The 115,343-nt window shown below is 66.6% G+C and carries 84 protein-coding genes, 2 rRNA genes, 2 pseudogenes and 1 riboswitch (2 of these 89 only partly in view); of the genes and pseudogenes, 47 read left to right on the forward strand and 41 right to left on the reverse strand.

What is annotated here, in order from left to right; translation table 11 throughout:
* From HWX55_RS00020 to HWX55_RS00030, 3 genes are all read left to right on the forward strand, one after another.
* Positions 1-1,341 (forward strand): 23S ribosomal RNA (locus tag HWX55_RS00020) (it extends 1,569 nt beyond the left edge of the window).
* Between the two features lie 128 nt (positions 1,342-1,469).
* Positions 1,470-1,582 (forward strand): 5S ribosomal RNA (gene rrf / locus HWX55_RS00025).
* 561 nt (positions 1,583-2,143) lie between these two features.
* Positions 2,144-3,568, forward strand: a complete 1,425-nt coding sequence (locus HWX55_RS00030) for a DHA2 family efflux MFS transporter permease subunit (protein WP_175972961.1) — start codon at positions 2,144-2,146, stop codon at positions 3,566-3,568.
* Positions 3,569-3,825: 257 nt separating this feature from the next.
* Here HWX55_RS00030 and HWX55_RS00035 read toward each other — a convergent pair whose 3' ends face one another.
* The 3 genes from HWX55_RS00035 to HWX55_RS00045 form a co-directional block, all read right to left on the reverse strand.
* Positions 3,826-4,587 carry a 2OG-Fe(II) oxygenase gene (locus tag HWX55_RS00035; RefSeq protein ID WP_175972963.1) on the reverse strand — a complete coding sequence of 254 codons (762 nt, stop codon included), beginning with the start codon at positions 4,585-4,587 and terminating at the stop codon, positions 3,826-3,828.
* A 282-nt stretch (positions 4,588-4,869) separates the two neighbouring features.
* Positions 4,870-6,462, reverse strand: a complete 1,593-nt coding sequence (locus tag HWX55_RS00040; protein ID WP_050016329.1) for an inorganic phosphate transporter — start codon at positions 6,460-6,462, stop codon at positions 4,870-4,872.
* A 165-nt stretch (positions 6,463-6,627) separates the two neighbouring features.
* Complete coding sequence (locus HWX55_RS00045; RefSeq protein WP_175972965.1) at positions 6,628-7,218, reverse strand: histidine phosphatase family protein; 591 nt, start codon at positions 7,216-7,218, stop codon at positions 6,628-6,630.
* Positions 7,219-7,264: 46 nt separating this feature from the next.
* Positions 7,265-7,408: riboswitch (cobalamin riboswitch) on the forward strand.
* A 32-nt stretch (positions 7,409-7,440) separates the two neighbouring features.
* Here HWX55_RS00045 and HWX55_RS00050 point away from each other — a divergent pair.
* Both HWX55_RS00050 and HWX55_RS00055 read left to right on the forward strand, forming a co-directional pair.
* Positions 7,441-7,650: a CbtB-domain containing protein gene (locus tag HWX55_RS00050; protein ID WP_175972967.1), complete on the forward strand. Its 210-nt coding sequence runs from the start codon at positions 7,441-7,443 to the stop codon at positions 7,648-7,650.
* A 13-nt stretch (positions 7,651-7,663) separates the two neighbouring features.
* On the forward strand, positions 7,664-8,386 hold the full coding sequence (locus HWX55_RS00055; protein WP_175972969.1) for a CbtA family protein: 723 nt from the start codon (positions 7,664-7,666) through the stop codon (positions 8,384-8,386).
* Positions 8,387-8,408: 22 nt separating this feature from the next.
* On the opposite strand, the gene HWX55_RS00060 is transcribed toward HWX55_RS00055, so the two are convergent.
* Positions 8,409-9,317, reverse strand: coding sequence for a LysR family transcriptional regulator (locus tag HWX55_RS00060; protein WP_175972971.1), 909 nt, complete (start codon positions 9,315-9,317; stop codon positions 8,409-8,411).
* 127 nt (positions 9,318-9,444) lie between these two features.
* On the opposite strand from HWX55_RS00060, the gene metE reads away from it, so the two are divergent.
* A complete protein-coding gene (metE, locus tag HWX55_RS00065) occupies positions 9,445-11,739 on the forward strand; it encodes a 5-methyltetrahydropteroyltriglutamate--homocysteine S-methyltransferase (RefSeq protein ID WP_175972973.1) in 2,295 nt (764 codons plus the stop codon).
* A 159-nt stretch (positions 11,740-11,898) separates the two neighbouring features.
* Here the strand turns inward: metE and HWX55_RS00070 are convergent, their stop codons facing one another.
* Positions 11,899-13,245, reverse strand: a complete 1,347-nt coding sequence (locus HWX55_RS00070; protein WP_175972975.1) for an MFS transporter — start codon at positions 13,243-13,245, stop codon at positions 11,899-11,901.
* A gap of 61 nt (positions 13,246-13,306) precedes the next feature.
* A complete protein-coding gene (gene speB, locus HWX55_RS00075; protein ID WP_050016317.1) occupies positions 13,307-14,263 on the reverse strand; it encodes an agmatinase in 957 nt (318 codons plus the stop codon).
* 134 nt (positions 14,264-14,397) lie between these two features.
* Here speB and HWX55_RS00080 point away from each other — a divergent pair, with 134 nt between their 5' ends.
* Positions 14,398-15,315, forward strand: coding sequence for a LysR family transcriptional regulator (locus HWX55_RS00080; protein WP_175972978.1), 918 nt, complete (start codon positions 14,398-14,400; stop codon positions 15,313-15,315).
* 63 nt (positions 15,316-15,378) lie between these two features.
* Here HWX55_RS00080 and HWX55_RS00085 read toward each other — a convergent pair whose 3' ends face one another.
* The gene (locus tag HWX55_RS00085) at positions 15,379-15,843 is read right to left on the reverse strand and encodes an Lrp/AsnC family transcriptional regulator (protein ID WP_175972980.1); all 465 of its coding nucleotides are present in this window, start codon (positions 15,841-15,843) and stop codon (positions 15,379-15,381) included.
* 134 nt (positions 15,844-15,977) lie between these two features.
* Between HWX55_RS00085 and HWX55_RS00090 the strand changes: the two genes are divergently transcribed.
* The 3 genes from HWX55_RS00090 to HWX55_RS00100 all read left to right on the forward strand — a co-directional run bounded on the left by HWX55_RS00090 (position 15,978) and on the right by HWX55_RS00100 (position 20,215).
* Complete coding sequence (locus HWX55_RS00090) at positions 15,978-16,598, forward strand: LysE family translocator (protein WP_175972982.1); 621 nt, start codon at positions 15,978-15,980, stop codon at positions 16,596-16,598.
* A 277-nt stretch (positions 16,599-16,875) separates the two neighbouring features.
* Positions 16,876-18,465 (forward strand): S53 family peptidase, encoded by a 1,590-nt coding sequence (locus HWX55_RS00095; protein WP_175972984.1) that lies wholly within the window; start codon positions 16,876-16,878, stop codon positions 18,463-18,465.
* A 73-nt stretch (positions 18,466-18,538) separates the two neighbouring features.
* Positions 18,539-20,215: a peptidase S1 gene (locus HWX55_RS00100; RefSeq protein WP_175972986.1), complete on the forward strand. Its 1,677-nt coding sequence runs from the start codon at positions 18,539-18,541 to the stop codon at positions 20,213-20,215.
* A 75-nt stretch (positions 20,216-20,290) separates the two neighbouring features.
* On the opposite strand, the gene nadE is transcribed toward HWX55_RS00100, so the two are convergent.
* The 3 genes from nadE to HWX55_RS00115 all read right to left on the reverse strand — a co-directional run bounded on the left by nadE (position 20,291) and on the right by HWX55_RS00115 (position 22,616).
* Entirely contained in the window at positions 20,291-21,139 is an 849-nt protein-coding gene (gene nadE / locus HWX55_RS00105) for an ammonia-dependent NAD(+) synthetase (RefSeq protein WP_175972993.1), read from the reverse strand.
* 249 nt (positions 21,140-21,388) lie between these two features.
* Positions 21,389-22,258 carry a DMT family transporter gene (locus HWX55_RS00110; protein ID WP_175972995.1) on the reverse strand — a complete coding sequence of 290 codons (870 nt, stop codon included), beginning with the start codon at positions 22,256-22,258 and terminating at the stop codon, positions 21,389-21,391.
* A gap of 172 nt (positions 22,259-22,430) precedes the next feature.
* Positions 22,431-22,616 (reverse strand): hypothetical protein, encoded by a 186-nt coding sequence (locus HWX55_RS00115; RefSeq protein ID WP_006480515.1) that lies wholly within the window; start codon positions 22,614-22,616, stop codon positions 22,431-22,433.
* A gap of 228 nt (positions 22,617-22,844) precedes the next feature.
* On the opposite strand from HWX55_RS00115, the gene HWX55_RS00120 reads away from it, so the two are divergent.
* A complete protein-coding gene (locus tag HWX55_RS00120) occupies positions 22,845-23,603 on the forward strand; it encodes a DeoR/GlpR family DNA-binding transcription regulator (protein WP_175972997.1) in 759 nt (252 codons plus the stop codon).
* 105 nt (positions 23,604-23,708) lie between these two features.
* Positions 23,709-25,493 (forward strand): phospholipase D-like domain-containing protein, encoded by a 1,785-nt coding sequence (locus HWX55_RS00125; protein ID WP_175972999.1) that lies wholly within the window; start codon positions 23,709-23,711, stop codon positions 25,491-25,493.
* A 69-nt stretch (positions 25,494-25,562) separates the two neighbouring features.
* Here HWX55_RS00125 and HWX55_RS00130 read toward each other — a convergent pair whose 3' ends face one another.
* The 3 genes from HWX55_RS00130 to HWX55_RS00140 form a co-directional block, all read right to left on the reverse strand.
* The gene (locus HWX55_RS00130) at positions 25,563-26,237 is read right to left on the reverse strand and encodes a TetR family transcriptional regulator (RefSeq protein WP_012339399.1); all 675 of its coding nucleotides are present in this window, start codon (positions 26,235-26,237) and stop codon (positions 25,563-25,565) included.
* A 105-nt stretch (positions 26,238-26,342) separates the two neighbouring features.
* Positions 26,343-27,611, reverse strand: coding sequence for an FAD-binding oxidoreductase (locus HWX55_RS00135; protein WP_175973001.1), 1,269 nt, complete (start codon positions 27,609-27,611; stop codon positions 26,343-26,345).
* Positions 27,612-27,746: 135 nt separating this feature from the next.
* On the reverse strand, positions 27,747-29,231 hold the full coding sequence (locus tag HWX55_RS00140) for an amino acid permease (RefSeq protein ID WP_244140465.1): 1,485 nt from the start codon (positions 29,229-29,231) through the stop codon (positions 27,747-27,749).
* 731 nt (positions 29,232-29,962) lie between these two features.
* On the opposite strand from HWX55_RS00140, the gene HWX55_RS00145 reads away from it, so the two are divergent.
* Entirely contained in the window at positions 29,963-31,474 is a 1,512-nt protein-coding gene (locus HWX55_RS00145) for an aldehyde dehydrogenase family protein (RefSeq protein WP_175973005.1), read from the forward strand.
* Between the two features lie 139 nt (positions 31,475-31,613).
* On the opposite strand, the gene HWX55_RS00150 is transcribed toward HWX55_RS00145, so the two are convergent.
* Positions 31,614-34,076, reverse strand: a complete 2,463-nt coding sequence (locus tag HWX55_RS00150) for a DUF3772 domain-containing protein (protein WP_175973007.1) — start codon at positions 34,074-34,076, stop codon at positions 31,614-31,616.
* 466 nt (positions 34,077-34,542) lie between these two features.
* On the opposite strand from HWX55_RS00150, the gene HWX55_RS00155 reads away from it, so the two are divergent.
* The 7 genes from HWX55_RS00155 (at position 34,543) to HWX55_RS00185 (ending at position 46,052) form a co-directional block, all read left to right on the forward strand.
* Positions 34,543-39,222 carry an RHS repeat-associated core domain-containing protein gene (locus HWX55_RS00155; RefSeq protein ID WP_175973010.1) on the forward strand — a complete coding sequence of 1,560 codons (4,680 nt, stop codon included), beginning with the start codon at positions 34,543-34,545 and terminating at the stop codon, positions 39,220-39,222.
* 11 nt (positions 39,223-39,233) lie between these two features.
* Positions 39,234-39,662, forward strand: a complete 429-nt coding sequence (locus HWX55_RS00160; RefSeq protein WP_175973012.1) for an NTF2 fold immunity protein — start codon at positions 39,234-39,236, stop codon at positions 39,660-39,662.
* A 29-nt stretch (positions 39,663-39,691) separates the two neighbouring features.
* Positions 39,692-40,120, forward strand: a complete 429-nt coding sequence (locus tag HWX55_RS00165; RefSeq protein WP_175973014.1) for a hypothetical protein — start codon at positions 39,692-39,694, stop codon at positions 40,118-40,120.
* A gap of 515 nt (positions 40,121-40,635) precedes the next feature.
* A complete protein-coding gene (locus HWX55_RS00170; protein ID WP_175973015.1) occupies positions 40,636-42,063 on the forward strand; it encodes an MFS transporter in 1,428 nt (475 codons plus the stop codon).
* 374 nt (positions 42,064-42,437) lie between these two features.
* On the forward strand, positions 42,438-43,715 hold the full coding sequence (locus HWX55_RS00175; RefSeq protein ID WP_175973017.1) for a L,D-transpeptidase: 1,278 nt from the start codon (positions 42,438-42,440) through the stop codon (positions 43,713-43,715).
* A gap of 161 nt (positions 43,716-43,876) precedes the next feature.
* A complete protein-coding gene (locus HWX55_RS00180; RefSeq protein ID WP_050016275.1) occupies positions 43,877-44,989 on the forward strand; it encodes a porin in 1,113 nt (370 codons plus the stop codon).
* A 10-nt stretch (positions 44,990-44,999) separates the two neighbouring features.
* Positions 45,000-46,052: a nucleoside hydrolase gene (locus tag HWX55_RS00185; protein WP_124556292.1), complete on the forward strand. Its 1,053-nt coding sequence runs from the start codon at positions 45,000-45,002 to the stop codon at positions 46,050-46,052.
* A 31-nt stretch (positions 46,053-46,083) separates the two neighbouring features.
* Here HWX55_RS00185 and HWX55_RS00190 read toward each other — a convergent pair whose 3' ends face one another.
* Positions 46,084-46,992 carry a LysR family transcriptional regulator gene (locus HWX55_RS00190; protein ID WP_175973019.1) on the reverse strand — a complete coding sequence of 303 codons (909 nt, stop codon included), beginning with the start codon at positions 46,990-46,992 and terminating at the stop codon, positions 46,084-46,086.
* A gap of 94 nt (positions 46,993-47,086) precedes the next feature.
* Here HWX55_RS00190 and HWX55_RS00195 point away from each other — a divergent pair, with 94 nt between their 5' ends.
* Positions 47,087-48,436 carry an NCS2 family permease gene (locus HWX55_RS00195; protein ID WP_175973022.1) on the forward strand — a complete coding sequence of 450 codons (1,350 nt, stop codon included), beginning with the start codon at positions 47,087-47,089 and terminating at the stop codon, positions 48,434-48,436.
* A 46-nt stretch (positions 48,437-48,482) separates the two neighbouring features.
* Positions 48,483-49,583: an adenosine deaminase gene (gene add, locus HWX55_RS00200; RefSeq protein WP_175973023.1), complete on the forward strand. Its 1,101-nt coding sequence runs from the start codon at positions 48,483-48,485 to the stop codon at positions 49,581-49,583.
* Positions 49,584-49,617: 34 nt separating this feature from the next.
* Here the strand turns inward: add and HWX55_RS00205 are convergent, their stop codons facing one another.
* The gene (locus tag HWX55_RS00205) at positions 49,618-51,849 is read right to left on the reverse strand and encodes a transglycosylase domain-containing protein (protein WP_175973025.1); all 2,232 of its coding nucleotides are present in this window, start codon (positions 51,847-51,849) and stop codon (positions 49,618-49,620) included.
* Positions 51,850-51,991: 142 nt separating this feature from the next.
* On the reverse strand, positions 51,992-53,482 hold the full coding sequence (locus tag HWX55_RS00210) for a PLP-dependent aminotransferase family protein (protein WP_175973027.1): 1,491 nt from the start codon (positions 53,480-53,482) through the stop codon (positions 51,992-51,994).
* A 123-nt stretch (positions 53,483-53,605) separates the two neighbouring features.
* Here HWX55_RS00210 and HWX55_RS00215 point away from each other — a divergent pair, with 123 nt between their 5' ends.
* Positions 53,606-54,244 carry an FMN-binding negative transcriptional regulator gene (locus HWX55_RS00215; RefSeq protein ID WP_175973029.1) on the forward strand — a complete coding sequence of 213 codons (639 nt, stop codon included), beginning with the start codon at positions 53,606-53,608 and terminating at the stop codon, positions 54,242-54,244.
* 53 nt (positions 54,245-54,297) lie between these two features.
* On the opposite strand, the gene HWX55_RS00220 is transcribed toward HWX55_RS00215, so the two are convergent.
* Positions 54,298-54,879, reverse strand: coding sequence for a thioredoxin family protein (locus HWX55_RS00220; protein WP_175973031.1), 582 nt, complete (start codon positions 54,877-54,879; stop codon positions 54,298-54,300).
* 226 nt (positions 54,880-55,105) lie between these two features.
* Between HWX55_RS00220 and HWX55_RS00225 the strand changes: the two genes are divergently transcribed.
* Positions 55,106-55,846 carry a response regulator gene (locus tag HWX55_RS00225; protein ID WP_050016245.1) on the forward strand — a complete coding sequence of 247 codons (741 nt, stop codon included), beginning with the start codon at positions 55,106-55,108 and terminating at the stop codon, positions 55,844-55,846.
* On the forward strand, positions 55,843-57,165 hold the full coding sequence (locus HWX55_RS00230) for an ATP-binding protein (protein ID WP_175973033.1): 1,323 nt from the start codon (positions 55,843-55,845) through the stop codon (positions 57,163-57,165). Before HWX55_RS00225 ends, HWX55_RS00230 begins: the two co-directional genes overlap by 4 nt.
* 72 nt (positions 57,166-57,237) lie before the next feature.
* Here the strand turns inward: HWX55_RS00230 and HWX55_RS00235 are convergent, their stop codons facing one another.
* The 4 genes from HWX55_RS00235 to HWX55_RS00250 form a co-directional block, all read right to left on the reverse strand.
* Positions 57,238-57,849: an alpha/beta fold hydrolase gene (locus tag HWX55_RS00235; RefSeq protein WP_175973035.1), complete on the reverse strand. Its 612-nt coding sequence runs from the start codon at positions 57,847-57,849 to the stop codon at positions 57,238-57,240.
* Positions 57,850-57,910: 61 nt separating this feature from the next.
* Positions 57,911-58,645: a metallophosphoesterase family protein gene (locus HWX55_RS00240; protein WP_175973037.1), complete on the reverse strand. Its 735-nt coding sequence runs from the start codon at positions 58,643-58,645 to the stop codon at positions 57,911-57,913.
* A gap of 98 nt (positions 58,646-58,743) precedes the next feature.
* Positions 58,744-59,280 carry a GNAT family protein gene (locus HWX55_RS00245; RefSeq protein ID WP_175973039.1) on the reverse strand — a complete coding sequence of 179 codons (537 nt, stop codon included), beginning with the start codon at positions 59,278-59,280 and terminating at the stop codon, positions 58,744-58,746.
* A 12-nt stretch (positions 59,281-59,292) separates the two neighbouring features.
* Entirely contained in the window at positions 59,293-59,931 is a 639-nt protein-coding gene (locus HWX55_RS00250) for a LysE family translocator (RefSeq protein ID WP_175973041.1), read from the reverse strand.
* A 304-nt stretch (positions 59,932-60,235) separates the two neighbouring features.
* Here HWX55_RS00250 and HWX55_RS00255 point away from each other — a divergent pair, with 304 nt between their 5' ends.
* The 3 genes and pseudogenes from HWX55_RS00255 (at position 60,236) to HWX55_RS00265 (ending at position 63,976) form a co-directional block, all read left to right on the forward strand.
* Positions 60,236-61,429 (forward strand): porin, encoded by a 1,194-nt coding sequence (locus tag HWX55_RS00255; protein WP_050016236.1) that lies wholly within the window; start codon positions 60,236-60,238, stop codon positions 61,427-61,429.
* 73 nt (positions 61,430-61,502) lie between these two features.
* A pseudogene (locus HWX55_RS00260) lies at positions 61,503-61,607 on the forward strand (aldehyde-activating protein); the annotation flags it as partial.
* A 443-nt stretch (positions 61,608-62,050) separates the two neighbouring features.
* Complete coding sequence (locus HWX55_RS00265) at positions 62,051-63,976, forward strand: SMP-30/gluconolaconase/LRE-like region family protein (RefSeq protein WP_175973043.1); 1,926 nt, start codon at positions 62,051-62,053, stop codon at positions 63,974-63,976.
* A 43-nt stretch (positions 63,977-64,019) separates the two neighbouring features.
* On the opposite strand, the gene HWX55_RS00270 is transcribed toward HWX55_RS00265, so the two are convergent.
* From HWX55_RS00270 to HWX55_RS00290, 5 genes are all read right to left on the reverse strand, one after another.
* Positions 64,020-64,961, reverse strand: a complete 942-nt coding sequence (locus HWX55_RS00270) for a c-type cytochrome (RefSeq protein ID WP_175973045.1) — start codon at positions 64,959-64,961, stop codon at positions 64,020-64,022.
* The gene (locus tag HWX55_RS00275) at positions 64,958-65,656 is read right to left on the reverse strand and encodes a c-type cytochrome (RefSeq protein WP_175973047.1); all 699 of its coding nucleotides are present in this window, start codon (positions 65,654-65,656) and stop codon (positions 64,958-64,960) included. The genes HWX55_RS00270 and HWX55_RS00275 overlap by 4 nt, the downstream gene beginning before the upstream one ends.
* A 49-nt stretch (positions 65,657-65,705) precedes the next feature.
* A complete protein-coding gene (locus HWX55_RS00280) occupies positions 65,706-66,767 on the reverse strand; it encodes a substrate-binding domain-containing protein (RefSeq protein ID WP_175973049.1) in 1,062 nt (353 codons plus the stop codon).
* An 8-nt stretch (positions 66,768-66,775) separates the two neighbouring features.
* A complete protein-coding gene (locus tag HWX55_RS00285) occupies positions 66,776-67,567 on the reverse strand; it encodes a transcriptional initiation protein Tat (RefSeq protein ID WP_175973051.1) in 792 nt (263 codons plus the stop codon).
* A gap of 240 nt (positions 67,568-67,807) precedes the next feature.
* Positions 67,808-69,976: a TonB-dependent siderophore receptor gene (locus HWX55_RS00290; RefSeq protein WP_175973053.1), complete on the reverse strand. Its 2,169-nt coding sequence runs from the start codon at positions 69,974-69,976 to the stop codon at positions 67,808-67,810.
* 400 nt (positions 69,977-70,376) lie between these two features.
* Here HWX55_RS00290 and HWX55_RS00295 point away from each other — a divergent pair, with 400 nt between their 5' ends.
* Positions 70,377-70,823, forward strand: a complete 447-nt coding sequence (locus HWX55_RS00295) for a hypothetical protein (RefSeq protein WP_175973055.1) — start codon at positions 70,377-70,379, stop codon at positions 70,821-70,823.
* A 117-nt stretch (positions 70,824-70,940) separates the two neighbouring features.
* Here HWX55_RS00295 and HWX55_RS00300 read toward each other — a convergent pair whose 3' ends face one another.
* Together HWX55_RS00300 and HWX55_RS00305 are read right to left on the reverse strand one after the other, a co-directional pair.
* Positions 70,941-71,906 (reverse strand): PDR/VanB family oxidoreductase, encoded by a 966-nt coding sequence (locus HWX55_RS00300; protein WP_175973057.1) that lies wholly within the window; start codon positions 71,904-71,906, stop codon positions 70,941-70,943.
* Positions 71,903-72,982: an aromatic ring-hydroxylating dioxygenase subunit alpha gene (locus tag HWX55_RS00305; RefSeq protein WP_175973059.1), complete on the reverse strand. Its 1,080-nt coding sequence runs from the start codon at positions 72,980-72,982 to the stop codon at positions 71,903-71,905. The genes HWX55_RS00300 and HWX55_RS00305 overlap by 4 nt, the downstream gene beginning before the upstream one ends.
* Before the next feature lie 201 nt (positions 72,983-73,183).
* Here HWX55_RS00305 and HWX55_RS00310 point away from each other — a divergent pair, with 201 nt between their 5' ends.
* Complete coding sequence (locus tag HWX55_RS00310; RefSeq protein WP_175973061.1) at positions 73,184-73,672, forward strand: MarR family winged helix-turn-helix transcriptional regulator; 489 nt, start codon at positions 73,184-73,186, stop codon at positions 73,670-73,672.
* 69 nt (positions 73,673-73,741) lie between these two features.
* On the opposite strand, the gene HWX55_RS00315 is transcribed toward HWX55_RS00310, so the two are convergent.
* Positions 73,742-74,488, reverse strand: a complete 747-nt coding sequence (locus tag HWX55_RS00315; protein ID WP_050016225.1) for a TetR/AcrR family transcriptional regulator — start codon at positions 74,486-74,488, stop codon at positions 73,742-73,744.
* Between the two features lie 171 nt (positions 74,489-74,659).
* Between HWX55_RS00315 and HWX55_RS00320 the strand changes: the two genes are divergently transcribed.
* The 11 genes from HWX55_RS00320 (at position 74,660) to HWX55_RS00370 (ending at position 87,538) form a co-directional block, all read left to right on the forward strand.
* Positions 74,660-75,841, forward strand: a complete 1,182-nt coding sequence (locus HWX55_RS00320) for an isovaleryl-CoA dehydrogenase (protein ID WP_175886680.1) — start codon at positions 74,660-74,662, stop codon at positions 75,839-75,841.
* A gap of 31 nt (positions 75,842-75,872) precedes the next feature.
* A complete protein-coding gene (locus HWX55_RS00325; RefSeq protein ID WP_175973064.1) occupies positions 75,873-77,480 on the forward strand; it encodes a carboxyl transferase domain-containing protein in 1,608 nt (535 codons plus the stop codon).
* A 19-nt stretch (positions 77,481-77,499) separates the two neighbouring features.
* Positions 77,500-78,285, forward strand: a complete 786-nt coding sequence (locus tag HWX55_RS00330; protein ID WP_175973066.1) for an enoyl-CoA hydratase/isomerase family protein — start codon at positions 77,500-77,502, stop codon at positions 78,283-78,285.
* Positions 78,286-78,321: 36 nt separating this feature from the next.
* Entirely contained in the window at positions 78,322-80,322 is a 2,001-nt protein-coding gene (locus tag HWX55_RS00335; protein WP_175973068.1) for an acetyl/propionyl/methylcrotonyl-CoA carboxylase subunit alpha, read from the forward strand.
* A gap of 522 nt (positions 80,323-80,844) precedes the next feature.
* On the forward strand, positions 80,845-81,276 hold the full coding sequence (locus HWX55_RS00340; RefSeq protein ID WP_175973070.1) for an STM2901 family protein: 432 nt from the start codon (positions 80,845-80,847) through the stop codon (positions 81,274-81,276).
* Positions 81,276-81,614 carry a DUF1493 family protein gene (locus tag HWX55_RS00345; RefSeq protein WP_124504464.1) on the forward strand — a complete coding sequence of 113 codons (339 nt, stop codon included), beginning with the start codon at positions 81,276-81,278 and terminating at the stop codon, positions 81,612-81,614. The genes HWX55_RS00340 and HWX55_RS00345 overlap by 1 nt, the downstream gene beginning before the upstream one ends.
* 184 nt (positions 81,615-81,798) lie before the next feature.
* The gene (locus HWX55_RS00350) at positions 81,799-82,002 is read left to right on the forward strand and encodes a hypothetical protein (protein WP_175973072.1); all 204 of its coding nucleotides are present in this window, start codon (positions 81,799-81,801) and stop codon (positions 82,000-82,002) included.
* A 42-nt stretch (positions 82,003-82,044) separates the two neighbouring features.
* Positions 82,045-84,159: a phospholipase C, phosphocholine-specific gene (locus tag HWX55_RS00355; protein WP_175973074.1), complete on the forward strand. Its 2,115-nt coding sequence runs from the start codon at positions 82,045-82,047 to the stop codon at positions 84,157-84,159.
* A 197-nt stretch (positions 84,160-84,356) separates the two neighbouring features.
* The gene (locus HWX55_RS00360; protein ID WP_175973076.1) at positions 84,357-85,499 is read left to right on the forward strand and encodes a DUF2827 domain-containing protein; all 1,143 of its coding nucleotides are present in this window, start codon (positions 84,357-84,359) and stop codon (positions 85,497-85,499) included.
* Positions 85,500-86,246: 747 nt separating this feature from the next.
* On the forward strand, positions 86,247-87,050 hold the full coding sequence (locus tag HWX55_RS00365) for an EAL domain-containing protein (protein ID WP_050016204.1): 804 nt from the start codon (positions 86,247-86,249) through the stop codon (positions 87,048-87,050).
* A 71-nt stretch (positions 87,051-87,121) separates the two neighbouring features.
* Positions 87,122-87,538 carry a hypothetical protein gene (locus HWX55_RS00370; RefSeq protein WP_175973078.1) on the forward strand — a complete coding sequence of 139 codons (417 nt, stop codon included), beginning with the start codon at positions 87,122-87,124 and terminating at the stop codon, positions 87,536-87,538.
* A 24-nt stretch (positions 87,539-87,562) separates the two neighbouring features.
* Here HWX55_RS00370 and HWX55_RS00375 read toward each other — a convergent pair whose 3' ends face one another.
* The 9 genes from HWX55_RS00375 to HWX55_RS00415 form a co-directional block, all read right to left on the reverse strand.
* Positions 87,563-88,699: a DUF2827 family protein gene (locus tag HWX55_RS00375; protein ID WP_175973080.1), complete on the reverse strand. Its 1,137-nt coding sequence runs from the start codon at positions 88,697-88,699 to the stop codon at positions 87,563-87,565.
* Between the two features lie 28 nt (positions 88,700-88,727).
* On the reverse strand, positions 88,728-89,882 hold the full coding sequence (locus HWX55_RS00380) for a DUF2827 domain-containing protein (protein ID WP_175973082.1): 1,155 nt from the start codon (positions 89,880-89,882) through the stop codon (positions 88,728-88,730).
* Positions 89,883-89,896: 14 nt separating this feature from the next.
* Complete coding sequence (locus HWX55_RS00385; protein WP_124680890.1) at positions 89,897-91,042, reverse strand: DUF2827 domain-containing protein; 1,146 nt, start codon at positions 91,040-91,042, stop codon at positions 89,897-89,899.
* Between the two features lie 387 nt (positions 91,043-91,429).
* Positions 91,430-92,101 carry an OmpA family protein gene (locus tag HWX55_RS00390; RefSeq protein ID WP_175973084.1) on the reverse strand — a complete coding sequence of 224 codons (672 nt, stop codon included), beginning with the start codon at positions 92,099-92,101 and terminating at the stop codon, positions 91,430-91,432.
* Between the two features lie 120 nt (positions 92,102-92,221).
* Positions 92,222-100,393 (reverse strand): ESPR-type extended signal peptide-containing protein, encoded by an 8,172-nt coding sequence (locus HWX55_RS00395; protein WP_175973533.1) that lies wholly within the window; start codon positions 100,391-100,393, stop codon positions 92,222-92,224.
* 961 nt (positions 100,394-101,354) lie between these two features.
* Positions 101,355-102,257, reverse strand: a complete 903-nt coding sequence (locus tag HWX55_RS00400) for a hypothetical protein (protein ID WP_050012211.1) — start codon at positions 102,255-102,257, stop codon at positions 101,355-101,357.
* A gap of 95 nt (positions 102,258-102,352) precedes the next feature.
* Positions 102,353-102,571 (reverse strand): hypothetical protein, encoded by a 219-nt coding sequence (locus HWX55_RS00405; RefSeq protein WP_006480563.1) that lies wholly within the window; start codon positions 102,569-102,571, stop codon positions 102,353-102,355.
* Positions 102,572-102,806: 235 nt separating this feature from the next.
* Positions 102,807-103,457 (reverse strand): NAD(P)H-dependent oxidoreductase, encoded by a 651-nt coding sequence (locus tag HWX55_RS00410; protein ID WP_050012212.1) that lies wholly within the window; start codon positions 103,455-103,457, stop codon positions 102,807-102,809.
* A gap of 318 nt (positions 103,458-103,775) precedes the next feature.
* Positions 103,776-104,081 carry an NIPSNAP family protein gene (locus HWX55_RS00415; protein WP_175973086.1) on the reverse strand — a complete coding sequence of 102 codons (306 nt, stop codon included), beginning with the start codon at positions 104,079-104,081 and terminating at the stop codon, positions 103,776-103,778.
* Positions 104,082-104,362: 281 nt separating this feature from the next.
* Here HWX55_RS00415 and HWX55_RS00420 point away from each other — a divergent pair, with 281 nt between their 5' ends.
* Positions 104,363-105,151, forward strand: coding sequence for a GNAT family N-acetyltransferase (locus HWX55_RS00420; protein WP_175973089.1), 789 nt, complete (start codon positions 104,363-104,365; stop codon positions 105,149-105,151).
* A 151-nt stretch (positions 105,152-105,302) separates the two neighbouring features.
* On the opposite strand, the gene HWX55_RS00425 is transcribed toward HWX55_RS00420, so the two are convergent.
* Together HWX55_RS00425 and HWX55_RS00430 are read right to left on the reverse strand one after the other, a co-directional pair.
* Complete coding sequence (locus tag HWX55_RS00425; RefSeq protein ID WP_175973091.1) at positions 105,303-106,655, reverse strand: DUF3999 domain-containing protein; 1,353 nt, start codon at positions 106,653-106,655, stop codon at positions 105,303-105,305.
* Complete coding sequence (locus tag HWX55_RS00430) at positions 106,652-110,026, reverse strand: DUF2339 domain-containing protein (protein WP_175973093.1); 3,375 nt, start codon at positions 110,024-110,026, stop codon at positions 106,652-106,654. Before HWX55_RS00430 ends, HWX55_RS00425 begins: the two co-directional genes overlap by 4 nt.
* A 483-nt stretch (positions 110,027-110,509) precedes the next feature.
* On the opposite strand from HWX55_RS00430, the pseudogene HWX55_RS00435 reads away from it, so the two are divergent.
* The 5 genes and pseudogenes from HWX55_RS00435 to HWX55_RS00455 all read left to right on the forward strand — a co-directional run.
* Positions 110,510-111,801: pseudogene (locus HWX55_RS00435) on the forward strand (glycine betaine/L-proline ABC transporter ATP-binding protein); the annotation flags it as partial.
* Positions 111,794-112,690, forward strand: coding sequence for a choline ABC transporter permease subunit (gene choW, locus HWX55_RS00440; protein WP_060225978.1), 897 nt, complete (start codon positions 111,794-111,796; stop codon positions 112,688-112,690). The pseudogene HWX55_RS00435 and the gene choW, both read left to right, overlap by 8 nt.
* A 108-nt stretch (positions 112,691-112,798) precedes the next feature.
* Complete coding sequence (locus HWX55_RS00445) at positions 112,799-113,797, forward strand: GlxA family transcriptional regulator (protein WP_050012219.1); 999 nt, start codon at positions 112,799-112,801, stop codon at positions 113,795-113,797.
* Between the two features lie 103 nt (positions 113,798-113,900).
* The gene (locus HWX55_RS00450) at positions 113,901-114,848 is read left to right on the forward strand and encodes a choline ABC transporter substrate-binding protein (RefSeq protein WP_050012220.1); all 948 of its coding nucleotides are present in this window, start codon (positions 113,901-113,903) and stop codon (positions 114,846-114,848) included.
* A 294-nt stretch (positions 114,849-115,142) separates the two neighbouring features.
* On the forward strand, positions 115,143-115,343 hold the 5' portion of the coding sequence (locus HWX55_RS00455; RefSeq protein WP_175973094.1) for a trimeric intracellular cation channel family protein. 426 nt of this gene lie beyond the right edge of the window; 201 of the gene's 627 nt are visible here — the first part of the coding sequence; its start codon is at positions 115,143-115,145; its stop codon lies off the right edge, out of view.

The following is a 115,343-nucleotide window of genomic DNA, read 5'->3' on the forward strand; positions in this document are numbered from 1 at the left end:
TGGAAGTGGTTCCAAGAAAAGCCTCTAAGCTTCAGTCTAACGATGACCGTACCGCAAACCGACACAGGTGGGCGAGATGAGTATTCTAAGGCGCTTGAGAGAACTCGGGAGAAGGAACTCGGCAAATTGGTACCGTAACTTCGGGATAAGGTACGCCCTTGTAGCTTGACTGGCCTGCGCCAGGAGGGTGAAGGGGTTGCAATAAACTGGTGGCTGCGACTGTTTAATAAAAACACAGCACTCTGCAAACACGAAAGTGGACGTATAGGGTGTGACGCCTGCCCGGTGCCGGAAGATTAAATGATGGGGTGCAAGCTCTTGATTGAAGTCCCGGTAAACGGCGGCCGTAACTATAACGGTCCTAAGGTAGCGAAATTCCTTGTCGGGTAAGTTCCGACCTGCACGAATGGCGTAACGATGGCCACACTGTCTCCTCCCGAGACTCAGCGAAGTTGAAGTGTTTGTGATGATGCAATCTACCCGCGGCTAGACGGAAAGACCCCATGAACCTTTACTGTAGCTTTGCATTGGACTTTGAACCGATCTGTGTAGGATAGGTGGGAGGCTATGAAACCGGAACGCTAGTTTCGGTGGAGCCGTCCTTGAAATACCACCCTGGTTTGTTTGAGGTTCTAACCTTGGCCCGTGATCCGGGTCGGGGACAGTGCATGGTAGGCAGTTTGACTGGGGCGGTCTCCTCCCAAAGCGTAACGGAGGAGTACGAAGGTACGCTAGGTACGGTCGGAAATCGTGCTGATAGTGCAATGGCATAAGCGTGCTTAACTGCGAGACCGACAAGTCGAGCAGGTGCGAAAGCAGGTCATAGTGATCCGGTGGTTCTGTATGGAAGGGCCATCGCTCAACGGATAAAAGGTACTCTGGGGATAACAGGCTGATACCGCCCAAGAGTTCATATCGACGGCGGTGTTTGGCACCTCGATGTCGGCTCATCTCATCCTGGGGCTGTAGCCGGTCCCAAGGGTATGGCTGTTCGCCATTTAAAGAGGTACGTGAGCTGGGTTTAAAACGTCGTGAGACAGTTTGGTCCCTATCTGCCGTGGGCGTTGGATATTTGAAGGGGGCTGCTCCTAGTACGAGAGGACCGGAGTGGACGAACCTCTGGTGTACCGGTTGTCACGCCAGTGGCATCGCCGGGTAGCTATGTTCGGAAGAGATAACCGCTGAAAGCATCTAAGCGGGAAACTCGCCTTAAGATGAGATATCCCTGGGGACTAGATCCCCTTGAAGGGTCGTTCGAGACCAGGACGTTGATAGGTCAGGTGTGTAAGCGCAGTAATGCGTTCAGCTAACTGATACTAATTGCCCGTAAGGCTTGATCCTATAACAAGTCTGTTTCGCGCTACAGAGCGCGTCGGACGGTTGGATTCTCGTGTGTGATACACACAACCTAATTACTGCTTCTTCCAAGATTGGTTCTGTTGGCCACGCCAGCAGAACAACCCTCTTTGCCTGATGACCATAGCGAGTCGGTCCCACCCCTTCCCATCCCGAACAGGACCGTGAAACGACTCTACGCCGATGATAGTGCGGATTCCCGTGTGAAAGTAGGTAATCGTCAGGCTCCCTAAGCCAGAAACCCCCGCCCGACCAGGCGGGGGTTTTTGCATTTCGGCGTCCCCAAAAGCATGTGGCGAAGCGTGACCGAGGCTACTCCGCTTTCCGCTTACGCAATCCATCGCAGCGCCGAGCTCTCATTCAGCGCTCTGCCGTTCTCGGGCACTCCGCGGTTGTGCCGTCTAATCTCTCGCCCCCTCCCGCCAACCAGACCCATCCATCTTCAGATCGATTCCGTCCCACGCCATACTTCGGGTGACGATGTTGTGATGGTCGATGATGCGCGATATTGAGCGACAATGATCGATAAATGCCGCTTTCTGGCGAAAAATATCCGCATCTGCGCGTTCCTCGAGGCACCGCGTCATGCACATTGCTCGGCGAACGCAGCGCGAAATCCTCACAAAAATCTATGCGCATAAAGTTCATTCGCGCGACGTGCGCAACATGCGCGGCAGAGCGGGGAGCTAACCCTTCGGGGTAATATCACCGTTCGTCCCGATTCCCGGGTGCTTGCCTGCATCCGCCGGCGATCGGCGCTTTTTGCATTCCGTCTCCCGCATCGTTCATGACTGACAGCCCTGCCCAAGGTGGTCGGACGACCGACTTCTTGCCGTATCTCGTCGCCGCGACGTTCTTCATGGAGTATCTCGACACGACCGTGATCGCGACCGCGCTACCGCAAATGGCGCGCTCGTTCGGCGTGGGGCCGAACGCACTGAGCCTCGGGATGACGGCCTACATGCTGGCGCTGGCGGTGTTCATTCCGATCAGCGGCTGGATCGCGGATCGCTATGGTTCGCGCACCGTCTTCGCGAGCGCGATCGTCGTCTTTACCGGTGCGTCGGTGCTGTGCGGGCTGTCCGAAGGCGTGATGTCGTTCACGGCTGCCCGGCTGCTGCAGGGTGTCGGCGGGGCGATGATGGTGCCGGTCGGGCGGATGATCGTCGTGCGCAGCACCGAGAAGGCGAAGCTGATGCGTGCGATCGCGACGATCACGTGGCCGGGCATCGTCGCGCCCGTCGTCGGGCCGCCGATCGGCGGCTTCATCACGACCTATGCATCGTGGCGATGGATCTTCCTGTTGAACGTCCCGTTCGGCCTGGCCGCGCTCGTTTGTACCTGGCTGATCGTCCGGAATACGCGGACCGACGAGCAACGGCCGCTCGACTGGGTCGGCTTCGTGCTGGCCGGCGGCGCCTTGACCTGCCTGCTGATCGGCACCGAAGCGGCCGGCCAGCAGGATGTCGACTTCACGCGCGCGGTTGTCCTGGTGGGCGCAAGCGTGTTGTTCGGCATCGCCGCATGGTTGCATGCGCGACGCTGCGCGCATCCGCTGCTCGATTTCACGACGCTGAAGGTGCCGACATTCTCGGTGACGGTCGTCACCGGCTCGATCACGCGGATGGCGATCAACGCCGTCCCGTACCTGCTGCCGCTGCTGTTCCAGATCGGTTTCGGGCTGTCGCCGTTCCAGTCAGGCCTGCTGCTGCTCGCGAGCGCGCTCGGCAATCTCGGGATGAAGGCGGGCACGTCGTGGATCCTCGACCGTTACGGTTTTCGGCGCGTTGCGCTCGTCGACGTGACGATCGTCGGCATCTTCACGATCGCATGCGGCTGGCTGACCGCGTCGACGCCGCTGGCGATCACGCTGCTCGTCGTATTCGTCTACGGGCTCACGCGGTCGATGCAGTTCACGACGCTTGCGACGCTGGCTTATGCGGATATCCCGGCTCAGCAGACGAGCGCGGCCAGCACGCTGTGGAGCGCCGCGCAGCAGATGACGATCGGGATGGGGATCGCGTTCGGTGCGTTGTCGCTGCGGCTCGCGGCATGGGGGCGCGGCGACGCGGCCGGCATGCATTACGTGCTCGACGATTTCCGCTGGGCGTTCGTCGCGGCCGGCGTGCTCGCGCTGCTGACGTTGCCGGGGTACGCACGGCTGGCGCTCGATGCCGGCGACCGGCTGCGGGCCAGCGTGGCGCGAGGATAGGCTGGACTGCAAATCATGTTGGCGGGGCGACAGGTGAGTAAGCGTGTTTCGTCGTGCTCACTGGAAGCGCTGATTCATTGCGACCGCGATCGCTTGACGGTCAGCGCAATCGGTCTTCGGTCGCCGCGGGCGAGCGGTGTTCTGGCCGGCCATGCTCGGTTGGACCGCTTTCCTCACGATGGCATGCGGTGCCGAGACGAGCATGAATGCAATGCGCAATACGTGGCGCGGCAGCAGCGCAGCTGTCCCCGCTCCCGCTACTGCGCGTCATGGAAGATGATGCCGACCGTGTGGCGATGGCCGCTTCGGATCCGGCTCACGCCGTGGCGCAGGTTGACGCGATAGACGCCGCGGGTTCCCTGCACGGGCCGACCGTGTACCGCGAAGATCACTGCGTCGCCTTGCGTCAGCGGCACCACTTCCGCACGCGACTGCATGCGTGGCCGCTGTTCCGTCAACACGAACTCCCCGCCACTGAAATCGCGGCCCGGCGCCGACAGCAGGATCGCGACCTGCAGCGGAAACACGTGCTCGCCATACAGGTCCTGATGGAGGCAGTTGTAGTCGTCGGCGCCGTATTGCAGGATCAGCGGCGTCGGTCGCGTCTGTCCCGCCGCGTGGCAGTGATCGAGGAACGTCGCATGGTCTTTCGGATAACGGATGTCGATCCCGAGTGCCTGGTTCCAGCGATTCGCGATCGGCGCGAGATGCGGGTAGATCGTCGTGCGCAACTCGGCGATGATCGCTGGCAGCGGATACGCGAAATACTTGTACTCGCCGCGGCCGAAGCCGTGTCGCGCCATCACGACACGTGAACGATAGAGCGCATCGCGGGGATAGAACGACGCGAGTGCATCGCACTCGCTTGCCGACATCAGGCCCGGCACGCGCGCGCAACCGTAGCGATCGAGCTCGGCATCGACGCCTGGCCAGTCGAGAGAGTCGACGCGTTGCGCGATGTCCGGCGGTTCGACGGCAGGGGGCAGATCGGCAATGTTCACGGGCGTACCTCGGGGCATCGGCGGTGTGGCGCCGTGCGGTCGCGCACGGTCGAATCCACGACGAAAGTTGACGAACCCAGTCTAGCGGCGTCCGGGCGCCGGCACGCTCCAGATCTTGCGCTTTAATTCCGGCGAGGAAACGGGGAAACGTTGAAGGCGCGGCATCGGCACACCGAATGTGGCGACGGGCCGGAGCGGCGAGGGAAGCGGAAAGGCGGAGAAGCGGAGCGGCAGCGAACGCCACATCCAACCTACCGCAGCAGGGAGCCGGCTATCGCCCGCCCCCCGCCGCGTACACGATCACGCCAGCGACCGGAACAACCAGTAAAGCCCAGCCGCCAGCGCGATCGACGCCGGCAGCGTCAGCACCCATGCGAGGACGAGGCTGCGCACCGTGCTCCATTGCAGCCCGGAGCCGTTCGCCGCCATCGTGCCCGCGACACCCGACGACAGCACGTGGGTCGTCGACACGGGCAGCCCGTACATGTCGGCGGCGCCGATCGTCAGCATCGCGACCAGTTCGGCCGATGCGCCCTGTCCGTACGTCAGATGCTGCTTGCCGATTTTTTCGCCGACGGTCACGACGATCCGCTTCCATCCGACCATCGTGCCGAGACCCAGCGCGATCGCGACGGCGACCTTCACCCACGTCGGAATGAACTTCGTCGCGTGGTCGAGCTGCTTGCGATAGTTGTCGATCGCGAGCTTGTCGTCGGCGGCGAACGCGGGCTGGCCCGACTTCTCCATCAGACGAATGGCTTCGGACACCAGATACATCGTGTTGCGCACGTTGTCGACGTCGCGCTGCGGCACGGCCGCCATCGAGCCCGACGCGCCGACGGCGGTCGCAAGCGACGTGGACAACTGCGCGACGGCCGGCAGCACGGCGGGCGTCAGTTCGCGATGCTGCACGTAGTGCTCGACATCGGCGCGCGGGTTCGCGGACGGCGCGACGCCGTTCGTGTATTTCCCGAACGTCGCGGCCGCCTGGTTCGCGACCGCCACGAAGGTCTGCGATTCGGCGGGCGTGACGGCCTTGTTCAGCGCATACGCGGTGGGCACCGTGCCGATCAGGATCAGCATGATGAGGCCCATCCCTTTCTGTCCGTCGTTCGACCCGTGTGCGAACGACACGCCGGTGCAGGTGAGGATCAGCAGGCAGCGAATCCAGAACGGCGGCGGCTGATCCTTCGGCGGCTCCTTGTACAACTCAGGAATCCGCACGGCGGCCTTCAGCACGAGCAGCAGCAGCGACGCACACAGGAAGCCGACGATCGGCGACAGCAGCAGCGACTTGCCGACGCCGAGCGCCTGGCCCCAGTCGACGCCGCTCGTGCCGGACGGCCCGTGCAGCAGCTGGTTCATCAGCCCGACGCCGATGATCGACCCGATCAGCGTATGCGAGCTCGACGACGGCAACCCGAAATACCAGGTCGCGAGGTTCCAGACGATCGCGGCGATCAGCAGCGCGAACACCATCGCGAAGCCCGAGCCGCTGCCGACCTGCAGGATCAGCTCGACCGGCAGCAACTGCAGGATCCCGAACGCGACGGCGCCGCTCGAGACCATCACGCCGAGGAAGTTCCACATGCCCGACCAGATCACCGCGACGTTCGGCGTCAGCGAGTGCGTATAGATCACGGTCGCGACCGCATTCGCGGTGTCGTGGAAGCCGTTGACGAATTCGAAGCCGAGCGCGATCAGCAGCGCGGCACCGAGCAGCAGGTACGGGAACAGCGTCCCTTCGCGGACCGGCGCCAGATCGTCGATCAGGTGCGTGGCGATATAGACGGCGCCGAGCACGAGCACCAGCAGGAACGCGGCATAGCCGATCTGCCGGGTGCGTGCGACGGAGCCCGGATTGTTCGGGGCGGATGAAGCAGGTTGATTCATGACGGCATCTCGTGAGGGAACCGCGTCCGATCCTAGCTGCGGCTAGCAGTCAGTTTGATGACAGTCGGGATGACGAACGGTGTGTCTTACGGGATGTAAGGCGAGCGGTGACATGCGACGCGTCGGCGCGCATCGTTCGCTCACATAGTGAGCAGGACAGTGAGTTTACGCGCCGGTGTCGCGCACGTTGGCGGCCGTCGCGGCCAACGTCCAGCCGCTCGGCGACGCGACGAACGTCGTGCACGACAGCGGCGCGACGTCGACACGCGCGGCGGCCTCGAGGCTCATCCGCCGCACGTGCGCGATGGCCGCGCGGACGATCGGCGCATGCGTGATCGCGACGACATCGCGATCGGTCGGCAGCGTACTCAACCATGTGCCGACCCGATGCGCGGCGGCGTCGAACGATTCGCCGCGATGCGGCGACGCGGACGGCGTGCCGATCCACGCGGCCAGTTGGTCGGGCAGGTCGCGGGCGAGATCGTGCAGCCGCTTGCCGCGCCAATTGCCGTAGTCGATGTCGCGCAGCGCGTCGTCGATGTCGGCGTGCAGCCCGAGCGCATCGGCGGTCTGCGTTGCGCAGCGTGCCGGGCTGCACAGCACGAGCGAGCCGGCAGCGCCCGTCAACCGGCCGCGCAGCGCAGCGGCTTCGGCGAGCCCGTGCGCGTCGAGCAGGTCGTCGTCGGGAAACGTGCCGGTGCGCATCGCGCGGGTCGATGCGTGTGCGATCAGGCAGAGCGAGGCAGGTTTGGTCATGTCGGTTGTCGGATGATCCGGAGCGGGACGCGCTTACCCGTGTGTCATCGCTTCAATACGCGAACGTTCGCGCGTACAATTCGCCCGATACGAAGCGCGGAAGCCGGTGCAATTCCGGCGCGGTCGCGCCACTGTAACCGGGGAATCGACGATCCCGGAAGCCAGACCTGCCTTCGTACCCATCCATCATTTGTCGGGGCGCGATTCCCCTGAGGTGCATTCATGAGCGAAGCAGTGCTGAAGTCGGCCGTCGTGCCGGCACCCATCCCCGTCCGTGAGCTGTTGCCGTGGGCCGTGTTCGTCGGCCTGATCCTGCTGCTCGCGCTGTATTTCGTCGGTGCGGAACAGGGCGCGACGTCGCTCGTGCCGGGCATGTATGTCCACGAATTCGTCCACGACGGCCGCCATCTGCTCGGCTTTCCCTGCCACTGACGCGGAGCCTACGATGGTCGGAAAGCTGCTCATGCGCGGGATGCTCGCAGGCATCGCCGCGGGCCTCCTGACGTTCGGTTTCGCCAGGATCGTCGGCGAACCGCAAGTCGATCAGGCGATCTCCGTCGAAGAAAAAACCGCCGCCGCTCAAGGTGAGGCGCCGGAACCCGAGCTGGTCAGCCGCCACACGCAGGCCGGCCTCGGGCTGCTGACGGGCGTCGTGACCTACGGCGCGGCATTCGGCGGGCTGTTCTCGCTGGTGTTCGCGTATGCATACGGACGCGGCAGTCGCCTGCCGGCACGGCCGCTGGCCGCGTGGCTCGCGGTGGCGGCGTTCGTCGCGCTCGTGATCGTGCCGAACCTCAAGTACCCGGCCAATCCGCCGTCGGTCGGCGACCCCGACACGATCGGCTATCGCACGGGGCTGTTCTTCCTGATGATCGCGATCTCGGTCGCGACGATGGTGTTCTCGGTCAGCGTGCGCCGCCATCTGCTGGCGAAGCTCGGCCCGTGGAACGCATCGATCGTCGCCGGGCTCGTGTTCGTCGCGATCATCGCGGCCGTGCAGATCGGGCTGCCGTCGGTCAGCGAGTTGCCCGCCGATTTCCCGGCGGCCTTGCTGTGGAAGTTCCGCGTGGCGGCCATCGGCATGCAGGTGATCATGTGGACGACGATCGGCCTGCTGTTCGGCGCGTGGGTCGAGCGCGGCGAACGCGCCGGCCTGCGCGCCGCCTGATGCGGGGGGCAACCGCACGCGCTTAGCGCAGCATGCGCGGCGCGCTCCACGTCGATTCGCGCGTCAGCGCGACGAACGCGGCCAGATAGTCGATCGCTGCGTCCGCTTCGCGGATGCCGAGGAAGATCTGCTTCGCGATGCCGTTCTTGCCGAGCTTGACCGGCACGACCGGCATCCGGTCCGCGTATTCGTCGGCGAGCCATCGCGGCAGCGCGGCCACGCCGCGCCCGCTCGCGACCATCTGCAACATGATGTCGGTCGTCTCGATCGACTTGTGCCGCCGCGGCACGATGCCGGCCGGCGTCAGGAACTGGTTGTAGATGTCGAGCCGGTCGGTTTCGACCGGGTACGTGATCAGGATCTCGTCGGTCAGTTGCTCGGGCATCACGTAGTCGACGTTCGCGAACCGGTGCGAATCCGCGACCACCAGCACCTGTTCGTAGTCGAACACCGGATCGAAGCGCAGCCCCGGCTTGTTCAGCGGATCGGGCGTCACGAGCACGTCGATGTCGTAGCCGAACAGCGCGCCGATGCCGCCGAACTGGAAGCGCTGCTTCACGTCCACGTCGACGTCGGGCCAGCGCGACAGGTACGGCGACACGACCTTCAGCAGCCACTGGTAGCACGGGTGGCACTCCATCCCGATGCGCAGCGTGCCGCGCTCGCCCTTCGCGTACTGCTTCATCCGCTCCTCGGCGAGCTCGAACTGCGGCAGCAGCCGGTTCGCCAGCTTCAGCAGATAGTGCCCGCCCTGCGTGAGCCGCAGGCCGCGACCTTCGCGGTCCCAGATCGCCGTGCCGAGCTGCTGCTCGACTTTCCTGACGGTGTGGCTGAGCGCCGATTGCGTGAGGTGCAGCGCATTGGCCGCCGCGGTCAGCGAGCCCTGGCGCTCGACTTCACGTATGACGACGAGATGGAATCGTTCCAGCATGGATTGCGTGCATCGGGCAGATGCATGAAAAATGTTAATGGATTAATGAAATAATGCCATTTTATTTCATGGTTTGAAATCCCTATGATGGCTGCCGGATCTACACTTTCTTCTGGACGGCAGCTTCATGGTCACGACACACAACCTCGGTTTTCCGCGCATCGGCGCGAAGCGCGAACTCAAGTTCGGTCTCGAACGCTACTGGAAGGGCGAATCGTCGCGCGACGAACTGAAGGCGCTTGGCGCCGAGTTGCGCCGGCGTCATTGGCACGACCAGCGCGATCTCGATCTCGCGCCGATCGGCGACTTCGGGTTCTACGACCAGGTGCTCGACATGAGCTTCACGCTCGGCAACCTGCCGAAGCGCGTGCAGGATTTCCACGGCGATGCGCTCGACAATTATTTCCGCGTCGCACGCGGCCGTTCGGCGCAGTCGACGGAGGAGCACGCCGCGTGCTGCGGCGGGGTCGCGGCCGGTGAAATGACGAAGTGGTTCGATACGAACTACCACTACATCGTGCCGGAGTTCCATGCGGACACGAATTTCTCGCTCGATCCGTCGCGCCTGCTCCAGCAACTCGCCGAAGCGACCGCGCAGGGCGTGAATGCGAAACCGGTGATTCTCGGCCCCGTCACGTACCTGTGGCTCGGCAAGGCGAAGGACGATTCCGACCGCCTCGCGCTGCTGCCGAAGCTGCTGCCGGTGTACGGCGCGCTGCTCGACACGCTGACCGCGCAGGGTGTCGAATGGGTGCAGATCGACGAACCGATTCTCGTGACCGAGCTCGATGCCGAATGGCGCCAGGCATTCCGCATCGCGTATGAGGCGCTGGAAACGCGCCGCATCAAGCTGCTGCTCGCCACGTACTTCGGCCAGCTTCAGGACAACCTGACGCTCGCGGCGTCGCTGCCGGTCGACGGTCTGCATATCGACGCGATCAACGCAAGCGACGAAGTCGACGCGCTGGTGCGCGAACTGCCGCCGGAGCGCGTGCTGTCGGTCGGCGCGATCAATGGCCGCAACATCTGGAAGACCGACCTGAACGCCGCGCTCGACTGGCTCGAGCCGCTCGCGAAGCAACTGGGCGACCGGCTGTGGCTCGCGCCGTCATGCTCGCTGTTGCACGTGCCGGTCGATCTCGCGAGGGAAGAGAAGCTCGACGCGGAAATCCGCTCGTGGCTCGCGTTCGCGCTGCAGAAGCTCGACGAGCTGAAGGTGCTTGCGACCGCACTGAACGAAGGCCGCGACAAGGTGGCCGACGCGCTCGCCGCGAATGCCGCCGCGATCGATTCGCGGCGCCGCTCGCCGCGCGTGAACAACCCGGCGGTGAAGGCCGCGCTCGCGCGCATCGACGCGCCGCTCGGCAACCGCGCGAGCCCGTATACGCAGCGTGCATCGAAGCAGTCGGCGCGCCTGAACCTGCCGGCGTTCCCGACGACGACGATCGGCTCGTTCCCGCAGACCGCCGACATCCGCCAGGCGCGCAGCCGGTTCAAGGCCGGCGCGCTGGACGAAGCCGGCTATCGCGCGGCGATGCAGGCCGAGATCGAACGCAGCGTGCGCGAACAGGAATCGCTCGAACTCGACGTGCTCGTGCATGGCGAAGCCGAGCGCAACGACATGGTCGAATACTTCGGCGAGCAACTCGACGGCTATGCGTTCAGCCAGTTCGGCTGGGTGCAGTCGTACGGTTCGCGCTGCGTGAAGCCGCCGATCCTGTTCGGCGACATCAGCCGCCCGAAGGCGATGACGGTCGAATGGATCGCCTATGCGCAGTCGCTGACGGACAAGCCGATGAAGGGCATGCTGACCGGCCCGGTGACGATCCTGAACTGGTCGTTCGTGCGCGACGACCAGCCGCGCTCGGTGTCGTGCTACCAGCTTGCGCTGGCGATTCGCGACGAAGTGCTCGATCTCGAGAAGGCCGGCGTGCGCGTGATCCAGATCGACGAAGCCGCGCTGCGCGAAGGGCTGCCGTTGCGCCGCGCGCAATGGAGCGACTACCTGAAGTGGGCGGTCGAGTCGTTCCGCATCACCGCGAACGGCGTGCAGGACGATACGCAGATCCACACGCACATGTGCTATTCGGAGTTCAACGACATCATCGCGTCGATCGCCGACATGGACGCGGACGTGATCACGATCGAGACGTCGCGCTCCGACATGGAGTTGCTCGATGCGTTCGACACCTTCAAGTATCCGAATGAAATCGGGCCGGGCGTGTACGACATTCACTCGCCGAACATCCCGACGCAGGATCATATCGTCGGGCTGATGAGGAAGGCGGCCGAGCGGATTCCGGCGGAACGTCTGTGGGTGAACCCGGACTGCGGGCTGAAGACGCGTCAGTGGGCGGAAGTGATTCCGGCGCTGACGAACATGGTTGCCGCGGCGAAGACGTTGCGTAGCCAGGTGCGGTAACCACGCAGCGAATGCAGGGCGGTAGCGGTCGCCGATCGTCGATCATCGATCGGGCGGCAAAGAAAACGACCCGCGAAAGCGGGTCGTTTTACGTCATGCATGCATGTGCGACAGGCGCTACGCGTCGAGCGCTACGCGCTACGCGCTACGCGCTACGCGCTACGCGGTGCGCGGTGCGCGGTGCGCGGTGCGCGTGCCGCGCGGCAGCGCGTCGTCCGTCTTGCCGGGCGCACCCGCATCATCGATGCTGACGCGGCGCGAGATCAACCACACGCACAGCGACGACAGCACGGCGGCGCTCGTGTACTGGAGCGCGAGCGGCCACCATTGCGGCGCGGTGTTCTGCGCGATGATGGTCGCGACGAGCGGCGTGAGGCCGCCGGCGAGCGCGCCGCACACCTGGTACGCGATCGAGATTGCCGTATAGCGGATCCGCGCGACGAAGATGCCGCTGACGAAGCCTGCTACCACCGAGTAGTAGCCCGATTCCGCGAGCGTCGCGAGGCCGACGCCGACCGTGATCGACACCGGCGTGCCCAGGTGCACGAGCGGCAGCATCACGAACGGGACGATCATCGCCCAGGCGCCGGTGATCAGCAGTACGCGCGTGGTGCCGAAGCGCTGCGCGAGGAACGCGGCCGCGAGCTGCACGACGAACTGCAGCACCGCGACGATCGTCATGCAATGCAGCACCATCGACCGGTCGAGCGACAGGAACTGCGTCGCGTAGCTGATCATGAAGATGTTGCTGAAATACACGCCGGCGATCCCGTACACGTTCGCGCCGATCGCGAGCAGCAGCAGCGGCCAGACCTTGAGCGCCTCGCGCAGCGGTTTTTGCGCGATGTTGCCGCTCTTCCTGACTTCCTCGAACTCGGGCGATTCCGACACGCTCGCCCGGATCACGAAGCCGACGATCAGCAGCACGGAGCTCGCGAGGAACGGCACGCGCCAGCCCCAGCTCATCATGTCGTCCTTCGACAGCGTGCTGATCGCGCCGAACGCGAGCATTGACAGGATCAGGCCGCTCGCGCTGCCCAACTGCGCGAACGACGCGAAGAACGTGCGCTTGCCTTCGGGCGCATGCTCGCCGGCCAGCAGCACCGCGCCGCCCCATTCACCGCCGACCGCGATGCCTTGCAGCACGCGCATCAGCACGAGCAGGATCGGTGCGATCACGCCGGCTTGCGCATGCGTGGGCAGCAGGCCGATCGCGACCGTCGACACGGCCATCAGCATCAGCGTCGCGAGCAGCGACCGCTTGCGGCCGAAGCGGTCGCCGAGATAGCCGAACATCACGCCGCCGAGCGGCCGCGCGAAGAAGCCGACCGCGAACGAGCCGAACGACGCGAGCAGGCTGATGAAACGGTTTTCGCCGGGAAAGAACAGCGGCCCGAACACGATGGCGGCGGCGGTCGCATAACTATAGAAGTCGTACCACTCGATCGTGGTGCCGACGAACGAAGCGAGCGCCGCCCGCTTCGGTTGCTTGACGGAAGTCCCCATGTTTATGTGTGCTCCTCTGGAATCCTCTGATTTGGAATAGGTCGTGTAGCGGGATCGGTCGTCAGTCGCGATACGCGACGCCCGGCAGCACGCACAGCAGCTCGTACGCGAGGTTCGCGCCGAGCAGCGCGGTGGTGCCGAACGGGTCGTACGGCGGCGCGACTTCGACGAGATCGCAGCCGACGATGTTCAGCCCCTTCGCGCCGCGGATGATCTCGAGCGCCTGCGGCACCGTGAGGCCCGCGATTTCCGGCGTGCCGGTGCCCGGCGCGTAGGCCGGGTCGATGCCGTCGATGTCGAACGTGATGTAGACGGGCGTGTCGCCGATGCGCGCACGCACTTCTTCCATCAGCGGCGCGAGCGACTTGTTCCAGCATTCCTCGGCCTGGACCACGCGGAAGCCCTGCTCGCGGCACCAGTCGAAATCCTCGGCCGCGTAGCCGGTGCCGCGCAGGCCGATCTGCGTGACCTTGTCGCCGTGCAGCAGCCCTTCCTCGACCGCGCGGCGGAACGGCGTGCCGTGCGCGATCTTTTCGCCCATCATCGTGTCGTTCACGTCGGCGTGTGCATCGACGTGGATCAATGCAACCTTGCCGTGCTTGCGGTGGATCGCGCGCAGGATCGGCAGCGCGATCGTGTGGTCGCCGCCGAGCGTGATCGGCTTGCAGTCGTGCTCGAGAATCGCGTCGTACGCGGCTTCGATGCGGGCGATCGAATCGTGCAGGTTGTACGGGTTGATCGCGACGTCGCCGATATCGGCGATCTGCAGCGAATCGAACGGCGCCGCGCGCGTGGCCATGTTGTACGGGCGCAGCAGCACCGATTCGGTGCGGATCTGGCGCGGGCCGAAGCGCGCGCCGGTGCGGTTGGACGTGCCGAGATCGAACGGCACGCCGACGAAACAGGCGTCGAGGCCTTCGGCGCTCGACACGTGCGGCAGGCGCATCATCGTCGCGATGCCGCCGGAGCGCGGCATTTCATTGCCGCCGAGCGGCTGGAAATGGATGGGGTCGTTCATGGGGTCGTCTCTTCCGGTATGGGGGTGCCGTATCATGCGACGCGGCCTGGCGCACAGTTTTACGCGCTCTGCCGGGAAAGAAGAATGCGAAGATATCGACGTAAACATCGATCTTCATCGATGTATGGAAGGGGATGAACGTGCTGGGGAATCTGTCGACCCTCGATCTACGGTTGATCCGCGTGTTTCTCGCGGTCACGGACGCGGGCGGCGTGTCGGCCGCGCAGGCGATGCTGAACGTCGGCCAGTCGACGATCAGCGCGCAGCTGTCGTCGCTCGAGACGCGGCTCGGCTACCGGCTCTGCGAGCGCGGCCGCAGCGGCTTCCGGCTCACGCCGAAGGGCGAGCGGTTCCACGCGATGAGCCGCAAGCTGCTCGCGGCGCTCGACGAATTCGGGATGGCCGCGCGGCACATGGACCGCCAGCTGGTCGGCACGCTGAACATCGGCCTGATCGGCCATACGCCGGTCAGCCAGAACGCGCGGATCGCCGAGGCGATCGCCGCGTTCCGCACGCGCGACGAGGCCGTGCGCTTCTCGATTTCGGTGCGCGCGCCCGGCGATCTCGAGGAAAAGCTGCTGAGCAACGAGATCCAGATCGCGGTCGGCTATTTCTGGCATCGCGTGCCGACGCTGCACTACACGCCGCTGTTCATCGAGCGGCAGGTCGCGTACTGCGGCCGCGGCCATCCGCTGTTCGAACGCGCCGGCACGCTGACGCCGGCCGACGTCGCCGGCTTCGAGTGGGCCTGGCGCTCGTATCCGCTGCCGGAGGCGCAGATGTCGACGACGCCGGACCGCGTGACCGCGACCGCCGACAACATGGAGGCCGTCGCGCTGCTGATCCTGTCCGGTCATCACCTCGGCTACCTGCCGCAGCACTTCGCGGCGCCGTATGTCGCGCAGGGGCTGCTCGCGCCGCTCAATCCCGAGCAGCTGCACTATGAAGTCACGTTCCACATGGTCGTGGCGCGCGACGGGCGCGGCGATCCGGTCGTCGAAGCGTTTCTCGAGGATCTCGAACGCGCGCATCAGTCGCCCGACGTGGTGTGACGCCGGCGCGGCCGACAATGTGAACAAGCGTTGCGCGCGGGCGGCTTGTCGGCCCGGCGTGCGTCACGGCAGCGGCAACCCGGCGTCGTGCTTCACCTCGCGCAACGACAGCGCCGATTCGATCGACGTCACGCCCGGCAGCATCCGCAGCGAATCGCGCAGGAACGTGCCGTAGTCGTCGAGGTCGCGCGCGACCACCTGCAGCAGGTAATCGGCCGTGCCCGCGACGTTGTGGCACGCGAGGATCCGCTCGATGCCGAGCACTTCCCGTTCGAACCGGTCGGCGACCTTGCGGTCGTGCGTCGCGAACCGCACGAGCACGAACGCGACCACGCCGAAGCCCAACGCCTGGCGTGACAGCTGCGCGCGATAGCGCTCGATGTAGCCGTCGTTTTCCAGACGTTTCAGGCGCCGCGCGCACGGCGTCTCCGAGAGGCCGACGGATTCGGCGAGCCGTGCGATCGGCAGGCGGCCGTCGCGTTGCACCGCGGCGAGGATTGCGCGGTCGGTTTTGTCGAGCTCGGTCATGTTGGTGGAATCCTTTTTGCGATTTCGTGATTGTGGCGGATTCCCCTATGAATCGCCATTCCTGAGCCAAAGTTGGCCAATAATCCCTCCGCCTTCAACGGCAACATATCGTCATTGAAGGACGGGGGCAGACCATGATTTCCACGCATTTGCTGTTGATTTATCTCGCCGCGCTGGCGGCCATTTACGCGGTGCCCGGGCCCGACATGGCGCTCGTGCTGCAGACCAGCATCGGCCGCGGCGTGCGGCCGGGGATGGCCGCGGCGGCCGGCCTGTCGCTCGCGCGCACCGCGCACGTGACGCTGTCGGCGTGCGGTGTCGCGGCGCTGATCCGCAGCGCGCCCTGGTTGTACGAGGTGATCCGCTACTGCGGCGCGTGCTATCTCGCGTATGTCGCGATCCAGGTGTTCCGCTCGCCGGTGTTCGCGCTCGGCGACGGCGACGCGGCGGCGGGCGAGTTGCGGCAATCGTTCGTGAAGGGGCTGCTGACCAACCTGCTGAACCCGAAGGCGCTGCTGTTCTGCTCGGTGCTGCTGCCGCAGTTCGTGCGGCCCGAGGCCGGGCCGGTCGTCTGGCAGATGTTCGCGCTCGGCGCGCTGCTGGTGGCGGCCGGCGTGTGCTTCGACCTCGCGTGCGTGTTCGGCGCGTCGCGCATCGCGGCGTGGATGCGCGCGCATCCGCTCGCGCAGACGGTGCAGCGCTGGACCTTTTCCGCTGCATTGATCGGCTTTGCGCTGCGGTTGTCGATGGACTGAGACCGAGCGCCGCCGCATGGCCGCCGCGCGGGTAGGCAGGCCGTGCGGGCGCGCCATGCGCGAATCGACACAGGCCGCGCGCGATGCCGGCCTTCGCGCGCACGCTTGCCGCAGAAGGGTGTGCGCGCAAATCGTCTGACTGTTCTAAACTTCCTCTACCTTCGCGCCGTCGCAAACGCGCCGTCGCGAATCGACTGACCGAACGGAACCGTCTTCCGCGGGCTATGTCCGATTTCCTGGCTGTTCCGTGCAACGCGGTACCAAGGAGGGTCTGAACATGGCAAGGCATCTTCAAGCCGACCGTGAACCCCGTATCGTCGCCGAGTCCAAATGTCTCGGCCAGTGCGATCCGGCAGAACGCATCCACGTCACGATCATGTTGCGGCGGCAGGAAGAAGGGCAACTCGATGCATTGGTCCACCAGCTCGCCAGCGGCGACGCCGGCGCGAAACCGCTGTCGCGCGACGCATTCGCGCAGCGTTTCTCCGCCAATCCCGACGACATCCGCAAGACCGAGGACTTCGCGCACCGTCACCAACTAACGGTTGATCGTGTCGACCCGGTCGAAAGCGTCGTCGTGGTGTCCGGCACGATCGCGCAGTTCGAAGCCGCCTTCAGCGTGAAGCTCGAGCGTTTCGAGCATCGGGCGATCGGCCAGTATCGCGGCCGCTCGGGGCCGATCGCGCTGCCCGACGAGCTCGGCGATGCGGTGACGGCCGTGCTCGGCCTCGACAGCCGGCCGCAGGCGCGGCCGCATTTTCGGATCCGCCCGCCGTTCAGGCCGGCGCGCGGCGCCACGGCCGTGACGTTTACGCCGCCGCAGCTCGCTTCGCTATACGGTTTCCCTACCGGCGACGGCGCCGGGCAATGCATCGCGATCATCGAACTCGGCGGCGGCTATCGCGCGGCCGACATCCAGCAGTACTTCCGCGGGCTCGGGATCACGACGCCGCCGACGCTCGTCGACGTGAACGTCGGCACCGGCCGCAACGCACCGACCGGCGAGCCGAACGGCCCGGACGGCGAAGTCGCGCTCGACATCGAGATCGCCGGCGCGATCGCCCCGGCCGCGAAGATCGCCGTCTACTTCGCGCCGAACAGCGACGCGGGCTTCATCCAGGCCGTCAACGCGGCCGTCACCGACAAGACCAATCGGCCTTCCGTGATCTCGATCAGCTGGGGCGGCCCGGAAGCGATCTGGCAGGCGCAATCCGCCCATGCGTTCAACCGCGTGCTGCAGGCGGCCGCCGCGCAGGGCATCACCGTCTGCGCGGCATCGGGCGACAGCGGCTCGGGCGACGGGCTGCAGGATGGCGCCGATCACGTCGATTTCCCCGCGTCGAGCCCGTACGTGCTCGGCTGCGGCGGCACGCAGCTCGACGCGCTGCCCGGGCAGGGCATTCGCAGCGAGGTTACGTGGAACGACGAGGCCTCCGGCGGCGGGGCGGGCGGCGGCGGCGTCAGTTCGCTGTTCGACCTGCCGGCATGGCAGCAGGGGCTGAAGGTCGCGCGCGCCGACGGCACCACCACGCCGCTCGCAAAGCGCGGCGTGCCGGACGTGGCCGGCGACGCGTCGCCGCAGACGGGTTACGAAGTGTCGGTCGCCGGCACGCCTTCGGTGATGGGCGGCACGAGCGCGGTCGCACCGCTGTGGGCCGCGCTGATCGCGCGGATCAATGCGGCGGCCGGCGCGCCGGCCGGCTGGATCAATCCGGTGCTGTACAAGCATCCGGGCGCGCTGCGCGACATCACGAAAGGATCGAACGGCACGTATGCGGCCGCGTCCGGCTGGGACGCGTGCACGGGCCTCGGCAGCCCGAACGGTGCGCAACTCGCCGCGATCCTCGCGCGCAAGCCGGCGAGCTGACGCGCCGGCGCACGCCTTTCCGTTCGACGCGGGTGGTCTGCCCGCGTCTTTTTTCACCTCCAGGAGCAGCACGATGGGCATCGATTCCGCATCTTCCGGCGGCGTGTATCCGCTGCATCACGGCGACCACAATTCGCATGGCGTGCCGCCGACCATCAACCCGGTCGCGCTGAGCCACGGCCGCGACCAGCCGTTCTTCGATCCGGTCGCGTACGGCAACGGCCCCGACGACTCGGTGACCGACACGACCGAGGCGGCCGCGATCACGCACCACACGATCCTGATCGACGGGAAGCGCATCGCGTACACGGCGACGGTCGGCCACCTGGTGACGGTCGATCCGAGCAGTTCGCAGCCGGCCGCGAAGATTTTCTACGTCGCGTTCACGGCCGACGGCGCGAAAGAGGAAACGCGGCCCGTGACGTTCTTCTATAACGGCGGGCCCGGTTCGTCGTCGGTGTTCGTGCTGCTCGGCTCGTTCGCGCCAAAGCGTATCAAGACGTCGATGCCGGGTTTCACGCCGCCCGCGCCGTACCAGATCGAGGACAACCCGGACAGCATGATCGACCACAGCGATCTGGTGTTCATCAACCCGGTCGGCACAGGCTATTCGGCGGCCGTCGCGCCGAACAAGAACCGCGACTTCTGGGGCGTCGACCAAGATGCGAATTCGCTGAAGCAGTTCATCAAGCGCTACCTGACGAAGAACAACCGCTGGAATTCGCCGAAATACCTGTTCGGCGAATCGTACGGCACCGCGCGCAGCTGCGTGCTCGCGTACAAGCTGCACGAGGACGGCGTCGACCTGAACGGCGTCACGCTGCAGTCGTCGATCCTCGACTACCGGCAGGCCGGCAATCCGGTCGGCGCGCTGCCGACCGCCGCGGCCGACGCGTGGTATCACAAGAAGCTCGGCATCAAGCCGGCGCCGAGCGATCTCGGCGCGTTCGTCGAGGAAGTCGCGCAGTTCGCGCGCACCGACTACCTGAGCGCGCTGCGCGCGGTGCCGCACGCGAACCCGGCCACCGTGCAGAAGCTGTCGGAATACACGGGCATCGATACGGCGACGCTGCAATCGTGGGGGCTCGACATCGCCGGCTACGACACGCGCGGCAATTCGCTGTTCCTGACGACGCTGCTGCATGCGCAGGGGCTCGCGCTCGGTTCGTACGACGGCCGCGTGACCGGGATTTCGTCGGGCATCGCCGGCAAGATCGACCCGAATTCGGGCGGCAACGATCCGACGATGACGGCCGTGACGGGCGTCTACACGGCGATGTGGAACAGCTACCTGAACGAGCAGTTGAAGTTCACGTCGAACTCGGCGTTCACGGACCTGAACGACCAGGCCTTCAAGAACTGGGATTTCAGCCACATCGACCCGACCGGCGCGCAGCAGGGCATCGATGCGCAGGGGAACGTGATCCTCTACACGGCCGGCGATCTCGCCGCGGTGATGGCGCTGAACGTCGACCTGAAGGTGCTGTCGGCGAACGGCCTCTACGATTTCGTCACGCCGTTCTACCAGACCGTGATCGATCTGCAGCAGATGCCGCTGGAGGACCAGAAGGTGCGGCAGAACCTGTCCGCGCGGTTCTACCCGTCGGGGCATATGGTGTATCTCGACGGCGGCTCGCGCACCGCGCTCAAGCGCGACCTCGCGACGATGTACGACGCGACGGTCAGCGATACGGGCGCGCGGCTGCGGATTCGTGCGCTGCAGGCGAAGAAGACGGGCGGGAACGCATAGCGTTGCCCGGCGCCGATGTGCCGCGCGCAGCCGTAACGGTGCGCGCGGCGGTGTGCCGGTAGCCGGGCGGCCGGCTTATGCGGCCGGCCAGTCGAACATCGTGTACGGCAGCGCGCGCTTGTGGCGCGAGCCGTCGTAGAAGCGCAGCACCGTTTCGTAGACGCGGTCGGCGACCGGCTTGCCTTCGAGGAAATCGTCGATCTCGTCGTAGGTCACGCCATACGCGTGCTCGTCGGGGCGCAGCGGGCGCAGTTCCTCGAGGTCGGCCGTCGGCACCTTCATCACGATCAGCTCGTCGCCGCCGAGCGCGCGTGCCACGCCGCGCACGCGGCGCTTGCTCAGGCCCGCGAGCGGCAGGATGTCCGCGCCGCCGTCGCCGAACTTCGTGAAGAAACCCATCAGCGATTCGGCCGCGTGGTCGGTGCCGATCACGATGCCGCGCCGCGCGCCGGCCACCGCGTACTGCGCGATCATGCGCTCGCGCGCCTTGATGTTGCCGTGCACGAAATCCTGTTGCGCGGGGTTTTCGAACGCGTGGCCGGACGCGACCAGCGAACGGAGCATCGCATCGGCGGCCGGCTTCACGTCGACCGTCAATACCTCGTCCGCGCGCACGAACGCGAGCGCGCGCTGCGCATCGTCTTCGTCGTTCTGCACGCCGTTCGGCAAGCGCATTGCGATGAAGCGTGCGTCGTAGCCACCGGCGCGCAGCTGTTCGACCGCGAGTTGCGCCAGCCGGCCGGCCGTCGACGAATCGACGCCGCCGCTGATGCCGAGCACGTAGGTCCGCAGGCCGGTCGAACGAAGGTACTGCGCGAGGAAATCGACGCGGCGGTCGATTTCGGCCTCGGCGTCGAAGTGCGGGGCGACGTTCAGTTCGGCAATGATCGCGCGTTGGCGGCTGGCGTAATCGGCGGATGTCATGAGGGAAGTTCCGGGACGAAATGCAAGGCGCTCATCATAAGCGCAATCGCGGCGCGCCGCCGCGCCGGGCCTGCGTTTCCGGCGGTTTCGCGTTGCATCGGCGAGACGCGCCGCATCGCCGTGGTGCGCGGTGCGCCGGGCGGGTGCAGGAGATGCCGCGCGAAGGGCGGCCGTGCGCGCGGCTTCAGCGAGGAGGGATGGAGGCCCGATGATGGCGTGGCCGCTCGATCCCGCGTGCGTCTTCGCCCGTCAGCGCCGCGCGAGCACGACGCCCACCAGCGCGAGCGCGAAGCCGGCGAGCTGGATCGTCGCGAGCGTTTCGCCGAACAGCGCGTAGCCCTGCAGCGCGGCCAGCGGCGGCGCGAGAAACAGCAGCGACGTCGCGCGCGCCGCATTGCCGTGCCGCAGCATCCACATCAGCATCGTGACCGCGCCGCCGGACAGGAACACGACGCCCCACACGAGCGACACCCACAGCGCCGGTGCGTCGATCCAGCGGGTTTCGTGGAGCAGCACGACGAAGACGGCCGCGACGATCGCCGCGCCGAAGTTCTGCACGGCGACCGCCGTGCGCAGGTCGCTCTGCGCGAGCTTGCCTTTCTGGTACAGCGAGCCGGCGGTGATCGACCCGACCGCCAGGACCGACACGGTGACGACGAGCCACGCAGGCGCGGCGCCCGGCGGCGGCGCGACGCCGCCGGTGACTTTCGGCGCGAGCACGAGCGCGACGCCGGCCAGCCCGAGCGCCATCCCGAGCCAGCCGCGCGCGGGCAGACGTTCGCTGAACAGCGGAACCGCGAGCACGGCGGTGGCAAGCGGCTGCAGCGCGCCGAGCAGCGCCATCACGCCCGCATTCAACCCTTGCGCGACGGCCCAGTAGCTCGCGCCGAGATAGACGCCTTGCAGCAGCGCGCCGGCGATCAGGTGGCGCGGCCATTCGCGGCGGGCCGGCCACGGCGCGCGCGCGGCGAGCGCCACCACGCCGAACAGCACGGCCGTGCCCGCGAAGCGCGCGAGCAGGAACAGGTTCGGATCGGCGTAGGGCTTGATTGCCCGCGCAACGATGAAGCCGGTGGACCAGAGCGCGACGAAAACGGCGGCGACGATCGAGTTGAGCATGCATGACGGGCCGCGACGCGGCCGGACGGAACCGGGAAGTCGGCCAGTATCGACCGAAGCGGCGCTGGCGTCTTGTCGAATCCTGCACTCATGCCGCGCGGCGCGTGAGCGGGCCGGCGGTCATCGCGCGCCGGTGCGCGGCGCTGCGCGGATGGGCGTGCAGCAGCGACGCTCAGTCGATCGAGAACGTATCGAGCGGCTGGTTGGCGCGCGCGTCGGTCGCGAAGCGCGCGGCGAGCTGTTCGTAGAGCCGGCGCGCTTCGTCGAGCGTCAGGTCGATCCAGTACGGATCGCCTGCCGCGTCGTTGAGGCGTTCCGGCGGAAACTGGATTTCGATCACACTGCCTTTGCGATACATGGCGCGAGCCCCTTTATTGGTCGGTCTTGGTCGGTCGTTCGGCGAAGCGCAAAGTGTAGCAACCGGCGCCGCGCGGATTCGCGCGCGCCGGGCAATACAGAATTTCGCTTTCGGGCAACGCGCGCGGCCGCCGCCCGGCCGTGTTACCCGGCCCGGTCAAATGGTCGTCAAACGTCCGTAATACAATGGCCGGCTTACCCATTACCAGTCGCCTCGGGCGCACACGCGATGCTGGCGGAACAACGTCATCAATACATCCTGTCGGCGCTCGGACGCTCGGGCGCGCTGTCGGTCGCGGAGCTTGTCCGTTCGCTCGACGTGTCGCGCGAAACCGTGCGGCGCGACCTGAACGCGCTGGCCGCGCGCGGCCTGCTCGTGATGACGCATGGCGGCGCGCTGGCTGCGGATCGCCGGGAGCCGAGCCTGTCCGAGCGCGAAGCCGCGAACGCCGACGCGAAGCGCACGATCGGGCGGCGCGCGGCCGAATTCGTGCCCGACGACGCATCGGTGCTGATCGATTCGGGCAGCACGCCGCACGCGGTCGCGCTGGCGCTCGCCGACCGGCACCGGCTGTCGATCTACACGAACGACTGGCGCACCGCATTCGTGCTCGCGCGGCGCAACGGCAACCGCGTGACGCTGCTCGGCGGCGAGCTGTCCGACGACGAGGACGCAACGTTCGGGCTCGACACGATCCACCAGCTCGCGCAATACCACGTCGATTTCGCGTTCGTCGGCGCCGGCGGCATCACGCCCGACGGCGAGTGCACCGACTACTCGCGGCTCGCGGCCGAAGTGCGCAGCCGGATGATCGCGGCGGCGGGCACGGCGATCATCGTCGCCGACCATTCGAAATTCGGCCGCGTGACGCCGGTGCGGATCAACGGCACGTCCGCCGCCCGCTATCTGGTGACCGAACGCGCACCCGACAAGGCCGTGCGCCGCGCGCTGACGGCGCGCGGGATTGAGCTGCTCGTGTGCGACTGACGCGCGTCCGACATACAAGGTTCATCGAACGGTCATCGCGCGGGAAGAACCGCCATCAAGACTGACGCATTCATCTCGACCGGCCGCCGGGCCAGGGAGCAACGAATGACCGTCAGCGTGCGCAGCTATCTTTCCCCCACCCTGGTCCTGCTGGCTTTCGACTGGCCCGATGCGGCGTCGCGGTCCGATTTCCTTGGCTTCGCGATCCGGCGCACGCCGGGTTTCTGGTCGGCCGACGGCAAGACGCGTGCGCCGGACAGCTGGCTGCCCAACCGCCTGACGTTCGACGGCCCGGCCGCCGACACGCAGGGCGATGCGCCGACCGATCAGGCGCCGATCCAGAAATTCATGTGGTGGGACGCGCGCATCGATCCGCAGGACCGCGGTGCGTCGTTCCGCTACGACGTCTATCCGGTCGTCGGCACGCCGGCGAACCTGCAGGTGCTCGACGCGCAAGCCGGTGTGTGCGACGTCGTGCTGCCCGCGCACGTCGAGGACGGCATCGGCACGTGGTTCAACCGTGCGGTGGTCAGCTCGCAGGCGTTCGCGAAGCAGGTCGCGGCGCTCGGCCTCGCGCCGAACGAGGCGCCGAGCGCCGCGCAGGCGCTGAAGCTGCGCACGTGGCTCGCGAACGACATGGAGCAGGTGTTCGCGCAGATGCTCGATCCGGCATCGCGCGCGGTGTCGGCCGTCTATCACCTGACCGACACGCTGTGGGCGCTGCCCGCGTTCGACGCGTTCGGCCGCCAGCACGGCGAAGCGTCGCTCGCGATCGTCTACGACGCGCACACGACGGCGCGCAAGGGCAAGCCGCCGCTGCCGTCGCCGAACCAGCCGGCCGTCGATGCGCTGCAGGGCCTCGCGACGCGCGCGCCGCGCGACAAGACGCACATCATGCACGACAAGTTCATCGTGACCGATGCGCCGTCGAACCCGGCGCCCGCGCGCGTGCTGACCGGCTCCGCGAACTTCACGACCGAGGGGCTGACCGAGCAGGCCAACGTGCTGCATGCGTTCGACTCGCCTGCGCTCGCCGCGCTGTACAACGAGCGCGCGCATGCGCTGGCCGGGAATCCGTCGATTGCGGAGACCGCGCGGCTGTCGCCGGGCTGGTCGGCGCCGATGACGATCGGCAGCGCGCAGGTGCGCGTCGCGTACTCGCCGGAGCCGGCGGGGCAGCGTACCGAGATCGATACGATCGTCGCCGCGATCGCGGCCGCGAAGCATTCGGTGTCGTTCTGCCTGTTCATGCCGACCGACGCGGCGCTGCGCGACGCGTGTTTCGCGGCCGGCGACCGCGGGCTGATGATGTTCGGCCTCGTGAACAAGATCAGCGTCGGCAGCGCGACGAAGGCCGATACCGCGCAGCACGACGGCCAGACGCTCGATGCGGCGACGCTCGCGAACCTCGAGCTGTACCACCGCAGCCGCGACAACCACGACGTGATCGACGCGTCGTATTTCTCGCCGGCCACTGTGCCGCAGGGTTTCGAGCCGGAGTTGCGGCTGTTCCCGGGCGAACCGGCGCCGGCTTTCCCGCCCGTCGTGATCCATCACAAGTTCATCGTGATCGATGCGGAAGGCGCGCATCCGGTCGTCTATACGGGTTCGGCGAACATGAGCCGCAATTCCGAGCAGTACAACGACGAGAACCTGCTCGAGATCCGCGACAAGCGGATCGCGGCGATCTATCTCGCGGAATTCCTGCGGCTGTACGAGCACTACCGCGCCCGCGCGCTGGCGATCCATGCGAAGCAGCAGCACGGCACGGGTACGCATGCGCGGCTCGCGCTCGCGCCCGATTCGAGCTGGGCGAAGAAGTATTACGTGGCGGGGAGCCCGGAACAGAAGGCGCGGATCGCGCTGGCGTCGACCGCGCCGACGGACTGATGCGCTGAAGTGCTGAATGAAGTTCGCGGGGCGCGGATGTCGCGTGCCCCGGCCGGCGACTGCCGCCGCTTACGCGGCGACGTAGCGGAGCACCGCGTCGGCGATCGTGTCGCGATGTCGCGCGCGCAGGCGCGGTGCCGACGGGTCGCGGCCGAATGCAGCGCCGAACGTGTAGCGGTTCGCCACGCGGTGGAAGCAGAACGAGCTGATCAGCAGGTGCAGATCGAATGCGTCGATGTCCTTGCGGAACACGCCGCTGGCCGCGCCGCGCTCGACCAGTTCCTCGAGCGTCTTGATGATGCTGACGTTGCGGTTCTTGAACGACTTCAGCTGTTCGACATACTTCGCGCCGTGGATGTTCTCGATCGACACGAGGCGGACGAAATCGCGATGCTTGTCGTGATAGTCGAACGTGAATTCGACGAGACGGCGCATGCCTTCGCGCGGCTCCATGTCGCCGACGTGCAGTTCCTGCTCGAGCGCGCGGATGTCGCCGTATACCTTCTCCAGCACGGCCTCGTACAGGCCTTCCTTGCTTTCGAAGTAGTAATAGAGCATCCGCTTCGTCGTGTTCGTGCGCTCGGCGATCGCGTCGACGCGCGCACCGGCGAGGCCCATCGCGGAGAATTCCTGCGTGGCGACATCGAGGATGTTGCGCTTGGTTTGCTCGGGATCGTATTTGCGCCGCGCGTCGGACGCAAGCGCGCGGGGGTCGGACGTGGCGGCCTTGCTTCCTGCTTTCATGTGACTTTGTTCTGGTTCGCGGCGGCTTGGAAAAGGCATTCTAGCATGTGGGAAATGCCCGCCCGGCCGACCTTCCGCTCTAATCGGCAAGGCCGCGGCGGGCGCTCAGCGGCGGCAGGACGCGAGCGCGTCGCGGGCCTGGTACGCCGTATACGTGAGCTGCGCGGCGGCGAGGCCGGCCAGCCCGAACGTGCGCGTGAGCCCGAACGTGGCGAAGCCGTCCGGCACCGGGCGCTCTCCCGCCAGCGCGGCGGCGAGCACCTCGCCGGCGACGGTGGTCGGCGCCATCCCGTGACCGCCGAATGCGATCGCGTGCCACACGCCGTCCGTGTCGCGGCCGATCTGCGGCATCTTGTGCCGCGCATAGCTCATCAGCCCACCCCACGCGTAGTCGACCTTCACGCCGTCCAGTTGCGGATACACGCGCAGCAGGTCGCGCCGCAGCAGGCGCGCGATCGCGTCGGGGCCGCGATCGAGCACGGAGATCCGGCCGCCCCACAGAATCCGCGTGTCCTTCAGTGGACGGTAGTAGTCGAACGCGAAACGCGTGTCGTAGATCGCGTACGGCGCGTCGATCGCGTCGGGCAGGCGCGTGCCGAGCGGTTCGGTCGCGATCACGTAGGTCGCGATCGGCAGCACCGCGCGCTCGATGCGCGGCGACACGCCGCGCGCGTAGCCGCCGCCGGCGAACACGACGTCCTTCGCACGCACCGCGCCCTGCGCCGTGCGCACGACGTAGCCGGCGCCGTCGCGCGCGATGCCGAGCGCGGCCGAGCGTTCGTACACGCGTGCGCCGCCGCGCGACGCGGCGGCCGCGACGCCGAGCACGTACTTCAGCGGATGAAAGTGGAATGCGTTCGGCTCGAACAGGCCGCCGTAATAGCGCTGCGTCTTCAGCCGCGCACGCAGCGCGTCGGTCGCGACCGGTTCCCAGTCGACGTTGAATTCCTGCTTCATCAGCGTGCGCACGCTGTCGAGCCGCGACGGATCGTCGAACCAGTTCGCGAGCATCACGCCTTCGTCGACGATGTCGCAGTCGATCCCGTAGCGGGCGATGCGCGCGCGGATCAGGTCGACCGCGTCGACGGTGAGCCGGTACAGCCGGCGCCCTTCGTCGCGGCCGAGCGTGCGCAGCAGGTCGGCGTTGTCGAGGCTGTAGCCGCCGAACACGAAGCCGCCGTTGCGGCCCGACGCGCCGAAGCCGACCCGTTCGCCGTCGAGCACGACGACGTCGTGCACGCCGCGCTCGACGAGGCCGAGCGCCGTGCACAGCCCGGCGAGGCCGCCGCCGACGATGCAGACCTGCGTATCGATCGTGTCGGTCAGTTGCGGGTAGGGCTGGCGGCTAACGGTGGCTTCGTAGAAGTTCTGCATGCGTGTTCGGTGACTCGTGACGGCGGAAAGGCGGACGGCGCGCGTCGATCTTGCCTGAACGCGCGCGCCGCGTCGAATGGGGATTTCAGCGCAGCGGCCGCCGCGAAGGGGCGGCTGCCGGCGCGTGACCGGGCGTCAGGCGCCCGGCGTCGGGTTGGCCGGACGGGCGACATAGGCCGGATAGCTGGCGTCGGCCTTTTCGGTCGCTTCATGCGTCGCGTTGCGTTCGATCCACGGCGCGATGTCCATGTCCTCGTAGCGCACCAGCCGGCATTTGCGCACGAGCGCGTAGCCGAGCCAGATCGCGAGGAAGAACGGCAGGCCGACGTAGGTCGCGGCGACGCCGGTCCAGTCGATCTTGTCGGCGAGGAACGCCTGATAGTCCTGGCCGAGCGCGACGGCCGCGCACAGCGCGAACGCGAACAGCGGGCCGAACGGGAACCACTTCGACCGGTACGGCAACTGGTCGAGCCGGTAGCCTTGTTTCAGGAAGCCTTTGCGGAACCGGTAGTGGCTGACCGCGATGCCGAGCCACGTGATGAAGCCGGCCATGCCCGACGTGTTCAGCAGCCACAGGTAGACGGTCTTGTCGCCGTACAGCGACGTGAGGAAGCACAGTGCGCCGATCGCGGTGGTCGCATACAGCGCGTTGCGCGGCACGCCGCCCGGCGACAGCGTCGCGAACAGCTTCGGCGCGCGGCCTTCGACCGCGAGGTTGTAGAGCATGCGCGTCGACGCGTACATGCCCGAGTTGCCGGCCGACAGCACGGCCGTCAGGATCACCGCGTTCATCACGCCTGCGGCGAAGGCCAGCCCAGCGTGGCGGAACACGAGCGTGAACGGGCTCACGCCGATATCGGTCACGTCGCTCTTCAACAGGCTCGGATCGGTGTACGGAACCAGCACGCCGATCACGAAGATCGCGAACACGTAGAACAGCAGGATGCGCCAGAAGATCTGGCTCACCGCGCGCGGAATCGTCGTGCGCGGATTCTCCGATTCGCCGGCCGCGACGCCGATCATCTCGGTGCCCTGGAACGAGAAGCCCGCGATCATCGCGACGCCGAGCATCGTCGCCCAGCCGCCGACGAACGGCGCGTCGCCGATCGTGAAGTTGCCCCAGCCGGCGCTCGGGCCGCCCTGCATGATTCCGAAGATCATCAGCAGGCCGACGCCGACGAACGCGAGCACCGTCAGCACCTTGATCAGCGCGAACCAGTATTCGGCCTCGCCGAAGCCGCGCACCGACAGCGCGTTGAGCGCGAAGATCAGCGTGAGGAACAGCGCGCTCCACCAGACGCCCGGCACGTGCGGGAACCAGTAGTGCATCACGAGCTGCGCGGCGACGAGCTCCACCGCCAGCGTCACGGCCCAGCTGTACCAGTAGTTCCACCCGAGCGCGAAGCCGAAGCCTTCGTCGACGAACTTCGCGCCGTAGGTCGCGAACGAGCCCGACACCGGCATGAACGCGGCCATTTCGCCGAGGCTCGTCATCAGGAAATAGACCATCAGGCCGATCAGCATGTACGCGAGCATCGCGCCGCCGGGCCCGGCCTGCGAGATCGACGCGCCGGACGCGACGAACAGACCCGTGCCGATCGAGCCGCCGATCGCGATCATTCGCAGATGGCGCGCCTGCAGCGCACGGTGGAGGGACGGCTTCGCGGGCGGCGAGCCGGACGGGCGGGACGAATCGGGGCGGGCGTCTGAATGCATGGCGGGCGCTGGGCGCTGTCTCCGGGATTGTTTTTCGGTGACGAAGCGCGACGCGTTGCCGGCCGTGGGCCGGGCAGCGGTGATGCGGTGCGAAGCGGGCCCGCTGACCCGGGCCGTGGTGCGTGTCGCGTTCGTCGGTCGTCCGGCGGCGGTCGTGGCGGCCGGCGGCGCGCCGGGTGCGTTGCACCTCGACGTCGCACCGATTGTGTGGGGTCCGATGCGCGGGCGGCAAACGATATTTCCGCACAGGGTGATGCGGGATCGTCATCAACTTGCGTCGGACCGGGACGCGTCCGCGTACCCGTCTGCGGGCTTTGGAAACGTCTGATATCGGCATGGACAAAGGCGCGTCTGCCCGGCGGACTTCTTGCGTTTTGGGAATGAAGTCGTGAGTTAATATCAATAGCGGCCGGACTTGTGGCCATCGACAATGTATTTCATGGATCGTGCCTCGCGAGGCTGGGGCGCGCCGCCCGGCCGGGCTTGCCGGCGGCGGCGCCGCGCGATGCGCCGGATGGCGCACCGGGCTCGCCACATGGCGCATCCGCTTGCACGAGGCGCTCGAACGCGCTCCAATCGAATCACGCGGGCGGCGCTGCCGCCGCACCGATCAATCTGTCCCTGAAGAGGAAGTGATGCAATTCAACGACATTCTTGCCGCGCTCGACATCGATCTCGCCCAGTGGAAAGGCAATGCGCTGACCGCGCGTTCGCCGCTCGACGGCGCGACGCTCGCGACGCTGGCCGTCGACACGCCCGCCGACGCCGAGCGCAAGATCGACGCCGCGCACGACGCGTTCCTCAAGTGGCGCACGGTGCCGGCGCCGGTGCGCGGCGAACTCGTGCGCGTGTTCGGCAACGTGCTGCGCGAGCACAAGGCCGAACTGGGCCGCCTCGTCACGCTCGAAGCCGGCAAGATCACGTCGGAAGGGCTCGGCGAAGTGCAGGAAATGATCGACATCTGCGATTTCGCGGTCGGTCTGTCGCGCCAGCTTTACGGCCTCACGATCGCATCGGAGCGCCCGGGCCACCGGATGATGGAAACGTGGCACCCGATCGGCGTGTGCGGCGTGATTTCGGCGTTCAACTTCCCGGTCGCGGTGTGGGCGTGGAATGCGGCGCTCGCGTTCGTGTGCGGCGATTCGGTCGTGTGGAAGCCGTCCGAGAAGACGCCGCTCACCGCGATCGCGTGCCACGTGCTGCTCCAGAAGGCGCTCCGCGAGTTCGAGAAGACGCATCCGGGCGTCGCGCCGGCTGAGCTGAGCCAGCTGGTGCTCGGCATGCGCGATGTCGGCGAGGTGCTGACGGCGTCGAAGAAGGTGCCGGTCGTCAGCGCGACGGGCAGCGTGCGGATGGGCCAGGAAGTCGCGAAGGTGCTGAGCCAGCGCCTGGCGCGCGGCATCCTCGAACTCGGCGGCAACAACGGGATGATCGTCGCGCCGAGCGCGGATCTCGACCTCGTCGTGCGCGCGGTCACGTTCGCGGCGGTCGGCACGGCCGGCCAGCGCTGCACGACGCTGCGCCGCCTGATCGTGCATCGCAGCCTCGTCGAGCAACTGCTGCCGCGCATCGAGAAGGCTTACGCGTCGGTGAAGGTCGGCAACCCGCTCGAGGAAGGCACGCTGGTCGGCCCGCTCGTCGATCGTGCGTCGTTCGACGCGATGCAGAAGGCGTTGGCCGATGCACGCGAGCAGGGCGGCGAAGTGAAGGGCGGCGAGCGCGTCGACGTCGGTCATGCGGATGCGTACTACGTGCGTCCGGCGATCGTGCGGATGCCGAAGCAATCGTCGGTGGTCGAGCGCGAGACGTTCGCACCGATTCTGTACGTGATGGTCTATGACGACTTCGAAGATGCGATCGACGTGCACAACGCGGTGCCGCAAGGCCTGTCGTCGGCGATCTTCACGAACGACATGCGCGAGGCCGAGCAGTTCATGTCGGCGGCCGGCAGCGATTGCGGGATCGTCAACGTGAACATCGGCACGAGCGGCGCGGAAATCGGCGGCGCGTTCGGCGGCGAGAAGGAAACGGGCGGCGGGCGTGAGTCGGGTTCGGACGCGTGGAAGGCGTATATGCGCCGGGCGACGAATACGATCAATTACAGCCGGCAACTGCCGCTGGCGCAGGGGGTGAAGTTCGACGTGTGAGGGCGGGCGCCCGGCCAGGGCGCATCGACGGTCGAATGAACAGGGCCGGTTGTCGCGAAAGCGGTAACCGGCCCTTGTCGTTTATTGCGAGGCGTGCGGCACGCCGATCGATCGCGAGCGTACCCGCTCGATGGCTTGCTTACGATTCGTGCGGCGTCGGACCATCGTTCGTCGGCATGTTCTGCACGACCAGCATCTGCGGGCTCGACAGCGTGATCGCCGCCGCGCGCAACTGCTTGAGGATCTCGAATAGCAGATCGCTCTTCGTCGAACTCGCGATCCGCGGGCTCGACACGTAACCCGTCACGCTCAGCGTGATCCCGTCCGGCGCGAGCTGGCTGAACGTCACCGACGGCGCCGGTTTGTCGAGAATCGCCGGATGCTCGCGATACGCATCGAGCAGCAGGTCGCGCACCTGCTCGGGATCGGTGTTCAGCGGGAACGTCAGCACCAGCGTCGCGACGCCCTGCGTGCTGTTGCCCATCGTCACGTTGCGCACGTTCTGCGAGATCAGCTGCGAATTCGGCACGATCACGGTCGAGCGGTCGCTGAGCTGGATCTCGGTCGCGCGCACGTTGATGCGGCGGATGTCGCCTTCGACGCCCGCGATGCTGACCATGTCGCCCACCTTCACCGGGCGCTCGGTCAGCAGGATCAGCCCCGACACGAAGTTCTTCACGATTTCCTGCAGGCCGAAACCGATACCTACCGACAACGCGCTGACGATCCACGCGAGATTGCTCCATCGCACGCCGAGCAGCCCGAGCGTCATCAGCACGAGCAGCACGTAGCCGACGTTGGTGAACAGCGTGATCAGCGACACGCGCATGCCCGTATCCATGCCGAGCGCGGGCATGAACTCGCCGTCGAGCCAGCGGCGCAGCGAGCGCAGCAGGTAGAAGCCGATCGCGAAGCCGATCACGGCGTTGAAGATCCGGTCGGGCATGATGTTCAGGCTCTGCAGCCGCTGGCTGCCGATCATCGCGACCGCGCTGTCGAGCAGGTCGCCCGGCGTCGTGCCGAAGCCGCCCGTGAGCAGCGCGATCGCCGCGATCAGCATCAGCAGGCTCGTGCCGAAGCCGGACAGGACCGTGCGCGCCTGGTCGAGGTGGCGATCTTCGAGCGCGAACAGATGCTTGATCTGCTGGCCCGTCGACAGGCTCGACGAGAACAGGCTTTCGCTCGCGTCGCGCGTCAGCTGGATCAGGATGTAGGTCGCGCACAGCACGATCTCGAACCACACGAGCTCGTACGTGATGAAGCGCGCGACCGTGATGTAACCGATCAGGAGTGCGATCAACGACGCGACGATCGCGAGCGTGACGCCGGCATGGATTAGCCCGGCAAGCGTCGAGCGCTGCTCGGGCGCCTCGCCTGCCGCCGCGAGGGCGCTGCGCGCACGGTTCGCGCGCAACAGCGACGCGCCGACCGTCAGCGCGACGACGAGCGACACGATGCCGCGGCCGAACAGCGTGACCGACAGGCTGGTGTCGACGATCCGGTTGATCGATTCGAGCGTGCCCGACACCAGCAGCAGCCCGGCCAGGACGGCGGGGAACGGCTTCATCGCGAGCGCGACGGGATCGGCGAGCGCGGGCAGGCGCCACGACGGGTGCTTCGTGCAGAGCAGTGCGCGGCCGAGCCCGGCAATCAATGCGCAGGTCGCGGCGAGTTTCGCGAACTGGTCCCACAGATCGGTCAGCGACGGCGTGAGTTCGTAGTGGCGCGCGACGGCGAGGTAGAGGATCTGAATCGCGATGGCCGTCGCCAGGAAGGTCGACAGCGCGGTCGACAGCGCCAGCGCACTGCGGCGCAAGCGGGTGGGCGGCAGGCGGTTCAGCGCGATCCACGCGAGCCCGCGCTCGATGAGCCGGCGGCCGCCGAGCCATGCGGCGAACGCGGCGATCAGCAGCAGCGTGGTGAGCGCCCGTTGTCCGGGCACCCACGACGAGCGCAGCATGTCGAACAGTTCGCCGTTGAAATCGTCGAGCCGCTGACGGTCGTCCGGCGACAGGTGGAACAGCGGCAGCCAGAACTGCGCGCTGAAGATGCTGCCCGAACGGAACGCGAGCTGGTTCTTCAGCAGGCTGCGGTGCAGTTTCGCGAACTGCTCGGTCAGGTTCGTGAGGCTCGTCTTCTGGTCGGCGGCCTGCTTCAGCGCGGCGTCGATCTGCGTCTTGCGTGCGTCCAGCGCGGCCCGCTGCTTCGCGACGGCGGGCGTTTCCGGCGCGGCCCCCTCGGCCGGCGGCGGGCCGAGCACATCGAGTTGCGCCTGAACCTGCGCGCGCTGCGGCGTGAGATCGCTCTGCAGTTTCGCGACATCGGTGCTCAGCTCTTGCGCCGAATCGTCGAGCCCGTCCAGCTCCTTGCTGTTGGACGCGGTCGACGTCTGCTGCTTGATGCGGTCCAGCTCGGCCTGCATCTGCTTGAGCTGCGCGACGGCGTCGGGCAGCGAGATGGCCGGCACGGTTGCGCCGACGCCGCTCGCGACGGGAGCGGAAGCGGCCGCCGGAAACGCCGACGCCGTCGCGATCGCCGCGAACTGCAGCAGCGCGATCAGCGCGATCCGGCGGGCGTACGTGGATAGTCGTTGTATGGACATGGAATGCTTACGATTTGCCGACAATGCCGGTTGCCGAAAGGCAGCCGGAAGCCGGTAGTTGGCCCGGTAGCATGTTACCGGGGCGCGGAGATGAACGACTTTCGAATCTGCTTCCGCGGTGTCTGCGACGCGGGCATGGGCGACGGACCGGCGGAAGTCCTGTTCATCCCGTCGCATCGGGGCCGTGTCGATCGAGCCACTCCCCGGAAGGGCGCCGTTTTCAGCGTCGGGCGGCCGTTGTCACCGCGACAGACGGTTACGAAATTTACATAAAGTCGGTGCGCCGGCGAGCCGCGATAAATGGGGCGCGAAGAATTGGGCGGCTACGGGGAAACCGGACCTTTCATTTTCCCGTCGTCCAATCGTCGGTACAATGCCGCGAGCCGTTGGCCGGTCATCCGGGACACGAGAAGGCGAGGCCGTCGCCGCACGTCGAAAACCGAACAACCAGAAGAATCCTGAGAGCATGGCAGATCAAAAACTCCCTCCGGGCGCGGAGTATGAGCAGGCCACCCCGTGGTTGACCGATGTTCATCCGGACGACGTCGTCGCATCCGGCGAAGGCTTCAACGCGTGGCTGATCAGCGTGACGCACGGCTACGTGGACGTCGATCGACTGAAAACGGTCGCGAGCATGATTCCGGTGCTCAACAACCTGATGGCGCTGGCCGATGCGCTCACCGACATCGTCTCGATCATCCGCAAGCGCGGCGGCGAACTGCTCGACTATCTCGGACTCGCGATCAACCTGATCGGCGTGATTCCGTTTCCGCCGGTACTGGCGCCCATGCGCCTCACGGCGCGGCCGCTTCTGGCGCTGATTCGCAATGAAATCCTAATTCACAAGCGCGACATCGGCGCCGCGCTCATATCGATCGTCGTCACGCATGTCCAGGCGTCATGCGCGACCGAGATCGAGGATTTCCTGACGAAGCTGCAGGCCGTGCTCAACGACGTGATCGATCACTGCGCGGCGAAAGCACGGGAGATCCTGACAAGTCTCGCGGACGGCATCGACGCAGTGTTGGCGGGGCAATTCTTCGATCCCGCGGAGAACGATCGGCGGGCCGCCGAGTATCGTCAGCAGATGAAGAAGAGCGGATGGTTCAGCAAGGATCTGGTAACGGGGGCGTGGGGGTATCTGGCCGAGTCCAGGACGGCGCTCGTCAAGCGCGGTGCCAACGCCGCGACCAGCACGGCGGCCGGGCTCGTTCCCGAGGAATACGTCGCACCGATTCGCCAGATTGCCGTGTCCTTGCGCACGCTCGCTCCAGTGGTGGTCGGCAAGATCAACGAGCTGAAGGGCAGCGACGAAGGCAAGCTGATGTGGCTGCTGCTGAAGCTGGTCAATGCGTTGCGGCACAAGCGCGACGCGATGCGGGCCGCATCGATCAAATCGCAGGGCACGACGGAAGCGACGGCCCGGCGGCCGCAGGTGCCCGTTGCCGCGACAAAGAAGGAGGCGAGAGCGAAGGGCTCCGGTGTCGACCACTGCGAAGAGTGCGGGGTCGGCGCGTCGGGCGGTTCGATCAGCTACGCGTTCGGCGACGAGACGTTTTCTCATGCCGATTTCGAATTGCCGGGCGCGATGCCCGTCGTCTGGATACGCGTCTATCGGTCCCGGCTGGCCGGATACGATGCCGGCGAACTGGGCGCGCGCTGGCTCTCGCCGTACATGACGCGCATCGATGTTCGGGACGGCAAATGGATCTACAGCGATTCGACCGGCCGCAACATCGAATATCCGGCGCTCGCGGCAGGCGCGGTTCACGACGACCGCGTGGAAGGTGTGACGCTGAGCCGGCTCGACGACACGTGGACGACGGTCGCGTACGGTCACGATTTGCTGCACGTGTACGAGAAGCGCGGCGATTCGTTCCGTCTCGCGTTGCAGAAGGATCGCGCGGGAAATACGATCGCGCTCGATTACGATGACGCGAACCGTCTGGCGCGGCTCGTCAGTTCGGCCGGCCATACGCTCGCGTTTCGTCACGACAGCCGCGGACGTATCGCAACGATCGAGCAGATCGTCGACGCGAACACGCGCACCACGCTTGCCCAATACCAGTACGACGAGAACGGCGATCTCGTGCGTGCGGCGGATCGTTACGGCAACGTGCGCCAGTATGCGTACGACCGTCATCTGATCACGCGCTATACCGATCGCACCGGCCGCGGCATGAACCTCGAGTGGGAAGGGGCGGAGCGCGACGACAACACGAATGCGCGGTGCGTGCGCGAATATGCCGACGACGGCAGCCACGACATTCGTCTCATGTGGCACCCGAACATCCGCCTGACCTATGTCACCGATGCGCTGGGCAACGTCACGCGGTACTACTACAACATCCGCGGATACATGTACCGGATCGCGTATCCGGATGGCACCGAGGAGTGGATGCGGCGCGACCAGGACAACAACCTGGTCATGCATGTTCATCGCGACGGCGGCATCGAGGAGATGGACTACGACGCACGCGGGAACATGACGAAGCATTACCGCGTCGACGGGGCCGTGGTCGAGATGGGTTACGACGACCGCGATCAACTCGTTCGTCTCAAGGATCCCGAAGGATATGTGTGGGAGCGCTCGTACGATGACGCGGGTAATCTGGTCGCGCAGAAGGACCCGCTCGGGCACGAGACGAAATATGCGTACAACGCCGCCGGGATGCCGGTCAAGATGGTCGATGCGAAGGGCGGTACGAAGGTACTGGTCTACGATGACGCGGGACAATTGCTTCAGTACACCGACTGCTCGGGCAAGGTGACGAAGTGGCGCTACGATGCCGACGGGCGACTGGCGCAGTCGATCGATGCGGCCGGCAATGCCACGGTTTACCGGTACGGCCCGAATGGGGCGGTCAGCGAGATCTCGTCTCCGGCAGGCACCTATCGATATACGCACGATGCCGAAGGCCGTCTGCTGTCCCATACCGATCCGCTCGAGCGCATGACGCGTTTTTCATACGACGTCGCGGGGCGTGTGGCCAGCCGCGTCGATGCGCTCGGCTACACGCTCGCCTATCGTTACGATCGCCTCGGTCGCTTGACGGCGTTGACCGATGCGAATCGCGCGACCTATCAGTTTCACTATGATCCAGCCGGGCGATTGCTGGAAGAGATCGGGTTCGACGGCAAGCGGACCACATACGGATACAGCGAGGGCACGCTGCAGCCGGTGAAGATCGACGAGGGCGGGCAGGTGACCGAACTCGAATTCGATCAGGCCGGCCGCATCGTATGCCGGACCTCGGGTGCGAGCAAGGAGCGATTCGCGTACGACGCCAGCGGGCGACTCATCGAGGCGCTTAACAGCCACAGCCGGACGCAGATGTTTTTCGATCCGGTCGGCAATCTGGTGCGCGAACATCATGCTTATCGGCTGTTCGGTGAATCGCGCAGCTATGTGTGGCATCACGAATACGACGAAATCGGCACGCGGATCAAGACCGTCCGCCCCGATGGTCATGTGCTGGACTGGTTGATCTACGGGTCGGGTCACGTGCACGGGCTCGTGCTCGATGGTGAGGAGCGAATCCAGTTCGAGCGCGACGATTTGCATCGCGAGACCGGGCGGATGCTGTCGAGCAAGGTCGGGCAGCAGACGCAGTACGATCCGGCCGGCCGAATCACCCGGCAGGCCATTCGGCGAGCGAATGCGCCTGCCGCATTGGCCGAGCGCCGGTATCGGTACGATGCCGTGGAGCAGCTCGAGCATATCGAGGACAGCCGCAAGGGGTTGATCAACTATCGTTATGACCCGGTTGGCCGCCTCATCGCGGCGATCGGGCCGCTCGGTACCGAGACTTTCGCCTTCGACCCGGCAAGCAACATCATTGACCCCGGTAGTCCCCGGCACGCTCGTACGCCGGGGGCGGTGAAAGCAAGCCCGGTTGTGCCGGACAGCGTGGACAGCACATTGCCGCAGGAAGTGCCGCGCGTGCTCGGGAATCTGTTGAAGGAATATGCGGGTACCCACTTCGAATACGACGCGCGCGGGAATCTGATCGGTAAGCGATCGCCCTCGGGTCGGCAGGAATACGAGTGGGACGGATTCAACCGGTTGCGAGTGGCGCGTGTCGAGGAGACCGGGCGGCAGCATGAGGCGCGGTATTTCTACGATTCCTTCGGGCGCCGGATCGGCAAGGACGTGGATGGCGTGCGGACGGTGTTCGGCTGGGATGGGGATCAGCTGGCGTACGAAAGTAATGAAGCCGGTGCGACACAGTACGTGTATGAGCCGGAAACGTTCGTTCCGCTTGCCCAATATGTGACGGCGCAACCGGTCGCGGGGATCCAGACGCCGGTGTGGCAGGAGGGCGAGCCGTACGTGCCGGAGAAGGACCCGCTGCAACGCGTGCCGGAAAGACAGTCGGACGCGCATTTGTTCTATTACCACTGTGACCAGATTGGTACGCCGCTGCTGATGACGGACGAGGTGGGCGAGGTGGTGTGGGAGGCGTCGTATCGGGCCTGGGGCGAGGCGCGGGAAGTGATCGCGCGGGTGTCGAAGGCGGCGGGCGTGGAGCCGAGGAACCCGATTCGGTTCCAGGGGCAGCAGGAGGATGCGGAGACGGGGCTGAGGTATAACCGGTATCGGTACTATGATCCGAGTAGCGGGCGGTTCGTGTCGAAAGACCCCATCGGGCTGGCGGGGGGGATCAACGTCTATCAGTACGCGCCGAACCCCGTCGAATGGGTAGACCCCCTTGGTCTTTGGGGCACGAAACCGCTCACGAAATATCGATACAACAACAACGGCACATTGAAGAGCGCAACCGCTAAAATCCGTCCTGAGGATCTCGGTACTGGTACTGCAACCAATGCAAGTTCGCGCGTTGCGGCTCGAGCCTTTGGATGTGCTGGAGATGATGCAGGGCACCCGATTGCACGTAACCTTGGCGGTCTTGGCGGCGTTAAGGAAGTGTTTCCTCAAGATCCGCGTACGAATCGAGGGGCGTTCAACCGCTTTGAAGGCCAGATTGCGGACCACGTGGCTAGTGGTGATAATGTGATCGTCCGAGTTGTGCCGCAGTATGGATCAGGTTCAACTAGACCTGATTCAATTCTCTATCAAGCAAGGATAAATGGTGTTACGCATTCGCGGACATTTGCTAATCCTTGTCCATGTAAATGTCCATGATTGGAGATGAAATGACGCCCGCCGAACGATTGACGGCCTTTATAGCGGATATGCTACGTTGGGAAATTGATCTGGAAGACAACAGACGATCCCTGAGAGATAAGCAGGATTCATCTTTGCATGAGCAAATGTGTGCGGATGCTAGAGAAAGGCTACGCGTGATTTTTACAGAACATCTTAGTGCCAAGGCGCTTGCTACAAAGGCACAAAGTCGTCTTGATCTTTTGCCTTCTGGTCGCCCGCCGGAATTTGCGCAGAAAGTGCTGGAAGATACAGAAAGTCATGTGGGTAAGAAAATCTATATCGAGACTTTCAATGAAAAAGGGCTCACACAGCGCCAGCGTTATGCGCTCGTAATAGAGGAAGGCGAACCGAAAATTGACGCCGTCTACGATTGGCGTCGTAGCACGGATAAGTGGGACGAGCAGGATTCCATCTAACGCCGACCGAAGTGCCGTGCGACAAGCGAATGGGTAAATCGTGGGTACGTCCGTTTGTGATTGCCAATATGGTCCGCTCTTCAAGTAAAGTTAACGTGATTCAGTATCGCTCCGACGATATCGAGAAGTTCTTCTGCTACGTCTACGAGTGGATAGATGACCTCAATTTTTGCCTTCCAGCCAGTGACTTCGTGGACGATTGGTGTGCATATGAGGAAAATGCAGGCGAGAAATTTTCCCGGCATGGCTGGAATGGCGAGGGGCGTATCGAGCTTATGTGGCTTCCCCCTTTCGCGTTAGGCGGAATTCTGGCAGATGGGGTTAATAATTTCCTCAATGTGGTAGGCGATTCATGGTCGCGTGGTTTGGTTGTCTGGCACGTCAAGCAAGCGCGAGATGGACTATCGTTTATATTATCTCCGGTAAAACTAAATTTACCTGACTTTGGTGTTGGCTAATATAATTTCTAATGGGAGGTGTTGCGTCCCGCCAAGCAGGAGGGCAGTTGTCTGGTCGGGTCCATGCAAGAAGTCACCTATGAACTTATCGAGCGTATAGAACATCCTGATTCAACTCGTCAGTAAAATAGTGTGTGAGGCGATCAAAGAACTGGGGAAACACCTCTCAGTCCGACGAGGAAAGTTGACGTGGTCGATCGCGATGTTTGCGAGGTGGCCGCGTTCAAAATTTCGGGATTTCCTGATGCCGACATACATCGTCGTCGGCGATAAACCGGCAGTTGCTGTACTGCGCGCGACGAAGAATGGCGTCGGGTTCACGACAGGTATCCTCCGGCCGGCTGATGCTGTGCACTGATCAGCCACCCGTTGAACCGCTCCGAAGACGTTTGGCCCGCCCCGCCCAGCACCCGATTGATGTGCTCCCGCACGCGCCTCGCTAAAATGCGCGAAGCCGCTCGCCAGTTCCCCTCTGCTGGCGCCAACGACAATCAAGAATCCGGAGACTCGCCACCATGGCATCCACCCAGCCCGACCCGCTCACGGCAGCAGGCGCCGTCCGCCCCACAGCGATCGACCCCGGCTCCATCTCGGCCCGTCTCGACCGCCTGCCGCCGACGCGCAGCGTCTGGAAGCTCGTCGTGTTGCTGAGCCTCGGCTTTTTCTTCGAGCTCTACGACCTGCTCTACAGCGGCTATGTCGCGCCGGGCCTCGTGAAAAGCGGCATCCTGTCCGCGACGACGCACGGCCTGTTCGGCACCACGGGCGTCGCGAGCTTCATCGCCGCGCTGTTCTCCGGGCTCTTCATCGGCACGATCGCGTGCGGCTTCCTCGCCGACCGCTTCGGCCGCCGCGCGATCTTCACGTGGTCGCTGCTGTGGTACACGGCCGCCAACGTCGTGATGGCGTTCCAGGATACCGCGACCGGGCTGAACTTCTGGCGCTTCGTCGTCGGTCTCGGCCTCGGCGTCGAGATGGTCACGATCGGCACGTACATCTCCGAACTCGTGCCGAAGCAGATCCGCGGCCGCGCGTTCGCGTGCGAGCAGGCAGTGGGGTTCGTCGCGGTGCCGGTGGTCGCGTTCCTCGCTTATCTGCTCGTGCCGCACGCGCCGTTCGGCCTCGACGGCTGGCGCTGGGTCGTGCTGATCGGCGCGCACGGCGCGCTGTTCGTGTGGTGGATTCGCCGCGAATTGCCGGAAAGCCCGCGCTGGCTCGCGCAGCAGGGGCGGGTCGACGAAGCCGACCGCATCATGCGCGCGCTCGAGGCGAAGGTCGAAGCCGAATACGGGCGGCCGCTGCCGCCGCCCGCGCCGGCCGAACCCGTGCCGCCGCGCGGCAGCTTCCGCGACATGTGGGTACCCCCGTATCGCAGCCGCACGATCATGATGACGATCTTCAACGTGTTCCAGACGGTCGGCTTCTACGGCTTCGCGAACTGGGTGCCGACGCTGCTGATCAAGCAGGGCATCACGATCACGTCGAGCCTGATGTATTCGAGCGTGATCGCGCTCGCGGCGCCGATCGGCCCGCTGATCGGCCTCGTGATCGCCGACCGCTTCGAGCGCAAGTCGGTGATCGTCGCGATGGCGGCGGCGATCGTCGTCTGCGGGCTGCTGTTCAGCCAGACGACGGTGGGCGCGTTCCTGATCGTGCTCGGCATCGGCCTCACGCTCGCGAGCAACATCATGTCGTACAGCTTCCACGCGTACCAGGCCGAGTTGTTCCCGACGTCGATTCGCGCGCGGGCCGTCGGCTTCGTCTATTCGTGGAGCCGCTTCTCGGCGATCTTCTCGTCGTTCGTGATCGCGGCCGTACTGCGCGGTTTCGGCACGTTCGGCGTGTTCGCGTTCATCGCGGGCGCGATGGTGATCGTGATGGCCGCGATCGGGGGGATGGGGCCGCGCACGAAGGGCATCGCACTCGAAACCATCTCGAAGTAGTCGGCATCTGCGCATGCGTGTCGCACGGTTCGTGCGGCATGCGTGCGGTGCGGTTGCGTTCCGGTGTTCGCCATCGTCGAAATGATTTGGGATGCAAATCAACTGAGAGGCGATATCGGAACCGAATGAAACACGCAAGCGCGCCGAAAATATCCAACACGCCAGCCTGCCACGCAACGAAAGCTCAAGCGGCAGCGAGTTGAAACAAAGCGTGACGAAGCGCAATTACACGTAAAAGCGCGCTTCCGGTCGCTGCCGATTCGCGTATCGACGAGTAGAATGAAGGGCCTGACGACTCATTAGCCGCCATCGGAGCGCCCGCGTTGCACAGCGACGGCTCCGCCGCGAAGAGGCGTCGGCGCCGGGCGCGCACGATGCGCCGGACGTGTCGATGGCTTGCGCGGAAGATGCGCCGCTCGCACCAGCAGCATGCGGCGGCCGGATCGGCCGATGGCTTCGAACGTATGATTCTTGCCCCTCTGGCGCGGCGCTTTGCGAAGCCGCGTTGCCTCAACCGCGCAGCCGCCGCCTACGTGTGGCTCGCTGTCGCGATGTCGATTTCCGTTCTCGCCGAGCAGCCTGCCTTTGCCGCGTCCGACGCTGCGCCGTCTTCGTCCACTGCGTTGCCGGCTTCAGCGGCGTCCCGCACGCCGCCGGCTTCATCTGCGCATGCAGTGTCTGGCGCATCCGCCGCGTCACACGCGAATCACACGAATCATGCGGAATCCGCGAGCGCAACATCGGGGGCATCCGCGGCTTCCGCCGCATCCGCCGCCGCGCCTGCATCGGCCGCATCCGGCACGCCCGCCAGCGAGGCCGAGCCGCCTCCACCCACTCCGCCGCGCCGGCATCCGCCGCTGTCGGCCGAGGAGGCGCAAAAGGCGACGACCCATGCGCTCGACATGCGCAAGCGCTTCACGCAGGAAGTCACGCGACGCCTGAACGTGCCCGCGAACGAACAGCGCGCGTACGGCGACCGTCTTCAGAAAGCGCTCACCGATGCGGATCTCGGCGATCTCGCCGGCGAATACGTCGTAATGGTCGATCGCGCGCCGAACGTGCAGGCGCTGTTCATCTATTTCCGCGCGACGCCGGCCAATGCGTGGCTGATGATTGGCGCATCGCCTGTGGGCACCGGGCTGCCGGGCCAGTACGACCATTTCCTGACGCCGCTCGGCGTGTTTCATCACTCGCCCGACACGATGGATTTCCGCGCGGAAGGCACGACGAACGAGAACGGCATTCGCGGCTACGGCCACCGCGACATGCGCATCTACGACTTCGGCTGGGTGGATGGCGAGCGCGGCTGGGGCAAGGGTGGCGTGTCGCCGATGCGCTTCCAGATGCATGCGACCGACCCCGACCGGCTCGAAGCGCTGCTCGGCATCCGGCATTCGAAGGGCTGCGTGCGGATTCCCGCGTCGCTGAACACGTTCCTCGACCAGCACGGCCTGCTCGACGACGACTATCAGGCACGCGTCGAGGCCGGCAAGTCGTTGTGGGTGCTGCGTCGCGATCGCGACGTCACGCCGATCGCGGGCCGCTACCTGGTCGTGATCGACAGCGCCCGCAAGACTCGCCCGGCGTGGTCACCGATGCCGGGGCGCGGCGCGTGGTCGAAGCTGCCGAAGGGCGGCGACACGGCGGACTGAGCGCCGGTTCGCCGACAGCGGAATGCGCGAGGATGAGAATAAATCCGTTTTATTGACATATAAGGAAAGCAAACTTTTATTATCCGATCCGGGTTCGTATAGTCGAGTCCAGTTTCGCGGAACCCTGCCGCGCCTGGACCACCACCGACCACACGACCCGCATGAAAACTCTCTACAAGCTCGCTCCGCTCGCGATGCTCGGCGCCTTCGCGACCCATGCCGGTGCGCAAAGCAGCATCACGCTGTACGGTCTCATCTCGGCCGGTGTCGGGTTCGCGACGAACCAGGGCGGCAAGAACGCGTGGCAGGCGTTGTCCGGCACGAACCAGAATCCGCGCTGGGGGCTGAAGGGCAAGGAGGATCTCGGGCAGGGGCTGTCCGCCGTCTTCCAGCTCGAGAACGGCTTCAACGTGATGACGGGCACGGCCGCGCAGAACGGTCGCGAGTTCGGGCGCATGGCGTACGTGGGGCTCGCCGACCGCACCTACGGTTCGCTGACGTTCGGTCGCCAGTACGATGCGATCCACGACTACATCGGGCCCGTGATCATCGCGAGCAACGGCGTGAACATCGGCGACAACGACAACGGCTACAACGACATCCGCGTGCAGAACTCGGTGAAGTACGTGAGCCCCGTCTACTACGGGCTGAAGTTCACCGCGCTGTACGGCTTCAGCAATACGACCGGTTTCGCGAACAATAGCGCGTACAGCTTCGGGCTCGGGTATGAGCGCGGCCCGCTGCGCTGGAGCGTGGTCTATGCGCAGTACAACCATCCGTACAGCGCGACGAACCAGGACGGCGCGATCGCGAACGACTATGCGTCGCCGCTGCTGATCTTCAGCAAGAGCGCGATGTCGCCGGCCGCATACGCAAGCCGGCAGCGGATCGCGGGCACGGGCGGCTTCTACACGATCGGCCGTGCGCAGTTCGCGGCGATGTTCACCGACGTGCGCTACGATTACCTCGACAATTCGCACCTGCACCTGCAGAACCTGGGCGTGAACGTCGTCTACACGATGACGCCGCAACTCTTTCTCGGCGCCGCGTATGCGTTCACGAACGGCAAGTACGACGTGATCGACAAGCGTCCGAAATGGCACCAGGTGAACCTGCAGGCCGATTACTTCCTGTCCAAACGCACCGACGTCGCGCTGACGGTGATCGCACAGCAGGCGGCCGGCGACGCGGATCATGCGCAGATCTTCGCGTATGCGCGTTCGACCGGCACGCGCCAGATGATGGCGACGCTCGGCGTCCGGCACGTGTTCTGAGCGCCCGACCATGACCCATCCGATCGCCTCCCGCCGCACCTTCCTGAAACTGTCCGCCGCGCTGGCCGGCACCGCGCTGCTGCCCGAAACGGGCGCATTCGCGGCCGGCGGCGACGCCGCGCGCCGCACGGTGATCATCGACACCGATCCAGGGCAGGACGACGCCATCGCGATCCTGTTCGCGCTCGGCGCGCAGGATCGCCTCGACGTGCGCGCGCTGACGGCCGTGGCCGGCAACGTGCCGCTCGAGCTGACCGAACGCAATGCGCGGATCATCCGCGACTGGGCCGGCCGCACGAACGCGCTGCCGGTGTATGCGGGCTGCCCGCGGCCGCTCGTGCGCGATCTCGTGACGGCCGCGAACGTGCACGGCAAGACGGGGCTCGAAGGCGTCGAACTGCATGCGCCGCGCGCGCCGCTCGCCGCCGGTCACGCGGTGTCGTACCTCGTCGATACGCTGAGCCGCGCGGCGCCGAACAGCGTGACGCTGTGTGCGCTCGGCCCGTTGACGAACCTCGCGACCGCGCTGGTCGAAGCACCGCAGATTCGCGCCGCGTTGCGCGACATCGTGCTGATGGGCGGCGCGTTTTTCGAGCGCGGCAACATCACGCCGGCCGCCGAGTTCAACATCTACGTCGATCCGCACGCGGCCGACGTGGTGTTCGGCAGCGGCGTACCGATCGTCGTGCTGCCGCGCGACGTCGCGGTGAAGGCGCCGATCACGCCGGCGCGCGTCGCGCCGTTCCGTGCGCTCGGCAACCGCTGCGGCGCGATCGTCGCCGACATCATGGAGGCCGAGCTCGCCTACAACAAGAAGCGGCGCGGCGTTGAAGACGCGCCGATGTACGACCCGACGGCCGTCGGCTATCTCGTCGATCCGACGCTGTTCGGCGGACGCAAGGTGAACGTGGTGGTCGAGACGACCGGGCAGTGGACGCTCGGCGAGACGATCGTCGACTGGAATGGGCGCAGCGGCCGTGCCGCGAATGCGACATGGATCAACGAGGTCGACGCGGACCGCTTCTACGCGACGCTCGTCGAGCGCATCGCGAAGTTGCCCTGAGTGCGGGCGGCCACGCACGGCGAACGCGGCATCAGATGTGTTTCGCAATCCACTCGCGGCACGCGCGCACGTGCGGGCCGCGATCGTCGGCGGCGAGCGAGATCAGCGAGATCGCGCGCGTGACGCGCGGCTTGTCGACGCGCAGCGCGACGAGTTCGGGATCGTGCAGATGCATCGTGTAGAGGCTCGGCAGCACGGCGGTCGCGAGGCCGTTGCGCGCGAGCGCGTAGAGCGGCTCCGTGTATTCCATCCGGTACGTGACGTTCAGGCGCAGCTTTCCGGCGCCGCCGGTGCGATGCAGCGATTCGCTGACGCTGCCGCGCACGAACACCGCGAGATCGCGATCGACGAGCTTCGCCCACGTGACGCTCTTCGCGCGGGCGAGCGGATCGTCGTGCCGCACGACGATCACGATCTCGTCCTCGAACAGTTGCTGGTAACGCAGCGTGCCGTCGTCGCCGTCGGGTTCGCGCACGCCGATGCCGAGATCCGCGACGCCGTCGCGCACCGCTTCGACGAGCGCACTGTTCGGCAAATCGGTGAGCGTGAAGCGCAACGTCGGGTGCGTGGCGCGCAGCGCGTTGAGCGCGGGCAGCAGGCGGCCCGCGACCGACGGGATGAACGCGATGCGCACGGTCTGGATGCGTTCACCGATGAGCCGCGTCATGTCGTCGAAGGTGCCGCGCGCCTGATTGAGCAGGCGCTCGGCGAGCGGCAGCACGGCTTCGCCCGCGGCGGTCAGCGTGAGCCGGTGCGCGGTGCGTGCGAACAGGCGGCCGCCGAGCAGGAACTCGATCTGGCGGATCGACGCGGTGAGCGCGGGCTGCGTGAGCGACAGCGCCTGCGCGGCTTGCGTGAAGCTGCGTGCGTGGGCAAGGACGACGAAGTGCTGGACCTGCCGCAGCGTGAGCGCGGGCAGCAGCGACGAGCGGTCGGACATCGGGCAATGACGGTCGGGATGCGGTACGCGGCAGTATAAGACCGCGCTGCACGCCCCGACACAGGACAATATTCGGAATCACAGGAGAACCACCATGTCAGCGACTGACACGATGCCGGCGCGTGTGCCGGCCAACTGGCTCGAACGCCGCTTCGCGCTCGCCGCGCGCGGCACGAGCGTGCGCACCGAGACGATCGCGGGCGTCACGTCGTTTCTCGCGGCCGCGTACCTGCTCGTCGTGATCCCGTCGCTGCTCGCGACGGGCGGCATGGACCGCGGCGCGGCGACGACCGCGACGATCGTCGTGTTCGTGCTGTTCACCACGCTGATGGGGCTGTACGCGAACCTGCCGTTCCTCGTCGGCCCCGGTATCGGCGGGTCGGTGATCATCGGCGTGACGCTCGCGACGACCGAGCACGTCGGCTGGCAGACGGGCCTGGGCATCGCATGCGTGTCGGGCGTGCTGTTCTTCCTGCTGACGATCCTCGGCGCGCGCGGCGTCGTGGTGCGGCTGATTCCGGTGCAGATCAAACTCGGGCTCGGTGCGTCGATCGGGCTGTTCGTCACGATGCTCGGGCTGCGCAATGCGGGGATGGTCGTCGCGAACGCGAAGACCAACGCGTTCGCGCTCGGCGACTTCTCGCGGCCGGGCGCGTTGGTTGCGCTGATCGGCCTCGCGGTCGCGATCGTGCTGCAGGCCCGCAAGGTGCCCGGCGCGATCCTGATCGCGATCCTCGTCGCCGCCGCGGCCGGCGTGCCGCTCGGCGTCACGCACCTGCCCGCGTCGTTCATGTCGCTGCCGCACGGCATTGCGCCGATCGCGTTCAAGCTCGATATCGGCAGCGCGTTGAGCCTGGCCGCCGCGCCGTACCTGTTCGCATTCTTCGCGGCGGAATTCTTCTCGACGCTCGGCACCGCGCTTGCGGTCGGCGCGAAGGCGAACCTGCTCGACGAGCACGGCAACCTGCCGAACATCAACCGGCCGTTTCTCGTCGACTCGCTCGCCGCGACGCTCGGGCCCGTGTTCGGCATTCCCGCGCTGACCGCGCTGATCGAATCGGCCGCGGGCGTCGAGTCGGGGGGCCGCAGCGGGCTGTCGTCGGTGGCGGCGGCCGTGCTGTTCGCCGCGATGCTGCTGTTCGTGCCGGTCGCGCTCGCGATTCCGAAGGAGGCGACGGCGCCGGCGCTGATCCTGATCGGGCTGTCGATGTTCGCGACGATCAGCCATACGCATTTCGACGACTTCACCGATGCGCTGCCCGTGATGTCGATGGTGCTGCTCACGCTGATGTCGAACAGCTTCGGCACCGGCATCGCGGGCGGGCTGCTGTGCTACGTGCTCGTCAAGCTGCTGGCTGGGCGCTGGCGCGACGTGTCGTGGGGGCTCGTCGTGCTCGCGCTGCCGCTCGGTTATTACTTCTGGACCGTCGTGAAGCCGCACTGAGAGACGGCTTCGCGACGCAATGGCACTACCAAAAAAAGAGACTGACATGAAGGGAACACCAGGCAACGTCCCGGCCGCGCGCACGGGCATCGAGATCACGCCGGCCCATCGGGCCTTCTTCCGCGCGCTGCCGAAAGTCGAGCTGCATTGCCACCTGCTCGGCGCGGTGCGGCACGACACGTTCGTCGCGCTGGCCGAACGCAGCGGCGCACCGATCGAACGCGCGGAGATCGACGCGTTCTACGCACGCGGCGAGAAACCGGTCGGCGTGCTGCACGTGCTGCGCGCGCTCGATAAATATCTGCTGACGCAACCCGACGACCTGCGGCGTATTACCTATGAGTATCTGGAAGACGCAGCCGCCCACAACGTGCGGCACGCGGAATTCTTCTGGAATCCGACGGGAACGGTGCGCGTGTCGGGCATCGCGTATGCGGATGCGCAGGCCGCGATCGTGACGGGGATTCGCGATGCCGCGCGCGATTTCGGCATCGGCGCGCGCGTGATTCCGAGCATCGACCGCGAGCAGGACCCCGACGAAGCGGTGGCGATCGTCGAGTGGATGAGCGCGCATCGCGCGGACGAAGTCGTGGGGCTCGGCATTGATTATCGCGAGAACGACCGGCCGCCCGAGCTGTTCTGGAAGGCGTACCGCAACGCGCGCGCGGCCGGCTTCCGCACGACCGCGCATGCGGGTGAGTTCGGGATGCCGTGGCGCAACGTCGAGACGGCCGTCGATCTGCTGCAGGTGGACCGCATCGATCATGGCTATACGATCGTCGACAACCCCGAGCTGTGCGCCCGCTATGCGGAGCGCGGCATCGTGTTTACCGTCGTGCCGACGAATTCGTATTACTTGCGCACGCTGCCGCCGGCGCAATGGGCCGAGCTGCATCCGATGCGCAAGATGCCGGGGCTCGGGTTGAAGATCCATCCGAACACCGACGATCCGACGCTGCACAAGGTGAACCCTTCGGAAGCGTGGGAGCTGATGTTCAGCCATTTCGGCTTCACCGTGGCCGAGTTGAAGCAGTTCATGCTGAACGGGATCGACGGCGCGTGGGTCGATGACGCGACGCAGGCGGCGTGGCGTGCGGCGTGGGCGCCTGAATACGACGCGCTGGCTGCGGCGCTCGCGGCGGGCTGAGCGCGTTTCCTGACCAAGCCCGCCCGCATCACGCTCAGCGAAAGAACCTCAACCAGTCGAACAGGCCCGAATGCGGCGGTGCGCGCCGCTTCGGCGCCGGCGCGCTGCGCGGCCGGAAATCGGGCGAGAACTGCACGTGCGGATCGATCGCCCGCGCGCGCAGCGCCGCATCGTAGAACGACCCGACGATCGGCAGCGCGCTGTGCGCGCCCGCGCCCCAGTAGTCGCTGCGCAGCGTCACGCTGCCGTCGTCGAAGCCGACCCATGCGCCGGCCACCAGTTGCGGATGCATCAGGATGAACCAGCCGTCCGTGTTGTCCTGCGTCGTGCCGGTCTTGCCCGCGACGTCGATCCGGATCCCGTAGCGCGAGCGGATGTCCGCGCCGGTCCCGTAATCGACGACGCCGCGCATTGCGTCGACCAGCGTCTGCGCGGCAGGCGCGGGCAACGCGCGTTCCGGCGGCGCGCTGCCGAACGCGGCGAGCACCCGGCCGTTGCGATCCTCGATGCGCGTGATCATCTGCGGCGCGACGTACACGCCGCGGTTCGCGATCGTGCCGTACGCGGACACCATCTCTTTCAGCGTGACGGGGCTCGTGCCGAGCGCGAGCGACGGCACCGCATCGAGCGGACTGTCGCGCACGCCCATCGCGCGGGCGAGCTGCGCGACCTTCGCGGCGCCTTCGTGCTGCATGACCTGCGCCGTGATGCGGTTGCGCGACAGCGCGAGCGCGTCGCGCAGCGTCATCGGCTCGCCGGTCGGCGGCTCCGCATCGGTCGGATGCCACACGGCGCGGCCGTCGATCGGGATCGCGACGGGGCGGTCGACGAACGTATCGCCCGGCCGCATCCCGTCCGCGAACGCGGCGCCATAGACGAACGGCTTGAACGTCGAACCCGGCTGGCGCCGCGCCTGCGCGACGTGATCGAACGGTTCGCTGCCGAAATCCGGGCTGCCGACCCACGCACGGATCGCACCGTTGCGCGGATCGATCGCGACGAAGCCAGCCTGCACCTGCGTCTTGCGCTCGCACAGCGCGCGCATGAATTCGCGATTCGCGCCGAGCTGCTTCAGCGCGAGCACATCGGTGAGCCCCGTGTCGCGCGCCTGGCGATACTCGGGCGTCTGCCGCATGAAGCCGACGAACAGGTCGTTGCGCAGCCCGCAACCGGACGGCCCGCGCCATGCGCCGTCGGCGATCGCCTGCAGTCGTTCGGTCTGCCGCGTCAGCGCCTGCGTGGCCATGTCCTGCAGCCGTGCATCGAGCGTCGTGCGCACGACGAGGCCGTCCGCGTACAGATCGTAGTTGTTGCGGTCGGCCCATGCGATCAGCCACTTGCGCAGTTGCACCGCGAAATGCGGCGCGAGGCCCGGCTGCGCGGTCTGCGGTTCGAAGTCGACGTGCAGCGGCCGGCGCTGCAGTTTCGCGAGCTGCTGCGGCGACAGCATGCCCATCTGCGCCATCCGGCCGAGCACGATGTTGCGCCGCTGGACCGCGCGGTCCGGATTCAGCACCGGGTTGTAGTAGCTGTTGCCCTTCAGCATCCCGACGAGCGTCGCGCTTTCCGTGATGTCGAGCTGGTCCGCCGACTTGCCGAAGTAGGTGCGCGCGGCCATTTCGACGCCGTACGCGTTGTACAGGAACGGCACGGTATTCAGGTAGGTTTCGAGAATCTCGTCCTTGCTGTACACCGCTTCGATCTTGAACGCGGTGATCAGCTCCTTGACCTTGCGCGTGAGCGTCGGCGCGCGGCCGACTTCGTCGGGATACAGATTGCGCGCGAGCTGCTGCGTGATCGTCGAGCCGCCCTGCCGGTCGCCCGAGAACGTACGCAGCCCGGCCGCGAGCGTGCGGCGCCAGTCGATGCCGTGATGCGCGTAGAAGCGGTGATCCTCGGTCGCGATCAGCGCATCGACCATGTGCGGCGAGATCTGCTTGAGCGGCACCCATTCACGGTTCACGGGCCGGAATTCGGCGATCAGCTGGCCGTCGGCAGACAGCACGCGCGCGGGGCGGTCGATGCGCGCCTTGCGGATGTCGCCGATGCTCGGCGTGAACGGAACGAACGCGAGCAGCACCAGCAGGCCGAGCACCGGGATCGCGGCGAGCGTCAGCGCGACGCCGCGCCGGGTCGGATGGCGCAGGCGATGCAGCGCGCCCGCGCCCAGCGCGCGGACGCGCGTGCGGCACGCGGCGGCGAGCGGCGCGACACGGGCGCGGCAACGAAGCCACGCATCTCGGAGAAACGGCACGAAGCGATTCAAGGCGGCAGGAGCGCGGAGGGAAGACGCGCGATCCTAGCAAACGGAACCCGGGCGCCGGCACCCGAAACGGCCGTTTGCTTGCAGGATTTACAGACGATTACGTTTGTTGCCCGCCGCCAACCTTTTACCGCGCGCGGGGCCGCTATTCCGCCGACGAAACGACGTCCGCGAGCCGCTGCGCGGCCGCTTCCATCTGCGCGCGGTCGAACCCGCCGAAGCCGAGCACGAGCCCGGCGCGCGCCGTGCCGGGCGCGAACATCGGCGACACCGCACGCACCGCGACACCGGCCCGGGCGGCACGCGCGACCACGTCGAGATCGTCGATCCCTTGCGCGAGCCACAGCACGACGTGCATCCCCTGGTCGCCAGGCTGTACCCATGCGCGCTCGCGCGGCAGGCGCGCGCCGAGCGTGTCGATCAGCAGCGCGCGCTGTTCCGCATAGACGCCGCGCACGCGACGGATGTGGCGATCGAGATGACCTTCGGCGATGAACGCGGCGAGCACGTGCTGGTCGGCGGTGGGCGCATGGCGGTCCATCAGCACGCGCGCGCCGCAGAACGCGGCTACGAGATCGTCGGGGGCGATCACGTAGCCGAGCCGCAGCGACGGAAACAGAATCTTGCTGAAGGTGCCGAGATAGATCACGCGGTCGGGCGCGAGACCTTGCAGCGACGGGAACGGATAGCCTTCGTAGCGCAATTCGCTGTCGTAGTCGTCTTCGACGACCCAGGCGCGATGCGCGCGCGCCCATGCCAGCAGCGCATTGCGCCGCGCCATGCTCAACGGCATGCCGAGCGGGTACTGGTGCGACGGCGTGACGAATGCGGCACGCGCATCGGGGGCGACGCGGATGCCGGCGTCGACGTCGAGGCCGTCCGCGTCGACCGGCACGCGCACCATCGCATCGCGCCGCCCGGTGCTGTCGAGCAGCGCGGTGATGCCGCGATAGGCCGGATTCTCGACCCACGCGCGGTCGTTTGCGCCGAGCAGCACCTGGCTCGCGAGATGCAGCCCTTGCTGCGTGCCGCTCGTGATCACGACCTGGCTCGCATCGCAGCGCACCGAGCGCGACCGGCGCACGTAATCGGCGATCGCTTCGCGCAGCGGCAGCGCGCCTTGCGGGTCGGCATAGCCGGACGGCGCGCCGGCGCCGCGGGCGCGCAGGCGATTGCCGAGCCGGCGCCAGATGTCGTCGGGCGCGGTGAGGCCGACCGGCACCGAGATCGCGAACGGCATGGCCGGCAGCGGACTGAATTCGCGGGCGATCCGCGCGAAGGTGGCGGCCGGCTCGGGCAGGCCGTCGCGCGCCGGGTGCTGGCGGCTGTCAGCGGGAGCGGGTTCGTCGATGGGCGGCGGTTCCGCGAGTGCGTTCGCGACCCGCGTGCCCGCGCCGCCGCGCGATTCGAGAAAGCCTTCGGCGATGAGTTGCGCATACGCGTCGACGACGGTACCGCGCGCGACTTGCAGCGATGCCGCCAGCAACCGCGTGGACGGCAGCGCGTCGCCGGGCCGGACGTCGCCGCGGCGCACCGCGTCGCGCAGCGCCTGCGCGAGCTGGCGGCTCAGGTCGCCGGCCGCGCGGTCGAGCGCGCCGAGCGACGGGATTTCGACGATCCGGGCCGTTCTTGCCATGATTCTGGTCTGCTGAGATTGTTTCAAACCGGCTCTACAGCATAAACCAGTTTCGGCTCACAATCGACGCATGACGGGCCGACACCCGCACCCATTCCCACCCCGCACGACCGTGGAGCCGACATGTACGTCCCCGCCGATTTCAACGAACCCAATCCCGACGTGCTGCGCGAACTGATCGTGCAGCACCCGTTCGGCAGCCTGATCACGCACGGCAGGAGCGGGCTCGACGCGAACCACCTTCCGTTCGAGTTGATGCCCGACGACGACGGGCTCGGCGAACTGCATGCGCACGTCGCGCGCGCGAATCCGGTCTGGCAGGACGTCGCGGACGGCGACGAGGTGCTCGTGATCTTCCGCGCCGGCGACGCGTACATTTCGCCGAACGGGTATCCGAGCAAGCACGTCGCGCACCGGCAGGTGCCGACGTGGAACTACCGCGTCGTGCATGCGTACGGTCGCATCACGGTGCGCGACGACGAGAAGTTCGTGCGCGGCGTGGTCGCACGGCTGACGCGCACGCACGAGGCGTCGCAGCCGGTGCCGTGGAAGATGGGCGACGCGCCGAAGGACTATATCGACACGATGCTGCAATCGATCGTCGGGCTGCAGATCGAGATCACGCGATTCGTCGGCAAGCGCAAGCTCGGGCAGAACAAGGCCGAGGCGGATATCCGCGGCGCCGGCGAAGCGCTGGTCGCGAACGGGAAGTGCGCGATCGGGGAAGCGATGCTGGCCGAAGCCGACGCGAAGCGCAGTTGAGCGTATGAGCGCCACGGCGTGCGGGCGAGCATCGCGCCCGCACGCCGCACAGGTCACTGCGTGCGCGTCGAACCCTTCGCCCCGTCGCCCGCCTGCGCGAGCGCGCTCCGAATCGCCGCCTCCGTCTTGTCGTATCCGCCCTCGCCATACCGCGTATAGACGACCTTGCCGTTCGCATCGATCAGGTACAACGCGGGCCAGTACTGGTTGCCGTACGCGCGCCACGTGTCGTAGTGGTTGTCCTGCGCGACCGGATACTGGATGTCGAAGCGCTTGATCGCATCGGCGACGTTCTTTGCGTCGCGTTCGAACGGATATTCCGGCGTATGCACGCCGACCACGACGAGCCCCTGGTCGCGATATTTCCGATACCAGTCGTTCACGTACGGGATCGTATGAATGCAGTTGATGCACGAGTACGTCCAGAAATCGACGAGCACGACCTTGCCGCGCAACTGGTCGAGCGTCAGCGGCGGGCTGTTGTGCCAGCGGTCGATGCCGGTGAAAGCGGGCGCCGTCATGCCGGCCGGCGACGCCTGGATGCCTGCGTCGTCGCGGGTGCCGGCGAACGCGGCGAGCCCGGCCGTGGCGGCGAGGGCGAGGACGAGGGCGGCGGTCTTGAGTCGGGGCAGCATGGCGTTCTCCTGATCTTTGGGGCCGCGGCGCGAGGGCGGCGGCCCGACGTGTTTCGACAGGCCCCATTAGGCGGCGCCGACGTATCTGCGATGTGTCCGGCCCGTCGCGCGTGTGCAATGTTGTGTGTCGTCGCGGTTGCGCGATACATTGGGATACAAATGCGTGCCCGCCGTGCGGTATAAAAGCGGACATCGCCCGCCCGAACCCCGATACCGCCCCCGACTCATGGACAAGATCGACCACGTGCTGATCGTCGACGACGATCGCGCGATCCGCGAACTGATCGCGGACTACCTCGAGAAGAACGGCATGCGCGTGTCGCTCGCCGCGAACGGCCGAGAGATGCGCAACGTGCTGGACGACGGCGCACCCGACCTGATCGTGCTCGACCTGATGCTGCCCGGCGAGGACGGCCTGACGCTGTGCCGCGACCTGCGCGCCGGCAAGTTCCGCACGGTGCCGGTGCTGATGCTGACCGCACGCGGCGAGGAAACCGACCGCATCATCGGCCTCGAGATGGGCGCCGACGACTACCTGGCCAAGCCGTTCGCGGTACGCGAGCTGCTCGCGCGGATCCGTTCGGTGCTGCGCCGCGCGCGCATGCTGCCGCCCGGCATGCAGGTGACGGAAACGGCCGCGCTGCTCGCGTTCGGCGAATGGCAACTCGACACGACCGGGCGCCACCTGCTCGACGCCGAAGGGACGCTGGTCGCGCTGAGCGGCGCCGAATACCGGCTGCTGCGCGTGTTTCTCGACAACCCGCAACGCGTGCTGACGCGCGACCAGTTGCTGAATCTCACGCAAGGGCGGCAGTCCGACCCGTTCGACCGCTCGATCGACCTGCTCGTGAGCCGGTTGCGCCAGCGCCTGCGCGACGGCGCGCGCGAACCGCGCTACATCAAGACGCTGCGCAACGAGGGCTACGTGTTCTCGTCGACCGTCACCGCCGTCGACGGTACGCCATGAGCGCGCGCACGCCGTGGCATTGGCCGCGTTCGCTGTTCGCGCGGCTCGCGCTGATCCTGTGCGTGGGCCTCGCGCTCGCGCAGACGCTGTCGTTCTGGCTCACCGTGACCGAGCGCGACCAGGCGACCACGAACCTGATGATGGGTTACATCGAGCGCGAGGTCGCCAGCTCGGTCGCGCTGCTCGACCATCTGCCGCCCGCCGAGCGGGCCGCGTGGCTGCCGCGCCTCGCGCGGCGCAGCTATGCGTTCATCCTCGGGCCCGGCCAAACCGGCACGCCGCCGGAAGCGCGGCTGTCGGCGCGCGTCGAGCGCTCGATCTCGGACGGCATCGGCGGCGATTATCCGTTGACCGCGAATTCGATCCCCGGCGACAGCGAACATCTGCAGGTGCATCTGCGGCTGACCGACGGGTCGCCGCTGACGATCGACATCCACCCGATGTCGACGGTGCCGCTGTCGGGCTGGCTGCCGGCCGTGCTCGTGGTGCAGCTCGCGGTGCTGGCCGCGTGCTGCTGGCTCGCGGTGCGGCTCGCGACGCGGCCGCTCAAGCAACTCGCGCAGGCCGCCGACGCGCTCGGCCCCGACCTGAAGGGCGAGCGGCTGAACGAAGACGGGCCGTCGGAGGTCGCGCGCGCCGCGCGGGCGTTCAACGCGATGCAGGACCGCATCGCGCAGTACATGGCCGAGCGCATGCAGATCCTCGCGTCGATCTCGCACGATCTGCAGACGCCGATCACGCGGATGCGGCTGCGCGTCGACGTGATGGACGACGACGCGCAGGGCGCGAAGCTGCGCCAGGACCTGCTGGAGATGGAGCATCTGGTGAAGGAGGGCGTCGCGTATGCGCGCACGCTGCACGGCACCGAGGAAGCCGCGCGCCGCATCGATCTCGATGCGCTGCTCGACAGCATCGTGTACGACTACACGGATGCGGGGCAGGACGTCGCGCTGCACAGCCATGCGCCGCTCGCGCTCGTCACGCGGCCGAAGGCGCTGCGGCGCATCGTCGGCAACCTCGTCGACAACGCGCTGAAGTTCGCGGGCACGGCCGAGATCGACGTGCGGGCGGCGCCGGACGGCGGCGCGGTGATCGCGGTGCTCGACCGCGGGCCCGGCATTCCGGACGATCAGCTCGACGCGGTGTTCGAGCCGTTCCGGCGCGTGGAGACGTCGCGCAATCGCGATACGGGCGGCACGGGGCTCGGCCTCGCGATCGCGCGGCAACTCGCGCTTGCGATGGGCGGCACGCTCACGCTGAACAACCGGACGGACGGCGGCGGGCTCGAAGCGCGGCTGACGCTGAGGAACGCGGGGTGATGTGACGCGGCGCGCGAGCGTCGCCGCTTCAGGCGCGTACCGAAGCGGGCGATGACTGCGATGAGTGCGACGTCACACGCGTTGCAGATGCGCGTCGACGAGCGGCGCGAGCGCTGCTGCGTGCGCGGCCGCGAGATCGTGACGGCCGCCCGGCACGACATGCAACTGCGCGTCGGGCAGCCGTTCGAGCAGGCGCCGGCCGGCCGCGACCGGGCTGATCGGATCGTCGTCGCCCCACAGCAGCAGCGTCGGCTGCGCGATACGGCCGATGTCCCGCGACAGGTCCGCGCGAAACGTGATGAACCAGTCGGGCAACCGCGGGTTCGCTTCGGCGAAACCGGCGCGCCAGTCCTGCGCGCCGAGCCCGGCCATGTCGAGGCCGCCGGACGTGACCGTCAGCACGAGATGCGTGACGAGATCCGGCTTCTCGAGCGCCGCGCGCAGCGCGATCACGCCGCCCATCGATTGCGCGATCACGGCGGTCGGCCGGTCGACGGTGGCCAGCACATGACGCACGAGGCTGTCGAAATCGTCGACGGCCGGATCGTGCGGCGTGTCGCCGAAGCCCGGATACGCGACGATCCGCCGCTCGGCCCGATGCGTCAGCATGCCGGCCAGCGGCTGCCAGAACGCGGTGCTGCCCGATGCGCCGGGCAGGAAGAGCAGTTGCGACGGGACGGGCATGACGTTTCGTGCTCCTGTAATCGAGGCGAAGCTCAGCTAGTAAGGGCGTGGTCCGCGCGCGTCAGCAGCGGCCGGTGCGCAGCGCGACCGTCCAGTCGTCGCGCCCGCGCGACGTCGCGATGGCGGCGGCCGTGTGCCAGTCGTATTCGACCGCATGGAACTCGACGTTCCAGCCGGCGGCCGTGCGCGACACCATCGCGTAGCGCGCATGCGGCGAGCCCGTCTCGATCCGGTGCGGATGCGGCAGGTCGTCCGCGTACGCCTGCAGCCCGACGCTTCCCGGATTGACGATCAGCCGGCCGTCGTCGAGCTTCGCGGTGCGCGGCACGTGCGTGTGGCCGCACAGGATCAGCGAGGCCGCCGTGTCGCCGGCGCGTTGCGCGATTTCGTCGGGCGTGGCCGCGCGGCAGCCATCGGGCGTGACGGTTTCGAGGAAATAGACGAGGTCGCTGGCCGGCGTGCCGTGCACCATCAGCACGTCGCCGTCGAGCGTCAGGCGTTCGGGCAGCGCGGCGATCCACGTGCGGTGGTCGGCGCGCAGCGTGTCATGCGCCCAGCGATCCGACAGTCCCATCGCGTCGCGCTCGTGCGTCAGCAGTTGCCGTTCGTGATTGCCCTTGATGGTCGGCAGGTCGAGCGCGATCAGGCGATCGGCCGTCTCGGCCGGATGGAGCGCGCCCGACAGGATGTCGCCGAGGTTGACGATCACGTCGGCGCCGCGGCGGCGGACGTCGTCGAGCACCGCGTCAAGCGCGGCGAGGTTGCCGTGGATGTCGGACAGCGCGGCGATTTTCATGGCGGCAAGGCGATGTGGGGAACGGCGATTGTCGCCAATTCGGCGCGGGGCGTCCAATTGCGTCGCGGCATCGGCGCGTGATAGGCGGCGCAGTGGCGTCAGTCGGTCGCGAGCCGCGCGTACATCGCGAAATCGCCCGGCGTGCCGCGCACCATCTTGTAGGCGCGCAGCAGCCCTTCGTAGCGGTAGCCGCACTTCTGCAGCACGCGCGCGGAGCCCGCGTTGCGGGTCAGCACGACGGCCTGCATGCGGTTGAAGCCGCCTTCGGCGAACGCCCACGCGGTGACCGCGTCGCACACCGCGCTCGCGATGCCGCGCCCCCAGTGCGATGGCGCGAGGTCGTACGCGATCTCCGCCGAGCGGTTGACGGTGGACACCGTATGCAACCCGACCGTCCCGACGAGTGCGCCCGAAGCGGTGTCGACGATCGCGAGACGCCGGATCGAATCGGGATCGGTCGATTCGATGTTGTCGAACAGCGGCAGCAGATCGTCGGGCGAGCGCAGGTTCCAGCTCGTGTGGCGGAAAACGTCGGGATTCGACAGGTACGCGTACCACGCGTCGAGATCCGCGCGTTCGAGTTGCCGGAGCGACAGGCCGGGGAATCCGGCGCCCGGCGGCGCGGCGATTCTCATCGAACCGGGCGCCTACGCGGCATGGCGCCGGTACAGCGCGAGCGAACCGGCGAGTGCGAGCAGCATCGCGCCGCACGTGCGTTCGAGCCACAGCGCGCCCGAGCGCTTCAGCAGCCGCACCGCGCGTGCGCCGAGCAGCGCGTAGCCGAACATCACGACGCCGTCGAGCAGCGCGAACGTGACCGCGAGCGCGACGTACTGCGGCGCGAGCGGCGCCAGTGGATCGAGGAACTGCGGCAGGAACGCGGAGAAGAACAGATAGCCCTTCGGGTTCGTCACCGCGGTCAGGAAACTCTTCGCGAAGATCGACGCGTTGCGTCCGGACGCCGTACCCGCGCCGCGCTGCGCCGCCGCGACATCGAGCGATCCCTTCGACATCAGCAGCCGGATGCCGACATACGCGAGATAGGCGGCGCCGAGCCACTTCACGACCGAGAACCAGAACGCCGACGCCAGCAGCAGCGCGCCGAGGCCGAGCGCGACCGCGACGATCAGCACGAAGTCGGACAGCATCGCGCCCGCGAAACCGTAGGCCGCGCGGCGCACGCCGTAGCGCGAGCCGTTGGTCAGCGCGAGCAGCACGGTCGGGCCGGGCGTCGCGATGCCGACGAACGCGACGGCGGCGAAGATCAGCAGGGTCGTTTCACGCATGAAGGAGTTCCCGGTTGAAGGCGCGCAGCCGATTATCGTCCGCGTCGCCCCGCGCTGTACAGGCGCGGCGACCGCGCTCCCGGCCGGTCTCAGACTATCTCAATTTTGACAAGAAACTGTTGTCATTATTCCGCTTTGGAACGGAACCGGTTCCAACTACCATACCGGCCGCAGCGGGCATGCCCGCCGCGCCGTCGCGCACGGACGTCGCCGGTGTCGCACCGCCGGCGGATGTCGGCGTCCGTGCGCGCTACTCGCCACAGCCAGCCAGAACAACGGGTTCACCGCCCGGAGACAACCAACCATGAACAAGCAACTGATCGCAGCGCCGCTGCTGCTCTCGCTCGCCGGTGTCGCCGCCGCGCAAAGCTCCGTCACGCTGTACGGCATCGTCGACGCGGGCGTGACCTATCGCAGCAACGAACGGGTCGGCTCGGCCGGCGCGTACACCGGGCATTCGAGCGTCGGGCTCACGACCGGCAACCTGTCCGGCAGCCGCTGGGGCATCAAGGGTTCCGAGGATCTCGGCGGCGGGATGCGCGCGCTGTTCGTCCTCGAGAACGGCTTCGACATCACCAACGGCACGTCGGGCCAGGGCGGCCGCCAGTTCGGCCGGCAGGCGTTCGTCGGCGTCGGCAGCGACCGCTACGGCACGATCACGCTCGGCCGCCAATACACGTCGCTCGACGACTTCGTGAGTCCGGTCGGCCCGTCTTCGTTCATTGGCGGCTTCGGTGCGCACCCGGGCGACATCGACGATCTCGACCAGACCGCGCGCGTCGACAGTTCGATCAAGTACACGAGCGCGAACTACGCGGGCTTCACGTTCGGCGCGCTATACGGCTTCGGCGGCCAGCCGGGCAGCATGAAGCAGCGCAACACGTGGAGCGTCGGCGCCGCGTACGCGGCCGGGCCGCTGCGCGTGGGCGTCGGCTACGAGCGCTCGGACAACAGCAAGACGGGCGCGACCGATCCGACGGCGGGCAAGTGGCAGAGCACCGACGACGGCCTGTTCAATTCGTCGATCAACGAAGGCTATGCGAGCGCGCAGTCGCAGCAGGTGATCGCGACCGGTGCGACGTACGACTTCGGCCCGGCCGTCGTCGGGGTGAACTACAGCAACGTGCAGTACCGCAGCGGCGCGCAGTCGCTGTTCTCCGGGCATGCGACGTTCAACGTCGCGGGCGTGTTCACGCGCTGGAACGTGCAGCCGCAGACGCAACTGTTCGCCGGCTACAGCTACACGCGCGGCAGCGACGTCGACGGCATCGACAACCGCGCGCAGTATCACAACGTCACGCTCGGCGCGGTCTACGACCTGTCGAAGCGCACCAGCGTGTACCTGCTCGGCGCGTACCAGCATGCGTCCGGCACGACGCTCGACGCGCTCGGCCGGCCGGTGGCCGCGACCGCGTCGGTGTCGGACAAGGCGAATGGCCATTCGTCCGACTCGCGATCGCAGGCGATCGTGAGCCTCGGGCTGCGCCAGAAGTTCTGACGCGGCGATCGTTGCGCGTGCAACGGGGCCCGCGGCTGCTGCGGGCCGTCGTTGTCGGCATGCTCGCCCGCAACCGACGATGCACCTGTTCTACGGGCAACGCGTGATCGACGTCGTCGATGCGCTGCCGAAATACGTCGACGGCCGGGACGGCCCGACGCTCGATCCGGCGAGCTGAACGATCGCCGTCGTGCGCCGGTCCGGCCGACGCGCGGTTTTTCCCGCCACACGCCTCCTTTTCCTCCGCTTCCCTTCCGTGCCCGAAATCGCGAAAAGCCGATCGCGCCGCACAATAATTTTTCTCTTTCATTTTAATTTCGATTTGTAATAATCGAAAAGAATTCCGGGATGAAAAGGCAATGCGGCATGTCAGAAAAAATGACGTATTTGCATTGGATGACCCGGAAGAAAATGCCGGGAATGCGCCGAAACCGCGCGGCTTGGCAGGCCGTCGCGATGCGGTTTCGGAGATTTTGCGATCTTTGACGAAAAAGCGCCGGACGGCAAAATGCGTGGAGTGAATAATTCGGGGGAACGGCCAATGCGCATTTGCCGGAATCACCAATATTTCATGCGCCGCGATTTACAGTGTCGACCATTGTTCGTCTGGGAGCATTATTCATGTCAATGAAACAAATCCGCGCGGCGTTGCTGGGAATGTGCATCGCGCTGCTGGCGCCGTCAAGCCATGCGCAGGCGCAATACTCGACCGACTGGCTCGCGAACACGTACGGCACGCTGGCCTCGCACGTCGGCAACGGCGCGCGCTCGATGTGGGTCGCGCCCGAGGGCGTGATCTACACGGCGTCGCGCTGGGACGAGAGCGCGGGCGGCGTCGCGATCTACCAGAACGGCCAGCCGCTCGGCACGATCGGCATCCACGACGAATTCCACGGCGGCGCGATCACCGGCAATTCGACGTCGCTGTTCGTCGCGCTCGGCTACAACCGCACGTTCGGCAGCGGTTCGGTGGGCCGCTACAACCGCAGCACGAACCAGCGCGACCTGCGCATTCCGGTCAGCACGTGGACGGGCATCCAGTATGCGGACGTGATCACGGGCCTCGCGACGGGCGGCAACCTGCTGTACGTGAGCGACTTCTACGGCAACCGCGTGCGCGTCTATACGACCGACGGCGTGTGGCAGCGCGACATCGGCGTCACGGGCCCCGGCGCGCTGGCGCTCGACGCGGCCGGCAACCTGTGGGTCGCGCGCAAGAGCGCGGGCGTCGTCGCGCAGTTCAGCGCGACCGGTGCGGCGATGAACACGCTCCAGATGGCGGCCGGCGCGCGGCCGGCGTCGCTGTACTTCGATGCGCCGATGGGCCGGTTGATGGTGGGCGACGAAGGGCCCGACATGAACATCAAGGTATACGGCGGGCTGCCCGGGATGCCGGTGCAGGTCGGTACGTTCGGCGTGCAGGGCGGCTATCTCGACACGACGACGGGCATCAAGGGGCAGGTCGGCGACAAGCGCTTCACGCGCGTCGCGGCGCTCGGCAAGGATGCGGCCGGCAACCTGTACGTGCTGAACAACGCGTGGGGCGGCGGCTGGGATCTCGGCCGCAACGGCAGCACCGATCTGCATTCGTACAGCCCGGTCGGCACGCTGCAATGGAAGCTGCAGGCGCTGAACTTCGAGGGCATCGCCGCGCCCGATCCCGCGACCGACGGCGCGTTGTTCTTCAGCGGCAACAATGTGTATACGGGCACCGCGGGCGGCACGTTCGTCGCGAACACGATCGACCCGTTCACCTATCCGAAGGACCCGCGCCTCGACATGAACGACTATCAGCGCGGCCAGCACTTCGGCCAGCTCGTGACGGTCGGCGGCAACCGGATCCTCGTCGCGTCGGGCCAGAATCCGGGCAACTTCAACTTCTATTACTTCAACACCGCGAGCGGCTATATCGCGATTCCGGCCGGCTCGCTGCCCGGCAAGCCGTTCAACACGACGCTGCAGGTGACGGCCGGCTTCGACATCGACGGCAACGGCGACGTGTGGGCCGGACTGAACGGCTCCAACGTGATCACGCGCTACCCGATGACGGGCTTCGACGCGACCGGCAAGCCGTCATGGGGCAAGCCGGTGACGACGGCCGTGCCGAGCAGCGTGGCGCCCGTGACGCGCATCCTCTACCAGGCCGACAGCGACACGATGATCCTCGCGCAGGGCCTCGCGGGCAACTGGGACTGGACCGCGATGAACGGGCACATCGAGGTCTATCGCGGCTGGAAGAACGGCAACACGAGCACCCCGAACCCGGTGATCAACCTGACGAGCGCGAACCCGAAATCGATCGCGGCGGCCGGCCACTACCTGTTCGTCGGCTATGTGCACACCGTGCCGAACATCGACGTATTCGACCTGAACACCGGCGCGCTCGTCACGACGCTGACGAACTCGAACACGTCGGCGATGGACGTCGGCAACGACGTCGACTCGATGTACGGCGTGCAGGCGTACCTGCGCTCGACCGGCGAATACGTGATCACGAAGGACAACTACAACGGCTCGAGCATCGTCGTGTATCGCTGGCGTCCGTGAGCGTGCCGGCCGCGCGGGTCGTATCGGCCGGCGCGGTCGGGCGTCATGGCGCGCCGAGCACGCGGCCGTTCACGCTGCGCCCGTACATCGAGTCGGGCGAATCGTGGAACTTCGCGCGCGTGTCCTGCACGGAACCCGTGAAGCGCGGGTCCTGCGGGCGTTCGTGGCTGTCCATGAAGGTCGCGACGTCCCACGCTTCCTGATCGGTCAGCGTGCCGCCGAGCCCGAGCGGCATGTTGGCCTTGATGAAGCCGGCCGCGTTGCGGATGTCGCCCATCCCCGCGCCCCAGTTGAACGAGTGCGCGCCCCACAGCGCCGGGAACACCGGCTTGCCGCCGCTCGACTGGCCCTGGCCGTCCGCACCGTGGCACAGCGCGCAGTGCTGCGTGTAGACGGCCGCGCCGCGTGCATAGTCGGCCTTTTGCGCCGGCGGCGGCAGTTTCGGAAAACCCTGACCCGGCAGCTTCGTGCCGACCGGCGCGCCCGTCGCGAGCCAGTACGCATACGTCTCGAGCGCGACGAGGATCGGATCGCCGGCCGGCGGCGCCTTGCCGTTCATGCTGTAGCGAAAGCAGCCCTGCAGGCGCTCGGCGAACGTGTTCACGTGGCCGTTCTTCGCGCGGTACGCCGGATACAGCAGGTACGCGGCCCACATCGGGATCGAATCGGGCCGGCGGCCCGCGTCGAGATGGCAGCTCGCGCAGGTCAGCTTGTTGCCGACATACTTGCCCGCGAACTCGGGCGTGTGCAGGAAGATCTGCTCGCCGAGCCTGACGGTCTTGCCGAAGTCGTCCGCGGGGATCGCGGATTCGGGCGGCGGCGCGAACGATTTCGTCGCCGGCGCGATTGCGACGGGCGCGGGCGGGGGGGCGGAAACGGCGGCCGGCGCGTCCTGCGGTGTCGCCCCGAACGCGAGCGCGGGCAGCCAGGCCGCGCCGAGCAGCGCCGTGCGGGCGCGGCGGATCAGCGTCGTGCGGTCGGTCATCGCTTGTCTCCTTGCGCGGCGCCGCCGCGTGCATAGTAGGCGGCCACCGCGTCGATGTCGGCGTCGGACAGCTTGCCGGCGATCGTCGGCATCAACCCCATCGGCCCGGGCGGCCGCGTGCCGTGTTTCCAGCCATGCAACTGGCCGGCGAGATACGCGGCCGGCTGTCCGGCGAGCGGCGGAAACGCGGTGCCGACGCCGAGGCCGCCGGAGCCGTGGCATTGCGCGCACGCGGGCAGGCCCTGCGACCAGCGCCCGCGTGTCGCGAGCCACGCGCCGGTGTTTGCCGGATCGAGCGACGCATCGTCGGGGGTGAAGACGCCGGCCGGCGCGGGCAGGCTCGCGAAGTACGCGGAGACCGCATCGCGCTCGTGCGGCGGCAGCAGCGTCGAGAGCGGCTGCATGACCGCGTTCTGGCGGCTGCCGTCCGCGAAGGCCGCGAGCTGCGCGGACAGATATGCGGCGTTGGCGCCCGCGAGGCGCGGGAAGCCGGCCGCCGCGTTGCCTTCGCCGTGGCTGCCGTGGCAGCCGATGCAGGCGGCGACGCCCGTCGCCGTGCCCTGTGTCGCGATCGTCTTGCCGAGCGCCGTGTCGTCCGCGTGCGCGTGGCTGGCCAGCAGCGCGGCCGCGGCGAGCAGCAGCGGTGCGAACCGGCGTCGCGATGGTTCTCGCCGTGTAGCGACCGCATCGTTCACGTGTCCCCTCCTTGTTGTATGTGGCGCGCGCCGTGCGGCGGCCGGACCGTCAGCTTGCGGCAGGCACGCCCTGCGCCGGCGCGAGATGCGGCGTCGGCTGGCTCGCATCATATCGACCGAAGCCGTAGCGCTGGAATATCCCGAACGCTTCCGGCGACCGGATGAACGCGAGCCATGCGCGCGCGGCTTCCGGATGCGGCGCGTCCTTCACCATCGCACCCGCGTAGATCGCGGTCGTGTTCTGCTCGGCCGGAATGTCGATGTGCATCAGCGGATGCCCGACCTGTTCCTGGAACGCCGCTTCGGATTGCCACAGCACGCTCGCGTCCGCGCGCCCCTGCATCAGGAACAGCGCCGTTTCCCGATGATGGATATGCGTGAGCTCGGCCGTGCCGGCGCGTACCTTGTCGTCGTAGACGGTGCGCGCGAGCGCGTCGCCACCTGCCTTCACGAGCGATGCGCGGATCTGCCGCGCGACGCCTTCGAACGCCGGGTTCGGCATCGCGAGTTTCACGTCGGGCCGCGCGAGATCGTTTAGCGATGCGATGCGTTTCGGATTGCCGGCGCGCACCATGATCGTCAACCGGTTCGTTACGTACGGCACGGCCGGGCCCGCGAGCGTGCCGTCCGCGATCAGGCCGTCGATCTTGCCGAGCCCCGCGAAATACGCATCGGGCTTGACCGTCCACGTCATGTTGCCGACGGTGATCGTGCCGCCTGCATGGATCTGCTTGACCAGCAGGCCGGGCGGAATCGTTTCCCAGTAGATGCGGCCGCGATACTCGGGATGGTCTTCCTCGAACTTCGCGACGAGCGGCGCCATCGCGAAGAAGTAATTGCCGCCGACGAACAGCACGAGCTTCGGCGCGGTCAGGTCGCCGTGGAAATCGGCGAGCACGTCGACTTGCGGCACCGTGAATTCGAGGCCGCGATGGATGGCGTCGTTGTTGCGGCCGTCCTGCCACGGCGGAAAGATGCGTGCATCGGTGTTGGCGGGCGCGGCGAGTGCAAGCGCCGACGCACAGCACGACCACGCGGCCAGCGCTGCGCGCAGCGTGCGCGGGCGGCGGCGCGCCGCCGCCGATTGCGGTTTCATCGGGATCGAGGTCATCGACGCACTCATTTCGCGTACGTGAAACCGGCCTGCTGCAGCTTGGGCAGCGTGCCGACCGCGCCCGGCGTGACGATCGCCGACGGAATCACGTGGTTGGTCAGGTCGGCCGCGAGTGCATCGAGCGGCAGCTTGTCGGGGTTCGCATGCGCGCCGTCGAGCCGCTCGGCGAGTTCCCAGATCGCGTTGTGGCACGACAGGAACACGACGCCGCGCTGCTGCAGCGCGGCGACGCTGTTGTCGTGCGACGAGAACGCGCCGTCCGGCAGTTCGTGGCCCTGCGCGCCTTTCGCTTGCACCGGCTTCGCGTCGAGCAGCGTGTTGGTCGGGAACGCGGCGCCGGCGAATTTCGCGAGGCCGTATTTGTCCCACGCGCCCTGGTCGAACAGCGCGAGATGTGCGCTGCCGTGGGTGGCCGACACGACGAGGAAATCCGGATGGCCGTACGACCAAATCTGCGCATTCAGCGAATTGCGCATCAGGTTCAGCCACGGGCCGCCGAGTTCGGTGTTGTCCCACACTTGCTTCGGGCCGCCGCGATAGCCGATTACTTCGGCGAGCGCCGCGTGGTCCCACTGATCGGGGCGTTCGAGGATCGTCGGCACCGTCTTGAAGTCGCGTCGTCGCGGTGTTGCCGCGAGGCGGCGCGTGAGGTCGGCGAGGCGCGCGGCGCCGTCGGGCAGCAGCGTGCCGGTGTCGGGCGCCGCGGCGTGCGCCGGGCGCGTCGCGGCAACGAGTGCGGTGCTGGCCGCGAGGCCGAGTGTCTTGAGTGCGCGTCGGCGCGCCTGTCGGTCGGACATCGAGCTCTCCCGGATCGTTTTTGTGGGGGGCGAGCCGCATCGCCGTGCCGCAGCGTTGCGTCGCCATCGCGTAGCCAGTCTAAGGGCGCGCGATCGATAGCGGAAATCGCGATATCGGATGGGAGATATTCGAGGGTCCGATGATTGACCGGGCGGGCGCCGCCGCGTTGCGCGGCGACGTGAAGGCGGCAGATGTTGCGCGACCGACGGATGCTACCCGGCGTCGGCCGTGCGAGGCCGTCAGAACGATACCGTCGTCGTCAGCGTGACGAGCCGCGGCTCGCCGACCGCGACGATCAGGTTGCTGTTGCTCGACGGATAGTAGGTCTTGTCGAGCAGGTTCTTCACGTTGAGCTGGAAGCGGGTCGGGAACTTGCCGATCGTCGTTTCGTACGCCGCGAACGCGTCGACGGTCACGTAGCCGGGCAGCGAGAAGCTGTTCGCGGTGTCGCCGGGCCGCGCGCCGACGAGCCGCGCGCCGCCGCCGAAGCGCCAGCGCCCGGGCAGATTCGCGATGGCCGTGTCGTACACCGCGAACAAGCTGCCCGTGTGGCGCGCGACGTTGACGAGCGGCGTGTTGCTGTCGCGATCGTTCGCGTTCGTATACGCATAGCTGCCGATCACGCTCAGGTGGCGCGTGATCTGCCCGGCGACGTCCAGCTCGATCCCGCGCGAGCGCGCGGTGCCGATCGTCGACGTGATGTCGCCAACCGTGACCGCGACATTGCGCTTGTCGATCTGGTAGACGGCGAGCGTGCCCGTGATCGCGGGCTTCAGGCTGAACTTCAGCCCGGCCTCGAGTACGCGGCCGTATTCCGGCGCGAGCGGCGCCGCGACGTTCGACGCGACGTTCGGCTTGAACGAGCGGCTCACGTTCGCGTAGGCGGTCAGCGCCGGCGTCAACGCATACGCAAGCCCGAACTGAGGCAGCCAGACGCTGCCGCGCGAGCGGTCGGCGAACACGAACGGCCGGCCCATCCCCGATTCCTGCTGCCAGTTTTCCCAGCGCAGCCCGCCTACCGCGGTGAGGCGATCGGTGATCTTCACCGAGTCCTGCACGATCGTCGAATACGCATGCACGACCGAGCGCGAATCGCTCTGCTTCGGATTCGGCACGCCGCTCGGCGCGAGCAGGCCGTACACGGGATCGTAGAGATTGAAGCCCGTCGTCGCCTTGCCGCGGATCGTGTCGCCGCGGAAGCTGCGCTGCCGCTCGTATTCGCCGCCGACGTAGATCGCGTGTTGCATGCCCGCGAGCGTCACGTTGCCGAGCAGGCCGAGCGTCGCGATCTGGTCCGAATCGTTGCGCCCGAGGTTCGCATCGGACGAGCGCGTGAGCGCGCCGGTCCTGCTGTTGAACGCGGTGGCGCGGGTGATGTATTGGTCGTAACGGTCGCGGCCCCAGCCGTAGGTCGCGCGTACGCGCCATGCATCGGAGAAGCGGTGCTCGATGCGCGTACGCAGCGTTTCCTGGATGCCGCTGCTTTGCGACCAGGTTTCCTCGTAGCGGCGATAGCGCAGCGCATCGTCGAGCTGGCCGTTGACGAGCACGGTGCCGCGGTCGAACGGCGTCGTGTAGTCGACGTACTGGTAGCTGACGTCGATCGACGTGTTCGCGTCGTGCCACGACAGCGCGGGCGCGATCAGCGCATTGCGTTCGCGGCCGAAGCTGCGCCAGTAGCGGCTGGTATCGTATTCGCCGGTCAGCCGGAATGCGAGCGTGCCGCCCGCGATCTGGCCGGGCTTGCCGAGCGGCCCCGTGAGATCGAACTGGGCGGTGCTGCCGCCATGGTTCGTGCGCGACGCGGAGATCGAACCGCCGAACGTGTCTTCCGGCTTGCGCGTGACGAGGTTGATCACGCCGCCCGGGTCCTGCATCCCGTACAGCAGCGAAGCCGGGCCCTTCAGCACTTCGACGCGATCGATCGTCGCGAGATAGCTGTGCAGCACCGGCGTGCGCACGCCGTCGACCAGCACCGAGCCGTCGTTGTTCGACCCGAAGCCGCGCTTGATGAACGCGTCGCGCGTGCCGCCGAGCGTGTTCGTCTGCGTGACGCCGCTGATGTTGCCGAGCACGTCGTCGAGCGAGCGCGCCTGCTGGTCCTGCATCACGCTGCTGCTGACCACCGCGACCGATTGCGGGATCTCTTTCAGCGCTCGGTCGTCGCCGCCCGCGATGCTCGTCGTGCGCGGCTGATAGCCGATCGTCGGATCGACGGTGGCCGACGCGTTGACGCTGATCGCCGGGAGTTCGTGTTCGGCGGCGGTCGCCGGCGCCGATGCGGGTGCAACGTGTTCGGCGCCGGCCGCATGCGCACCGGTCGCGGCGCACAGGGTGAGCAGGGCAGGCAGGCGCGTGCGCCACGGACGCGGGGTCCGGACACGGCAGGGCGTTCGACGGGATGGCATGAATCGAGGCGGGAAGAGGAGTGCTGAGGATCGTGGCGCGGGCCGCGGCGTTGCGTTGCGTACAGGACGCGCATGATATATGTAATGAGAACCATTTGCAATTGTAATGGGGCGACCGGGCAACCCTTGGCCCCTGGTTGCCGGCCTGTCGGCCGTCTGCTACCGTAGCGGCCAAAATCAGACGCAGTGAAATTCACGAGAGAACCGGGGGCCGCACCATGTCATCTTCCTGTCACGTCGCGCTCGGCGCGACGCCACGCACCGCGCACGACCGCGCGGGCGACGAAGTGATCGCAGCCGTGTACCGCCATTCGAACGATTAAAGCGACGCAAGCGCATTCAGCCGGCGTTGCGCCGGGCTTCGATCATTTCAACCACCACGCTAGACGGGAGACCACCCTTGAAGAAGATTTCCGCGCCATTCGCGGCGGCCGCGCTAGCGGCCTGCGCGCTGCTGACGGGCGTTCACCAGGCCGCGTGTGCGGCTTCGAACGCCGAACCCGCGATCGACGCGCACTACGGCGCGATGATCGAGGCCTATACGCAGGACATGGCCGCCGCGAAGGCGAAGTACGACGGCAAGCGCGTTACGTTCGTCGGCGCCGTGATCCGGATGGGCAGCGACCCGGGCGGCACGTACTTCGGCGCGCTGACGGCCGACGGCGAGCAGTTCGACACGCATTTCGACGTGGCCGACCAGGACGCGCTGAAGCCGAAATTCCCCGGCGGCGAGATCAAGCCGTTCGTCACGTCGGCGGCGTTTCGGTTCAGTTGCGTGAACGAAGGCTATATCGATGCGCCGGTGCTGCCGGGGTTGAAGCTGTCGCATTGCCGGCTCGCCGATTGAGCCGAGCGATGGGCGGGGGCGGCGTGTGACGGTCAGGCGGGTTCGGGTTGCTGCACCATCGATCGTCTTCGTTATCGTGCGGTCGACCGCCGCGTGTCGGGCGGTCCGACTACCGATCTACAGATCGAGTACCAGCAGGTCGGTTCGCGATCGCGAGCAGCACGGCATGAACTGGTCGCCGGCCGCTTTTTCGTCGTCGGTCAGATACGCATCGCGATGATCGGGCTCACCTTCGAGCACGCGGGTCAAGCAGGTGCCGCACACGCCTTGCTCGCACGACGTCAGCACGTCGACGCCGTTCGCCGCCAGCGCCGCGATCACCGTGCATTCGGCCGGCACGTCGATCACCTTGCCGCTGCTCGCGATCCTGACCTGGAAGGCACGATCCGCGCCGGACGATGCGACCGCGCCACCGAAGAACTCGTAGTGCAGCCGTGCGTCGCCCCAGTCGCGCTCGCGCGCGGCATTCAGCACCGCATCCATGAAGCCGCGCGGGCCGCATACGTACAGATGCGTGCCGTCGGGCGCGCCGGCCAGCACGGCAGCCAGATCGAAGCGTTGCGCGGGAGCGCCGTCGTCGACGTGGAAGCGGACGCGATCGCGAAACCCGGCCGCATTGATCCGCTCGACGAAGGCCATGCGATCGGCCGAACGCGCGCAGTAATGCATGTCGAACGGGATGCCGGCCGAGCACAGCCGTTCAGCCATGCTCAGGATCGGCGTGACGCCGATCCCGCCGGCGAGCAACAGATGGTGCGGCGCGTCGGACGCGAGCGGGAATTGATTGCGCGGCACGCCGATCCGCACGGTATCGCCTTGCCGGACTTCGTCGTGAATCGCGCGCGACCCGCCGCGGCCGTCGGCCTCGCGCAGCACCGCGATCTGATAGCGATCGCGTTGCGCCGGGTGGTTGCACAGCGAGTACTGGCGCACGAGCCCGCCCGGCAGATGCACGTCGATATGCGCGCCGGCGTCGAAGGGCGGCAACGGCGAGGCGTCGTCGCTGACGAATTCGAAGCCGCAGATGTCGCGCGCTTCCTGCCACTTGCGGGCCACGCGGACCGTCAATGTCGCGCCGCTCATGACGCTTCCTTGACCTGCGCGACCGGAATCACGGGCCGCTGCGGGCTCGCCGCGTTTTCGGCGGCGAGCAGCCGGTCGATCACCTTGCGCGACAGCACGCCGCCGGCATCGATGTTGAGCTTGAGCAGCGTGCGCTCGGGCCACTGCTCGAGATTGCGCTGCTGTCGCTCGAGCATCTCGAGATCTTCCGCGAAGATCTTGCCCTGGCCTTCGCGGATCTCGGCGGTCAGCGCGCGATCGTCGGGCCGGAAGTTGCGCGCCATCCCCCAGAAGTACCAGATCGACGTGTCGGTCTCCGGCGTGATGAAGTCGACCACGATCGACGATGCCTTCTTGTTCGCCGGCGCGTCGTAGCCGCCGTGGCCCGCATGCGCGACGCCCACTTCGATCATCACGTGGCTCGGCGGCGTGAAGCGGCAGATCTGCCAGCGGTCGACCGGCACGTCGTCGGCGAGCCCGTTGCCGCGCAGCGCCATCCGCCAGAACGGCGGCGGCATCACGTTCTCCATGAAGCGGCTCGTGACGACCTCGTCGCCATGGCTCACCGTCTTCGGCGGCGCTTCGTCGATTTCCTTCTGGCCGATGCTCGACGCATGCACGTAGGTCTCGTGCGTGAGGTCCATCAGGTTGTCGATCATCAGCCGGTAGTCGCAGCGGATGTGATACAGGCCGCCGCCGTGCGCCCAGGCCGGATCGTCGGCCCACGCCAGCGCGGGCAGCTTGGCGGGATCGGCTTCGGACGCGTCGCCCGGCCACACCCACACGAAGCCGTACCGCTCGACCGCCGGGAAGCTGCGAATCGGCGGGAAACCGCCGACGCGCTGGCCCGGCATGCCGGCCGTCTTGCCGTTGCAACCCATTTCGAGCCCGTGATAGCCGCACACGAGCACGCCGTCGCGCACGAAGCCGAGCGACAGCGGCGCGCCGCGATGCGGGCAGAAATCCTCGAGCGCGGCCACCTGGCCGTCCGCCGCGCGGTAGAACACCATCGACTCGTTGCAGATCTTGCGGCCCAGCGGCTTGCCGTCGATTTCATCGGGCGTGCACGCCACGTACCAAGCGTTCTTGAGAAACATGTTCTTTGTCTCCTTCGGGACGGTGCCGCCGGGGATGCGGCCCGATCTTCATTCCGTGTACTGAATGAGATTCAGTGTACTCATTGAGATTGGCGGAAACAAGGCGAGCGGTATACTGGTTTTCCCGGGAAATGGCGCGACGCAGCGCCATGCCGATGGCGCGCGCAACCGGCGTGTGCCGCCTATGTCATCGACTCATTCATGGAAAAAACGAATCCCGCCGACCTGCCGGCTTTCCCGATCGACCTGTACGACGAACCGGGGCACCTGATCCGGCGCGCACACCAGATCGCGGTCGCGATGTTCTACGAGAAGCTGGGCCGGGACGTGACGCCCGTGCAGTACGCGGTGCTGCGGATGCTGTACGAGAATCCGGGGCTCGACCAGGTGACGCTCGCGCAGCGGGTGGCGCTCGACACGTCGACCACTGCGGATCTCGCGGTCCGGCTCGAAGCGAAAGGATTGATCGTCCGCGAAGTGCTGCCGCGGCGTCAGCGGCGTCTGTTGTTGACGCCGGCGGGCGTCGAGCTGCTCACGCACCTGATTCCGTCGGTGAAGGAACTGCGTGCCGGGCTGTTCGACGGAATGGGCGAAGATGATTCGCAGGAACTGATGCGGCTGTTGCGCAAGTTCGTGCATTTGAACAACGAGCAGAGTCGCGCGCCGCTGCGCGTCAGCGAGGATTCGTAGTGGCGCCGCGCCTGGTGCTCCGCCCGACGAGAAGCCGCGGCGGGACAGCGGGCGTGCCGCTCATCCGCGTCACGCGCGTGACGCTTCCCCTTCCAGCCGCCGCACCGCTTCCGCCACTTCATTCCTGAAGCGCACCAGCGCCGCCTGCTCCGGCGCCGGCGGCTGCATCGCGGCCCACAGCATGTCGATCAACTGCGTGGCCGTCGTTTCCGTATCGAGCTTGCGGTGCCCGAGGATCGCATCCCACAGCACGTGCTCCATCGGCCCGAACACCATCGAGCGCAGCAGGCTCAGCGGCAGATCCGCGCGAACCTGCCCGGCCGCCTGGCCGCGCGCGAGCACGTCCATCAGCGGCGCCGTGTAGCGGCGCTGCAGCGCGGTGAGTTCGTCGCTCAGCGCATGCTGCTTCGCGCGGCCTTCCGACAGCACCAGCGCGCACAGCCCCGTCCCGTTCACGAGCATCAGCCGCAGGTGCGTGCGCACGATGAACGCGAACTGCTGCTGCACCGATGCGTCCCGCGGCATCCCGTGTTCGAACGCGGCGATGATTTCGTCGTACCAGTCGGCGATTACACGCGCGCACAGCTCGCGCTTCCCGCGGAAATAGCTGAACACTGTCGCCTCCGATACGCCCACGCGCTGCGCGATCTCGGCGGCCGTCGCATGCTCGTAACCCTTTTCGGCGAACACTTCACGGCCGGCGCGCAGAATGTCCTGCACGCGCTGTTGGGATTTGCGCCCGGCGGGTGCGCGCGGCGTGTCGGCGCGGTCGGCTTTGGCGGTGGCGGTCATGGTGTCGGCGGGAGCGGCTGTCATGCTCGCATCATATCTGAGTATCACTCAGAAAACTATTGACGCCGAACCCGGTGAGGCGCGAAACTGTGCAAAATTTACGCTGTATTGGTCAATGAATACCCGTATTCATTCGATTTGAGCGAAACTCAGAAATCGGTGAGTGCGACACACTTTCTGGAAGACGGAGGAGACATGATCAACCTGCCCGGCGTGCAATTCATGCTCGGTGAAGACATCGAGATGCTGCGCGACGCCGTCGCGACGTTTGCGGCGAAGGAAATCACCCCGCGCGCGGCGGAGGTCGACCGCACCGACCAGTTCCCGATGGATCTGTGGAAGAAGTTCGGCGATCTCGGCGTGCTCGGCATGACCGTCTCCGAGGAATACGGCGGCGCGAACATGGGCTACACGGCGCACATGGTCGCGATGGAGGAGATCTCGCGCGCATCGGCGTCGATCGGCCTGTCGTACGGCGCGCACTCGAACCTGTGCGTGAACCAGATCCACCGCAACGGCACCGAAGCGCAAAAGCAGAAATACCTGCCGAAGCTTGTGTCCGGCGAACACATCGGCGCGCTCGCGATGAGCGAGCCGAACGCCGGCTCCGACGTCGTCAGCATGAAGCTGCGCGCGGACAAGCGCGGCGATCGCTACGTGCTCAACGGCACGAAGATGTGGATCACCAACGGCCCCGACTGCGACACGCTCGTCGTCTACGCGAAGACGGACGTCGAAGCGAATTCGCGCGGCATCACCGCATTCATCGTCGAGAAGGGGATGAAGGGCTTCTCGGTCGCGCAGAAGCTCGACAAGCTCGGCATGCGCGGTTCGCACACGGGCGAGCTCGTGTTCCAGGACGTCGAGGTGCCGGAAGAGAACATCCTCGGCCAGTTGAACGGCGGCGTGAAGGTGCTGATGAGCGGCCTCGACTACGAGCGCGCGGTGCTATCGGGCGGCCCGACGGGCATCATGGCCGCGTGTCTCGACGCGGTGGTGCCGTATATCCACGATCGCAAGCAGTTCGGCCAGTCGATCGGCGAATTCCAGCTGATCCAGGGCAAGGTCGCCGACATGTACACCACGTTCCAGGCGTGCCGCGCGTACCTGTACGCAGTCGGCCGTCATCTGGACTCGGCGGGCAGCGACCACATTCGCCAGGTACGCAAGGACTGCGCGGGCGTGATCCTCTACACGGCGGAAAAAGCGACGTGGATGGCCGGCGAGGCGATCCAGATCCTCGGCGGCAATGGTTACATCAACGAATACCCGGTCGGCCGCCTGTGGCGCGATGCGAAGCTGTACGAGATCGGCGCCGGCACGAGCGAGATTCGCCGGATGCTGATCGGCCGCGAGCTGTTCGCGGAAACGATGTAACGCCCCACGTCACGCGAACGGAGCCTCGTCGATGCCGATCATCGAATCGAAACTGAACCCGCGTTCGGAAGACTTCCGCGCGAATGCCGCCGCGCTCGAGGCGGTCGTCGCCGACCTGCGCGCGAAGATCGAACAGCTCGCGCAAGGCGGCGGCCAGGCCGCGCGCGACAAGCACCTGTCGCGCGGCAAGCTGCTGCCGCGCGATCGCATCGCGCAACTGCTCGATCCGGGCGCGCCGTTCCTCGAGTTCTCGCAACTCGCTGCGAACGGCATGTACAACGACGACGCGCCGGGCGCGGGCGTCATCACCGGCATCGGCCGCATTGCCGGCCGCGAATGCGTGATCGTGTGCAACGACGCGACGGTCAAGGGCGGCACCTACTACCCGATCACCGTGAAGAAGCACGTGCGCGCGCAGGAAATCGCCGCGGAAAACCGGCTGCCGTGCGTGTACCTCGTCGATTCGGGCGGCGCGAACCTGCCGAACCAGGACGACGTGTTTCCCGATCGCGATCACTTCGGCCGCATCTTCTTCAACCAGGCGACGATGTCGGCGGCGGGGATCGCGCAGATCGCCGTCGTGATGGGTTCGTGCACGGCCGGCGGCGCCTACGTGCCGGCGATGAGCGACGAGTCGATCATCGTGAAGGACCAGGGCACGATTTTCCTGGGCGGACCGCCGCTCGTGAAGGCCGCGACCGGCGAGGAAGTGAGCGCCGAGGATCTCGGCGGCGGCGACGTGCATACGCGCCTGTCGGGCGTGGCCGACCATCTCGCGCAGAACGACGCGCACGCGCTGTCGATCGCGCGCAACATCGTCGGCCACCTCGCGCCGAAGATCGCGCCGCCGGTCGCGCTGCGCGAGCCGAAGCCGCCGCGCTACGACGCGAAGAGCGTGTACGGCGTGATTCCGGTCGACACGCGCAAGCCGTTCGACGTGCGGGAGGTGATCGCGCGCATCGTCGACGATTCCGAATTCGACGAATTCAAGGCGCGCTTCGGCACGACGCTCGTCACGGGCTTCGCGCACATCTGGGGCCATCCGGTCGGGATCGTCGCGAACAACGGCATCCTGTTTTCCGAATCGGCCGTGAAGGGTGCGCATTTCATCGAGCTGTGCTGCCAGCGCAAGATCCCCCTCGTGTTCCTGCAGAACATCACGGGCTTCATGGTCGGCCGCAAGTACGAGAACGAAGGCATCGCGCGGCATGGCGCGAAGATGGTGACGGCCGTGTCGAACGCGAAGGTGCCGAAGTTCACGGTGATCATCGGCGGCTCGTTCGGCGCCGGTAACTACGGGATGTGCGGCCGCGCGTTCGGCCCGCGTTTCCTGTGGATGTGGCCGAATGCCCGGATCTCGGTGATGGGCGGCGAACAGGCCGCGTCGGTGCTCGCGACCGTGCGCCGCGACGGCATCGAGGCGAAGGGCGGTTCGTGGTCGCCCGAGGAAGAAGATGCGTTCAAGCAGCCGATCCGCGACCAGTACGAGCGCCAGGGCCATCCGTATTACGCGAGCGCCCGGCTGTGGGACGACGGCGTGATCGACCCCGCGCAGACGCGCGACGTGCTCGGGCTCGGCCTCGCCGCGTCGATGAACGCGCCGATCGACGACACGCGCTTCGGCGTGTTCCGCATGTAACGCCCGGGAGGACCGACCGATGCGATACGAAACGATCAAGGTCAGCGAAGCCGGCCGCGTGGCGACCGTCACGCTCGCGCGTCCCGACGTGCGCAATGCGTTCAACGAGACGACGATCGCCGAGCTGACCACCGCGTTCGAATGGCTCGATGCGCACGCAGGCGTGCGCGCGATCGTGCTCGCCGCGGAAGGCGCCGCGTTCTGCGCGGGCGCGGACCTGAACTGGATGAAGAAGATGGCCGGTTACTCGGACGACGAGAACCGCGCCGATGCGCGCAAGCTCGCGCGGATGCTCGAAGCGATTTATCGCTGCGGCAAGCCGGTGATCGCGCGCGTGCATGGCGACGCATATGCGGGCGGCGTGGGCCTCGTCGCGGCGGCCGACATTGCGATCGCCGCGGACGGCGCGAAGTTCTGCCTGTCGGAAGCGCGGCTCGGGCTGATTCCCGCGACGATCGCGCCGTACGTCATCCGTGCGATGGGCGAGCGCGCGGCGCGCCGCTACTTCACGACGGCCGAAGTGTTCGACAGCGCGCGCGCCGCATCGCTCGGCTTCATTCACGACGCGGTGCCGGCCGACGCGCTCGACGAAACGGTCGCGAAGCTGGCCGCGACGCTCGTCGCGAACGGCCCCGACGCCGTGAAGGCGTGCAAGCGGCTCGTCGCCGACGTGGCCGGGCGCGCGCTCGACGCGACGCTGATCGAGCAGACCGCCGACTGGATCGCGAAGACCCGCGCCGGCGCGGAAGCGCGCGAAGGGATCGCGTCCTTCCTCGAAAAGCGCACGCCGTCGTGGCGTGAATGATTGCGTGACCTCAACCTTCCGGACGACATCGAAGCCATGTTCGACAAGATTCTGATCGCCAACCGCGGCGAAATCGCGTGCCGCGTCGCCGCGACGTGCAAACGTCTCGGGATCGCGAGCGTCGCCGTCTATTCCGACGCGGATGCGAACGCGAAACACGTGGCCGCGTGCGACGAGGCCGTGCATATCGGCGGCTCGGCCGCGGCAGACAGCTACCTGCGCATCGAGCGCATCATCGAAGCCGCGCGCGCGACCGGTGCGCAGGCGATTCACCCCGGCTACGGCTTTCTGTCGGAGAACGAAGATTTCGCGCACGCGTGCGAAGAGGCCGGCATCGTGTTCATCGGGCCGCCGGTCGACGCGATTGCGGCGATGGGCTCGAAGGCTGCCGCGAAGGCGCTGATGCACGCGGCCGCCGTGCCGCTCGTGCCCGGCTATCACGGCGACGACCAGGACGCGGCCAACCTGCATGGCGAAGCCGATCGGATCGGCTACCCGGTGCTGCTGAAGGCGAGCGCAGGCGGCGGCGGCAAGGGGATGCGCGTGGTCGAACGCTCCGACGATTTCCCGGCGGCGCTCGCGTCGTGCCAGCGCGAAGCCGCGAGCAGCTTCGGCAACGACCGCGTGCTGATCGAGAAATACCTGACGCGCCCGCGCCACGTCGAAGTGCAGGTGTTCGGCGACACGCACGGCAATACCGTCTACCTGTTCGATCGCGACTGCTCGGTGCAGCGTCGTCACCAGAAGGTGCTCGAGGAAGCGCCGGCGCCCGGTTTGCATGCGGACGTGCGCCAGGCGATGGGCGAGGCGGCCGTCGCGGCCGCGCGCGCGGTGGGCTACGTCGGTGCGGGCACCGTCGAGTTCATCATGACGGGCGAAGCGTTCTACTTCATGGAGATGAACACGCGCCTGCAGGTCGAGCATCCGGTGACCGAGATGGTCACGGGGCTCGATCTCGTCGAATGGCAATTGCGCGTCGCGTCGGGCGAGCCGCTGCCGCTGAAGCAGGAAGCATTGCGCGTGCACGGTCATGCGCTCGAGGCGCGCCTGTACGCGGAGAACCCCGCGCGCGGCTTCCTGCCGTCGACGGGTACGCTGAAGCATCTGCGGCTGCCGGCAGGCGTCGAATTCGACATCGGGGCGGCGGTGCGCGTCGACAGCGGCGTGCGCGAAGGCGATGCGATCACACCGTTCTACGATCCGATGATCGCGAAGCTGATCGTGCACGGCGCGGATCGCGCGGAAGCACTCGGCCTGATGCAGCGTGCGCTGCGCGCGTGCGAAGTGGTCGGCCTGCACACCAACGCCGCGTTCTTGCAGCGGATCGTTGCGTGCGAGCCGTTCGCGATTCCCGATCTCGACACGGGCCTGATCGAGCGCAACCACGAGGCGCTGTTCGCGCCGCAACAGCCGCCGCGTGGGGCGCTCGCACTCGCATGTGCCGCGCTGCTTGCACGCGAACGTGGCGCCGCCGCGCGGGAAGGTGCGTCGCCGTGGTGTTCGCTGTCGGACTGGCGGCTGAACGGCGGCTATCGCCGCACGCTCGAATGGCATGCGACCGATCGCGAAGCGGACGTGACGGTCACGTACGAGGACGACGGCGCCGGCACGCGCATCGCGATCGGCGACGCGGCCGCGCAACCGTTCGCGTGGACGCGCGGCGCCACGCCGCTCGATTTCGACGTGACGCTCGGCGGTGTGCGCAGCAGCGGCCGCGTGTATGCGGACGGCGACACGTTCCACGTGTTCACGCAGGGCGCGGCCGAGACGTTCGAATGGCGCAACCTGCTTGCGCATGCGGGCGACGCGGAGCAGGGCGGCGGCCGCCTGACCGCGCCGATGCCCGGCAAGGTGATCGCGGTGCTGGTCGAGCCGGGCCAGAAGGTCGAAGCCGGTACGCCGCTGATCGTGATGGAAGCGATGAAGATGGAGCACACGATCGGCGCGCCGAGCGCGGGCGTCGTCGCGGAAGTGCTGTACGGCGTCGGCGACCAGGTGGCTGATGGCGCGCAGTTGCTGATGATGGCGGAAGGCTGAGTTGCATACGTGTGAGGGCCGTTGCCGGCTCTCACGCACGGACCATCGTGCCCGTATTATCCGGGCGTCCCCGACGCCGTCCGGCTGCGGATACTTGATGTGCCAGCATCAGGACGACATCTAATTCTTGTGTTGTGATCGTCGCTCTCGTCGCGCATAGACAAAAACAAACAATTTGCGTGTCGCATCTTCCAGATTTTTGAATAATCCCGGGATTCTCGCTGGTGACCGGCCGCTCGACATGCGCTGTCGCGCTGCCTTGCACCGGTTTGCCCGTTGCAACAGTTGTTCAAAGATCGAAACCGGTCCGGTCCGGACTACTTCGCCAAAACGAACTGACTGCTTCGTCTTGTGGAGAAAGGCTGCACGCGATCGGGGCTGCTTCCGCGGGTGTCCGGAAAATCAGACTCGTTTGGAGAAACGGCTGCGCGTTCCTGTCCATGCGCGACATGGCTGCGTTAGCGTACCCGCCGGGATGTGCGGCCCGGTGTCCTGCGCAATGTAGCCGAGAGAAAGACTGAGATGGTGAACAAATATAAGTATGGAATTCACATTGACCTTACCCCGCCAGAACTTTTCTGCCTGATTGTTATCGATGTGGCCTGTGAGGAGTTGGGTATCGATGATGCTGTCGGAATCGCAATGATTTTGTTGGGTCAAAGGTTTGTGCCGACCAGGGGGAAATTCGGCGGAGCGGTCAAGGGAACCTCGATCGCATCCAGGGTATCGAGAAAGGTGTTGCCCTATGAACTCAAGTACAAAATTCTGCCAACGGTAACGTCATTCAGGAGTCTCCTGCTGCTCAAGATCAAATTTACCCGGGAGCTCGGCGCCTTTGTCGGGCGGGCCGTACCGGTGGTCGGTTGGGTCATTACCGCTATCGATATATCGGTCATCATGTATCGCTCGACAGTCACGTACAATGGCTTGGTCAAGCAGGAGGATCGCTTTTAATGGACGGTCGTCTGATAGAGATGGTGCGGGAAGAGGCCGATTCGCCACTATGGGGCGAGCTGGAGCTTACCGAGGACACGGATCTCTGCATCGATCTTGAAATTTCCGACAGGGCCATGTCGAGATTGATGCGGAGATTTTCGGAAACGTTTGGTGTCGATATTTCCGATTTCGACATTGATTATTATTACCCGTCCCGGAAACTGGGATTGGGTCGATTCTTGATGACGGTATTCAGGTCGCCATTCAGCGCCGACGCCAGGGACAAAATACTGGAGCGTCCGCTCACGATCAAAATGATGGAGGCGGCGATTGAAACCGGGCGGTGGACGATGTAGCGGCTCGAAAAAGGGCCAGTCGATGGCGCACCTGCGATTTCCGCACCAACGCGGGGATCTGTCTGCGCGTCGGCTGCTGTCGCGCGACACCGTCGTGTAACAAGTCGAACATAGCATCTCGGCGTCGATATGACCGGCGCGGGTTCGCGTCCGCGTCACGTCATCATCCTCACGGAGAACCGTTATGCGAACGTCGGCCCTACGGCCTTTCGCGATCGTCGGCCTGGTCGTGCTGAGCGCCGTCCTCGGCGCCTGCAACGACGACCTGACCGCACCCGCCGCGCCCGTCGCGCAGCAGAAGGCCGCGTGCGGCGGCGCCGTGGTCGCCACCGCGCAGATGCGCTGCCCGCCGGGTTTCACCGCGCCTGCTTCGTCGCCCGCTTCCTGATACCGGCCGTTTCCACCAGAAATCCCATCAAGAGCAACCAGCATGGCCATCCATTCGCGACGCGATTTTCTGAAGTTCTCGGCCGGCCTCGCCGGCGCGACCGCCGCCACCGCACTGCTGCCGGAATCGATCCGCAAGGCGCTGGCGATCGAGCCGAACACCGTGACGGGCACGATCCAGGATGTGCAGCACATCGTCGTGTTCATGCAGGAGAACCGCTCGTTCGACCACTACCTCGGGCACCTGAGCGGCGTGCGTGGCTACAACGATCGCTTCCCGGTCACGCTGCCGAACGGCAAGCCGGTGTGGTTCCAGCCGCGCCAGGAAGACAAGTCGAGCGTGATCGCACCGTTTCGCTACGACACGACCAACCCGGGCGTCAACGCGCAATGTATCGGCGGCCTGCCGCACACGTGGGCGACGACGCACGGCGCGATCGACAACGGCCGTGCGGACCAGTGGGCCGTGCAGAAGTCGAACATGACGATGGGCTATCACGTTCGCGACGACATCCCGTTCCACTACGCGCTCGCGGATGCGTTCACGGTGTGCGACAACTACTTCTGCTCGATCCCGGGCAACACGCACCCGAACCGCATGTACCTGATGACGGGCATGGTCGACCCGCTCGGCACGGGCGGCGGCCCGCTGCTCGATAACACCGACTACATCGACAACCAGTTCGACAAGGTCCAGCTACCGCCCTTCAACTGGACGACCTACCCGGAGCGGCTCGAAAAAGCCGGCATCTCGTGGCAGATCTATCAGCAGGGCACCGGGTTCGACAATTTCACCGGCAACTACGGCACGAACATGCTCGCGTGCTTCAACAACTTCGTGAACGCGCCGGCCGGTTCGTCGCTGCAGACGCGCGGGATGAGTACGCGCCCGATCACGCAGCTCAAAGCCGACGTGCAGGCGAACGCGCTGCCGCAGGTGTCGTGGCTGCTGCCGCCGGCCGCGTATTCCGAGCATCCGAAGTTCACGCCGCTGTACGGCGCGTACTACCTGTCGACGATCCTCGATGCGCTGACGTCCAATCCGGACGTGTGGAGCAAGACCGTCCTGCTGATCATGTACGACGAGAACGACGGCTTCTTCGACCATGTGGTGCCGCCGTCGGCGCCGACGCTGCCGGGCTCGGGCATGAGCACCGTGGACGTGTCGCTCGAGCGGCACAACGTCGTGACCGCGACGCAAGCCGGTACCTATACGGCCGACAACCTGCCGTACGGCCTCGGCCCGCGCGTGCCGATGTTCGTCGTGTCGCCGTGGTCGAAGGGCGGCTTCGTGTGCTCGCAGGTGTTCGATCACACGTCGGTGCTGCAATTCATCGAGAAGCGCTTCGGCGTGATGGAGACCAACATCTCGCCGTGGCGCCGCGCGATCTGCGGCGACCTGACGTCGGCGCTCGACTTCTCGAAGTCGGATGCGACGCTGCCGACCCTGCCGAGCACGCAGGCGTATGTCGCGCAGGCAGACCTGCAATGCTCGCGCGCGTCGTCGCAGACCGCGCCGGCCAGCACCGCGCAGCAGGTCGTGACCGCGCAGGAACCCGGCACGCGGCCGGCGCGCGCGCTGCCGTACGAATTGCACGTGACTGGCCAGCTGCAGGCGCAAGGCTATGCGGTGACGTTCGCGAATACCGGCACGCAGGGCGCGCACTTCTGGGTCTACACGGGCGACCCGGCCGCGATGCCGCGCCGCTATACGGTCGAAGCGGGCAAGCAGTTGACCGATACGTGGGCGCTCGATGCGAACGGCAACTACCTGGTGAGCGTGTGGGGGCCGAACGGCTATTTCCGGCGCTTCGCGGGTTCGTCCGCCGCGGATGGCGCTGCCAAGCCTGAAATCACGCCGTGCTACGACACCGCGAACGGCGACGTTTACGTGACGATCGCCAATGCCGGTACCGGCCCGCTCACGGTCACGGCAACCGATGTCGCATACGGCGGCGCGGCGCGCACGCTGACGGTCCCGGCCGGGCAGCGCGTCGAAGCGCACTGGGACCTGTCGTGCAGCAGCCACTGGTACGACCTGCAGTTCGCGGTGGCGGGCAATGCCGGCTGGACGCGCCGCATCGCGGGTCACGTCGAAACCGGCAAGCCGAGCATCACCGATCCGGCGGCCGTCACGCCGACGATCGCGGCGATCTGACGACGGCCACCGATGCGACGGCCGGTTGCGTCCGGCCGGCGGGCCGATTGGCGCGGCCCGGCCGGCCGCTGACCATCCCTGACAGTGTGCGGCCGGCGCTCCGCTAGAATGCCGGATTGCCGCCGCTTGACGCGGGCGGCGCATCGCGCGCTACACTGCGCGTAGCCATCCCCGTTCAACCTTCCATCCCGCCGACGATGACGTCTCCTGTCCTGACCGGCCTGCGCATCGGTATCACGATCGGATTGCGTGCCCCCGACGAAAGCCTGTGGATCAACGGCATCAAGCAGAACGCGCTGTTCCTCGCGAAGCTGCTGATGGCGTCGCCGCACGGCTACCGCGTGACGCTGGTCAACACGACCGACGTGCCGCTGACCGACGCGCTGCCGTGGGATCGCAGCGTGTACGACACGCGCGCGTTCGCCGACATGAAGGACGCGCTCGACGTGGTGATCGAGCTCGGCGGGCAGATCGACGGCGAGCAGACGGCCTATCTGAAAGCGCGCGGCGCGAAGCTCGTCAGCTACTGCTGCGGCGTCGAGTACATCAACGCGATGGAGTCGATGCTGTTCGGCCGCCGGCTGTGGGATTCGCTGTTCATCAACCGCGGCTACGACGAGGTGTGGGCGATTCCGCAGATCGCGCCGTCGTCGCTGCCGTTCCTGCAGTCGCTGCGCCGCTGTCCGGGGCGCGTCGTGCCGTTCGTGTGGGATCCGATGTTCCTGACCGAACGCGCGCAGTCGCTGCCCGAGCACGGCGAGTACCGGCCGCGCAGCGAGGCCGGCAAGCGGCTCACGGTGATGGAGCCGAACCACAACGTCGTGAAGTTCTGCGTGTATCCGATGCTGATCATCGACGAAGCGTATCGCCGCGACCCCGACGCGATCTGCTTCACGCACGTGACGAACGCCGATCGCCTCGCGCACGACAGCCCCGAGTTCGTGATGCTGATGAACTACCTGGATATCGTGCGCGCGGGCAAGGCGAGCTTCGTCGGGCGCTTCGATACGCCGCTGTTCCTGGCCGACCTGACCGATATCGTCGTGTCGCACCAATGGTCGAACCCGCTGAACTATTTCTATTTCGACGTGTGCTGGCAGGGTTATCCGCTCGTGCACAACGCGAGTCTCGCGCCCGATCTCGGCTACTACTATCCGGACAACGACGTGCAGCAGGGCGCCGATGCGCTGCTGCGCGCTCTGCATACGCACGACGACGACTGGCAAGCGTATGCGCGACGCCAGCGCGAGATCCTTCGCCGTTACACGTCGGCGAATCCGGCGCTCGTCGCCGAGTACGACGCGCTGCTCGCGAACCTGATCGGCGCGCCGGCCGCCTGAGGCCGGTTTTCCGCGGCGCACGGTCGTTGCGCTCCGCTCGCCTCCCGCCGTCGGGTTTGTCCCGCCCTCATGTCTGACGAAATGATGCCGTTAAAAAAGAAACCGCCGAACCGGATGGGTTCGACGGTTTTCGAAGGCACGAAATTGACGGCTCCGAGGGAAGTCCGTCAAAAACAAGTTTATAGGTTAACAAGTTGGAAGGATTGTTAAATATGTTTCAATCTATAATCTTCATATAATTGAAATTGATATTATAGATTAAACGGAGATTGAAAATTGCATGCTGCAGTGATCGAATGGCGTGCGGCGGCAGTATCAAGAGTGAGACGGCACGTGCGGAGAGCGGCATTTCTCACCGACATATCGAGCGCGGGCGGTACTTCATCGCATAGTATTTATCTGATCAATTGACGGTGCCCAATTCGAGCGACGAGCGAATCCGGGAAAAGAAGATTCGGATAAAACGGTCTGGATGAAAAATATAAGCGATTCGGATTTGAGGCCCTTGTAATTCGCGTTGTGTAACCTGTCGCACTGTCGGCATCGCGCGCGCGTGGTGTATTTCAGGTAATCGAATATCGTAAAAATATCGAATTTGACGGCGCCGAAGCGACCAGTACGCTCCCCGGAAAAAATCGACATACAGGATGGGCCGGGTAGGCGGCGGAGCGCGTCGAGGTGGGCGCGTTCCGCCTGGGTGTTGAGGTCGAGCCGCGATCGGCGGCTCGCCATTTGCCGGAGCGCCGGATGAATGCGGTCGAAGCTCGCCAGGAGGCGAATCGGAAAGCGAATCGCGACGAAATCGATCTCGTGTTCGGCGCGCGCGACGATCATCCCGACCTTGCGTCGGTACGCAGTTTCGTCGAAAGCCGGCTCGGATTCGCGCACGAGCCCGTGTGCCGCGCCGACCTGTCGGGCGGCGTGCTGTACGAGGAACGCCTGGCGCGGTTGCGGTGGGGCGAGCGCGATGCGCTGCCGCCGCTCGTCTTCCTGCCGCGCCTCGAAGCGCTCGGCCTGATGCGCTGGTTCGACCGGCTGGTGGTCGGCCGTACGATCGATGCGCTGCGTGCCGATCCGGGCGCCGTGTACGGTTGCAACGTCGCGGCGGCGAGCGCGGTCGTGGACGACGCGTGGCTCGCGATTTTCAGGCGGCTCGAGCGCGAGCCGTCGGTGGCCGCGCGGCTGGTCGTCGAGATCACGGAGACGGGGCCGCTGAACCCCGTCGCGGGCCGGTCGTTCGTGTACCGCTTCCGGCGGGCCGGGTGCCGGATCGCGATCGACGATTTCGGCGTCGGCTTCAGCGCGTTAAACAATCTGGTGGTCGGCAATCCCGACATCGTGAAGCTCGACCGCTCGATCCTGTCGATGATCAAGCGCAACGCGATCGGGCGCTACCAGTTCCGGCGGCTGATTGCGTTTGCGCATGAAGGTGCGCGGCACGTCGTCGTCGAAGGCGTGGAAAGCGAGACCGACCGGCAGATCATCGTGGATGCCGGCGTCACGTGGGCGCAGGGCATTCGCTTTTCATGGCGATCGCCGGCCGCCGCGTGATAGCGGAAACGGGCAGGGCGGCGCGCGCGGTGCGCGTCGGGGGCGGGACGAATCGCAAAAGGGGCGTGGGCATGACGGAGACGAAATCCGGAGGCGGAACGGGCACGCAGGCGGTCGATGCGCGCGAGCTGGTCGCGATCGCCGAGCTGGCCGACATGCTGCGGCAACTGGGCGCCGAATCGGCCGATGCGCCGATCGACGTCGCGCCGTATCTGGACGGTCTGACACGCGTCGCACGCCGTATTCGGCGAATGATGCCGCTCGACGCGGGCGGCCGCGAACTGGCGGCCCGGCACTACTACGCGGGCGTCATCGCCGGCGCGTGCGGCGACGAGTCGGCGATCGCGCGCGGCGTATCCGACAGCCTCGTCCGGCAATCGGCCGACGCAGGCCGGTCGGCCGCCCGTTGTTTCGCGGTGCTCGCGCGCATCGGGCGGCGGCATGGCCGCGCGTTCGCCGCGCAAAGCGGCGATCGGGTACTGGCGTAACGCAACCGGCGCGTGCGCGGGCAATCAGCCGAGCGGGCGGCCAGCGAACAGGTGCTGGATCTGCGTGGAATAGGCGCGAACGTTGTGCTCGGCGAGCGTGTCGACCTGGTGCAGGCAGCGGCGGGCGGCCGCCGCGTAGTCGTCGAGCCGTGCGTCGTGCGTCTGCGCGGCGGTCGCGATCGCGCGCGCTGCATCGAAGATCTCGAAGTCCGGATAGTAGTAGCCGACGTCGCGCAGGAACGGCGAGTTGTGCACGAGCGGGTAGTTGCCGTATAGCGCGTCGTACAGCAGGTAGTTCAGGCCGTTTTCCCAGTGGTGCGACACGACGATGTCGGTGTGATGCGCGGCCCACGCGACGAACGGCGCGCGCACGTCGGCGGTGGCCTTGCCGTCGCGCACCATCTCGAGCCCGAGCGCGAGATGCTTGAAGGCGACGTTTTCCTTCTTGTCGAACGTGTTGGTCATGTACACGTGCTCGACGAGTTCCGGATGCTCGACGTAGCACGCGTTCGCGGCGAGCATCGGCACGATCGCGCTCTTCACGACGTTCAGGTTCGGCTCGAAGAACGCGATGCGCTTGGCCGGTCCGTGGTTGCGATAGCCGAAGCGCGCCTTCAGTTCAGGGTCCGCGTCGAGGCTGCGTTCGATGAAATACGGCGACCAGATATGCGGCAGCTCGATCACCGGGGCGCGGTACACGGCCTGGAAATACGCGGCGCACGTATGCATGTGCTGCGGATTGGTCCAGATCTCGTCGAACTGCACGCGGTGCGGGTTCGGCCGCCAGTCGTTTTTCTCGAAGTTGATCGTCTCGACCGCGATCACGTAGTCGTTGCCGAAGCGATACGACACGCACTTGCCGCCGCGCTGGCGCACGACGTCCGTGTGCGACGGATCGACGAACGCGTTCATCTCGATCAGCAGGTCGGTCTGGTGAACGACGGCCGACAGCGGCCGCAGCGCATCGCCGAACGCGTCCATCATCAGCGCCTGCGGATACGCGGCGATGCCGTCGTCGTGCGCGAGCCAGACCTCGCCGATCAACGGCGATTGCTTCAGCAGCATGTACAGGTAGACGCAGTGCTGGTTCGCGCCGTTGTACCAGATCGACTGCGTCGCGTCGCGCTGCACGTTGATCGTTATCGCGACATTGAGTTTCATCGGCTCGGCTCCGTGGGGCGAGGATCGGTCATGCGTCGCGATAGAGCGTGGCGATCGCGTCCGTATAGGCCGCGACGTTCTCGGGGTTGTAGATGCTGACCGAGTCGAGCACGTGCTTCGACTGCTCGCGGTAGGCATCGAGGTTCGCGTCGTGCTCGGCGAACGCCTGCAGCAGCGCGCGGCCGCCGGCCTGGCAGTCGAAATCCGGATAGAAATACCCGGCCTTGCCGAGGAACGGCGAGTTGTGGATCAGCGGATAGTCGCCGTACAGCAGCTCGTAATACAGGTAGTTCTGCGCGTTCTCCCACGTGTGCGACACCACCGCATCGCCGTACGCGGCCATGAACTCGTATACCGCATAGCGGCTTTCGAACGTCGTGATGCCGTGGTTCACGATGTCGAGGCTCTTCGCGAAGTGCACGAACGTCGTGTGATCCTTCAGATGGATCGTGTTGCACACGCGCACGAATTCGAGGAATGCCGGATTCGCGCGATACGCTTCCTCGGTCACGAGCATCGGAATGATGCTCGTCTTCACCATGCAGATGTTCGGCTCGAACATCGTCACGCGCCAGCGCGGCTTGGCCGGTTGATAGCCGAACGACAAACCGGCGCCGAGCGTCGCGCGCGCCTTGTCGAACAGCATCGGATGCCAGATGTGCGGGACGATCGTGACCGGCGCGCGCAGCCCCGTCTGGTAGTAGTGCAGGCACGAGCGCTCGAATTCGGGAATCGTCCACACCGCGTCGTACGGCGCGCCCGAGAACAGGAAGCCCGACGGCTTGTCGAACATCGCGCGTTCGATGTCGATCACGTAGTCGTTGCCGACCCGCATCGTGACGACCTTGCCGCCGCGCTCGCGGAACGCACGCAGATAGTCCGCGCCGAACTGCGCGCTCATTTCGATCAGCACGTCGCAGCGCTCGAGCGCTTCGTCCATCGACAGCAGCGGCACGTTCCACTCGCCGAGCATCATCTGCGGATCGGCGACCTGTTCGCCGCCGTTCACCATCACGGCATCCGCGACGAGCGGCGACTGGCGCAGCAGCAGGATCAGCAGCAGGCAGTTCTGGAAAATACCGTTTTCCCACAGCGACTGGCCGGCGCCGCGCACGAACAGCGACACGCCGACGACGAGACGCTTGCCCTCGCCGGGCGCTTGACGGGCATTGGAGTCCGACATGCGTATGCTCCGGTTCAGGCGACCAGACGCGAGACGAACGCGTCGAGGTTCGCGGGGTTGTCGATCGAGACCGAGTGCAGCAGCCGGTCGGCCTTCGCACGGTAGTCGTCGAGGCGTTCGTCGTGATGCAGCCACGCTTCGAGCAGCGCGCGACCGCCGGCGGCCGAGTCGAAGTCCGGGTAGTAATAGCCGGCGTCGCCGATCAGCGTCGAGTTGTGGATCAGCGGATAGCCTCCGTACAGCACGTCGTAATACAGATAGTTCTGCCCGTTTTCCCAGTGGTGCGACACGACCGCATCCGCGTGGCGCGCCATGAAGCCCGGCAGGTCGATGCGCGGCTCGAACGTCGCCTTGTGCTGGCGCACGAGATCGAGGCTGTTCGCGAAGTGCACGAAGGTCGGATGTTCTTTCATGTGCATCGAGTTGACCACGAACATGTGTTGCACCGCATCAGGCCGCGCGCGGTAGAGCTCGTCGCAAGCGAGCATCGGGTAGTGGCAGGACTTCGCGACCGAGATGTTCGGCTCGAGCATCGCGAGCTTCCATGGCCGCTGGCCGGGCCGATAGCCGAACGTCGCGCCTTCGTCGGCGAGCGCGGCCACGCGGCGCTCGAGGAAGTACGGCGACCAGATGTGCGGCATCAGGTGGACGGGCGCGCGCAGGATCGTCCGCAGCATCGGCGCGGCGGTCTTGTCGTATTGCGGCAGCAGCCACACTTCGTCGAACGGCGCGCCGTTGAACACGTGCCCCGACGGTTTCCCGAAGATCGGCGTTTCGCCCAGCCCCGCATACACGTGCCCGCAGAAGAACGCAGCGGTCTTCTTGCCGAGCGCCTTCATGTGCCGGAGCCATTCGACGGGCAACTGCGCGCCCATTTCGATCACGACGTCGAGTTCGTGCGTGACGTCGGCGGGTTTCACGAGCGGGATGTCGAGGCCGTCGAGTTCGAGGCCGGCCGGCAGCGCGTTGGCGTCGCCGCCGTTCAGGAAATAGACGGGGCCGACGCGATCCGAGCGCTTGAGCATCATCGCGAGGAACGCGATGTTCTGGTGAATGCCGTTTTCCCAGATCGCCTGGCCGTCGCGCGCGAACAGCGAGATGCCGACCGCCGGCCGTTGCTTGCGGGTGCCGCCCGCGGCGGCTTCATTGATGTCCGTCACCGGTTGTTTCCTCTGCGGCGTCGTGCGTCCGGCATCGCGTCGAGCGTCTGGCCGGCAGCGGCGCGCCGTGGATTGTCATGGTTGGATTCGCGCCGGTGCGCCGCGGTGCGCGAATCGGTCGACGAGATTCGCGAAGGCGGCGGCCGGATTCCGGCGTGTCGTCGGGCACGCCTGGCACGGCGCGCGTCGGGCGGGCTGCCCCGGCGACTGTTTGCGGCGATTGTGGCATGGAAACCGCCGGTTTTGGCAGCGCGTGACGAACTTTGACATAGCCGACGGCCAACGGGAGCGGGCGCAGGCGTTGCGGTGCCCGGTGGTCCGGCGGAATTCCGGCGTGGCGCGTGCGGCCTGCCGGATCGCGCGGCCGCATGGGCGGCCGCGGGCGGCTCAGTGCTGCAGCCGGATTTCGACGCGACGGTTGCTGGCGCGGCCTTCCGGCGTCGCGTTCGAGGCGACCGGATCGGCCTTGCCGCGGCCCGAGACCGTCATCGAATCGGTCTTCAGTCCATGCGCCTTCAGATAGGCAGCGACCGATTCGGCGCGGCGCTTCGACAGCGCGAGGTTGTAGTCGTCGCTGCCCACCGAGTCGGTGAAGCCGGTGACCGTCACCAGCGAGTACGTGCGGTCGGCGCGCTCGCTCAGCAGCCGGTCCAGCGATTCGCGCGCGGTCGGCGCGAGCGTCGCGCGATCGGTCGCGAACAGCGCGTCGCCCGACAGGTTCACGCGTTCGATGACGGCGGCGGCGGCGGGTGCGGGTGTGGCGGCCGAGGCCGCCTCGACCGGCGCGGCGCCGCACTGGAACACCAGCGTGGCCGGATCGGAGTTGTCGCGCAGCGCGCGGGCCGAGTCGACGGCGCGCACGGGCTCGTCGCCGCAGATCTTGCGAGCAGCCTTCATGCAGGTTTGCGGGCCCGACAGCAGGCCGTGGCAGTCCACCTGGAAGGTGCGCACGCCGTCGCGCGGCTGCAGTTCGGAGGCGCTGAAGGTCGGGCCGGATGCGGTCGAGCACGCGGCGAGGACCGTTGCGGAAAGCGCGAGCGCAAAAGCGAGTTTGTTCACGGTGACGTCCTTAAAGCTTGGGTTGACCGAGGCCCGCCGCGCGGCGCGCAGCGGGCTCGTCCTGCCGTCGGCGCCGCGGGCATCCGGCTGGCGAGCCGGACGCCCGGGCGGCGCGACGCGTTACTTCCACTGATACAGCATGCCGGCGCCGATCACCTTCTGACCGCCGCTGAAGCCGCCGTTGACCGACGCCTTCAGGTTCTCCGTGATACGCGCCTGCATGCTGACCGCCATCGCCTTCTGGCCGAGGAAGGTCGACGTGCCCACGCCCATCCCGAAGTTGGCGTCGCGATCGAGCTGCGGGATCGACGCCATCGCGCCGACGGCCGCGATACCCTGCTTCGCCATCTGGTCGGTCTGCTGCAGTTGCGAACCCAGCGAGTTGATCTGCGCCTGCTGGCCCGACAGTGCCGTCGACAGCGTCGTCTGCACTTGCGTCAACTGGTTCACGTTCACCGCGTCGGTGCCCTGCGTACCCGGCGCGACGTTCGTGATCTGGCGCTGCTGCTGGTCGTTGCCGACCGACACCACGTTCGAGCGACCGCCGTCGTTCGACGCCGCGCCGATTGCCACGGAGTTCGAACCGGCCGTGACGACCGGAAGGTCGTTGCCCTTGCCGTTCAGGTCGGCGGCGACGCCGTTGTTGTTCGCCGTACGCGCCGTGTTGTTGTTGATCGTCGTCGACAGCTGGCTCACTTGATCGCCGAGGTTCGTCACGCCGGTCGACAGCGAGGCCACCGTGCTGTTGGTCGAACTCAGGCCGGTGGACAGCGAACCGATGCCGGTCGACGTGGACGTGGACAGCGACGTCAGGTTGCTGTTCGTGGAACTGAGCCCCGTCGACAGCGAGTTGATCGCGGTCGACGTGGACGTGGACAGCGACGCTACGTTGCTGTTCGTCGTGCTCAGGCCGGTCGACAGCGAATTGATGCCGGTGGACAGCGACGCGACGTTCGACGCGGTGGACGTCGACAGCGTGTTGAGCGCGTTGTTCGTCGCGTTCAGCTGGCTGCCGTTGATCGCGTCCGTGCTCGTGGCCGAGATCCGGCCCGCGGCGACGTTCGTGATCTGGCGTTCCTGGCCCGGTGCGCCGACGCTCACCACGCCGACCGGCGAGCCGCCCGCGAACGGGTAGGTGACGCCACCGATCGTGGCGCTCGAGGTGCCGACCGCCGCGGCCGTGACCGAGTTCGCGCCGAGTGCGATCGAGTTCGCGACGTTCGCTTGCGCGTTCGTGCCGAAGGCGAGGGCGTCGGCGGCCGTGGCCTTGGCGGCCGAGCCGTAGGCCTGGGCGCCGGTGGCGCTGGCCGTGGCCTGGCTGCCCAGCGCGATCGTGTTGTCCGCGGTGGCCTGGTTCGCGCTGCCGAGGGCGAGCGCGCTGGCGCCGGTTGCCGTGTTCTGGTTGCCGAGGGACACCGCGCCGTCGCCGGTTGCCGTGTTGTTGGCACCCATCGCCACCGCGCCGGTGCCCGTCGCCACGTTCGGATCGCCGATCGCGACCGCGCCGTCGCCGGACGCCGTGTTGCCGGAGCCGATCGATACCGCCTTGCCGCCCGTTGCCGATGCGCTCTGGCCGATCGCGACCGCGCCCGCCGTCTGCGCGTTCGAACCGTCGCCGACCGCGACGCTGCTGGCGCCCGCCGCGCTGGCGTTCACGCCGGCGGCGAGGGCGTTGGTGCCGGTGGCGCCCGTGTTGTCGTAGTTGGCTTGCTGCACGCCGTTGTCGTTGACGCTGTAGTAGTGCGTCTTCGCGGCGTTGATCGCGGTCGAGGTGGACGTGGACAGCGACGCCACCGAGCTGTTCGTGCTGCTCAAGCCGGTGGACAGCGAGCCGATGCCGGTCGAGGTCGACGTGGACAGCGACAGGATCGTGCTGTCCGTGCTGCTCAGGCCGGTGGACAGCGAGCTGATGCCGGTCGAAGTCGAGGTCGACAGGGACGTGATCGAGCTGGTCGCCGAGGAGAGGCCGGTCGAAGTCGAAGTCGACAGGGAGCTGATCGAGCTATTCGCCGACGACAGACCCGTCGAGGTCGAAGTCGACAGGGAATCGATCGAGCTGTTAGCCGAAGACAGACCCGTCGAAGTCGAAGTCGACAGCGACGTGATCGAGCTATTGGCTGACGAGAGGCCCGTCGAAGTCGAGGTGGACAGCGACGTGATGGAGCTGTTGGCCGACGACAGGCCCGTCGAGGTCGAAGTCGACAGCGACGTGATGGAGCTATTCGCCGACGACAGGCCGGTCGACGTGGAGGTCGACAACGACGTCAGCGAGCTATCGGTCGAGCTGAGGCCCGTCGACAGCGAATTGATACCCGTCGAGGTCGAGGTCGACAGCGAGGTGATGGAGCTGTTGGCCGACGACAGACCCGTCGAGGTCGAAGTCGACAGGGAATCGATCGAGCTGTTAGCCGAAGACAGACCCGTCGAAGTCGAAGTCGAGAGCGACGTGATCGAGCTATTGGCCGACGAGAGGCCCGTCGAAGTCGAGGTGGACAGCGACGTGATGGAGCTGTTGGCCGACGACAGGCCGGTCGAGGTCGAAGTGGACAGCGACGAGATCGAGCTGTTCGCCGACGACAGGCCGGTCGACGTGGAGGTCGACAACGACGTCACCGAGCTATCGGTCGAGCTGAGGCCCGTCGACAGCGAACTGATACCCGTCGAGGTCGAGGTCGAGAGCGACGTGATGGAGCTGTTGGCCGACGACAGGCCAGTCGAGGTCGAAGTCGAGAGCGACGTGATGGAGCTGTTGGCCGACGACAGGCCAGTCGAGGTCGAAGTCGAGAGCGACGTGATAGAGCTGTTAGCCGACGAGAGGCCGGTCGAAGTCGAGGTGGAGAGCGACGTGATCGAGCTATTCGCCGACGAGAGACCTGTCGAGGTCGAGGTCGAGAGCGACGTGATCGAGCTGTTCGCGGACGACAGACCTGTCGAAGTCGAAGTGGACAGCGACGAGATCGAGCTGTTAGCCGACGACAGGCCGGTCGACGTGGAGGTCGACAGCGACGTCACCGAGCTATTGGTCGAGCTGAGGCCCGTCGACAGCGAATTGATACCCGTCGAGGTCGAGGTCGACAGCGAGGTGATCGAGCTATTCGCCGACGACAGCCCCGTCGAGGTCGAGGTCGAGAGCGACGTGATCGAGCTATTCGCCGACGACAGGCCCGTCGAGGTCGAGGTCGAGAGCGACGTGATGGAGCTGTTGGCCGACGACAGGCCAGTCGAGGTCGAAGTCGAGAGCGACGTGATAGAGCTGTTGGCCGACGACAAGCCGGTTGACGTAGAAGTGGACAGCGACGTCACCGAGCTATCGGTCGAGCTGAGGCCGGTCGACAATGAGTTGATACCGGTCGAAGTCGAAGTGGACAGCGACGTGATCGAGCTGTTAGCCGACGACAAGCCGGTGGACGTGGAAGTCGACAGCGACGTCACCGAGCTATCGGTCGAGCTGAGGCCGGTCGACAATGAGTTGATACCGGTCGAGGTCGACGTGGACAGCGACGTGATCGAGCTGTTAGCCGACGACAATCCGGTCGACGTGGAGGTCGACAGCGACGTCACCGAGCTGTTGGTCGAGCTGAGGCCGGTCGACAGCGAGTTGATGCCGGTCGAGGTCGAAGTCGACAGTGAGGTGATCGAGCTGTTGGCGGACGACAGACCCGTCGAAGTCGAAGTCGAGAGCGACGTGATGGAGCTGTTAGCCGACGAGAGGCCGGTCGAGGTCGAGGTCGAGAGCGACGTGATCGAGCTATTGGCCGACGACAGGCCGGTCGAGGTCGACGTGGACAGCGAGGCGATCGAGCTGCTAGCCGATGACAAGCCGGTCGACGTAGAGGTCGACAGCGAGGTGATCGAACTGTTAGCCGACGAAAGACCCGTCGAAGTCGAGGTCGAGAGCGACGTGATCGAGCTATTGGCCGACGACAGGCCGGTCGAGGTCGACGTGGACAGGGACGTGATCGAGCTGTTAGCCGACGACAAGCCGGTGGACGTGGAGGTCGACAGCGACGTCACCGAGCTATTGGTCGAGCTGAGGCCCGTCGACAGCGAATTGATGCCCGTCGAGGTCGATGTCGACAGTGAGGTGATCGAGCTGCTGGCGGACGACAGACCCGTCGAAGTCGAAGTCGACAGCGACGTGATCGAGCTGTTAGCCGACGAGAGGCCGGTCGAAGTCGAGGTCGAGAGCGACGTAATCGAGCTATTCGCCGACGAGAGGCCCGTCGAGGTCGAAGTCGAGAGCGACGTGATCGAGCTATTGGCTGACGACAAGCCCGTCGACGTGGAGGTCGACAGCGACGTGACCGAGCTATTGGTCGAGCTGAGTCCCGTCGACAGCGAATTGATGCCCGTCGAGGTCGATGTCGACAGCGAAGTGATCGAACTATTAGCCGACGAAAGACCTGTCGAAGTCGAGGTCGAGAGCGAGGTGATCGAGCTATTGGCCGACGACAGGCCGGTCGAGGTCGACGTGGACAGCGAGGCGATCGAGCTGTTAGCCGACGACAAGCCGGTCGACGTGGAAGTCGACAGCGACGTCACCGAGCTATTGGTCGAGCTGAGTCCCGTCGACAGCGAATTGATACCCGTCGAGGTCGAGGTCGACAGCGAGGTGATCGAGCTATTCGCCGACGACAGACCCGTCGAAGTCGACGTCGACAGCGACGAAATGGCGCTGGTCGCGGTACCGACTTGTTGGGCGACGGAATAAAGCTGGCTGCCGTTGATCGCGTCCGTACTGGTCTCGGTTACTTGGCCGGCGGCGACGTTGGTGATCTGCCGTTCTTTGTTGAAGTCGCCGACGCTGACGGTGCCGACCGGCGTGGCGCCAGCGAATCCGCCGAACGTTACGCCGTTGACGGTCGCGCTGCTCGTCGGGCTGGCCGGGGCAGTCACCGAGTTCGCGCCGAGCGCGACGGAGTTGTTCGTGCCCGCGACGGCGCCGGTGCCGATGGCGACGGCGTCGGTGCCCGTCGCGGTGCTGTCGGCGCCGGTCGAGTTCGCGTGGAAGTACTTGATGCCCTGACTGTTGATGTTGTTGATCGCCGAGCCCACGCTGTTGGCCGTCGACGTCGTGCCGTTCGCGTTGTACGTGGTGTACGCCGGAGCCGAGACCGTGCCCGTCGTCGGGTCGTACGTCGAACCACCGCCAAGTGCGGACGCGGTGCTGTTACCCAGGTTGTCTGTCTTCGTCGAGACCGAGCTGAGGCCCGTGGACAGCGAGTTGATGCCAGTCGAAGTCGACGTCGACAACGAAGTGATCGAGCTATTAGCCGACGAGAGGCCCGTCGACGTGGACGACGAAAGCGACGTGACCGAGCTGTTAGCCGAGCTGAGGCCGGTGGACAGCGAGTTGATGCCAGTCGAAGTCGAGGTCGACAGCGAAGTGATCGAGCTGTTCGCCGACGAGAGCCCCGTCGACGTGGACGACGAAAGCGACGTGACCGAGCTATTTGCCGAGCTGAGGCCGGTGGACAGCGAGTTGATGCCGGTCGAGGTTGAGGTCGACAGCGAAGTGATCGAGCTGTTGGCCGACGAGAGGCCCGTCGACGTTGAGGTCGACAGCGACGTAACCGAGCTGTTAGCCGAGCTGAGGCCGGTGGACAGCGAATTGATGCCGGTCGAGGTTGAGGTCGACAGCGAAGTGATCGAGCTGTTGGCCGACGAGAGGCCCGTCGACGTTGAGGTCGACAGCGACGTAACCGAGCTGTTAGCCGAGCTGAGGCCGGTGGACAGCGAGTTGATGCCAGTCGAGGTCGAGGTCGAAAGCGAAGTGATCGAGCTGTTGGCCGACGAGAGGCCCGTCGACGTTGAGGTCGACAGCGACGTAACCGAGCTGTTAGCCGAGCTGAGGCCGGTGGACAGCGAGTTGATGCCAGTCGAGGTCGAGGTCGAAAGCGAAGTGATCGAGCTGTTGGCCGACGAGAGGCCCGTCGACGTGGAAGACGAAAGCGACGTGACCGAACTGTTTGCCGAGCTGAGGCCGGTGGACAGCGAGTTGATGCCAGTCGAGGTCGAGGTCGACAGCGAAGTGATCGAGCTGTTGGCCGACGAGAGGCCCGTCGACGTGGAAGACGAAAGCGACGTGACCGAACTGTTTGCCGAGCTGAGGCCGGTGGAGAGCGAGTTGATGCCGGTCGAGGTTGAGGTCGACAGCGAAGTGATGGAGCTATTTGCCGACGACAGACCCGTCGACGTGGAAGACGAAAGCGACGTGACCGAGCTGTTAGCCGAGCTGAGGCCGGTGGACAACGAGTTGATGCCGGTCGAAGCCGACGTCGACAGCGAAGTGATCGAGCTATTCGCCGACGACAGGCCCGTCGACGTGGAAGTCGACAAGCTGACGATGCTCGACGTCGTGGTGCTGGCCACCGCGTAAAGCTGGCTGCCGTTGATTGCGTCCGTGCTGCTTGCACTGATCAAGCCGGCCGCCACATTTTGGATGCGGCGCTCGGAACCGGCGGCGCCCACACTCACAACACCAGCGGCCGAATTCGCGCCGGCATAGGTACCGAACGTCTGACTTCCGATCGTCGTGCTGCTGACGGCACCGGTGCCGCCCGTCGCTGTACCGGCGGCGGCGGTCGTGGTCGCACCTGAGCCGAGCGCAACCGAGCCCGTCACGTTCGCATTGGCGCCAGCCCCGAATGCCAGTGCATTCGTCGCACCGGATACTGCGGTATCGCCGATCGCGATGCCGCCGGCCGCCGTGGTCGTACTGCTATTGCCCAGTGCAACCGAGCCCTGGCCGATCGCACTGTTGCTGTTGCCGATTGCCACGGCACCGTTCGCGGCTGTCGTTCCCGCCGCATTGCCTGCGGCGATGTTATTTGCACCCAGCGTCACGGCGCCCGTGCCGTTCGCAATGTTCGGATCGCCGATCGCCACCGCGCCGTTACCGCTCGCGGTCTGTTGACTGCCGATCGCAACGGCGCCGACCCCGGACTTGACAGTCGAACGGTAACCAATCGCCGTCGAACCCAAACCGGCCGTCGACGAAACGCTCGAGGTGTCGCCGATTGCAACCGACGAATTCGCCCCCGCTGTTGAAGTACTTCCCAGTGCCACAGCGGCGGACCCCGCGGCGGTCGACTGATTGCCGGCAGCCAGCGTAGCGAAATTCGACGCGACAGTTCCGATACCCAGCGCCGTTGCGTTCGTGCCGCTTGCACTCGCGCCGAGGCCAAATGCCGATGCTTGTCCGGCCGACGCGGTAGCCGTCGCACCAACGGCGGTTGCATTCGCGGCCGTCGCGGCCGCTTTGTTGCCGAACGCGACCCCGTTCCCCCCCGACGCAACGGCCGTCACACCGATGGCGGTGTCTTGTGCGCCACTTGCAGTGGCTTGATTGCCGATAGCCGTTGCATCCGTGTTCGACGCAACCGCAGCAAAGCCGGACGCGTAACTCGTGGGCCCGGTGGCGCTTGCGTTGAAGCCGGTTGCCATGCTGTTGGCCCCGGATGCCTTGGCGCCCGCACCCAGTGCAATTGCATTGGCGCCTGTCGAAGATGCTGCAGCCCCGACTGCGACGTTATTCGTTATCGAGGTGTTCCCCGCGACACCCGCAACCGCGCCGTCGCCTTGGGCGATGCCGTACGCACCGTTGACGGTCGCGCCGCGGCCGACCGCGATACCCGACGTGGCGGTCGATGCGACGGACGACTGCCCGCCGATCGCGATGCCGTCCGACGCGGCGGACTGCGCGCCCTTCGTTGCGTTGCTGCCGATGGCGACTGCGCCCGCGCCCGATGCGATGGTTGAGTTTGCCTGCGACAGCGGCGTCGTTCCGTTGCCGCCCGCGCCGCCGATCGCGACGGAGTTCAGTGCGTTCGCCGTCGAGCCGAACCCGAGTGCGGTTGCGCCGGCACCGCTCGCGGTGGTTTCGAGGCCGGCCGCGACGCCCCAGAGGCCGGCCGACGATTGCATGCCGGTGGCGACGGCGCCGTTGCCGGTCGCCTGTGCGAACGCCCCGTATACCGTGACACCGGTCCAGCCGTTGCCGTTGGAGTTACACCCGGCTACGACCGAATACGTTCCGGAGCCGTCGCCGGCCTGGTTTTGCGTACCGCCCGGGTTGACGCGGCCGACCGCGCCGTTGCTTCCCGTGAAGCAGGTTTGCTGGGTGTTGAGCGTATTGGCTTCGGCCAATCCGGGCAGGCTGAGCGCCAGCGCCGCGACGGCGGCGACCACGACGGCCGACTTGTTCGGCTTGCCCCGTGCCGAATCGTGTTCCGATGCAGCGACCCAGGCGCCAAGCGCTTCGTTCCAGATCGAGCGGTATGTGCGGTTCATGTCCTACTACCTCCAAATGTGCACGCCACACACCGGTCTCTTTTGTTAGAGGATTGCTCCGTGCGCTCGCGCGAATCTCAAAATTGATGGGCGGAGTTTATTTGAGACGGATTTTGGAGATTGACAAACAGTGATAAATGAAGTGTTTTTAAAGTTAAAGAATGGTTAATGCATCACGTTTTGACGTGCTGTGGAGGAACGAATGTCAAAGATATGAGGATGGGTCGGGCAGGGCTCGTGTTACTGTTGGAACGGCGACAGTTTTATATATAAATCAATGGCTTATGATGGTTGTGTGCGATAGGTTACACAATCGATTCACGTAAAAGTAAGACGAAACAGATCGCAAACGTTTGCGCGCCACCGAATTCTTTCATGTTCGTAATGTTTGGTGGTGGGGCCGGGGATAATGTCATTGATGTTTTATTAACTTGTTAATCTTTTGGTTTGGGTTGAATTAGTGTTTGTATTTACTAGTTATCTGGTAATTGAATTTGTCGGATGTTGGGCACATCGATTTGTGCTGATCTGCGCATTTCGCGCGGCGCAGGGGCCCGAGTGGCGGGCGTTGCGGGCTGCCCGGGCCCGCGAAAGTTGTAAAAAAGTGCTACAGACGCGGCAGCTGAAACAATTCGCGTCAATTTGTCGGTTTTGTCCTATTGACGATCACGTTGACGTCGCGTTAAGGCGGAATCGGCGCGCATGCCGGAAGTCGAGCGGGTGCGCACGCGGCGGGTGTATCGCGTGGTGTCGACAGGCCGTCAAAGACCGAGCGTTGAGGAGCGCGGCGGTGTCTGAAATGTCAGATCCGGCGTGCGGCAATGTGTCTGCCGTGCCGCTGGCGCTCGATGTGTCGAGGAAAAAGAGGGGAGGGAGCGAATGTATCGGGCGCGCCACACTCGAACCACGGGCGGGGGCCGATCCGGGCGCTTGCCGCATGACCCGCGGCAAGCGCCCGACTTCACTTCTTCAGAAACCGCAGCGCGAGCCGCGCCATCCGCGGCACGAACATCGGGCGCAGCAGGCGCTTGTCGTAACCGGCCATCCGCCGGTCGTTCTCCACGAGACACAGCTCGATCAGTTCGCGCGGGTTCAGCGCATCGCCGATATCGGCGGTGCCGGTCGCCGGAAAATTCGCGTCACGCGCGGCGCCGTCGGCGTCGATGCCGCGCGCGATGTTCATGCGGTCGCGGATCAGTTGCACCCACACGGCCGCGACGCGTGCGAAGAACCACGGCCGGCGCCACCATGGCATCGTGCGCCAGTACCATGCGTACCAGTTCACGAAGAACAGGATATGGCGGCCTTCTTCCTGGATCACGGGCTCGAAGGTCTCGACGAGCTCGGGCGGGAAATAGCCGGAGCGCTGCGCGGAGCGGAACAGGCCGAATGCGAAAAAGCTGTCGATGCATTCGCTGAAGCCCGTCATCATCCACGACCATTCGGGATCGGCGGGCGCCGGATAGGCCGGCTCGGGCGCGAGCCGGATACCGTACGCCTCGACGAGCTTCGACAGTACGACCTTGTGGCGGGCTTCCTCGCCGCCGTCCATCTCGAGCGCGCGGCGCAACAGCGGATCGTCGACCGTCGCGGCGTAGGTCGCGACGCGAATCGACGCGCGGCCTTCCGTTTGCACCGCGATGTCCCAGATCGGCAGCGACGTGAGCCGCCTGAGTTCGGCCGGCTGGAGCGCCGGCCAGTCGATTACCGCCGGCTTGTACGGATTGTGTGTGTCGAGCAGCATCCGACAGAACATCTGCTTGTGCGCATCGGAACCGATCCGGACCGGACCCTGCCTCTCGAAGGTCCAGTTGCGCATCGCGTGATCTGCGGCTGCATGCTCTTCCTGCAGCGTGTCGGTCATGGCTATTGTTATGCGATTACGGATCGAAAGATTCTGGCACAGCTTCCGTCGTCGCGTATTTTCGGGGCGGCCATGTGCACGCGGCCCCGCGCGGGTCACGCGTTCGTGTCGACCCAGAGGCGGCCCCAGCGCGATGCGTACGCGAGGGCGTGCTCTTCCTCGAAGAAGAAGTCGATGGCGTCGAACGACACGGAGCGCGGCGACGGCCCGCCGCTCGCGCGTTCGATCGTCAGGTTGGCGGCGAACAGCCCGTTCGGCAACCGGGCGGCAGCGGGAGCGACTTCGTAGCCCTTGTAGCGGATCGTACGGTTCATGGCGTGCGCGTAAAAAGTTCGGACTTTCAGCGTACGAAAACCTGCCGGCCGCGTGAACCAATCTTTCGGCCAATGCAAATCATGCGGCGGGCTGAATCGTTATCGGGGCGGTGCGCGGGAACGATGTGTTCGAGAGGCGGGACGGACGCGCCCGGCACATCGCCGCGCGTCGGAAGACGCGCCGCGCACCTGCGTCGAACCGTGTCGACCGAAGGGGCGCGGCGGAATGCGGAGCTTACTGGTTGGCGACCTTCAGCACGGGCGCGAGCGCATCGACCGAGGCCGCATGCGAGGCCGCACGATGCGACGCGAACGCGAGCGCGAATTCGGCGGCTTGCGCGCCGACCGTCTCGAGTTGCGCGACGACCTTCGGATCCGAGCAGCTATCGGCGCTTTCGAAGCGCGTTTCCAGCGTGTTGACGGTTGCGCCGAACGGTGTCGGCCAGCCGCGCAGTGCGTGGACGATCGAGCGCAGCGACGTCAGCACGGTGCCGGCCGCCTGCCAGCCGTACGCGGTGACGATCAGGCCGACCGCGCGGCCGTCGAGATACGGGCGGCTGTCCGCGCGCAGTTCCTCGAGCGTGTCGAGCGCGTTCTTCACGAGGCCGGACACGCCGCCGTGATAGCCGGGCGTCGCGATGATGATCGCGTCGGCCTCGCGCACGGCGTCGATCAGCTCGCGTTGCGCGTCGGTCAGCGTTTTGTGTTCGGGTGCGTAGTGCGGCAGCGTATGCAGGAACGGGCCGTCGAACAGGCGCGTGCGCGCGCCGGCGGCTTGCGCGCCGCGCAGCGCGAACGACAGTGCGCGTTCGGTGGACGATGCGGCCCGGGTGGTCCCGCCGATGCCGACGACGAACGGGCGGCGGTGTTGATCGAATGCAGTCAAGGGGCGCTCCTGGGAGTGGCTTGCCCGGCTAAGCACAGGCTTAAAACCAGATGGTAACGACCCCGCCGCCACTCTGAAAACGACTTTTCGTTCTATCGATATGCCGCGCGGCGAGGCAATCGTGTGCGCGGCCGCGCAGATCGATAGCAGAAATGCTTGGTTGGGACGGTGCGCCGCGGTCGATAAGATGGGCTCGTCTCCTCCATGATGTCTCTACTGACATGGGTTGGCCCCGCCGCGCGGATGCTGGCGGGGCTTTTTTTTCGTCCTCGGCCGGAAAACGGGGCACGATGCGCGGCGATGCACCTGTTTCGTCCGTTACTCGAACACCGGCCGGAAGAAGCTGCGCTCGTAGCTGACGATGCACCGTGTTTCCTCCGCGTAGCGGAATGCGGCCTGGCAGGCCGGATCGTCCTTCGAGCGTTCGCGGTAGCGCTCGTAGTCGGCGAGGCTCGGGAACGAGAACATCGCGAGCGCGACGTTGTTCGCGCCTTCGGACGGCAGGAAGTAGCCATGATGCGTGCCGCCGAACTGCTCGACGAGCGGAATCCACATCTTCCCGTAGGTTTCGAATTCGACGAGTTTGTACGGATCGACGACGTAGCGAAGGAAGCAGGTGATCATGGGCGCTCGCGATGCGGTGACGGAGCAGCGAGTCTGGAGCGTGGGGCGGTACGTGTCAACGCGCGTGCGCGCCGGGCGTCGATTTCAACGCTTGGTGCGTTGCTTGCGCGAGCAACGATCAGTGCTTCGATGCGTTCGCGCATGACGTCCGCACAACCTCGAAACACACCGTACTCGCCATCTCCACCAGCCGCGTTACCCCGGATTTTTACGACATTTTTTCTTGCGACGGCGACCGGCGCGCTCCTAGACTTCGGGCATCTTCACCACGGAGCATGGCCATGTCGATACCCTGGAACGCGATCGCCGAACGCACCCCTGCCGCGCCGCCTTCCGCGTGCGCCGATCGGGTGATCGTCCGGCGTTTCGATCCGGCAATCGACAGCTATGCGCAACTCACGCCGATGCTGCATCGTGCGTTCGCGCGGCTCGGTGCGATGGGGCTCAACTGCACGTGCGTCGATCAGGACGAGGACGTCACGCGCCGTCGCGCGGAAGCGGGCGAGTGTTATGTCGCGGTGTGCGGCGGACGTATTGTCGGCACGGCCACGCTGTATGCGACCGATCCGTCGTCGGCTTGCTCGCTGTACCGGCGCGAAGGCGTCGCGAGCGTGCGCCAGGTGGCGGTGGACCCGGCTTGCCAGAGCCGCGGGATCGGCGCGTTGCTGCTGTCGTTCGCCGAACAGTGGGCCGCGTTGCGCGGCTATGCGTTGCTCGCGCTGGATACGCCGCATCCGGCTTCGCACCTGCTGGCGTTCTACGGCGCGCAGGGCTTCGAGGTGGTCGACGTGATGCGCTTTGCCGGCAAGCGCTACGACAGCGCGATCCTGTGCAAGCGGCCGGTTGCACGTGCCGCGCGGCGCGTGTCGCCGGCGTCGCGGCTGGCGGCGCGCGTGGCGGCCGTGCGGCGGGTCATGCATGCGTGGGCGCCGCGCATCGTCGCGATGGGCCGGCGCGAGTCGGGCCTGCGTCGCGGCGGAGGTTTCGCGGCGCGCCGCGCGGCTGGTGCGGCCAGTTGCCGGTCGTCGCCGTGGCGGCCGCGTCAGCATGGCCGCGTCGTGGCCCGATAGCGGCGGGCAGGTTCCGATTCGCGCCGCTGACGCGTCGCATCGCCTTCACGTAAAGACGGGCGCGGGCACTCGATGAATCGGTGCGACCGCGCATGGCGATGGCCCAAGGAGCCAGCCGGCGCGTCAAGCGGCTCGCAAATGCGTGTGGACGTCACTCGTCGCGGCTGCGCGTGTCGCCGCCGCCTTTCGCGACGCGCCACGCGATCGTGCCGAGCACGCCGACCGCAACGATCAGCGCGCCCCACAGCACGTAGCGACGCCCGGCGTCCGCATCGGCGGCTGCCGCCGTCGCGACCGCCGACGCCGGCAGCGCCGCGCCGACGCGGGCCGGCCGTACTTCGGGCGCCATACCGACCAGCAGCGCGTCGCGGCTCACGGCCGACGACATGAGCGATGCATCGCCCACGCCGAGCGTAAATGGCGGCGTGCCGCGCGCGACGAAGGTCAGCGCGGCCGGATGCCAGCCGATCGCGACCGCCGGCCTGCCGCCGCCCAGCCCGCCGTTGCGCATGTCGACGACGATCCGCCACGCGCGATCCGTATTCGCCGCGAACTCGAACGGCGGATTGCGCTGCTCGCCGCCCTTGCCCTGCAGCCGGAACAGCACCGCGGCCGCGACGTCGCGCCACGGCGCCTGCGCATCGGCGCGGCTTTGCAGCGTCGCGCGCGCGACGGTGTTCGGCTGCGGCAGGTCGATGCGCACGCGGTCGACCGGATACGCGCCGTCGGTGTCGAACAGATACGCGCCCGGCGCAGCGCCGGCGCGTATCCGCACGGCGTCGCGCCACTGGCGCGGCACGGACGCCGTGTCGGCGCCGCGTGCGTCGCGCGGATGCGTGTCGACGTCGATCGACGCGATCGCCGGCGCGCCGTCGAGCCAGTCCAGCCGCAGGTAGCGCGGCGTCGCACCGTCGAGTGCGATGCGCTCCTGCACCAGCAGGTCGTTGCCGTGGCCGACTTTCAGCAACTGCGTGCTGCCGAGCGGCCGCCAGTTGCGCAGGTCGTCGCTGGCTTCGACGGACACGCGCCCCTGGTAGCTGTCGTCGTTCACGTGCACGAGCAGCGCATCGATGCTGCCGTCGGTATGCGACAGGTCGACAAGGTCCGCGCCGTGCCGGGTGGGCGAAGGCAGCGCGACGGCCGCGCGCAGCGCGCCGTCCGGGCCGACCGTCACGCCGAGCGGCGCGTTGCCGTTCTCGGCGCGCGCGGGCGGCAGCGGGAACCAGTGCACCGGCGCGCGCGACGGCGGCACTGCGGGCGCGGCCGGCGCGTCGAGCGAATACGGCACCGGCTCGCCCGCGCCGTTGAAGATGCGCACGTCGCCGAGATCGTCGCGCCCGCTCGCCGCATACACGGGCTGCGGCACGGTGAGCTGGTAATACGCGGCGCTGCCGTCGAGGTCGAGCGCGAAGCGCTGCGTGACGCGCCCGGCGTTCGGTGCGCCGTCGGCCGCCGCGAACGACGCGAGCAGGCTCAGCCCGAGCAGGGCGGCGAGTCGTTTCATGGCTGGCCGTCCTGTTGCGCGGCGGCCTTCGGCGGCAGCGGCGAGAAATAGCCGATCAACAGCAGCAGCACGCCGATGCCGATGAACGACACGATGCGCTCGATGCCGGTGACGTGCGACAGGTCGAACAGGAACAGCTTGACGACCGTCAGCGCGAGCAGCGCGGCGCCGACGAACCACAGCGGGCGCAGCCCGCGGCGCGTGGCCCAGATCGCGATCGCGAGCGCGCAGACCGTCCAGTACACGGACACCGATGCCTGCACGAGCGTCGATTCGGCCATCGCGCCGAATGCGTACGGCACGCCGACCCAGTGATGCAGCGTGCGCAGCAGGATCGCGTTCAGCCACAGGAAGCCTGTCGCGCCGGCCGCACTGAGCAGCTCGACGCGATACGCGCCGAACGACCAGCCGAGCTTGCGCGCGCGCACGAACCACGACGCGGCGAGCGCATAGACGACCGCGAGCACGAGATCGAGCGGGTTGAACAGCGGCACGCGCGCCCAGCTTCCGCCGTCCTGCGTGAAGTTCGCGTAGAAAGTCCACGCCCACATCACGACGATCAGCGGCAGCGACGCGAGCGCGCAGAGGCGGGCGATGCCGTCGCGGCGCGTGAGCCACATCCCGGCGAATGCGAACAGGCTCCAGCCGACCATGAACACCTGCTGGATGCCGAACGACGACAGCACGGTGTCGACGTCGTAGCCGAAGTGGAAGCGGTGATGCAGCGTGCGCAGCATCAGCGCGTTGAACCACAGGAACACGGTCGCGATCGCCAGATAGTCGACGACGCGCGGATGCCACGCGATGCCGAGCGTCTTGAGGCGACGCAGCCACGCGGCGAAGGCGACGAACACGAGACCCTGCGCGATGTCGAGCGGATTGAGCAGCGGCAGCCAGAAGAGCGGCGCTGCGTCGCCGTCGCTGACCGTGCTGGCGAGGCTCCACAGCCACAGCAGCGCGGCGAGCGGCGCCGCACCCCACACCTGGTAGGCGCGCGGGAACGCCGCGACCGGCCAGCGCAGGCGCGCGCCGGGGCCCGACACGAGCAGGAGCAGCGCGCCGAAGCCGTACGCCCATGCGCTCCAGCTCCATGCGCCTTCCGGGACGAACGCGCGCAGGCGCCAGAAACCTTCGAGCGACAGCAGCCCGCACACGGTCCAGAACGTCAGCGTATGCAGCGGCGCGAGAATGCGCGTTGCAACGGAGGGCGTCGCGCCGTTCGCGGCAGCGGCGCCGGTCGTGCCGCGCGACTGGCGCCACAGCAGCGCAAGCCCCGCGCCGACGGCCACCGGCCACGCGAACGCGCCCATGCCCGACAGCGGTGCTTCGTGCGCATCGAATGCGCGCAGCGCGAGCAGCGCCAGCACCGGCGTGAGCGCGACCGCGGGCCATTCGGCGAGCGGCCACGCGAGCCGGCGGCGTGCGACGTGCGCGAGCCACGCGGTACCGGCCGCGAACAGCGCGGTCGTATCGACGACGAAGCGATCGGCATGCAGATCGACGTGACGGCTCGCATGGACGAGGATCTCGTGCAGCCCGCCGCTGACCCACCACAGCAGCCCCCACGCGGCGGCCGCGACGCCGATCTCGGGCATCCACGCGTGCCATGCGCGCGCTTCGCCGCGCCCGTGCAGCCACCAGCCGGTGAACAGGCCGGCGAGCGCGATCAGCAGCATCGCGATGGTCGGGCCGTTGAGCACGGGCAGCGCGGTCGCGTCGGCCGGACTCAGCAGGCTCGTGAAGAACGCGCCGGCCGCGGCGACCTGCATCAGCAGCCCGAAGCCGAACGCGAGCAGGCGTTTCTGGCGCACGCCGAGCCATACGACGGCCGCGCCTTCGATGGCCCACGCGGCGCTGGTCGTCGGCCCCGAGAACGCGAGCGGCACCGCGAGCGTCGCGAAGATGACCGCGAGCGCGAGCATCGATTCGAACAGCAGCCCGAGGCGGTCGCGGCGCCGCGCGAGCCATGCGGAGATCGCGACGTAGAACGCCGACAGCGCGACCGCACTCCACGCGAGCGCGAACGGCATGCCTTTCACGAGCGCCGCCTGCAGCGCGGTCGCGACGATCGGCGTGCCGAACACGAGCGTGCCGTCCACGTAGTGTCGCAGCGCGAGTTCGCGTTTCACCGCATACAGCAGCGCGATGCCGACGTACATCAGGAAGAACAGGATCAGGAACGGCTCGGTGCTCGCGAACAGCGCGGGGCGATAGGCGGTCACGCCCCACGCGGAGCCGATCGTGAACGTGAACACGAAGCCGAGCAGGTTCAGCGGGCGCCAGGCCTTGAACCACGCGATCGCGAAGATGCCCGCGTTCAGCAGTGCGTAGTAGCTGAACAGCGCGACGTGGTTGCCCTGGCCGGTCGACAGCAGGATCGGCGCGAGAAAGCCGCCCGCGCTGCCCATGAACGCGAGCGGCAGCGCGTTCTGCCGCACCGCGAGGAACGCGCTCAGCGCGCAGACCGAGACCATCAGCGGGAACGCGGCGCCGATGGGCAGTAGTGCGTAAAGCTTGGTCGCGGCGAAGATGGTCAGGTACAGGATGCCGACGCCGCCGCCTTGCAGCACGAGGCCGTATGCGCCGCGGCGCGGCCGCACGCGCCAGCCGATCGCGAGCAGCGCGGCCGCGGCGAGCGCCGTGCCCGCGAGGCGGAATTCGATCGGTAGCATTGCGTTATCGGCCGCGTACTTGAGCAGGAACGCGACGCCGAAGAACAGCACGATGATCCCGACACGCACGACCGTGTTGCCGCCGAGCAGCCAGTCGCGCGCGGCGCCGAACGCGCGTTCGGCGAGGCCGGGTTCGCGCGGGGCGGGCGGTTGGGGCGGGGCAGGGCGGATCGGGGTGGCGGGTGCGGTGACGGTGGCGTGAGCGGACGCAGCCGAGGTGCGTGCTGCGGTGGCCGGTGCCGGCGGTGTCGCGGGCGTCGTCGTCGAAATGGATGCCGGTGTGTCGACGCGCACGGCGACAGGTTGTTGCACGGGCGGTGTCGGGAAGTGCGCCGGCAGCGGCGCGGACGCGGCGTCGGCCGAAGCCGTTTGCGCGATGCCGCCGGAGGTCGCCCCACCGGCCTTCGCGCCCGCCAGTTGAGCGCGCAGCGCGTCGAGTTCGCGCGTGAGTGTGTCGACGGTTGCTTCGAGGCGCGCGACACGATCGGCGAGCGGTAACGGAGTGGGCGACGGCGTCGCGGCGATCGCGAATGCGTCGGGTGCGGCGCGCGGCTTCTGCAGCTTGCGTTGCCGCAGCGCGTGTCCGAGCCAGAACCCGCCGGCGGCTCCGAGCAGCGAGCCGCTCGCGGCAGAGAAATCCCCGATCAGCGCGGCGATGCCGCCCATGATGAAGCCGATTACGGCGAATGCCCAGTTCAACGCCTTGCTCCCTCTCACTATCGTTATCGTCCTTCGATCGCGGATCGCACCGGATCGAGGCAGTTTCGGCACGGCCGGCAGGCGAACCGGCATGCGCGCGCCGTGCGGCCGGGCCCTCGTGCGCAGGGCCCGCGGCAACGTCGCGATCGGCGTGTTTGCGGGAATGTATCACAGCGCGCATGCTCCTATTTCCGGGGTTGGCGCGGTATCGCGGCGTGCGCCGTCCGGTGTCGCCATCCGGCTTTTTGCACGGTCATGCTTTTTACTGACGCATGGGGTGGGCCCTTTCGTCTGAATAGATCGACGCCGGAACGGACGTCAACTTGTCGCAAAGCGACGCGTGCCCGATACGGTCTGGCGCAAAACCTCATGCGCCATTCGCCGCGCTGCTGCGCACAAGTCCGGCGGGGGATGCCCGTCATTGCTGGCCGTGCGCGTATTGCGCCGCCGCAATCGGCGGCGCGGCCCGCCGGGCGGGGCTGGCGGGTGTGTCGTATTTGCGCAAGCGTTTGTCGTAATTCGTCGGCAGGCCGGGGTTTTTTCTGGCAACTATGTAGGCACGCTATGACAAGCGCGAGTCCCCGCTACACGAGGAGAAGGTTTCGATGGATGCCCCCAAGGTTGTGGTCGAAGGTCTGTGCAAGGTATTTGGAAGTAACCCGCAGCAGGCGCTCGACATGCTCGCCGCCGGCGCGACGAAGGACGATGTGCTCAAGCGCACCGGCCAGGTCGTCGGCGTGCACAACGTCTCCTTCGATGTGCAGGAAGGCGAAATTTTCGTGCTGATGGGCCTGTCCGGCTCCGGCAAGTCCACGCTGATCCGCCTCGTGAACCGGCTGGTCGATCCGAGCGCCGGCAAGGTGCTGATCGACGGGCTCGACGTCGCGTCGGCGCGCCGCTCGGCGCTGACCGCGCTGCGCCGCAAGGACATGAGCATGGTGTTCCAGTCGTTCGCGCTGATGCCGCATCGCACCGTCGTGTCGAATGCCGCGTTCGGGCTCGAAGTGGGCGGCATGGGCAAGAAGGAGCGCGAGCGCCGGGCGATGGAAGTGCTCGAGCAAGTGGGTCTCGCGCCGTTCTCGCACAAGCTGCCGTCCGAGCTGTCGGGCGGGATGCAGCAGCGCGTCGGTCTTGCCCGCGCGCTGGCCGTGAACCCGTCGCTGATGATCATGGACGAGGCGTTCTCCGCGCTCGATCCGCTCAAGCGCCGCGAAATGCAGGACGTGCTGCTGCAACTGCAGAAGGAGCAGCGCCGCACGATCATGTTCGTGTCGCACGATCTCGAGGAAGCGCTGCGCATCGGCAACCGCATCGCGATCATGGAAGGCGGCCGCCTCGTGCAGGTCGGCACGCCGCAGGACATCATCGCGAACCCGGCCGACGATTACGTGCGCGCGTTCTTCGACGGCATCGACACGAGCCGCTATCTGACGGCGGGCGACCTGATGCAGACGGGCGCCGTGCCGACCATGTCGAAGTGCGATGCCGCGAACGTCGCCGCTTCGCTGAACGGCAGCGCCGACTACGCGTTCGTACTCGATGCCGCACGCAAGATTCGCGGCTTCGTCACGCGCGAGGCGCTCGGTCAGGACACGCCGTCCGTGCGGCCGATCGAAAGCATCCGGCGCGATGCGTCGCTCGAACATGTCGTCGCGCGCGTGGTCGCGAGCCCGAATGCACTGCCGGTCGTCGACGACGACGGCTGCTACTGCGGTTCGGTCGATCGCGCGCTCATCCTGAAGGCCATCACGCGTTCGCGAGGTTCCCATGTCTGAAATGATTCCGCTCGGTACCTGGGTCGACCAGTCCGTTCACTACCTGCTCGACCACGACGCGAAGACGTTCGACGCGATCGGTCAAGCGATCGAGGGGCTCGCGGCATTCGTCGAGCATGGCCTGCAGGCGATCCCGATGTGGCTGATGATGGCGATCTTCATCGGCGTCGGGCTGTGGCGGGTGGGCTGGCGCTTCGCGCTGTTCACCACGCTGTCGCTGCTGCTGATCTTCGCGACCGGCTTCTGGGACCAGACGGTCATCACGCTCGGCCTCACGCTGTCGTCGACGATCATCAGCCTGGTGCTCGGCATCCCGCTCGGCATCTGGGCCGCGAAGAGCAAGTGGGTCGCCGCGATCGTGCGCCCGATCCTCGACCTGATGCAGACGATGCCGGCCTTCGTCTACCTGATTCCGGCCGCGATGCTGTTCGGTCTCGGCCGCGTGCCGGGGATCCTGTCGACGGTGATCTTCGCGATGCCGCCCGCGGTGCGTCTCACGAGCCTCGGCATCCGCCACGTGAACCGCGAGATCGTCGAAGCCGGCCAGGCGTTTGGCTGCACGCCGTGGCAACTGCTGTACAAGGTGCAGTTCCCGAACGCGCTGCCGTCGATCATGCAGGGCGTGAACCAGACGATCATGATGGCGCTGTCGATGGTGATCATCGCGTCGATGGTCGGTGCCGGCGGCCTCGGCAACGACGTGCTCGCGAGTATCCAGCGTCTCGACATCGGTCTCGGTTTCGAAAGCGGTCTGTCGGTCGTGCTGCTCGCGATCATTCTCGACCGCATCACCGAAAGCTTCGGCCGCGCGCCGGGCACCGTGAAGGCGCCGCTGTTCTCGGGCCTCAAGCAGCTCTTTCGCGTGAAGGCTTCGCCCGCGCAGGCCTGATCTCCGGCGGTCGGACCACGCTCCGGCCGCACACCCTGAATAGATAACGGCTCCCGCGGCTTCGGCCGCGGAGCTGGCCCCCTGCAACCTCCTCGCCAGGAGACCGATGTGACGTCCGCCGTCGCTGTCGCGCCCGCCGCCTGCGTTTCACCGGTTTCGTCCCTCGCCCATTTCGGCTTCCTCACGCTGCCGAACTTCTCGATGATCGCGTTCTCGAGCGCGGTCGAAGTGCTTCGGATGGCGAACTACGTCGGGCGGGCGGATCACTACAAATGGTCGATCTACTCGCTCGACGGCGCGCCCGCGCATGCCAGCAACGGCATCGCGGTGCGGCCCACGCAGGCGCTCGACTACGACAACCTGCCCGACGTGATGATCGTGTGCGGCGGCATCCGCATCCGCGACGTGGTCGATGCGGGCGCGCGCGATACGCTCGCGGCGCTCGCCGAACGCGGGCTGCCGCTCGGCGGCATCTGCACGGGCGCGTACGCGCTGATGTCGAGCGGGCTGCTCGACGGCTATCGCTGCACCGTGCACTGGGAGAACCTGTCCGCGCTGCATTCCGAATTTCCGCAGGTGGGCTTCGCCGACGAGCTGTTCGTCGTCGATCGCGACCGGCTGACCTGCACGGGCGGCACCGCGCCGCTCGACCTGATGCTGAACCTCGTCGGCATGCGGTTCGGCCAGCAACTCGCCGCGCAGGTCTCCGAGCAGTTCATCCTGGAGCGCATCCGCAGTTCGACCGATACGCAGCCGATTCCGGTCGACGCGCGCGTCGGCTTCTCGCGCGCGGAGCTGATCGAGGTCGTGCGGCTGATGGAGGCGAACATCGAGGAGCCGCTGTCGCTCGAGGAACTCGCGCGGCTCGTGCGGCTGTCGCAGCGGCATCTGCAGCGCATGTTCAAGGTGTACCTGAACGTATCGCCGACCCACTATTACCTGACGCTGCGCCTGAAACGCGCACGCGACCTGCTGCGCACGACCGACGCATCGATCGCGCGCGTGACGACGGTCTGCGGCTTTCATTCGCCGTGTCATTTCAGCAAGGCATACCGCGCGCAGTTCGGCCATGCGCCGAGCTACGAGCGCCGGCTGCCGGGGCGCTGAGCGGGGCAATCATTCGGTCCGCGACGTCGCCGGGATCGCGGCGCGCGGCTTCAATAAACGATCCCGGATTCAAGCAAACGACATCACTTTGAGGAGAAGCAAGATGAAGCGCCTATTGATCGCAGCGGTGTGCGGGATCGGGATGACCGCGCCGATGTCGGCCGTCTATGCGGCCGATCCGCCCGTGTGCAAGAACGTGCGCTTCGCCGATGTGGGCTGGTCCGACATCGCGGCGACCACGGGCCTCGCATCGACGATGCTGCAGGGGCTCGGCTACAACCCGACGAAGACGATCGCGTCGGTGCCGATCACGTTCGCCGGGATCAAGAGCAAGCAGATCGACGTGTTCCTCGGCTACTGGTCGCCGACGATGGACCCGATCATCCAGCCGTTCACGAAGGCCGGCACGATCAAGGTGCTCGCGACGCCGAACCTGACCGGCGCGAAATACACGCTCGCGGTGCCCGACTACGTATACCAGGGCGGCCTGAAGTCGTTCGCGGACATCCAGAAATACGCGGACAAGCTCAACGGCAAGATCTACGGGATCGAGCCCGGCAACGACGGCAACGCGCTGATCAAGAAGATGATCGACGGCAACCAGTTCGGCCTCGGCAAGTTCAAGCTGGTCGAATCGAGCGAGGCCGGGATGCTGGTCGAGGTGAATCGCGCGATCCGCGACAAGCAGTGGATCGTGTTCCTCGGCTGGGAACCGCATCCGATGAACGTGCAGATGAAGATCGACTACCTGACCGGCGGCGACGACGTGTTCGGCCCGAACTACGGCGAAGCGAAGGTGCTGACGGCGACGCCGCCCGACTACGCGCAGCGCTGCCCGAACGTCGCGAAGTTCGTGTCGAACCTGCAGTTCACGACGGCGATCGAGAACCACGTGATGGTGCCGATCATGAACAAGCAGGACCCGAACAAGGCTGCCGCCGCGTGGCTGAAGGCGAACCCGGACGCACTCGACAAGTGGCTGGCCGGCGTGACGACGATCGACGGCAAGCCGGGCCTGCCGGCGGTGAAGGCGTATCTCGGCGCGCATTGAGCATGACGCGTCGGGCTTTGCGGCTGCGGCCCGAAGCCTGACGTGAATGTCGAGCCGGCGTAAGCGGGGTGAGCTGCTTGCGCCGGTTTTTTGCTGCGTGCTTCGTGCTCGCGCCGACGGCGAGCGGGCGATGCGCTAGACTGCTCGATCCCCGATCGAGGAGACGGCCATGACCCGCAACCCGCTTGATGCAGCCGGACGGCAACTCGCAGCCCGCATGCGGCTGAGTCACGCGACCGCTTCGGCCGACGCCGGCTGCAACCGGACCGTCCGGTGCTTCGACCATTCATTCGCATGAAGCGCATCGAGCAAGTCGTGCTTGCCGCCGATCTCGCGGGCACGGCGGTGTTCGCGATCGAGGGCGCCAATGCGGCGATCGGCGCCGGCCTCGACCTGTTCGGGGTGATGGTGCTGTCGCTCGTCGTCGCGCTCGGCGGCGGCGTGATTCGCGACCTGCTGATCGGCGCGCGGCCGCCGAGCGCCGTGAGCGACTGG

It is taken from the genome of Burkholderia sp. BCC1047 (genome assembly GCF_902833155.1).
GTDB classification, from domain to species: domain Bacteria; phylum Pseudomonadota; class Gammaproteobacteria; order Burkholderiales; family Burkholderiaceae; genus Burkholderia; species Burkholderia sola.

Excerpts from the sequence above, each read along its gene's own strand:
- HWX55_RS00305 (WP_175973059.1), bottom strand. The coding sequence starts at position 72,982 with ATGTTTCTCAAGAACGCTTGGTACGTGGCGTGCACGCCCGATGAAATC.
- HWX55_RS00290 (WP_175973053.1), bottom strand. The coding sequence starts at position 69,976 with ATGCCATCCCGTCGAACGCCCTGCCGTGTCCGGACCCCGCGTCCGTGG.
- HWX55_RS00285 (WP_175973051.1), bottom strand. The coding sequence starts at position 67,567 with ATGTCCGACCGACAGGCGCGCCGACGCGCACTCAAGACACTCGGCCTC.
- HWX55_RS00450 (WP_050012220.1), top strand. The coding sequence starts at position 113,901 with ATGAAGCGCCTATTGATCGCAGCGGTGTGCGGGATCGGGATGACCGCG.
- HWX55_RS00170 (WP_175973015.1), top strand. The coding sequence starts at position 40,636 with ATGGCATCCACCCAGCCCGACCCGCTCACGGCAGCAGGCGCCGTCCGC.
- HWX55_RS00155 (WP_175973010.1), top strand. The coding sequence starts at position 34,543 with ATGGCAGATCAAAAACTCCCTCCGGGCGCGGAGTATGAGCAGGCCACC.
- HWX55_RS00190 (WP_175973019.1), bottom strand. The coding sequence starts at position 46,992 with ATGTCCGACCGCTCGTCGCTGCTGCCCGCGCTCACGCTGCGGCAGGTC.
- HWX55_RS00235 (WP_175973035.1), bottom strand. The coding sequence starts at position 57,849 with ATGCCCGTCCCGTCGCAACTGCTCTTCCTGCCCGGCGCATCGGGCAGC.
- HWX55_RS00045 (WP_175972965.1), bottom strand. The coding sequence starts at position 7,218 with ATGACCAAACCTGCCTCGCTCTGCCTGATCGCACACGCATCGACCCGC.
- HWX55_RS00335 (WP_175973068.1), top strand. The coding sequence starts at position 78,322 with ATGTTCGACAAGATTCTGATCGCCAACCGCGGCGAAATCGCGTGCCGC.
- HWX55_RS00360 (WP_175973076.1), top strand. The coding sequence starts at position 84,357 with ATGACGTCTCCTGTCCTGACCGGCCTGCGCATCGGTATCACGATCGGA.
- HWX55_RS00160 (WP_175973012.1), top strand. The coding sequence starts at position 39,234 with ATGACGCCCGCCGAACGATTGACGGCCTTTATAGCGGATATGCTACGT.
- HWX55_RS00070 (WP_175972975.1), bottom strand. The coding sequence starts at position 13,245 with ATGGGGACTTCCGTCAAGCAACCGAAGCGGGCGGCGCTCGCTTCGTTC.
- HWX55_RS00350 (WP_175973072.1), top strand. The coding sequence starts at position 81,799 with ATGCGAACGTCGGCCCTACGGCCTTTCGCGATCGTCGGCCTGGTCGTG.
- HWX55_RS00035 (WP_175972963.1), bottom strand. The coding sequence starts at position 4,587 with ATGCCCCGAGGTACGCCCGTGAACATTGCCGATCTGCCCCCTGCCGTC.
- HWX55_RS00320 (WP_175886680.1), top strand. The coding sequence starts at position 74,660 with ATGATCAACCTGCCCGGCGTGCAATTCATGCTCGGTGAAGACATCGAG.
- speB (WP_050016317.1), bottom strand. The coding sequence starts at position 14,263 with ATGAACGACCCCATCCATTTCCAGCCGCTCGGCGGCAATGAAATGCCG.
- HWX55_RS00050 (WP_175972967.1), top strand. The coding sequence starts at position 7,441 with ATGAGCGAAGCAGTGCTGAAGTCGGCCGTCGTGCCGGCACCCATCCCC.
- HWX55_RS00250 (WP_175973041.1), bottom strand. The coding sequence starts at position 59,931 with ATGCGTGAAACGACCCTGCTGATCTTCGCCGCCGTCGCGTTCGTCGGC.
- HWX55_RS00085 (WP_175972980.1), bottom strand. The coding sequence starts at position 15,843 with ATGACCGAGCTCGACAAAACCGACCGCGCAATCCTCGCCGCGGTGCAA.
- HWX55_RS00365 (WP_050016204.1), top strand. The coding sequence starts at position 86,247 with ATGAATGCGGTCGAAGCTCGCCAGGAGGCGAATCGGAAAGCGAATCGC.
- HWX55_RS00345 (WP_124504464.1), top strand. The coding sequence starts at position 81,276 with ATGGACGGTCGTCTGATAGAGATGGTGCGGGAAGAGGCCGATTCGCCA.
- HWX55_RS00145 (WP_175973005.1), top strand. The coding sequence starts at position 29,963 with ATGCAATTCAACGACATTCTTGCCGCGCTCGACATCGATCTCGCCCAG.
- nadE (WP_175972993.1), bottom strand. The coding sequence starts at position 21,139 with ATGACATCCGCCGATTACGCCAGCCGCCAACGCGCGATCATTGCCGAA.
- HWX55_RS00330 (WP_175973066.1), top strand. The coding sequence starts at position 77,500 with ATGCGATACGAAACGATCAAGGTCAGCGAAGCCGGCCGCGTGGCGACC.
- HWX55_RS00415 (WP_175973086.1), bottom strand. The coding sequence starts at position 104,081 with ATGATCACCTGCTTCCTTCGCTACGTCGTCGATCCGTACAAACTCGTC.
- HWX55_RS00400 (WP_050012211.1), bottom strand. The coding sequence starts at position 102,257 with ATGACCGACACGCTGCAGGAAGAGCATGCAGCCGCAGATCACGCGATG.
- HWX55_RS00215 (WP_175973029.1), top strand. The coding sequence starts at position 53,606 with ATGTACGTCCCCGCCGATTTCAACGAACCCAATCCCGACGTGCTGCGC.
- HWX55_RS00425 (WP_175973091.1), bottom strand. The coding sequence starts at position 106,655 with ATGAAACGACTCGCCGCCCTGCTCGGGCTGAGCCTGCTCGCGTCGTTC.
- HWX55_RS00090 (WP_175972982.1), top strand. The coding sequence starts at position 15,978 with ATGATTTCCACGCATTTGCTGTTGATTTATCTCGCCGCGCTGGCGGCC.
- HWX55_RS00230 (WP_175973033.1), top strand. The coding sequence starts at position 55,843 with ATGAGCGCGCGCACGCCGTGGCATTGGCCGCGTTCGCTGTTCGCGCGG.
- add (WP_175973023.1), top strand. The coding sequence starts at position 48,483 with ATGAAGGGAACACCAGGCAACGTCCCGGCCGCGCGCACGGGCATCGAG.
- HWX55_RS00265 (WP_175973043.1), top strand. The coding sequence starts at position 62,051 with ATGTCAATGAAACAAATCCGCGCGGCGTTGCTGGGAATGTGCATCGCG.
- HWX55_RS00395 (WP_175973533.1), bottom strand. The coding sequence starts at position 100,393 with ATGAACCGCACATACCGCTCGATCTGGAACGAAGCGCTTGGCGCCTGG.
- HWX55_RS00325 (WP_175973064.1), top strand. The coding sequence starts at position 75,873 with ATGCCGATCATCGAATCGAAACTGAACCCGCGTTCGGAAGACTTCCGC.
- HWX55_RS00140 (WP_244140465.1), bottom strand. The coding sequence starts at position 29,231 with ATGATCGCGATCGGCGGCTCGATCGGCACGGGTCTGTTCGTCGCGTCC.
- HWX55_RS00245 (WP_175973039.1), bottom strand. The coding sequence starts at position 59,280 with ATGAGAATCGCCGCGCCGCCGGGCGCCGGATTCCCCGGCCTGTCGCTC.
- HWX55_RS00175 (WP_175973017.1), top strand. The coding sequence starts at position 42,438 with ATGCGCCGGACGTGTCGATGGCTTGCGCGGAAGATGCGCCGCTCGCAC.
- HWX55_RS00185 (WP_124556292.1), top strand. The coding sequence starts at position 45,000 with ATGACCCATCCGATCGCCTCCCGCCGCACCTTCCTGAAACTGTCCGCC.
- HWX55_RS00130 (WP_012339399.1), bottom strand. The coding sequence starts at position 26,237 with ATGAAAGCAGGAAGCAAGGCCGCCACGTCCGACCCCCGCGCGCTTGCG.
- HWX55_RS00315 (WP_050016225.1), bottom strand. The coding sequence starts at position 74,488 with ATGACAGCCGCTCCCGCCGACACCATGACCGCCACCGCCAAAGCCGAC.
- HWX55_RS00080 (WP_175972978.1), top strand. The coding sequence starts at position 14,398 with ATGAACGTGCTGGGGAATCTGTCGACCCTCGATCTACGGTTGATCCGC.
- HWX55_RS00060 (WP_175972971.1), bottom strand. The coding sequence starts at position 9,317 with ATGCTGGAACGATTCCATCTCGTCGTCATACGTGAAGTCGAGCGCCAG.
- HWX55_RS00300 (WP_175973057.1), bottom strand. The coding sequence starts at position 71,906 with ATGAGCGGCGCGACATTGACGGTCCGCGTGGCCCGCAAGTGGCAGGAA.
- HWX55_RS00225 (WP_050016245.1), top strand. The coding sequence starts at position 55,106 with ATGGACAAGATCGACCACGTGCTGATCGTCGACGACGATCGCGCGATC.
- HWX55_RS00280 (WP_175973049.1), bottom strand. The coding sequence starts at position 66,767 with ATGACCTCGATCCCGATGAAACCGCAATCGGCGGCGGCGCGCCGCCGC.
- HWX55_RS00030 (WP_175972961.1), top strand. The coding sequence starts at position 2,144 with ATGACTGACAGCCCTGCCCAAGGTGGTCGGACGACCGACTTCTTGCCG.
- HWX55_RS00150 (WP_175973007.1), bottom strand. The coding sequence starts at position 34,076 with ATGTCCATACAACGACTATCCACGTACGCCCGCCGGATCGCGCTGATC.
- HWX55_RS00040 (WP_050016329.1), bottom strand. The coding sequence starts at position 6,462 with ATGAATCAACCTGCTTCATCCGCCCCGAACAATCCGGGCTCCGTCGCA.
- HWX55_RS00100 (WP_175972986.1), top strand. The coding sequence starts at position 18,539 with ATGGGCATCGATTCCGCATCTTCCGGCGGCGTGTATCCGCTGCATCAC.
- HWX55_RS00380 (WP_175973082.1), bottom strand. The coding sequence starts at position 89,882 with ATGTCGGACTCCAATGCCCGTCAAGCGCCCGGCGAGGGCAAGCGTCTC.
- choW (WP_060225978.1), top strand. The coding sequence starts at position 111,794 with ATGTCTGAAATGATTCCGCTCGGTACCTGGGTCGACCAGTCCGTTCAC.
- HWX55_RS00115 (WP_006480515.1), bottom strand. The coding sequence starts at position 22,616 with ATGTATCGCAAAGGCAGTGTGATCGAAATCCAGTTTCCGCCGGAACGC.
- HWX55_RS00405 (WP_006480563.1), bottom strand. The coding sequence starts at position 102,571 with ATGAACCGTACGATCCGCTACAAGGGCTACGAAGTCGCTCCCGCTGCC.
- HWX55_RS00180 (WP_050016275.1), top strand. The coding sequence starts at position 43,877 with ATGAAAACTCTCTACAAGCTCGCTCCGCTCGCGATGCTCGGCGCCTTC.
- HWX55_RS00270 (WP_175973045.1), bottom strand. The coding sequence starts at position 64,961 with ATGACCGACCGCACGACGCTGATCCGCCGCGCCCGCACGGCGCTGCTC.
- HWX55_RS00255 (WP_050016236.1), top strand. The coding sequence starts at position 60,236 with ATGAACAAGCAACTGATCGCAGCGCCGCTGCTGCTCTCGCTCGCCGGT.
- HWX55_RS00110 (WP_175972995.1), bottom strand. The coding sequence starts at position 22,258 with ATGCTCAACTCGATCGTCGCCGCCGTTTTCGTCGCGCTCTGGTCCACC.
- HWX55_RS00340 (WP_175973070.1), top strand. The coding sequence starts at position 80,845 with ATGGTGAACAAATATAAGTATGGAATTCACATTGACCTTACCCCGCCA.
- HWX55_RS00055 (WP_175972969.1), top strand. The coding sequence starts at position 7,664 with ATGGTCGGAAAGCTGCTCATGCGCGGGATGCTCGCAGGCATCGCCGCG.
- HWX55_RS00210 (WP_175973027.1), bottom strand. The coding sequence starts at position 53,482 with ATGGCAAGAACGGCCCGGATCGTCGAAATCCCGTCGCTCGGCGCGCTC.
- HWX55_RS00120 (WP_175972997.1), top strand. The coding sequence starts at position 22,845 with ATGCTGGCGGAACAACGTCATCAATACATCCTGTCGGCGCTCGGACGC.
- HWX55_RS00195 (WP_175973022.1), top strand. The coding sequence starts at position 47,087 with ATGTCAGCGACTGACACGATGCCGGCGCGTGTGCCGGCCAACTGGCTC.
- HWX55_RS00310 (WP_175973061.1), top strand. The coding sequence starts at position 73,184 with ATGGAAAAAACGAATCCCGCCGACCTGCCGGCTTTCCCGATCGACCTG.
- HWX55_RS00220 (WP_175973031.1), bottom strand. The coding sequence starts at position 54,879 with ATGCTGCCCCGACTCAAGACCGCCGCCCTCGTCCTCGCCCTCGCCGCC.
- HWX55_RS00135 (WP_175973001.1), bottom strand. The coding sequence starts at position 27,611 with ATGCAGAACTTCTACGAAGCCACCGTTAGCCGCCAGCCCTACCCGCAA.
- HWX55_RS00095 (WP_175972984.1), top strand. The coding sequence starts at position 16,876 with ATGGCAAGGCATCTTCAAGCCGACCGTGAACCCCGTATCGTCGCCGAG.
- HWX55_RS00355 (WP_175973074.1), top strand. The coding sequence starts at position 82,045 with ATGGCCATCCATTCGCGACGCGATTTTCTGAAGTTCTCGGCCGGCCTC.
- HWX55_RS00125 (WP_175972999.1), top strand. The coding sequence starts at position 23,709 with ATGACCGTCAGCGTGCGCAGCTATCTTTCCCCCACCCTGGTCCTGCTG.
- HWX55_RS00420 (WP_175973089.1), top strand. The coding sequence starts at position 104,363 with ATGTCGATACCCTGGAACGCGATCGCCGAACGCACCCCTGCCGCGCCG.
- HWX55_RS00240 (WP_175973037.1), bottom strand. The coding sequence starts at position 58,645 with ATGAAAATCGCCGCGCTGTCCGACATCCACGGCAACCTCGCCGCGCTT.
- metE (WP_175972973.1), top strand. The coding sequence starts at position 9,445 with ATGGTCACGACACACAACCTCGGTTTTCCGCGCATCGGCGCGAAGCGC.
- HWX55_RS00370 (WP_175973078.1), top strand. The coding sequence starts at position 87,122 with ATGACGGAGACGAAATCCGGAGGCGGAACGGGCACGCAGGCGGTCGAT.
- HWX55_RS00375 (WP_175973080.1), bottom strand. The coding sequence starts at position 88,699 with ATGAAACTCAATGTCGCGATAACGATCAACGTGCAGCGCGACGCGACG.
- HWX55_RS00165 (WP_175973014.1), top strand. The coding sequence starts at position 39,692 with ATGGGTAAATCGTGGGTACGTCCGTTTGTGATTGCCAATATGGTCCGC.